Origin of the sequence: Pseudomonas sp. TH37, assembly GCF_016650735.1 — a bacterium.
GTDB classification, from domain to species: Bacteria; Pseudomonadota; Gammaproteobacteria; order Pseudomonadales; family Pseudomonadaceae; genus Aquipseudomonas; species Aquipseudomonas farris.
Map to the genome: position 1 here is coordinate 1 of NZ_JAEKFD010000015.1, position 115343 is coordinate 115343.

Below are 115343 nucleotides of genomic sequence, written 5' to 3' on the forward strand. Positions count from 1 at the left end.
TCTGCCTTACCAACTCCTTCTGGCTTCGATGAACTGAAGCGTAACCGCTGTCGAAAACTGCGTAACTCTTTGTTTACCAAGGAGTTTTCCGTTTCGACTGCGCCGGAAGTGGGGCGAATTATAGACTTCCAGAATCTGCCGTCAACCCCTGATTTGGTTTTTCTATCAGGATGTTCAAAATCCCTGCTTATATATAGACGCGCCCGCAACGAATGCGCAGTATATTGCCCAACACATAAAACAATACTCTCGCTTGCTACTTCGGACGATGCCACGCAATGAATGACCACCCCCGCAGCCTCGCCTCGACCCTGTTCTCGGTTGGCCTGCTCTTGATAGCCATGGCATCGATCCAGTCCGGAGCTTCCCTGGCCAAAAGCATGTTCCCGGTTGTTGGTGCTCAAGGAACGACCACCCTGCGACTGATCTTTGCCAGTGTGATCATGCTGCTGCTATTGCGCCCATGGCGAGCGAAGCTCACCGCGAAATCCCTGCGCACCGTTATCGTCTACGGGATGGCGTTGGGCGGCATGAACTTCCTCTTCTATATGTCCTTGCGCACTGTCCCTCTGGGTATCGCTGTAGCCCTGGAGTTCACTGGCCCATTGGCTGTCGCTATTTATGCCTCACGTCGAGCGATCGATTTTCTGTGGATCGCTCTGGCAGCCCTGGGTTTACTGCTATTGATTCCAATAGGCGCCACGAGCGCGGGCATCGATCTGGTCGGCGCAGGTTATGCCCTGGGTGCTGGTGTCTGCTGGGCGCTATACATTCTGTTCGGTCAGAAGGCCGGTGCTGATAATGGGGTGCAGACCGCAGCATTGGGCGTGATGATTGCCGCCCTGTTCGTAGCGCCCATCGGCATTGTCCACGCTGGCGCCGCGTTACTGACACCCTCGTTGATTCCCGTGGCCATCGGGGTCGCCATTTTGTCCACCGCCCTGCCTTACACCTTGGAGATGGTCGCCCTCACACGGATTCCAACCCGGACCTTCGGTACGTTGATGAGCATCGAACCTGCCATCGGCGCTCTGTCCGGCCTGTTGTTCCTCCAGGAATACCTTTCCCTGTCACAGTGGATGGCTATCCTGTGCATCATTCTGGCTTCCGTCGGCGCGACCATGACCATGGGGAGTACCGCCAAGCCTGTGATCGCAGCAGATTGAAACAAGATTGACGAAGGTATGGTATTTACCGCTCAATTAGGCCATGTTTAGGCTACGTAACTCAGTGTCAGACATGGATTTTTTCAGATAGGGATATCAGAACGCTTCAAGCAAAAGCGAATACAGGCAGACCCAGGCACAGATCCGGGGCCGCTATTAAGGACAGCAATGAAACGAATTTTGATACTGATCGCCGTACTTGCAATTGCGGGCTGCGCCGCGACCTCGAAACCCCAGATGAAACATGGCAAGAGAGGACTGCATATCAACTGTTCCGGGCTCTCGTCCTCGTGGGACAAGTGCTACACCAGCGCCGCCAATTCGTGCGCGCCCAAGGGTTACAAAGTCATCGCCAAGTCAGGGGATGCGGTGGAAGAGCCCGGTGACTATCCGTTCGGCCTCAACCCTGCCGGCTATACCAGCCGCAGCATGATCGTCATCTGCAAGTAACCCTCCCTTTCTATCGGGCTTGCGTAGCCCGATAGTCGCTTCGCCCCGATGCTGCTAACGTTCTTCAGTCAATGACCGTTCAGCAAAGGGCGATATCCATGACTAACAAGAAAATCGTATTGGTCGTCGGCGCAGGCGATGCCACCGGCGGCGCCATCGCCAAACGTTTTGCCCGTGAAGGCTATGTCGCCTGCGTCACACGTCGCAGCGCAGACAAACTCCAGCCACTGGTAGAGTCCATCACAGCCAGTGGCGGCGAGGCTCACGGTTTTGCCTGCGATGCGCGTAATGAAGAGGATGTGATAGCGCTCATCGAGCAGATCGAAACCGAGATCGGCCCCATCGAAGCGTTCGTCTTCAATATCGGCGCCAATGTGCCGTGCAGCATCCTCGATGAAACCGCCCGCAAGTATTTCAAGATCTGGGAAATGGCCTGCTTCTCAGGGTTTCTCAACGCCCGTGAAGTGGCCAAGCGTATGGTCACCCGCCAACGCGGTACGATCCTGTTCACTGGCGCCACTGCTGGCTTGCGCGGCGCCGCAGGTTTCGCCGCCTTCGCCGGGGCCAAGCACGGGATTCGCGCCTTGGCGCAAAGCATGGCCCGCGAACTGGGACCGATGAACATCCATGTCGCCCACGTCGTAGTGGATGGCGCCATCGACACCGACTTTATACGCGACAACTTTCCGGAAAAATACGCGACCAAGGATCAGGACGGCATCCTCAATCCCGAGCACATCGCCGACAACTATTGGTACCTGCACAGCCAGCCACGGGACGCCTGGACCTTCGAGCTGGATCTGCGCCCCTGGAACGAACGCTGGTAAGCCCTCCCTTACAACAATAAGAAGAGCACATCGACCATGAGCAAAACCGTGGAGTTCTTTTTCGACCTCGGCAGCCCTGCGACTTACCTGGCCTATACCCAACTGCCGAAGATCTGCAAACAGACCGATAGTCAGCTGATCTACAGACCGATGCTGCTGGGTGGCGTCTTCAAAGCTACCGGCAATGCTTCCCCCATCACCGTACCGGCCAAGGGTCGCTACATGTTTCAGGACCTGGACCGCTATGCCAAACGCTATGGCGTACCGCTGAAGTTCAACCCGAACTTCCCGATCAATACCCTGATGCTGATGCGCGCTGTCACAGGTATGCAACTGCGCCATCCCGAACGCTTTCAGGCGTTTATCGATTGCCTGTTTCATGCCCTTTGGGTTGAAGGATGCAGTCTCGATGATCCAGCGACTGTTGCCGCCGTGCTGACGCAAAACGGTTTTGATCCGAATGAAGTGCTGGCGCTGACCGCCGATGAGGACGTCAAAGCCGCCCTCAAGGAAAACACCGAAGAAGCGGTGCAACGTGGCGTATTCGGTGCACCGAGCATGTTTGTCGGTGATCAGCTGTTCTTCGGCCAGGATCGGCTGGACTTCGTCCTTGAAGCCCTGCGTGCGCAATAGCCAGCGCCTGCCTATGACCGGAGCCAGGCGCTGGAAACAGCGCCTGGACTCAAACCGCTCAAATAGCCGCGGTTCGGGTGTTCAACCATTCGAGGGCCGCACCGTCGAGCAACGGGCTCAAGCGTTCACGCACCTCGGCGTGATAACCGTTGAACCACTGCTTCTCATCTTCGGTCAGCAGCGATGGTTCAAGGCAACGGGTGTCGATCGGGCACAGGGTCAGGGTTTCGAATTTCAGGAACTCACCAAATTCGCTCTTGCCTGCTTCACGATTCAATACCAGGTTCTCGATCCGCACACCCCAGCGACCCGGACGGTAAGTGCCCGGTTCGATGGACGTGATCATGCCCGGCTGCATCGCGGTTTGCGGTGCCGCCGCGGCCTGATAGGCGATGACTTGCGGGCCTTCGTGAACATTGAGGAAATAGCCGACGCCGTGACCGGTGCCGTGGCCGTAGTCAACGCTTTCGGCCCAGATCGGTGCGCGGGCAATAGCATCCAGCAACGGCGACAGAATGCCTCGTGGGAACTGTGCACGGGAGAGTGCAATCACGCCTTTGAGCACTCGGGTGCAATCGCGCTTCTGCTCGTCGGTCGGCGTACCCACCGGCACCATTCGGGTGATGTCGGTGGTACCGCCCAGGTATTGACCGCCGGAGTCGATCAGCAACAGGCCGTCACCCTCGATCACCGCGTGTTCTTCTTCGGTGGCGTGGTAATGCGGCATCGCACCATTGGCGTTAAACGCGGCAATGGTGTTGAAGCTCAGCGACACATAATCCGGGCGGCGGGTACGCGCCGCGGTCAGGTGTTCGTCGATGGTCAGTTCGGTGATGCGCTCACGCCCCAAGGCCGCTTCCAGCCAGGCGAAAAATTCGCAGAGTGCCGCGCCGTCCTGCTCCATGGCCCGACGAATGTGCTCGGCATCGGCCAGGCTTTTCTGCGACTTGGCCAGGGTGGTCGGGTTCAGACCTTCGAGCAGTTTCACGCCGCTGTTCAGGTTATCCAGCAGACCGGCCGTGACCCGCGCCGGATCGACTTGCAGGCTCTCGCCGCTCGGCACAGCGCGCAAGGCGGAGGTTACTTCGCTGTAATCGCGCAGGGTCACGCCGTCCTGTTCGAGAATGGCCCGCAGCTCGGCGCTCACTTTGCTCAGGGCGACGAACAAGGTGGCCTGCTGCTGGCTGATCAGGGCGAAGGACACGAACACCGGGTTGAACGACACATCGCCGCCGCGCAGGTTGAACAGCCAGGCGATGTCATCGAGGGTGGCGATGAAGTGCCAGTCGGCACCGCGCTCTTTCAGCCCCTCACGCAGTTTGGCGAGTTTTTCGCCACGGCTGACCGTCGCCTGAGGCGGCAAGTGTTGGTAGATCGGCTCGTTCGGCAGACTCGGACGGTCACTCCAAACTTCGCTCAGCAGATCGATGTCGGTGCGCAGACGTGCGCCGCGTTCTTCGAGTTTGCTGCTCAAAGTACGCGCGGAGGCCACGGCCATCACCGCGCCATCGACTGCGACGACACCGCCTTCAGGGGTTTGCTCGGCCAGCCAATCGAGCGGGCCGGGTTGACCCGGTTGCAGCTTGACCAGTTCGATGCCGCTGCCCTTGAGCTCCTTGCTCGCTTGTTCCCAATAGCGGCTGTCGGCCCAGACACCGGCAAAATCCGGCGTGACGATCAGCGTGCCCACCGAGCCATGAAAACCTGACAGCCACTGCCGTCCCTGCCAATAGCCCGGCAGGTATTCCGACAGATGCGGGTCCGCTGACGGCACCAGCAGAGCATGAATGCCCTCCCGGCTCATCAGCTCGCGGGTTTGCGCCAGGCGCTGGGGTACCAATCCATTGGTCAAAGGCTGTGTACTCATCGTGTCTCCTGCTAACCACTCATCATTATTATTCGGTGCCGATCGGAGTCGGCGCTTAAGGACCTGTCGCCCAGAATGCCGGAGCACTGGCGCAAGTTGCTTTAATCAGGTGTACCGCTTGATCAATATCCTGTTCGGTGGTGAAACGCCCCAGGCTCAAGCGAATGGTGCGACTGGCCGAGCGTGCGTCATGCCCCAGGGCCAGCAGCACATGGGACGGCGCATTGCTGGCGGAATTACAGGCCGAGGTCGCGGAAAACGCGATCGAGGCGCTCAACGCCGCGGAACTGAACTCACCTTCGTTGAAAGTCAGGCTCAGGGTATGGGGAATGCGCTGGGTAGGGCTGCCATTGAGGCGCACGCCAGGAATGCTCAGCAGCGGCTCGAGCAAGCGCTCACGCAGACGCGCGATGGTGGCTTTTTCTTCATCAAACAATTGCGCCGCCAACGCGAAGGCCACTCCCATTGCGGCAATCTGGTGCGTCGCCAGCGTGCCGGAACGCAACCCGCCCTCGTGACCGCCGCCGTGGATCTGTGCCTGCAGACGCTGCTGCGCACGAGGACCGACATACAGCGCGCCGATGCCTTTGGGACCGTAGACCTTGTGCGCCGAGAACGACATCAAATCTACCGACCACCGGGCCAGATCGATCGCCACTTTGCCCGCGCCCTGGGCCGCATCGACATGGAACAACGCATCGCGATCACGCACCACCTGGCCGATGGCCGGGATGTCGTTGATGGTGCCCAGTTCGTTATTGACCAGCATCAATGACACCAGAAAGGTGTCCTCACGCATCGCTTCGCTGACCGCTTGTGGAGTAATCAGGCCTTCGGCATCGGGCACCAGATACGTCACCGCAACGCCTGCGTCCTGCAACTGTTTTGCAGTGTCGAGAATCGCTTTGTGTTCGATCTGGCTGGTGATGATGTGGCCACCGGATACACCGCGGGCCTGGGCCACTCCCTTGAGGGCAAGGTTGTTGGATTCGGTGGCGCCGGAGGTCCAGACGATCTGCTCCGCCTGGGCGCCCACCAATTCGGCGACCTGGCGCCGTGCTTGCTCAACCGATTGCCGGGCCTGTTGGCCGAAGGCGTGGGAACTGGACGCTGGATTGCCGAAGTTACCTGTGAAACCCAGACACTCGACCATGACCTTGATGACCCGCTCATCCACCGGCGTGGTGGCGGCGTAGTCGAAATACAACGGACGTTTATTCATAAAAGACTCGCAGAGCGTGTTCCGGGATCAGGAAGCTCGTCACTGGAAGTTTCAAAGCGCCGCCTCATGAGCGACGCCGAACTTTCAGAACGACAGCAATACCTGATCGGAGGCCATTAAAGAAGAACAACTTCATTTAAAAGTGCGTAGGAACGCTCCTGAAGTCGAGCTTAACAGGCATCTGGCCACCGGATGAAGCAATGCGTCAGCTAAAACTTTCGAGCAATAACGGATACATCGAAGCCACCAACAATAAGGCCATACCCCAGTTGAACAGCCGCAACCAGCGGCGATCGCGCAGCACATTGCGCAACAGCGTGCCGCAACCGGCCCACACCCCGACGCTTGGCAGGTTGATCAAGGCGAAGACCGCGGCAATCACAATCACATTGGTGAAATAGCCCTGCATCGGCGTGTAGGTGCTGATGGCACCGATGGCCATGATCCAGGCCTTGGGGTTGACCCATTGAAACGCTGCCGCCCCCAAATAACTGATCGGCCTGCCCTCGCCCTGTTCACCCTCGGCTACCGGCCCGGAATGAGCAATCTTCCACGCCAGGTACAGCAAATACGCCGCGCCGACATAGCGCAACACGGTGTAAAGCATTGGATAGGTTTGAAACACCGTGCCCAGGCCGAAACCGACAGCGACCACCAGGACGAAGAAGCCACAAGTGATGCCCAGCATGTGGGGAATGGTGCGCTAAAAGCCGAAATTCACGCCAGAGGCCAGCAACATGGTGTTGTTCGGGCCGGGGGTGATCGAAGTGACAAGGGCAAACAGGGCAAAGCCCAGCAGCAGGTCGAGCGAGAGTGTCATGGGTGGCAGTCCATCAGGGTCAGTCAGGTATTGACCCTATCGCACGCCTTGAGGGAAACCCATGGACAGTTGCGTGAAAGTTCGAGCAGTACAGTCGTCGCTCAGCTTGGGCGACCGTGCAGCTGTATTGCGCGTTCGGCGTTCATCTCGCCTTGTTTGTCGAAACTGAACGATTTTGCCGGCTGGCCGAGCAATTCGGCTTTCTTCGCATGGTACTCGTCAAAGGACAAGCCACGACGATTCAGGGCCTCCAGCGCCAGTTCCCGGGTTTCTTCAGCGGTGTAGGGCCGCAATTCCGGTGAAACATGGCTGGCACATCCGGCGAGAACGGAGATGGCGAACAACAAGAAAGTGGCGAATAGAGATTTCATTTCGGGCGTCCGGATATCTGTGTTTGGGGCAATGAACACAGGCTACCCGTGCCGCTCGAAGGGTAGAAATCAACGCTCTCGATAGTCGCTATCGACTTTGGTAAACGCGGCTCCGATTGTCGACCTCATATCTCCAAACGATCTATAAATATTAATTTAAGGTCTTTTACGGAATAACAGAGAGCCTTTATAAACAACTCCATCGCCTCACGCACTGTTGCCCACGCAACTGTTTGCCTGGCAACACTCAATCAACAAACACCCGGTCAAATCGAACAGCGCCTACCAACAACCGCGCTGAAAGCCACGGAAAACGGGGCTCCCAAGGATTGGTACAGCTCTTGCTCAACTCCGGTGACTTATCACTGCTCGCTGAGCAACTGTTTAAAAAAGGAACTGATCATGTCGCATCCATTGAAAGTCGTTGCCCTCTCCGGCGGTACCTGGCGTCCGTCTCGCACTTTGGTGTTGACCCAGGCGCTGTTGGCCGAACTGGCCGAGCAGTTGCCGATTGAAAGCAAGCTGATCGAACTGGGCGATATCGCCCGACCACTGGGCGCCGCGCTGTCGCGTCAGGAACTGAGCGCCGACATCGAAGCCGAGCTGCAAGTGATCGAAAGCGCCGACTTGCTGATCGTCGCCGCGCCGGTTTATCGCGGCTCCTACCCAGGCCTGCTCAAGCACCTGTTCGACCTGATCGACCTCAACGCGCTGATCGACACGCCGGTGCTGCTGGCGGCCACCGGTGGCAGCGAACGTCACGCGCTGGTGCTCGATCATCAGTTGCGACCTCTGTTCAGTTTCTTCCAGGCCTTGACCTTGCCGATTGGCGTGTACGCCACCGAAGCCGATTTCTCCAATTATCAAATAACCAGTGAGCCCTTGAAGGCCCGCATTCGTCTTGCTGCAGAACGCGCGGCGCCGTTGTTCGGCGTGCACCCCAAAAATCTGCTGAAAATCGCTTAAGGATCTCTTCATGGATGTTTTCTGGTTTCTGCCGACCCACGGCGACGGCCATTATCTGGGCACCACTCAGGGCGCGCGCCCGGTGACGCTCAACTATTTGAAACAAGTCGCCCAGGCTGCCGACAGTCTCGGTTACCACGGCGTGCTGATTCCCACTGGGCGTTCCTGCGAGGATTCGTGGGTGATTGCCTCGGCCCTGGTGCCACTGACCGAACACCTGCGGTATCTGGTGGCGATTCGTCCAGGGATTATTTCGCCGACGGTCTCGGCACGGATGGCCGCGACGTTGGATCGACTGTCTGGCGGCCGCTTGCTGATCAATGTGGTGACCGGCGGCGACCCGGATGAAAACCGTGGCGACGGCAGTTTTCTCGATCACAGCGAACGCTACGAAGTCACCGACGAATTCCTGAAGATCTGGCGGCGCGTGCTGCAAGGCGAATCGGTGGATTTCGAAGGCAAACACCTGCGAGTGCAGAACGCCAAAGCACTGTATCCACCGGTGCAGAAACCTTATCCGCCGCTGTATTTCGGTGGCTCGTCCGAGGCCGCTCATGACCTGGCTGCCGAGCAGGTCGACGTTTACCTGACGTGGGGCGAACCGCCTGCCGCCGTGGCTGAAAAACTCGCCGATGTTCGAGAGCGCGCGGCGCGAAACGGTCGTGCGGTGAAGTTTGGGATTCGCCTGCATGTGATCGTGCGCGAGACGGCCGAAGAAGCCTGGAAAGCGGCGGACAAACTCATCGAGCACATCAGCGACGAGACCATTGCTGCCGCGCAAAAGTCGTTCTCGCGATTTGACTCCGAAGGCCAACGACGCATGGCCGCGCTGCATGATGGACGCCGCGACAACCTGGAAATCTCCCCCAATCTCTGGGCCGGCGTCGGTCTGGTGCGCGGCGGAGCAGGGACTGCGCTGGTGGGTGATCCACAGCAAGTCGCCGCTCGGATCAAGGAGTACGCGGACTTGGGGATCGAGAGTTTCATCTTCTCCGGCTACCCGCATCTCGAAGAGGCTTATCGCTTTGCCGAATTGGTGTTCCCGCTGCTGCCCGAGCCGTATGCCAGCCTGGCCGGACGTGGCGTCACCAACCTCACCGGGCCGTTTGGCGAAATGATTGCCAATGATGTGCTGCCGGCTAAAGCCACGGCCTGAAAACCGCTCTCCTGTGGATCCGCGAATTTGTGGCGAAGGGGCTTGCCCCCGTTGGACTGCGTAGCGGCCCTGAAATCAGCGAAGGCGCATTTTCATACAGACCGCGCCGCCCGGTTTTACGACTGCTGCGCAGCCGAACGGGGGCAAGCCCCCTCGCCACAGGGTCAGTGTTATTCAGAAAGCCATGTGTTGTTTTCCAGGTTTTTCAATGAGGACCCCCGCGTGACTGCCAAGCCGCTAAGCGCCCTGTTGGCCCCCTTGCAGACCGCCCGCCAACTGGCCGCCGAGTTTGCCCTGACCGCTGTCGAGCGCGATGAACGCGGTGGTACGCCGAAAGCCGAACGTGATGCCTTGCGCCACAGCGGCCTGCTCGCTTTAAGCATTCCCGTACAGTACGGCGGCCTCGGCGCCAGCTGGAGCGAAACCCTGAACATCGTGCGCGAGTTCGCCAAGGTCGACAGTTCGATCGCTCACGTCTTCGGCTTTCATCACCTGATGCTCGCCACCGTGCGCCTGTTCGCCCGGCCCGAACAATGGCAACCGTGGTTTGAACAGACCGCGCGCAAGAACTGGTTCTGGGGCAACGCCCTCAACCCGCTGGACACCCGCACCGTGGTGAAAAACCTCGGAGGCTGGCGCGAGTTTTCCGGCAAGAAAAGCTTCTGCTCCGGCGCCAGCGACTCGGAAATGCTGATCGCCTCGGCCGTCGATGAAAGTGCCGGCGGCAAGCTGTTGATCGCCGCGATTCCCAGCGGGCGCAGCGGAATCACTTTGCACAACGACTGGAACAACATGGGTCAGCGCCAGACCGACAGCGGCAGCGCCACGTTTGAACGGGTGCGGGTTGAAGAGTCGGAGCTTCTACTCGACCCCGGTCCGTTGAGCACGCCGTTCGCCTGCCTGCGCCCCTTGATTGCTCAGCTCACATTCACCCATATGTTCCTCGGCATTGCCGAAGGCGCTTTCGAAGAGGCGCGGCAATACACCCTCACCGAAACCCGTCCATGGCATAAATCCAGTGCTCTGGATGTGCGGCAGGATCCTTACGTGCTCGGCCATTACGGCGAATTCTGGGTGGCACTGGAAGGTGTTCGATTGCTGGTGCAACGCGCCGCCGAGTTGCTCGACAAAGCCTGGGCCAAAGGGCCGACTCTGAGCGCCGAGGAACGCGGACATCTGGCCACCGCCATCGCCACCGCCAAGGTCGCAGCGACACGCAATGGCCTGGAGCTGTGTAGCCGTTTGTTCGAAGTGACCGGCGCCCGCTCGACTCACGCCTCACTGCGGCTGGACCGCCACTGGCGCAACTTGCGCACGCAAACCCTGCACGATCCGGTGGATTACAAACTCCATGAACTGGGTGACTGGGCGCTGAACCAGTCCCTGCCGATCCCGACCTTCTATTCATAGCCTTCCACTCATGGAGCCTGTCCCATGCAACTGCTGACCTTACCGCCCTCGCCCGCGTTAGCCACCTCGATTCGCGCCACGGCACAGGTGTTCGAAGACCCGAAATCCCAAGCCCTGCTGGCGCACCTGCAGCAGGTCGCGCCAAGTGAAGCCAGCGTGCTGATCATCGGCGAAACCGGCACCGGCAAGGAGCTGGTGGCGCGGCACATCCACAACCTCAGCGCCCGGCGCAACCGGCCGTTCGTGGCGGTGAACTGCGGCGCATTCTCCGAATCGCTAGTGGAGGCCGAGTTGTTCGGCCATGAAAAAGGTGCTTTCACCGGCGCGTTGAGTGCCAAGACCGGCTGGTTCGAAGAGGCCGATGGCGGCACCTTGTTCCTCGACGAAATCGGCGATTTGCCAATGGCGATTCAGGTGAAATTGCTGCGGGTGTTGCAGGAGCGCGAAGTGGTGCGCCTGGGTTCGCGCAAGAGCACTCCCATCGATGTGCGCGTGCTGGCAGCGACCAACGTGCAACTGGAAAAAGCCATCAACGCCGGGCACTTTCGCGAGGACCTGTATTACCGCCTCGACGTGGTCAGCCTGGAACTGAGCCCGTTGCGCGAGCGTCCCGGCGACATCCTGCCGCTGACCCGGCATTTCGTCGAAGCCTACAGCCAGCGTTTGGGTTACGGCAGCATCACCATCAGCAAGGAGGCCGAACACAAACTGCGCAGTTACAGTTGGCCGGGCAACATCCGTGAACTGGAAAACGTCATTCACCACACGCTGTTGATCTGCCGCAATGGTGTGATCGAGCGCGATGACTTGCGCCTGTCGAACATGCGCATCGAGCGTCAGGACGACCACCACGCCAACGTCGACGACTCACCGGAAGCCTTGCTCGATCGGGTCTTTCAAAAGCTCTTCGAGGAACAGGCCGGTGCGCTGCACGAGAAAGTCGAAGATGCGTTGTTGCGGGCAGCCTATCGCTTCAGCCACTACAACCAGGTGCACACCGCTGCCCTGCTGGGGTTGAGCCGCAACGTAACCCGAACCCGGCTGATCAAGATCGGCGAACTGGCGGTGAATAAACGCCGACCCACGCAGAACGTACAGGGTGAGCGTTTGATGCAGTTGTCGATCTAGCCGATCAGCGTGCAGTGCAACGCGTTGTCGTGACTAAGCGCCAGGCTATGCAGCACCTGAAATGAGCCGAAGGTCACGGTTTTCGCCCGATGGGCGAGAATCAGCTGCCAGAAATTCTGCTCACCGCTTTCAAAGCTCTGAAAGGCAGCTTCCCCGGCTTCGCGGGATTGCCATTGCAGGTAATTGAGCACTCGCCGGCCATCGTCGCTGGCCTGGATGTTGGCACTCAAAAAACCTGGGTAGCCTTCGGCCAGACGTTCAGTGTGCGCCGACAGTGCCGACACCAGCGCGGCTTGCTGACGGGGCTCGATCTCGAATTCGATCAGTTGGGTGAAGCTGCGATTCTTCTCTGGCGCGTGCATGAATAGTCCCCACTCACTGTAAGCCGGATCTTGCGATCCGAAGGCCTGCAGGGTAAAACCTCGAGTTAACTAGAGGTCAAGGGGCATTTTTTAAATGATCACCTCGCAAAACCTGCATAAAGAACTGACCGTCGGCCAAGTGGCCGCCCGCAGTGGTGTGGCGGTCACGGCGCTGCACTTCTATGAGTCCAAAGGCCTGATCAAAAGCAATCGAAATCAGGGCAACCAGCGGCGTTATCCGCGGGAAGTGTTGCGCCGGGTGGCGCTGATCAAAGTGGCTCAGCGTTTGGGGATTCCGTTGGCGGAGATTGGCGAGGCCCTGAAGTCCCTGCCGGATAACCGTGCACCGACGGCGGCGGACTGGAAAGTGTTGTCGGCGCAGTGGAGCCGGGATCTGGATGAGCGGATCAATCAGCTGACCCTGCTGCGGGACAAGCTCAATGGGTGCATCGGGTGTGGATGTTTGTCCATGGAGGCGTGTCCGCTGCGTAACTTTGGTGATGTGCTGGGTGAGCAAGGGCCGGGGGCGCAGCTGCTTGAATCGGGGGTTGATCGGAAATAGCGGTGCGGCCTTCGCGAGCAAGCCCGCTCCCACAGGAAATATCTATTGATTACAAAATTTGCATTCGACGCCGATCTAATGTGGGAGCGGGCTTGCTCGCGAAGGCGTCCTGTCAGTCGATGAGGATTTAGATGCACGATTGATAGCTGAACAGTGGCACTGCTGCTCGTCGGGCACTCGGTTGCGGGGAAGGGGCTGACCTATAGTTATTCGACCGGAAATTGGCGAAGGAACACCTTAACCCCACAACAAAAGGAGAACCGTCATGAGCGTAAAACCTATTCCAGAGGGTTATCACAGCATCACCCCTTATCTGGGCATTCAGAAAGCTGCCGAAGCCATCGAATTCTACAAGAAAGCCTTTGGCGCCACCGAAGTCATGCGTCTGGCCATGCCCGATGGCGGCATCGGTCACGCAGAACTGCGTATCGGCGACTGCCCGATCATGCTTGGCACGCCGTGTGACCAGGGACCATTGAGCAACCCGGACAAGTTGGCATCCGTGGGCCTGCATCTGTATGTGAACGATGTGGACAAGTCCTTTAAACAGGCAATCGATGCCGGTGCCACGCAGGTGTCCGAGGTCAAGGATCAGTTTTATGGCGACCGTTCGGGGACTTTGAAGGATCCCTACGGGCATTTGTGGTTTCTGGCCACGCGCAAGGAGGATTTGACTCAGGAACAGATCGAACAGCGGGCGAAGGAGATGTTTAAGCAGGGTTGAGGACTTCAGTGTCTGATCCTGCCTCATCGCGAGCAGGCTCGCTCCCACAGTGGATCGGTGTTGAACGCACATTATGTGTACGCCTCCGATCCCGTGTGGGAGCGAGCCTGCTCGCGATGGGGCCATTGCATTCAACTTCAATGTCGACTGTCAGGCCCCATTCACGATTAAACCTTCCCAAGACAGAAACACGAAACATTTACTTTCACATCCCCTTTCGGGATTTCCGATGCTCATACGTCTTATTTAGATGCAGTCGGCCGCGTAGGCAAAAGCCACGGCCGGACTTTTCATGGAGCGCAACGCTGGGAAGCCCACAGCAGCGCTCCTCTCATCGAAACAAGACCTTTAATCATGTCGAAGAAATCCCGCTCAAAACTCTGGTTTCTGGTCCATAGCTGGCTGGCGCTGCCCATCTGGTTCTTTGTATTGATCGTCTGTGTGACCGGCACGCTGGCGGTGGTCAGTCAGGAGATCGTCTGGCTCGCCAACCCGCAAATGCGTGCCAGCCCACCTTCGGACGATGCGCCGCGGCTCAATTATGACGAGATCATCGCCGCCATCAAAAAAGCCGAACCACAGACGCTGGTCGAGCGCATCAGCCGCCCTGACGAGTCGCACTTCGCCCTGGACGTGGAAGTCCGCTATCCGGACGGACGCTCGGTGACGGTCTACGTCAATCCTTACAGTGGCGTCATCCAGGGCACTGCCCCGCAGTTCAATTTCAAGGCCTTTACCCGTGCACTGCATGGCTGGTGGCTGGTCCCATTCACCAACGGCTACAGTTGGGGCTGGTATCTGGTGTCGTTCCTCGGACTGCCGATGCTGGCTTCGCTGGTGACCGGGCTGGTGGTCTACAAACGGTTCTGGAAAGGCTTCTTGCGACCGACCCTGCGCTTTCGTCATGGCGCGCGGATTTTCTGGGGCGACTTTCACCGGCTCAGCGGCATCTGGTCGATCTGGTTCATTGCGGTAATCTCGATCACTAGTGTCTGGTTCCTGATCAAAGCGGCTCTGTACGATAACCAGATTTCGATTTCCACTGCACCGGTCGCACCCGTCGTTGCGCGCGAGAGCGTACCGCTCACCATCGATGGCGCACCGGCACCGATGATTAGTCTGGAGCGTGCGATCCTCGAGGCCAAGGAACGCATTCCCGGTCTGGAAGACAGCTCTGTCAGCCTGCCCGCCAATGCCTATAGCCACCTTTCTGTGAGCGGACGCAGTTGGTACCCATTGATATTCCAGAGCGCCGAGGTCAACCCTTATACCGGTGACATCGCCGCCACGCGCCTGCTGTCAGACCGTTCGGGTCTGGAGCTGGTGACCGAATCCATGCGACCGCTGCACACCGGCGATTTCGGCGGTATCTGGATCAAACTGATCTGGTTCTTCTTCGGCCTGATCCTGAGCATGATGGTTCTCAGCGGCCTGTTGATCTGGACCAAACGCACCGCCCTGGCCACGGCCAATGCCCTCAAGCGCAGCAATAAGCGTCCACGGACGGCGGTGGTCAGTCCGCCCGCCCCGGCCATGAGCCGCGAAGTCACGGAGGTCAGCTGATGAACCCGGTCACAGCAGAAAAACCGCGCTCGCCGCTAAGCCGTTTCTGGCACACATGGCGCTTCCACATCAACGCGCTGCTGTTGCTGGTGCCACTGGGATTCATGCCCAAGTACTTCGCCGACGCGGCGCTGTTTCGCGGTGACACCGGTCTGGGTCAGCGGGAGATCGGTGAAGTTCAGGTCGGCCCCTGGAGCTTGCGCCTGGCCGAATTTCGCAACGAAGGCCCCATATCCGACGGCCCGGCCGGCCCCATCAAGTACTTCAACGCGGCGCTCTGCGACAGCTGTCGCGATCAGGTCAAGGCAACTTACCTGCGCATTGGCAAACCACGCAGCTTGCGCGCCGCCGGGGTGATTTTCTTCGGCACACCGTACCGCATGGGCGCCGGGGTGCCGGTGCCTGAAAAGACCAAAACCGACGCAGAGCTGTGGATCACCATGGAAGGCTGGGACGGTGCCATGCACCAAGCGTCCATCCCCTTGAGCCAGGCATCCCCGGCCACCCTCGCATGGCTGAACAAACAAGGAGGCAAACCATGATCAACGCTTTTCGCCCTCTGCACGCCGTTTTACTGGTGCTCTGCGCCGCCCTCAGCACCAGCGCCCTGGCCCATAACCCGATGTGCGAATGCAAAGCCATCGACGCCGAACAGATTCAATGCACCGGCGGTTTTTCCGACGGCAGCGGCGCACCGGGAGTGACCCTGGACGTGATCGGCTACGACGAAACCATTCTGGTGCCGGGCAAGCTCGGCAGCGATTCGACCCTGACATTCAAGAAGCCCGGCGCTGAGTTCTATGTGCTGTTCGACGCCGGTCCCGGCCATGTCGTCGAGATCGACCAAGCCGACATCGAGGCGCCCTGAACGTGAGCATGACGTCGCCCACCACCCAAGTTGTTCGCCCGGCCGGTGCCGGCCATGAAACCCTCTATGTGTTGCTGTTGTGCCTGATGATCCTCGCGGTTGCCGGCTCGGTGGTCGCCTGGCGTGGCGAGGCTCAGGAAGTGAGCAGCGTTGGCAGCCATCAACTGGATGCCCGCCGTGATCTGAGCGCATCCGAGCAAGGTATTTACGCCGACCTGCGGGTCACGCTGGATGAAATTCATCTGTTGCGTCAGGAACAGCAAGCACTGCCCACGCCCGCCACCCTCGCCGATGAAGGCTTTGCGCCGTTTGCCCAGGACGCCAGCTCTGTCAGCCGCGGCGGCCATGCCTGGCAGTTACTGGACGCCAAGGCGTACTTCGGCCAGAGCCAGACCCCAACCGTCGCCGGCTCGTTTTTGATGCGTTTGACCGCTGAAGACGACTCCGCACCAGACATCTGGCTCAACCGTGGCAGTGCCCTCCCCGTTCCGAACGATCTCACCGACGCTGCGCTCAACGGCGCCGGCTGGCAGCAGATCGTCGCGCAATTCGATGCCGGCGTCACCCGCCAGCATCGGCATTGAACCCTCGCCTTCACCCGAGAGAAGACCGCTTTCCCATGCCTAGTTCATCTCAATGTCATTCCTTTTTTCGCCTGTTGCTGGTCGGCCTGTTTGCCTGTTTGCTGACACCTTTGGCCAGTGCCGACGAAGCCAAGCGCCTGCGCATCGGCATCACCCTGCACCCTTATTACAGTTACGTGGCCAACATCGTCGGTGACAAAGCCGAAGTGGTGCCGCTGATCCCGGCCGGTTTCAATCCGCATGCCTACGAGCCGCGGGCCGAAGACATCAAACGCATCAGCGGGCTGGACGTGGTCGTGCTTAACGGCGTGGGCCATGACGACTTCGCCGACCGCATGATCGCCGCCAGCGAAACCCCGAACATCAAGGTGATCGAAGCCAACGAAAACGTGCCCCTGCTGGCCGCCACCGGCGTTGCTGCCCGCGGTGCCGGCAAGGTAGTCAATCCGCATACGTTCCTGTCGATCAGCGCTTCCATTGCCCAGGTCAACAACATCGCCCGGGAACTGGGCAAGCTTGACCCGAACAACGCCAAAACCTATACCCAGAACGCCCGCACCTACGGCAAACGCCTGCGACAGATGCGCGCCGATGCCCTGGCAAAACTGACCCAGGCGCCGAACGCCGAGTTGCGCGTGGCCACGGTGCATGCGGCCTACGACTATTTGCTGCGCGAGTTTGGCCTGGAAGTGACTGCCGTGGTCGAGCCGGCCCACGGTATCGAACCGAGCCCCAGCCAGCTGAAAAAGACCATCGATCAACTGCGGGAACTGGACGTGAAAGTGATCTTCTCGGAGATGGATTTCCCGTCCACTTACGTCGAGACCATCCAGCGTGAGTCCGGAGTGAAGCTGTACCCGCTGTCGCACATTTCCTATGGCGAATACACCGCCGACAAGTACGAAAAAGAAATGACCGGCAACCTCAACACCGTGGTCCGGGCAATTCAGGAGTCCGGCGCATGACGGCTAAAGAAACCATCACTGAATCCCCTGTGGGAGCGGCGGTGCGGCGATCCGACTTGCTCGCGAAGAGGGAATATCCGTCGACATCAATGTTGACTGACCCACCGCATTCGCGAGCAGGCTCGCTCCCACAGGTTTCGGGGCCGACGCTGGATTTCGCCGAGGTCAGCCTCACGCTGGGTCGCACGACGATCCTCGACAAGGTGACCTTTCAAGTCCGGCCCGGCAGCGTGCACGCACTGGTCGGCCCTAACGGTGGCGGCAAGAGTTCGCTGATCAAAACCCTGCTCGGGCAGATGCCGCATCAGGGTCGTTTGAGCCTGCAATGGCCTGGCGAACCGGGGACCATCGGCTACGTGCCCCAGGCGCTGGAATTCGATCGCGGTTTACCGATGACTGTCGATGACTTCATGGCCGCCATGTGCCAGCGGCGCCCGGCGTTCCTCGGGTTGAGCAAACACTACGCGGCGGCCATCGGCGAAGCACTGGAACGGGTCGGCATGCAGGACAAACGCAAGCGGCGCATGGGCGCCCTCTCCGGCGGTGAGCGCCAGCGCGTTTTGTTGGCCCAAGGATTGATTCCGGAGCCACAGTTGCTGGTGCTCGATGAGCCGATGTCGGCCCTCGATGAGGCCGGCATTCAGGTGTTCGAACGGTTGCTGGGCGACTGGCGCAAGAGCGGCATCACCGTGCTGTGGATCGAGCATGATCTGGAAGCGGTCGGGCGACTGGCGGACCGGGTCACCGGTCTCAATCGCCGGGTGCTGTTCGATGCCACACCGAAACAGGCGCTGACCCCGGAGCGACTGCTGACCTTGTTCTCGACCCATCCCCGGAGCGCTGCCTGATGAGTTACGAAGCCTTTCGTTTAATGGTCCAGGGTTGGGCCTCGTCGGGTTACCTGCCGGAAGCACTGGCCTATGGATTTGTGGTCAATGCCCTGCTCGCCGGGCTGCTGATCGGCCCGGTGTTGGGCGGTTTGGGTACGCTGGTGGTGGTCAAGCGCTTCGCGTTTTTCTCCGAAGCAGTGGGCCACGCGGCGCTGACCGGCGTGGCCATCGGAATTCTGCTCGGTGAACCCTACACCGGGCCTTATGGCAGCCTGTTCGGTTACTGCCTGTTGTTTGGCATTTTGCTCAACTACCTGCGCAATCGTACTGGTCTGGCACCGGACACGTTGATCGGTGTGTTTCTCTCCGTATCGTTGGCGCTGGGTGCGAGCCTGCTGCTGATCCTGGCCGGCAAAATCAACGTGCACATTCTGGAAAACGTGCTGTTCGGTTCAGTGCTGACGGTCAATGGCAATGACCTGCTGGTGCTGGCCATCGTTGGTTCGCTGGTGATGGCGCTGGCCCTGCCGCTGTACAACCGCATCATGCTCGCCAGTTTCAATCCGCAACTGGCGGCGGTGCGTGGTGTGGCGGTGAAGACTCTGGATTACCTGTTCGTGATTCTGGTGACCCTGATCACCGTGGCGGCGGTGAAAGTCATCGGGGCGATTCTGGTCGGCGCACTGTTGGTGATTCCAGCGGCGGCCGCACGTTTGCTCAGCCAGTCGCTGAAGGGGTTCTTCTGGTGTTCGGTGTTGATCGCCACGGTGAGCACGCTGTGCGGAATTCTCGCGCCGATTGTCTTTGACCTGCCTATCCCTTCCGGTGCCGCGATCATTCTGGTGGCCGGTATCGCCTTCGCCCTGGCCGCCATCGCTCGCGGCATCGTCCCAAGTCTGAAAGGGAATCTCGGATAAATGTCTTTTTCTCTGCGTCAATTGACCCTGGCATTGACCTTCACATTGCCCCTGTGTGGGCTGGTCACCACACCGCTGCTGGCGGCTGACAGCGCCAAACCGTTGCGCGTGCTCGCCTCCCTGCCCATCACCTACGGCCTGGGCGAAGTCCTGCTCCAAGGCACCGACGTCAACCTTGAACGTGCGGCGCCAGCGAACCTCCCCGGCAGCCGGCAAACAGCTTACTTCACAGGGCGTGGTGCCCCTGCGCTGGCCAAACTGTCGACCGACGCCGATGCGGTGATTGGTCTGCGGTCGCTGTGGGCGGATGACCCGCTGTACCCGATCTCACGGCGCAGCAATATCCGCATCATTGAAATCGACGCCGCCCGCCCGGTGGACGGCGCTCTGCCTGGCATCGCCGTGCAGCCTGGCAACAAGGTCGACGGTTTGAACAGTCAGCCTTGGCTGGCCAGCAACAACATGGGACGCATGGCGGATGTGATGGCGGCAGACCTGGTGCGCCTGGCGCCAGCGGCCAAACCGAAGATCGATGCCAACCTGGCAGCACTCAAACAGCGCCTGCTCAAGCTCAGCGCTGACAGTGAGTCACGCTTGGCCGATGCCGACAATCTGAGTGTGATGAGCCTGAGCGATCATTTCGGCTACCTGATCGGCGGCCTCAACCTGGAGCTGATTGGCCTTGATGCACGACCGGATGCCGAGTGGACACCGCAGGCGCTCAAACAACTGGGTGCGACGCTCAAGGACAATGATGTGGCGGTGGTGTTGCATCATCGCCAGCCGTCGGACCCGGTGAAAGCGGTGATTGCCGAGGCCGGCAGCCGGTTGGTGGTGTTGAGTATCGATGCGGCGGATCCGGTGGCCGAATTGGAAGGGAATGTGGACTTGGTGATCAGGGGGTTGAGCGGGGTGTAACATCAGTTGGACCGCGTTATCGTTCATCGCGGGCAAGCCCGCTCCCACAGGGATTTGTGGTGTTCACTCTATTTATGCAACAACACCAATCCACTGTGGGAGCGGGCTTGCCCGCGATGGCGGTCTGACAGGCAACACAAATTCCAGACCTGAAAAAGCCCGCTGACCTTACCGGTTCAGCGGGCTTTTCGTTCCCAGGCGCCGCAAAGGAATGCAGCCAGAGACGCTCCGCGTCTCACTTGACAGCTCAGTGAGCCACAGCCGCCTGTTCTTCCATTTTCTGGCGCAGGCTCAGTGGACGCATGTCGGTCCAGACCTCTTCGATGTAGGCCAGGCAATCCTTTTTCAGGCCACTCTTGCCCACGGTGCGCCAGCCTTGTGGCACGGCTTTGTAGTCGGGCCAGATCGAGTATTGCTCTTCGTGGTTGACCACGACCTGAAAGAGGATGTCCTCGCGGTCGAATACTGACGTCATGCTGTCTCTCCATCGCTGTAGGGTGGGCTGCGCGGCGTGCGCAGCCGTTATGTAGAAGGAACGTTCAAGGCACCAAAAAATTTAGAGACTGGCGATGGCTGCGGCCATGGCCCTGCCGAAAATGTCGGCAACCCGATCGATTTCTGTGGCAGTGATCACCAGCGGCGGCAGGAAACGCACGACACCGCCGTGACGCCCGCCCAGCTCAAGGATCAACCCACGCTTGAGGCATTCGCGCTGCACCAGCGGCGCCAGACGACCGAATATCGGCGGATGGCCTTGAGCGTCCGGCACGCCAGCCGGATCGACCAGCTCAACGCCCAGCATCAAGCCGCGTCCGCGAATATCGCCCAGTTGCGGGAAGTCCCGTTGCAGGATGTGCAGGTGTTCACTCAAGCGCTCGCCCATGGCGGCGGCGTGCTCGCAAACCTTGTGCTCTGTCAGGTAGCGCATTACCGCAGAGCCTGCGGCCATCGCCATCTGATTACCGCGGAAGGTCCCGGCATGGGCGCCCGGCAGCCAGGTGTCGAGCCAGTCGCGATAGACCACCACCGCCAGCGGCAAGCTGCCGCCAATGGCTTTGGACAGCACTACCACGTCCGGAATGATCCCGGCGTGCTCGAAGGCGAACATCTTGCCGGTGCGGGCAAAGCCGCTCTGGATTTCATCGACGATCAGCGCTACGCCGGCGTTCTCGGTGATGCGTCGCAAGCCGCGCAGCCAATCGAGATCGGCCGGAATGACCCCACCCTCGCCCTGCACCGCTTCGACGATCACGGCAGCAGGCAATTGCACTCCGGCCTCGGGATCATTCAGCAGGTTTTCCAGGTAACTCAGGTTGACCTGCACCCCCTGCGCGCCGCCGAGCCCGAACGGGCAACGGTAATCGTAGGGATACGGCATGAACTGCACGCCACTGCTGAGTAACGCACCCAACGGTTTTTTCGGCCCCAGACTGCCCATCAGGCTCAGCGCGCCCTGACTCATGCCGTGGTAACCGCCCTGGAACGACAAAACCGTGCTGCGCCCGGTGGCGGTGCGCACCAGTTTCAGCGCGGCTTCCACCGCATCGGTACCGGTGGGGCCACAGAACTGGATCTTCGCTTCAGCGGCCAATGCCGGCGGCAACAGACCGAACAGGTCCTGAACAAACTGATCCTTGACCGGCGTGGTCAGGTCGAGCGTGTGCAGCGGCAGTTCATCGGTCAGCACCTGCTGGATCGCTTCGATCACCACTGGATGGTTGTGCCCCAGGGCCAGAGTCCCTGCACCGGCCAGGCAATCGATGAAACTACGGCCTTCGACGTCTTCGACATAAATGCCCTTGGCACGCTTGAGTGCCAGGGGAATTCGCCTCGGGTAGCTGCGAGCATTCGATTCCTGCTGGCTCTGACGGGCCAGCAATGGCGATTCATTGAACTGATAAAGCGTCTCGGCAGGCGTCGAGACGCTCCGGGCCGGCTGATCTTCGATAAGGCTGGTAGCGACTGACATCTCTCGATCCCTCAATACGCTGTTGATAGTGACCAAAACTGCACACCGGGCAGGTGCGCGTTCCGGTCACGGGGCGCACTTGCAGGTTTTCCTGTTCTGGAAACGCATCAGGACCTCAAGGATTTAGACCCTCGATCAGCTTTCTATGAAGGTGGCGACAGCGCCTTGTGCATGGGAATGGCGTGGAGTCCCGCCACGGTGAAGGTTTCAGCGCAAGCCCGGTAACCCAGACGGTGGTAAAACGCCTCGCCGGTACGAGTGCTGTTGAGCCGCGCCTGAGGCAAACCCTGAGCGATCAACCAGGTTTCGAGATCGTGCACCAGCGCTTGTCCGGCGCCTCGCCGAAACCATTCCGGCTGCACGTAACAAAACGCGACCTTACCGCTGATTGCCGCCATGGCAACGCCGATCGGTTTGTCCTGCAACAGGGCGATGTTCAGGTACAACCGCGAGTCGGCCAGCCAGGGTTGCACGTGTTCGATGGTTTTGTTGTGAGTCCAGGTGGCGACGGTTCGCGGATCGTTGCGGTGGTCCAGCGCGCAGCCGACGCGAATGGAGCGCTCGACGATCCGGCTGATGATCCCGGCGTCGGCAGGCGTTGCCTTGCAGATGTGTATCGATGCATCCATGGCGCTGTTACCTCAATCCATTGAGTCAAAGCTGCCGGGGACGATAACGCTGTGGGGGGCCGGGTGGCTAATGGAGAGACGTTACATTTGGTGTGCAACACAGAAACAGTGTGGGAGCGGGCTTGCCCGCGATGAGGCCATAACATCCAACATCTATGTTGACTGTTACACTGCCATCGCGGGCAAGCCCGCTCTCACAGGGTTTTGTGTTGGTTAGACCGGTTGCAAAGGCATCGTCAATTCAACCCGCAAGCCATCCGGCCGGCTGTCGAAATGCAGGGTGCAGCCGCAGCGCTGGACGATGGCCTGGACAATCGCCAGACCGAGGCCGCAACCGGTGCTCTGGCCGTTGCGCCAGAAGCGTTGGGTCAGGTGTTGCAGGTCATCTTCGGCAATCCCCGGGCCGTGGTCGCGGACCAAAAAACGCACGCGATTGTCGGTGGTTTCCAGGCTCAGCTCCACTGCTCCATCGCCTGGGGTATGGCGCAGGGCGTTGTCGAGCAAGTTGCGCAACGCGGCAATCGACAGCACCGCGGGCATTTGCAGCGGCGCATCGGAGAATGTGGCCGGCAACTGAAACTTGATCCGCTGACGATCACCGCTGGCCGCATCCTGAATCGCCAGTTTCGCCACCTGCTCGGCGCTGCACTGCACGCCATCATCGAACGACAGACTGCCCTCGACGCGCGCCAGCAGCAGCAATTGTTCAAGCGTGCGGTGCAGCCGGTCGGCGCCCTCTTCAGCCCGCGCCAAGGACTGATCCCGGGCACTGCCTTCGGTCATGCGCGCCACTTGCAGATGGGTTTTGATGGCGGTCAGCGGGCTGCGCAACTCGTGCGCGGCGTCACCGGTCAGGCGCCGTTCACGCTCGATTGTCTTGCCGATACGCTGGAACAACTGATTCTGGGTTTCCAGCAGCGGCTGCAACTCGCTGGGCAGTGGCTGGATTTGCAACGGCTCCAGAGAATCGGCACTGCGCCGCATCAGCGCATCGCGCATACGATTGAGCGGTGCTAATCCCTGACCGATGCCGAGCCACAACAGGCACAGGCAACCAAGCAGCGCCACGCCGACCGGCACCGAGGCCGCCAGCAGAATGGACATGTTCAGCGCTTCGCGCTCGATCTGCCGGTCGGCGGTGGTAATGCGCACATCACCGCGCGCCAGGGTGAAGCTGCGCCAGGGTGCGCCGTCGATCATTTGATCGTGGAAGCCCATTTTTTCGGCTTCCAGGGTTTGTTCGGGGCTGCTGTGACTGCGGGCCAGGATTTCGCCGCGCAACGAACTGACCTGACAGGCCATGCCGCCAGGAATGCTCAGCTGTTCAGCGCTGAAATGGGTCCCCTCGCCCTTGCTCGGCAACGCCGGCAGTTGCTCCAGCAGCCCGGCCACCATCCGCGCCGACGCCACCAGCCGCTGGTCGAGGGAAAACATCATCTGATTGCGCAGATCACTGAGCATCCAGGCGGCGGCCAGGGCCCAGATCAGCGCAAACGCGGCGCCGAGGGTCAGGCTCAGCCGCAAACGCAGGCTCATCACTTCGATTGCTCTCCGCCATCGGCCGGCCCCAGGCGATAGCCCAAGCCACGCACCGTCTCGACAATGCCATTGCCGAGTTTGCGCCGCAGGTGATGGATATGGACGTTAAGGGCGTTACTTTCCAGTTCGTCGTTGAAACCGTAGACGCTGTCCTTCAGTTGCTCGGTGGACAATACCCGACCGCGATTGTGCAGCAAGGCTTGCAACAGCGATTGCTCACGGCGCGACAAATCCACCGATTGGCCGCCGAGCAGGGTTTCGCGGCTGCTCGGGTCGTAGGTCAAACGACCGTGTTCAATCAGATTGACGCTGCGCCCCGCCACTCGTCGTAACAAAGTGTGCAAGCGCGCGGCAAGTTCGCGCAGGTCGAACGGTTTTAGCAAGTAGTCGTCGGCACCGGCTTGCAGGCCGTCGACCCGGTCGGTGACCGAATCCCGCGCGGTGAGGATCAGCACCGGGATTTCCAGGCCATGGTGACGCAACTGCTGCAACAGCTTCAGGCCATCTTCATCGGGCAGGCCGAGATCGAGCACCATGACGTCGAATTCGGCGACCTTGAGCATCGCCCGGGCAGCCGAGGCGGTGGCCACGTGCTCGACCGTCAGGCCCTGAGCGGTGAGGCCGGCGACAATGCCGCTGGCGATCAGCTCGTCGTCTTCGCAAACCAATACGTGCATGGAGGCTCCCTGAGCAAAAATATGAGTCAAACAGGTGAGGATTAAGGCCAAATTATGACGAGTGATACGACAGACGAGAAGCGTATTCGTGATATTTAACCACAGACACAAAGTACCCAATCATTATAAACAACACCTAACAAATATATCCTCATTCAATCCGAAACACATATCTCGGTTTAAACTCGAAACAAACAACCCTGTTAAAACATATTTTAAACCTCAATTTTTTACATTAATCTGGCACCACAAAACGGCAGCACTGGCACACCCAAAACGTTTAAAACACGCTTCCATATGGAAGCACTCTTTAAATCCTTTGAAAGGAATCAAACAAATGACAACCATAAAAAACTTCGTCGCCGTCGACTGGCGCAGTGGGCCCGATCGCATTTATTTCTTCTTCAAGGACACTAACACCTACTCTCGCTTTAACCTTGGAGACAACAGGGTCGAGGAGAATCACCCTACCGCTGTTGACGATCACTGGGATGACTTCGACAAACACGTGAAAGACCTACGCTTTGGATTCAACACCTCGGGCCTTAATTGGAAGCAGGTTAACGAAGGCGATATAACCTGGTTTTTCTACTACGAAGGCAATACACCGATGGTATGCAAGTACCAACAATCGAGTGACAAGGTTGTTTTCAAAAAGCCCATTTCACAAACGGAGTGGGGAGTATTGCTACCTTATTTCGACCGAATCGTCGGTGTCATGTGGAATGAAAATGCGGACATCAAGCACACTTTCTGGATACTATTGAACGACGGAAACTATATCATCTATAGTCCATGGTCGGAAATACTTAGGGTCTATCCCCTCAAAAACTCTGCGTGGCAGGAACTGGAGCAATACAAAGATCGCATGATTACCGCAGTATTGAACGACCACCCCCTACTCAAAACTTATTTTTACATCTTCCTGACCGATAATGAATACCTGAGGTATGACGTTCAATCTGGAATACAAGGCCCAATCTCTGTCAATGAAGACTCGTGGCCGGGTTTGATTCAAGACTAACTAATCGCCCACAGATAAAACAGGCACGATCATTAATAAACGAATCGTGCCTTGTGCGTGATGAAACCACCGGCAAGACAGCCAACGGGCCATCACTATTTCGACGAAAACCAAACAACCCGACAATTGTAAAGAACCGCTTGGTAAAAGGTGCATTCAGGGTCAATGACGCCACCCGGCTCCTATTGATACGCGACCGAGGACTCATGTAACCGGTGGACTGAAATAGGATATCGCTTCCTCGATGTCCACGTAGGGCGCGGTTAATCATCGGTTAATCGCCGCCCGCCACTGTGCTCCTCACTTGCACAGGGATAAGGCTTACCCATGCGTCGACTGTTTTTATTATTTGTCCTCTTGATCTCGGGTGTGGCCCAGGCTGGAACGAATCCGTTCGAGACCAAACCCGAGTTTCTTCAGGTGGAAAAGGCGTTCATCTTCACCTCCGAACGCCTTGAAACCGGGGAAACCCAGCTCTATTGGCAAATTGCCGACAATTATTATCTGTATCAGAAACGCCTGAAATTCGACGGTCTGGCCCCGGAGCAAGTGCCGGTTCTGCCCGAGGGCGAGTCCCACAGCGACGAGTTCTTCGGCGAACAGCAGGTCTATCGCCAGGGCCTGGAACTGAAGATTCCGGCCGGAGCCACTGGTCAGATCAAAGTAGGCTTCCAGGGCTGCGCCGATGCCGGTTTGTGTTATCCGCCGCAGACTCAAGTGGTCGACCTTGGCGCAAGTAACGTCCTTACCGCGTTTAATGAAGAAGCGCCCGACCAGGCTCTGGCCAGCGGCCTTCAGCAACGGGCGTTGGGCTGGAGCCTGCTGGTGTTCTTCGGCTTGGGGCTGCTGTTGGCGTTCACGCCTTGTTCGTTGCCGATGCTGCCGATTCTGGCGGGTTTGATCGTTGGCAGCGGTGCCACGCCCAAACGCGGTTTTGCCCTGGCCGGCAGTTACGTGACCAGCATGGCGTTGGTGTATGCGGCGATGGGCGTTCTGGCTGCGCTGCTTGGCGCGAACCTTCAAGCCCTGCTGCAGAATCCATGGCTGTTGGGCAGCTTTGCGGCGGTGTTCGTATTGCTGGCCTTGCCGATGTTCGGTTTCTTTGAGCTGCAGTTGCCGGTAGCCGTGCGAGATCGGCTGGAGCATGTTTCGCGCAATCAGCGCGGTGGCAGCCTGATCGGTGCCGGTGTACTCGGGGCTTTGTCCGGCCTGCTGGTCGGTCCGTGCATGACCGCACCGCTGGCGGGGGCCTTGCTTTATATCGCGCAGAGCGGCAATGCGCTGCACGGCGGGCTGATTCTGTTCGCCATGGGTATCGGCATTGGCGTGCCGCTATTGCTGCTGGTGACTGTCGGCAATCGTTTCCTGCCCAAACCGGGTGCGTGGATGAACCTGCTCAAGGGTGTATTTGGCTTTCTATTCCTCGCCACGGCACTGCTGATGCTGCGGCCGGTGCTGGCTGAATCATTGTGGCTCGGTCTGTGTGGCGCCTTGTTGCTGATCGCCGCCTACAGCGCCTGGAAGCAGTCGCAAGGATTTGGCCGAGTTGCCCACCTGTTCGGCGCCAGTTCACTGCTGTTGGGACTTTGGGGCAGCCTGTTGGTGGTGGGTGCGGCGGGTGGCAGTGACGATCCGTATCAGCCGTTGCAGGTGTACAGCGCCGACCGTACTGGCGCTGCCGCGCCGAGCGCGCATGAGGCATTCACCACGGTCAGGGAGCCCGCTGTACTGCAACGCGAACTCGATGCGGCCAAAGCTCAGGGTCAATGGGTGCTGCTGGACTACTACGCCGACTGGTGTGTGTCGTGCAAAGTCATGGAAAAACAGGTCTTCGGCAAACCGCAGGTCCTGGAAGCGCTCAGCGATGTGCGCTTGCTACGGCTGGACGTCACCGCCGACAATGCCGCCAGCCGCGAACTGCTCGGCCGTTATAAAGTGCCGGGGCCGCCAAGCTTGTTGTGGATCGGCCCTAATGGTGAAGAGCGTCGCAGCCAGCGCATCACCGGTGAGGTCGATGCCGGCACCTTCCTGCAACGCTGGACCACCACCCGAGACGCTCGTTAATGCTGACTTTTACCCTCGGCACCTTTGCCATCGCGCTTAATCACCTGCTGCTGATCAGTGCCCTGGCGCTGGCGACCTTTGTCGGCTGGCGGGTGGCCAAGCGCGGTGGCGAGAACCCGGAGTCGGTGCTGTTCAGCCTGTTCCTGCTGGGCATGCTGGCGGCCCGGGTCGGTTTCGTGATCGCCTACTGGGCGCAGTATCGCAACGATCCGTGGCAGATCATCGACCTGCGCGACGGTGGTTTTCTCGCCTGGCCCGGGGTGGTCGTGCTGTTGCTTGCCGCCCTGTATCGAGGCTGGCGTCGCCCGGCCCTGCGTCGCCCGTTGGGCTTTGGCGTGGCCAGTGGTCTGGCGTTCTGGTTGCTGGCGACGTTCTCCCTGAGTATTTACGAACAAGGCACGCGCCTGCCGCAGATCACCCTGCGCAATGCCGCCGGCCAAACCATACAGCTCAGCGACTACCAGGGCGGGCCGCTGGTCATCAATCTTTGGGCCACCTGGTGCCCGCCGTGCCGCCGGGAAATGCCGGTGCTGGAAAACGCCCAGCAACAGCGTCCGGACCTGACCTTCCTGTTCGTCAATCAGACCGAAAGCATGCAGAGCGTCAGCACCTTCCTCGAAACCCAGGGCCTGAGCCTGACTAACGTGCTGTTCGATGGCAGCGGTCGATTGAGTCAGGCCGTGGGTTCCATGGCATTGCCGACTACGCTGTTCTATAGCCCCGACGGGCACCTGCTGGGCAGCCATCTGGGCGAACTCTCTGAAGCCAGCCTGGCCCGCGCCCTGGAAAACTTCGACACCCCGAACCCGGCCACCTCGGCCACGCCTTCAAGGAAATTGCCATGCTCCGCCTCCGCCACCTGCTGACGTTAACCCTGGGTGCCGCCTTGCTGCACCTGCCGTCGGTACAGGCCGAAGAATTGCCTGAAGCGATCAAGAAGATCGAAGCCAAGGGCGCCAAAATTGTCGGCACCTTCGACGCGCCCGACGGCCTGCGCGGTTACGCGGCGCAGTACCAGAACCGTGGCATGGCGCTGTACCTGACCCCGGACGGCAAACATGTATTGCTAGGCAATTTGTACGACGCCGAAGGCAATGACCTGAGCAGCGCGCCGTTGCAAAAACTGGTCTACGCGCCAATGGCCAAGGAAGTCTGGGGCAAGATGGAAGCGAGCAACTGGATCGGTGACGGCGACAAGGACGCACCGCGAATCGTCTATCTGTTCAGCGACCCGAATTGCCCGTACTGCAACATGTTCTGGGAACAGGCGCGGCCGTGGGTCAAGGCCGGCAAGGTGCAGTTGCGGCACATCATGGTCGGCATCATTCGCGAAGACAGCCCGGGCAAATCCGCCGCGCTGCTGGCCGCCAAGGACCCGCAAAAAGCGTTGGCAGACCACGAGAAATCCGGCAAGGACAGTTCGCTCAAGGCGTTGAAAGACGTGCCGCCGGCCATTCAGGCGAAATACGCGGCGAACATGAAGTTGATGGAAGACCTGGAGTTGGCCGCCACCCCGGCGATTTTCTACATGGACGACAAGGGTCAGCTGCAACAGCAGCAAGGCGCGCCGACGCCGGAGAAGTTGGTGAAGATTCTCGGGCCCAAATAGCAAGATCAAAAGATCGCAGCCTTCGGCAGCTCCTACACCGATCTCATGTAGGAGCTGCCGAAGGCTGCGATCTTTTTTATCACGCGCTACATGAATTTCTGTCGGCCAGAAACTTCAGCAGCACCTCGGTAACGAATGCCGGACTCTCCAGATTGGAGATATGCCCCGCCTCCGGCACCAGCACATACGGGCAACCGATCAACTCGGCCATTTCTTTGGTTTCCGACGGCGGCCGCGGTTTGTCCTGATCGCCGCACATCAACAGCGTGGTTTCAGGGTTCAGTTCACCCAGACGCGGCAGCAAATCATCACGACCAAAGGTAATCCGCCCCATCGGCACGATGCTTTGACGCAGGCGGTCAGCCGGCTGCGCAGCCAATTTGGCGCGAAAATCCTGATACAGCGCCGATTGCGGATCGATGCCCGGACGGAAGAAGATCGGCACAATAATGTCGAGCAGTTGCGACGAGATCACACCCGTGTCTTCGATCTGCTTGAACAGCGAGAAATAGTATTGGCGGGTCGGTTCCGGTTCGACGCCAACATAGGTGTCCATCAGCACCAGACCGTTGAGCCGCTGCGGTGCTGACAGAGCCAGTCGAACACCCCACATGCCACCCACCGAAAGACCGACCAGCGTGACGCAATCGATGTCCAGATGATCGAGCAATGCCAGTGCCTGGCGCGCCACGTCATCCAGCGACGTCATGCATTCGGGTATCCGCCCGGATTCGCCATGGCCCCACAGGTCCAGGGCGATGACCCGATAGTGCTGCGACAACGCCGCAATCTGTGGTGCCCACATGGCTTGGTCCCACAGGTAACTGCCGGCCAGCAGAACCGCAGGGCCTGTGCCTTTATCTATGTAGTGAAGCGCTTGTCCATCAACCGTTACGAAGGGCATTGACTGTCTCCCTGGTGAAATCGGATCCATAAAAAAAGCACAGGAAGACTGAGCCGGTGGGGGCCGGCAGTCAACCGGATTGAAGATCAAAAGATCGCAGGCTTCGCCAGCTCCTACATGGGCTCGGCGTACACCTGTAGGAGCTGCCGCAGGCTGCGATCTTTTGACTTTAAAGGCCCTCCAACTCCGCCATCAGGTCTTTCAACCGATCCACCTTCTCCTCGGTAATGTCGCTCGCCGCCAATCCGTCGATGTACTCGGCCAGCTCGGCCACCGTGCTGCACTCGAACATCGCCCGCAGCGGCACGTTGCGTTGCAGGGCTTTTTGCACCCGCGAGGCGATCTGTGTGGCCAGCAGCGAATGCCCGCCGAGTTCGAAGAAGTTGTCATGCACGCCGACCTTCTCGACCTTCAACACCTCGGCCCAAATATCCGCCAGGGTCTGTTCCTGCTCATTGCGCGGCGCCTGATAGTCCTGGCTCTGCAACTGGCCGATTTCCAGTACCGGCAAGGCCTTGCGATCGAGTTTGCCGTTGGCGTTGAGCGGCAGCTTGTCGAGCCACAACCAGTGCAGCGGCACCATGTATTCCGGCAATTCTGCGCGCAGACGTTGCTTGATACGCTCCAGTCGTTCGTTCGGATTCAGCGACGAATCCGCTGCAACCAGATAGCCGACCAAATGCTTGCCGTTGACGCCTTCCTGCACACCGACCGCTGCATCGCGAACTTCCGGTTGCTCGTGCAGACGGGCCTCGATTTCACCCAGTTCGATGCGGTAACCGCGGATCTTCACTTGATGGTCGATACGCCCGACGTATTCCAGCACGCCGTCACTGCGACGTCGGGCCAGGTCGCCGGTGCGATACAAGCGATCCCCCGGTGCGCCGAACGGGTTCGGCACAAACACCTGAGCGGTACGCAACGGATCGCTCACATAGCCGCGCCCCACACCGGTACCAGCCACACACAACTCCCCCACCGCCCCCAACGGCACCAGTTCCAGCGCGCCATCGAGCAAGTACAAACGGTTGTTGTCGGTCGGCGTGCCAATCGGCAGATAACTGCCGCGCGTCGAAGCCAGGTCGACGCGGAAGAACGCCACATCGTCCGAGCATTCCGCCGGGCCATAGGCGTTCACCAAGCCAATTTCCGGGTAACGCAGCAACCATTGATGCGCCAGTTCCGGCGGCATTGCTTCACCGGTCGGCAGCATCCAGCGCAGACCGTCGAGACTCATGCGGTCCTGGGCGAGCATGCCCTGAATCAACGATGGCACGCTTTCCAGCACGGTGATGCCGTGGCTCTGAACATGGGCCAGCAAGCCTTGTGGATCGTGGGCGATGCTGTTCGGCACAATGTCCACCCGAGCGCCGAACAGCGGTGCCGCGAGGAACTGCCAGACCGAAATATCGAAGCTTTGCGAAGCAGTCTGAGCGATCACATCGGCGGCGCTCAGTTTCAGGTACGGCACCTTGCTCAACTGGTTATTGAGCATGCCGCGCTGCTCCACCATCACGCCCTTCGGCAGACCGGTGGAACCCGAGGTGTAAATCACGTAGGCAAGATTATCAGGGCCGCTGTAAATACCCGGATTGGCCACCGAAACATCACTCGCCTGCACCTCTTCCCAGACCAGCAATCGAGGTCGGTTGGCACAACCAAACTCTTCCAGCAGCGCGACGGCTTGTTCATGACACGCCTGAGTACAAACCAGCAACGGCGTGCGGCTCAGGTCGATGATCCGGCTCAGACGCTGACTCGGCAGGCCCGGGTCCAGCGGCAAGTAACCGGCACCGGCCTTGAAGCTGCCGATGATCATGCCCAGCAGATCGAGGTTACGTTCGGCGAGCAGCGCCACCGGTTGATCCAGGCCGACGCCGGCCGCAATCAGCGCATGGCCGAGACGGTTGCCGCGCTGGTTCAGCTCAACGTAGCTGTGCTGCTGATCCAGGCAACTGGCGGCAACTCGCTGTGGATGCTCGGCAACCTGCGCTTCGAACAATGAGACATAGCTCTGTTCCAGCGGATACTCGTGTTGGCTCTGGTTGCAGCCATGAATCAGAAAGTCCTGCTCTTCGTTGCCCAGCAGCGGCAGATCGGCCATGTCGCCATGGAAGCCTTCGACCAGCGCCAGCAACAGGCGCTTGAATTCGCCGAGCATGCGCTCGACCGTGGATTCGTCGAAATATCGCTGGTCGTAGGACAGGTGCAAGCCCAGGTCATCGCCCGGATAACACACCGCCGTCAACGGGAAGTTGGTGTGGGTGCGGCCCGAATCCGAGGTGGCGTTAAGGCTTTGCGCACGGTCCAGCACCGAGACTTCCACCGGCGCGTTTTCGAACACGAACAGGCTGTCGAACAGCGGCTGGCCTTTGGGCAGTTCGCTGTTTTCCTGGATGCTCACCAGCGGCAAGTATTCGTACTCGCGCAGTTGCATGTTGCTGTCGAGCAAACCGCTGAGCCACTGACGAACGCTGCAACGCTGATCGTCTTCGGGCATTTTCACCCGCAGGGCGATGCTGTTGATGAACAGCCCGACCGTGCTTTGCATCTCCGGCATTTCCACCGGGCGCCCAGCGACCGTGACACCGAACAGCACGTCGCGATCACCGCTCAAGCGACGCAGCACCAGCGCCCACGCCGCCTGGGCGAAGGTGTTGATGGTCAGCTGATGGGCCTGAGCTAGTTCGCGCAATTGCGCACCCTCGCGGGCATCGAGTCGGGTATAGCGGTCACCGACGATCATGCCGCCGCTGTCGCCGGCATGTTCACGCAGGAACGGCCGGTCGCTCGGAATCGGCGTGGTGCGCTCGAAGCCTCGCAGGTTCTGCTGCCACCACTGTCGCGCTTCTGCCAGGCTCTGGCGTTGCAGCCAACCAATGTAATCGCGATAACGCGGCGGCACCGCCAGTTGCGCTTCGCGGCCTTCGCCGAGGGCGGTGTAGATCTCGAAGAAATCGTTCATCAGCAGCGAACGGCACCAGGCATCGATAAGGATGTGGTGGTTGCTCATCATGAACCAGTAACGCGCCGCGGCCACGCGGATCAAGCGCAGGTGGAACGGTGCCTGATTGAGCAGATCGAACCCGGCCTCACGCTCGCTTTTCAGCAACGCCTGCAACTTCGGCTCTTGCTCGGTTTCGGCAACCGCGCTCCAGTCCAGATATTCGATCGGCGTGCTACCCGGTTTGTGGATCACTTGCAGCATGTCTTCGCCGACATTCCAGCAGAACGAGGCGCGCAAGGCTTCATGTCGGGCGATCACCGCTTGCCAGGCCTGAGCGAAACGTTGCGGGTCGAGCTCGCTGTTGATGCGGTAACGGTCCTGCATGTAGTAGAGGCCGGTGCCCGGTTCGAGCAAGGTGTGCAGCAGCATGCCTTCCTGCATCGGGGTCAGCGGGTAAACGTCTTCGATCATCGCCGCTGGCACTGGCAATGCGTCGAGTTGCGGCTGAGTCAGTCGGGCCAACGGGAAGTCCGACGGCGTCAGCCCGCCCGCGTGGTCGCTCAGGCAGTGCTGGATCAGGCTTTGCAATTCGCCCAGATACGCCTCTGCCAGTTTGGTGATGGTTTGCAGATCGTGGCGTTCGGCGCTGAAGGTCCAGCGCAGCACCAACTCACCGCCATACACCTGACTGTCGACGCTCAGCTCATTGGGCAGCGGAGCGTGTGGATCATGGGCCGCGCCGACCGTTTCATCGAGCGGACGGAACAGCGCATCGCTGCCGAAACTCTGGTCGAACTGCCCCAGGTAGTTGAAGGTGATCGGCGCCACCGGCAACACAGCCATGGTCTGACGGCACACGCCATCGGCCAGGTAACGCAGCACGCCATAACCCAAACCTTTGTGCGGCACCGCGCGCAATTGCTCCTTGATCGCCTTGATCGAGGCACCCTGTTCACTCATGGGTGTGAGGCGCAGTGGATAGGCGCTGGTGAACCAGCCCACGGTTCGGGTCAGGTCGATCTCGTCGAACAGGGTTTCGCGACCGTGGCCTTCGAGTTGAATCAACGCCGATTCGTGACCGCTCCAGCGGCACACCACACGGGCCAATGCGGTCAGCAGCAGATCATTGACCTGAGTGCGATAGGCCGTCGGCGCCTGTTGCAGCAGTTGGCAGGTACGCTCGCTGTCGAGGCGCACGCTGACGGTTTGCGCGTGACGATTTTGCTGACCACCCTGCGGACGATCACAGGGCAATTCAGCGCTTGGGCCGGCCAGTTGCGTCTGCCACCAGCTCAATTCTTCACGCAGGGATTCGCTGCCGGCGTAAGCCTGCAACCGTGCGGCCCAGTCCTTGAAGCCGCTGGTTTTTGCCGGCAGTTTTGCCGACTGCCGGGACTCGAGTTGACGATAAACCGTTTGCAGATCGTCCAGCAGCACCCGCCACGACACCCCGTCCACCACTAGGTGGTGAATGGCGATGAACAGCCGTTGTTGCCCCTCGGAATCATCCACCAGCAGCGCCCGCATCAGCGGCCCTTGCTCAAGGTCGAGGCTGCGTTGGGCATCGGCGAACAGCGCCACGCATTTGTCCATGGCCGGCACGTGCACCTGCCACAGCACGGCGGCGTCGGAAACCGCCTGATGCTCGGCCTGCCAATGGCCGGCGACTTCGGTAAAGCGCAGGCGCAAGGCGTCGTGCTGTTCGATCACCGCCAGCAGCGCTTGCTCCAGACGATGTGGATCGAGCGCTACGGTCGGCTCCAGCAGCAGCGCCTGGTTCCAGTGTTGACGCTGCGGGATTTCAGTGTCGAAGAACCAGTGCTGAATCGGCGTCAAACGCGACTCACCGCTCAGCAAACCTTGCTCGGCCATGACCTGCTCGGTGCGGGTCGCGACGGCGGCCAGCGTCTGCACGGTCTGGTGCTGGAACAGATCACGCGGGCTGAAGTGGATGCCCTGCTGCCGCGCACGGCTGACCACCTGGATCGACAGAATCGAATCGCCGCCCAGTTCAAAGAAGTTGTCGTTGAGGCCGACCTGCTGGACGTTCAGCACTTCGCACCAGATCCCGGCTAGGGTCAGCTCAAATTCGTTGCTCGGCGCCACGTACTGCTGTCGATTCAACTCCGGGTCCGGTGCCGGCAGTGCGCGACGGTCGAGCTTGCCGTTGGCGGTCAGCGGCATGCTGGCCAGCAGGATCAAGTGCGTCGGCACCATGTAATCCGGCAACTGCGATTTGAGCTGCGCCTTCAACGCTTCGCGCAATGCAGTTTGTTGCGCTTCATCCTGTTCGGCCACGCTGGTGACCAGATAGCCGACCAATTGCTTGCCGCTCGGTGCGTCGAGGGCCAGTACCACCGCTTCACGCACGAATTCGTGTTCCAGCAAACGGGTTTCGATCTCGCCCAATTCGATGCGGAAACCACGAATCTTCACTTGATGGTCAATCCGGTCGAGGTACTCAACCAGACCATCGGCACGCTGGCGCACCAAGTCGCCGGTGCGGTACAAACGTCCGCCATTGGCGGCGAACGGATCAGCAACAAACCGTTCAGCGGTCATGCCCGGACGCTGGTGATACCCCTGCGCCAGACCTGCACCGCCGACATACAATTCGCCCGTCGCGCCTTGCGGCACCAATGCCAGATCGGCGTCGAGGATGTAAGCGACGCGAGCGCCGATCACGCTGCCAATCGGCACGCTGCCCAGCCCTTCCTCCAGTTGCTCGGGTGCCAGGCTGGCAAGCGGCATGACCACGGTTTCAGTCGGGCCGTAGGCGTTGAAAAACACGCTCGGTTTGAACGCCGCGCGAATCCGTTGCAAGTGTTCGCCGGTCAGGGCCTCGCCGCCAGTAATGCACATGCGCACCGGCAGGGTTTCGCCCTGGGTCGCCAGCCATTGCGCCAACTGGCTGCCGTAGCTTGGGGTGAAACCAAGAATGTTGATGCTGTGCCGACGAATCAGCCCGCAGATTTCTTGCGCATCCCACTGGCCTTGAGCACGCAGGACAACCTGCGCACCGCTCAACAGCGGCACCAGCAGACGTTCGGTCGCGGCATCGAAGTTAATCGAATAGAAGTGCAACTCGCAGTCGTCCGGGCGCATGCCGAAGCGCTCGATCACTGCACGGCAATGCATGGCGATTTCACCGTGGGACACCACCACGCCTTTCGGTTTACCGGTGGAGCCGGAGGTGTAAATCAGGTACGCCTGATGTTGCGGCAGACTGATAAACGGCAGTTCGCTGGCCGGATAGTTGGCCAGTGCAGCGGCGTCGTCTTCCAGGCACCAGCGGCCGACGTTGACCGGCAATTCACCGAGCGCCGCGAACATCGCCGCATCGCTGAGCAGCAAACCGATGCCGCTGTCTTCAATCATGTAGTGCAAGCGGTCCAGCGGGTATTCCGGGTCCAGCGGCACATAAGCGCCACCAGCCTTGAGGATCGCCAGCAGGCCGATGACCATCTCCAGAGAACGCTCCAGCGCTAGACCGACCCGAACCTGCGGCCCGACACCGCGCTCGCGCAGCATCCAGGCCAGACGATTGGCGCGACTGTCGAGCTCGGCGTAGCTCAGTGTTTGCCCGGCGAACGTCAGGGCCGGCGCGTCCTTGCGCACCAGCGCCTGTTCGCTGAACAGGTGATGGATGCATTGATCGAGGCGATGCTCGCCCGGCTCAATGCCGAGGCTGTCGAGCAGGTTTTGCTGTTCGCTGGCTTCCAGCAACGGCAGTTCGCTGAGGCGTTGTTGCGGATCAGCGAGCAACGCTTCCAGCAGGTTGCGCCAGTGCCCGGCCATACGCGCAATGCGCGGTTCATCGAACAAATCGGTGCTGTAAGTCAGGCAGCAACCGAGGCGATGGTCGAGGTCGGTGACTTCCAGGTTGAGGTCAAACTTGGTCGCTCGCGCATCGTTGGCCAGGTACTCGACAGTCATCCCGGCCAGGGTGCGGCTCTGCTGGAATTCCCAGCGCTGCACGTTGCACATCACCTGGAACAGCGGGTTGTAAGCCGCACTGCGCGGTGGCTGCAAGGCTTCCACCAGATGATCGAACGGCAGGTCCTGATGGGACTGGCCTTCGATCACCGTGTGGCGAACCTGCTCGAACAACTCGCCGACAGACATCTGCCCGTCGAGCTGGCAACGCAGCACTTGAGTGTTGAGGAACGCACCGATCAGCCCTTCGCTTTCAGGGCGAATGCGGTTGGCCACCGGCGCACCAATGCGCAGATCGGTCTGGCCGCTGTAGCGGTAAAGCAGCACCGCCAGCGCGGCCGTCATGGTCATGAACAGAGTCAGACCGTTGTAGGCATTGAAGGCACGAACCCGCGCCGCGAGGTCATCGCTGAGGTCGAAGCGGAACAGTTCGCCCTGATGGCTTTGCACCGGCGGACGCGGACGATCGGCGGGCAATTCCAGCAGCGGATGTTCGCGGCCCAGTTGCGCGGTCCAGTAATCGAGTTGGCGCTGACGTTCGCCGGACTCCAGCCACTGACGCTGCCACACGCTGTAATCCAGATACTGCACCGGCAGCGGCTGAAGCGGCGATTCGCGGTCATCGACGAACGCTTCGTAGAGCGCGCTGAGTTCCCGGGCGAAGATGTCCATCGCCCAACCTTCGGTGACGATGTGATGCAGGGTCAGGACGAAGTAATGCTCCTGCTCGGCGGTCTTGACCAGGCAAGCACGCAGTAGCGGCCCGGTTTCCAGATCGAATGGCTTATGGGCTTCGTCATCGGCCAGTTGTTGTACCCGTTGCTCACGGGTGTCGACCGCCAGCGCGGAAAAATCCTTCCAGTCCATGCGCAGGCGGGTGTCTGGATGAACCTGTTGGCGGGCCACGCCGTCGATGCTCGGGAAGGTCGTACGCAGGGTTTCGTGACGAATGATCAGCGCTTGCAATGCCGCTTCGAAACGCCCGACATCCAGCACGCCGCGCAACCGCGCCATGCCGCCGACGTTGTACGCGGGGCTGTCCGGTTCCATCTGCCAGAGGAACCACATGCGTTGCTGGGAATAGGAGAGTGGCACCGGCTGGTTGCGGTCGACCTTCTCGATCGGCGGTTGCTTGTTGGTTTTGCCGCTGGCCTGGATCAAGCGAACCTGCTCGGCAAAAGCGCCCAGCTCACTGGCCTCGAACAGCGCCCTTAGCGGCAACTCGACGTCGCAGGCCTGGCGGGTGCGGGAAATGATCTGCGTGGCCAGCAGCGAGTGGCCGCCGAGGGCGAAGAAGTCATCGCGCAGGCCGATCTGTGTTTGGCCCAGCACTTCACGCCAGATGCCGGCGATTTGTTGCTCAAGAGCAGTGACCGGTTCGACGTGTTCGCGAACTTGCCATTGAAGCTCCGGCAAGGCGCGGCGGTCGAGTTTGCCGCTCGGGCTCAGGGGCATTTCATCCAGACGCATGAGTTGCGCCGGGACCATGTATTCCGGCAGCTCAGCGGCCAGCGCGGTTTTCAGGCGCGTGGTTTGAGCCTCAATAGCTTCAGCGGAATCGGTAGAGGTGTAGTAACCGATCAACTGTCCGCCCACCGCCGTTTCGCGCACCAGCACCACCGCTTGGGTGACTCCGGTCTGCGCCAACAGACGCGCTTCGATTTCTTCCGGCTCGACACGAAAACCGCGCAGTTTGACTTGCTGATCGAGACGACCGAGGTATTCGATCACGCCGTCGGCGGTCCAGCGAGCACGGTCGCCGGTGCGGTACAGACGTGCGCCCTGCTCGCCCAGCGGATCGACCACAAAGCGTTCCGCGGTCAAGCCTGGACGACCAAGGTAACCTCGGGCCAATCCGATACCGCTGATACACAGTTCGCCCGGCACACCGGTCGGTACCGGATTGAGGTCGCTGTCGAGTACTCGGCAGAGGACGTTGCTCAATGGCCGGCCAATCGGTGAGCGCTCTCCATCAGCCATTGTGCAGTGCCAATGGGTGACGTTGATTGCCGTTTCGGTCGGGCCGTAGCGGTTGTGCAGTTGCACCGCCGGCAGGTGCGCCAGCACTCGGTTGCGCAGTTCGGCGGGCAAGGCTTCGCCGCCGGAGAACAGCCGGCGCAGGCTGGTGCATTCGGCGCTGAGCGGTTCGTCGATGAACAACGCTAGCAACGGCGGTACGAAGTGCAGTGTGGTCACGCCGAATTGCTCGACCAGTTGCGCGATGCGGTGCGAATCGCGGTGTTCGCCGGGGCCGGCGAGCAGCAGGCGGCACCCGGTGATCAGCGGCCAGAAGCATTCCCACACCGACACGTCGAAACTGATCGGCGCTTTTTGCATCAGCACATCGGTCTGGTCCAGGCGGTAAGTGGCTTGCATCCATTGCAGCCGTTCAGCGAGGGCCGCGTGAGTGTTGCCAACGCCCTTCGGCTGACCGGTGGAGCCGGAGGTATAAATCACGTAGGCCAGGTTGTCGCCGTGCAGATGCAGACCCGGCGCATGACTTGGCCAGTTCTCCAGATGCAGGGCGTCCATGGCGATCACGCTGACGCCATCGGTGGCCGGCAAGCGGTCGAGCAATTCGGTTTGGGTCAGCAACAGTTCGACGCCACTGTCGCTGAGCATGTAGGCCAGGCGTTCAGCCGGGTAGTCCGGGTCCAGCGGCACATAAGCGCCGCCAGCCTTGATGATCGCCAGCAAGCCGATCAGCAACTGCGGCGAGCGCTCGGCGGCGATGGCCACGCACACGTCCGGGCCGACGCCTTTGTCGCGCAGGTAATGTGCCAGGCGGTTGGCCTGGGTATGCAGTTCGGCAAAACCCAGGCTGCCGCCGTCCCACAGCAGCGCGGTGCGCTCCGGGGTCTGGCGCGCTTGTTCATTGAGCAACTCAGGCAGCCATTGGCTGGCCGGTGTGCAGGGTGCGGCGCTCCAGGCGGATTGCTGATCGTGCTCACTCGACGTCAGCAGTTGCAGGTCGCCGATAGCGGTTTTTGGCTGCTCGCAAATGGCTCGCAGCAGGTTGGCGAAATGCTCGGCCAGTCGCTCGATAGTCGCCACGTCAAACAACTCGCGGGCATAGTCGAACGACAGGCTCAGGCGACCATTGCGGTCTTCTTCGCTGTGCAGTTGCAGATCGAACTTCGCTTCGCGACTGTGCCACGGCAGCTCTTCGGCGAGCAGTCCCGGCAAGCGACGCAGCGCAGTGAGATCCCGTTGCTGGTGGTTGAACATCACCTGGAACAAGCCCTGCTCGCGGGCCTGCGGGAAAGCTTCGAGCAGTTGCTCGAACGGTAGATCCTGATGCGCTTGCGCACCCAATGCGGCTTGACGGGTTTGCGCCAGCAACTCAACGAATGGCAGTCGCAAATCCACCTCGGCGCGCAGCACCTGGGTGTTGATGAAGAAACCGATCAGCCCTTGGGTTTCCAGACGCGGACGGTTGGCATTTGGCACGCCGACGCGGATGTCGCGTTGACCGCTGTAGCGATGCAACAGACTCTGGAATGCCGCGAGCAACAGCATGAACGACGTCGATTCATGGGCCTGGGCAGTCTGGCGAATGGCATCGCTCAGGCTCGCGTCCAAACGCAGTGTGTGGCGGGCGGCGCTGTGAATGTGTTGCGCCGAGCGCGGATGATCGGTGGCCAGGCTCAGGGTCGGATGATCAACGCCCAACTGCGCTTTCCAGTAAGCGAGTTGACGCTCGCCCTCCCCTTGCGCCAACCACTGGCGCTGCCAACTGCCGTAGTCGGCGTATTGCGTCGGCAACGCTGGAAGGCTGGCGCTCTGGCCTTGAGAAGCGGCCGCGTACAGCCGCGAGAATTCGTCGATCAGCACGTTCATCGACCAACCGTCGGCGATGATGTGGTGCATCGTCACCAGCAATTGATGGTCCTCATCGCCGAGGCGCACCAGGGTCACCCACAGCAGCGGGCCTTTTTCCAGATCGAACCGGGTGCGGGCTTCGTCCTCGCGGATCTGCTGCGCGCGGGCTTCACGCTTGGCGGCTGGCAGGTCGCTGATGTCGATCACTTGCAGGTTGAATTCGCCGGCAGCAATGACCTGTTGCAGGGCTACGCCGTCACGCTCGAAAAACCGTGTGCGCAGGGATTCGTGACGCTCGATCAGTTGCTGGAAACTGGCGCGCAAGGCGTCTTCGTCCAGTTCGCCGCGCAGGCGCAAGGCACCGGGAATGTTATAGGCGCTGCTCTGCGGGTCGAGTTGCCAGGTGATCCACAAACGGTTTTGCGCCAGGGATTGCGGCATGGCTTCGCTGCGCGACAAGGGCATGATCGCGCCTTGGGCCACGCCGCCATCCTGTTGTTGCCGGGCGACCGCGGCAGCGAATGCGCCGAGGGTTGGCGCTTCGAACAACAGGCGCAGATTCAGCTCCAGCCCCAGCTTTTCACGCAGGCGTGCGACTACTTGAGTGGCGGCGATGGAGTTGCCGCCGAGCAGGAAGAAGTGATCGTCGGCGTTGACCTGCTTGACCTGCAATTGCTCACACCAGATCTGGCCAATCAGGGTTTGCAGCTCTGAGCCGGTGTTGGTTTCAAACGCGTTTGCGACGTCTGCCGACGGGAATAGCGCATAGCTGTCGAGGCTGCCATCGGCCAGGCGATTGCGGCACGCCGAGCGCTGCAACTTGCCACTGGACGTCTTCGGCAACGCCCCCGGATTGAGCAATACCACCACACTCGGTGCTTCCTGATACGCCTCGGCCACCGCTTGACGGATGGCTTTTATCAGCGCCTCGGGCGGCAGGATTTTCTGCACACTGCGGCTGATTTCCGCGGCGATACCGATGCCCTCCTGCCCCTCGATGTTGACCGCGAATGCGGCCACGCGACCTTTGCGCACCACCTCCACTTCACGCTCGATGGTCTGCTCGATGTCCTGCGGATAAAGGTTGTGACCGCGAACGATCAGCATGTCTTTCAGGCGCCCGGTGATGAACAATTCCCCGTCACGCAAAAAGCCCAGGTCGCCGGTGCGCAGCCAGGTGCGGCCGGCGTGCTGGACGAAAGTCTTGGCCGTGGCTTCGGGGTTGCGCCAGTAACCATGGGCGATGCTCGGCCCGGCAGCCCAGACCTCACCGACCGCGTTGTCGGCGAGTTCTTCGAGCGATACGGTATCGACAATCAGCACTGCGTGATCCGGCTGGCTGATGCCGCAACTCATGATCGGACTGCCATCGCCCGGCTCGGCTCGGTTCTGCGCCAGGGCCTGATCATCCACACGCAACGATGGAATGCCCTGACCGCGGGGGCTGCCGGCAACGAATAGCGTGGCTTCCGCCAGACCGTAAGAGGCCATGAAGCTGTCCGAGGTAAAGCCACACGCAGCGAACTTCTCGGCGAAGCGTTCCAGGGTGTCGAGGCGAATCGGTTCGGAACCGGAATACGCCACGCGCCAGCCACTCAGGTCGAGGCGTTCCAGCGCCGATTCGCTGACCCGTTCGCTGCACAGTCGATAGGCGAAGTCCGGCCCGCCGCTGATGGTGCCGCCGTATTCGCTGATCGCCTCCAACCAGCGCAATGGTCGGCCGAGGAAGTACGCCGGCGACATCAACACACAGGGCACGCCGCTGAAAATCGGCTGCAACAGGCCGCCGATCAGGCCCATGTCGTGGTACAGCGGCAGCCAGCTGACGATCACGTCGTCGGGGTTCAGATCGATGCCGAAGCCATGACGAATCAGCAGTTCGTTGGCCACCAGGTTGCCGTGACTGACTTGCACACCTTTAGGCAACGCCGTGGAGCCGGAGGTGTATTGCAGGAAGGCGATGTGGTCGCCGTGCAAGTCCGGCGCGACCCAGCGTTCGGCCAAGGCGCTGTCAAGGGTGTCGACACACAGCAGCGGCGGCGCCTCGTTAATTTGCAGCAACTCGTCGCGCAGGTCGGCGCTGGTCAACAGCAATCGCGGTTCGGCATCGCTAATGATCGACAGCAGACGTTCCTGGTGATGACGACGGGTCGATTCAGGCGGATAGGCCGGCACTGCAATTACACCTGCGTACATACAGCCAAAAAACGCCGCGACGTAATCCGGGCCGCTGGGAAACAGCAGCACTGCGCGATCACCGAACGAAGCCTCGGCTTGCAACGCGCCGGCAATGGTTCGCGCCCGTTGATCGAGCTCACGATAACTGAGCACCACAGCCTGATCCTGGGTTTCGGCGAGAAAACGCAAGGCCACCCGGTCCGGCGTCAGGGCCGCGCGGCGCTGAAGGGCTTGGACCAGTGTGCTAGGGAGTTCGAACGCGTCGGTCATGAGGTTTCCTGCCTGAATTCGGCTTGCAAGTGGAATCGGTTTTCGTACGTCACGCCCGTTCATGGACATGCAGGACGCGGTCTTCGCCGACCGCGCAAGGCTTGGGAATGCTGGTTTGGCCGAAGCTTGCGCCCGCAGCCATTCACCAATGAGAACGGATGAGGTCTTGAAATAATTAGTCTCAAGGCTAGGGCGCCAGCAGGCTTGAGGTCGGTAGGTGAGTCAGCGTGTCGCAGTTCTCACTCTGCTCTTATGCGGAGCATTAATTCTCTTTCTCAATTGACAATCATTATCATTCAACCTAATTTGTCGCTCGATGTGTAGGACGACGCCGATCCCCCTGTCGTCCCACGACCCTATTTGCAGCAAGGTGATTTCCAATGACGGAACAAGTATCCACAAGCAGGTGCGATTCACCTCTACTTCAGGCCTTCGTCGACAACCGACTGATTCTGGTCAAGATTGCCGCCCGCATCACCGGTTGCCGATCACGCGCTGAAGATGTGGTGCAGGATGCGTTCTTCCGGCTGCAATCGGCGCCGCAGATCACATCGTCAATCAAGGCTCAGCTCAGTTACCTGTTCCAGATCGTGCGCAACCTGGCGATCGATCATTACCGCAAGCAGGCGCTGGAGCAGAAGTATTCGGGCCCGGAAGAGGAAGGTCTGAACGTGGTGATTCAGGGCGCTTCGCCGGAAACCTCGCATATGAATTTTTCGACCCTGGAAAACATCGCCGATGCGCTGACGGAGCTGCCCAGCCGCACCCGTTACGCCTTCGAGATGTACCGCCTGCACGGCGTGCCGCAAAAAGACATCGCCAAGGAACTCGGCGTCTCGCCAACCCTGGTGAACTTCATGATTCGTGATGCGCTGGTGCATTGCCGCAAGGTGTCGGGCAATCGTGCGGATACCTTTGCTCGTCGCTGAGACCGTATCCAGTCGATAGAAAAGATCGCAGCCTTCGGCAGCTCCTACAGGGTTCACGCAATCCCATGTAGGAGCTGCCGAAGGCTGCGATCTTTTTTTCAGGCCAGATTGCACCGATCAAAAAACCGCTCACGCCCCAGCATCATCAACGCCGCGCGCTTGTGCGGGAAGTCGAACTCTTTTTCGCAGTGGAAACACTGATTATGCATATGCCCGATCATCTTCGCGTTGTCGGCGCGAGGCTCGGCGACCACCCGTTGAGTGCGTGGATCGTCGAGAAACAGGTAATGCACCAGCGCCGATAGCCAGCTCGCCACCTTGTGCGGGCCGCGGTGATGTTCTTCGCCCACCAGCATGTGAATGCCACGGTCGTAATCGCCGGAATCATAGAACGGCGCAATGCGATCTTCCTTGGCCCAATAGGCTTCGAAATACGCGAACGGCTGATCATCGAAACAACCGATCAGCGTCAAGGTGTGCGGGTCGGCTTCGAGTTTGCTCAGGTATTCGCGATGCTTCTCGAGACTGCCCTCCTCCTGCCAGAAACTCGCCACCCGCGGGCTGTTCTGCCAGCGGTTGAAACGCGCCAGGTCATGCTCGATTTCTACCGTGCGCAGGGAGACCCACGCACCGAGCCGCGCATCGAAGCGTCGATACACCTCACCACGGGGTTTCACTGCACGCAATGGATGGCGCTTGCCGCCGCTGATGACCATTTGCTGCGGATAGCTGCCGGTGCGCGACTCCCCCAGCCAAGGCTGGGGCAGCTGCCAGAACAGCGTGCGTTCGCAGCGATACTGGCCGGTGACGTCGGTCGCAATCAGCAACCCGCTGAGCAAGGCTTCGGTGGGCACGTCATCGAGGTGCCAGGTCAGACGCTGACAAGCCGCGTCACGGGCAAACAGCCAATAGCAGGCCGCCCAGAAAGCCTGACCGTCAGGGCGACCGAAGCGCTCCTCCAGCCGTAGATGCAACTCCGGCTCGCGGGTCAGCCGCAGTTCAATCAACGGCTGCCCTTGCAGGCTGAGGCTCAGGCGGCGGGCGGTTTCATCGGCTACAAGACAGTTGCCTGACGGCAAGGCCAGGGTGATCAGGTCATTCAGATTGGACATGGAGGGGGCTCACGGTAATCGTCGACAGTTCAACGATGTGACGTGAGCCGGAGCAGGAAATTTAAGCGCAGTCGCCAAATACGCGACCTGAGACGCGATTCAGGGTTTGCCCACCGGCACCAGGGCAATTTTGTAGGGATCGAAAATCTTCAGCATCTGGCCGTTGTTTCGCAGGCCTTGCAGCAACTTGCCAAATGCTTCGCCGGTAATCGGCGCCTGCGGGCGAATCAACGCGTAATGGTGATAGACCTGATCGACGCGTTGCGACACCAGCAATTGCTCGCCGACTTTCTCGTTACGCAGCAGGTAATCGCTCAGGTAGGAACGTGTCACCAAGGCAATGTCCGCTCGTGCGCGCAACACCATCAGCAAGTTGCTGTCATGGGAATAGGTCAGCGTGGCCTTGTAGGTGTCGGCCAGATACTTGGGATCGGCATTGAAATTGGCAAACTCGTAGTGATAGCCGCTGTACAGCGCCAGGCGCTTGCCCGTCAGGTCCTTGAAGTAATTCTCATCGCGATCGGGTTTCTTCTGCGCGACAAAGATTTCTGCATCTTCCAGGCCCATGTCGACGAGGGTGTGCGGGATGTCCTTCCACCCCCAGTCCGGGTTCTCGAAAATCGCCATGTCGACCCGGCCTTCCTTGAAATCGTTGAAACGTCGAGGAATCGAGGTGGGCACCAGCACAAACTGATAGTCGGTTTGCAACTGATTCAGCGCTTCCACCAATTGCGGCAACAGACCGGTGTCGGCGCCGGACTCCGGGCGCACGGTATAGGGTGGAAAATGCGCGGCACCGACCCGCACCAACTGTGCAGCCTGAGACGGCAACACGCAGCACACTGCAAGCGCCGCCAGCAAAAGCCGAGACACTGTTCGAATTGGTGAAGACATCAAAACAGCCTACTCCCCAAAAAAAATATCCATCAATGCATTCAAGCTAGGCGGTTTCGCCAACTTAGCCAGTTTCTTGCCGAGATAGACGGCTCACTGCCGTTCTTCAAGCACCAGAATCAACGCCTCATCGGCCAATTGATCGAGGCTCATGCTGCCATCGGCACGAAACCAGGTGGTGGTCCAGGACAACGCGCCCGTCAGGAAACGGCGGGTGATGAACACGTCGCCACGGATAAAACCGGCGTCCTTGGCTTCGCCCAGCACCTGCAGCCAGATGTCTTCATAAATATCACGCAGCGCCAGAACCTGCACCTGGCCTTCCGCTGACAGCGAACGCCACTCATACACCAGCACCGCCATGGCCTCACCGCTGCCGCCCATGATCGACTGCAATTCGCAGCGAATCAGCGCCAAAACCCGCTCGCGCACACTGCCGGCCTCGGCCAGGGCTGCGCGCATTAACGCGGTGTTGTAGCGAATGGTCTCTTCCATCACTGCCCGCAGGATCTCATCCTTGCTTTTGAAGTGATGAAAAATACTGCCTGATTGAATGCCGACGGCACCGGCCAGATCGCGCACGGTGGTACGTTCATAACCTTTATTACGAAACAGGTGAGCGGCCACTTGCAGCAGTTTGCCGCGGGCGCTGTCCGGGTCGGTCAATTGGCCGCTGTCGACCAATTCGCGCATCACCCTCAGGGCTTTTTGCTCGTCCACCCGTTCTCTCCTACAGTCGATCAATCAATTGCGCCGCTGGCCGCTAAAACAGCGGGGTTGCGCGGGCAATTTAAGCTGGCGGGGGCGACCAAGCAAGCGCTTGGGCAGAAGATATTTCAGTCGTTTACAAACCAAGCGCTTGCTTGGTAGTCTCGAAGCACTTCTGTCGGAGGTGGTTATGGAATTGGCTGCGCCCAAAACAATCCGCATCGGTTGCGCCAGCGCATTCTGGGGCGACACCTCGACCGCCGCCGAGCAACTGGTGGAAGGCGGGCGGCTGGACTATCTGGTATTCGATTATCTGGCCGAGATCACGATGTCGATCATGGCCGGGGCGCGGATGAAGGATCCAGGGGCCGGCTACGCCAGCGACTTCATCGAAGTCCTCAGTCCCCTCCTCAACCAACTCGCGGAACAGAAGATCCGCGTCATCAGCAATGCCGGCGGCGTCAATCCACAGGCTTGCGCCGCAGCCCTGCAAACGGCCTGCGACAAGGCTGGGGTAGCGCTGAAGATCGCCGTGTTGTCGGGTGACGATCTGCAACCTCAGTTCAAACGCCTGAGTAGCCTTGGCCTCCATGAAATGTTCAATGGCACGCCCCTGCCGCCGATGTGCGTGTCGACCAACGCCTACCTTGGCGCGCCGGGCATCGTCGAAGCCCTGCGCCTGGGCGCCGACATTGTGATTACCGGGCGCGTGGTCGACAGCGCCGTGGTCAGCGCCGCGCTGGTGCATGAGTTCGGCTGGTCGTGGCACGACTACGACAAACTCGCCCAGGCTGCATTGGCCGGGCACCTTATTGAATGTGGTGCCCAGTGCACCGGCGGCAATTTTACCGATTGGCACGACGTTTCCGACTACGAGCACATCGGCTTTCCGATCGTCGAAGTCGGCGCCGACGGCCAGTTTATCGTCAGCAAACCCGATGATTCCGGCGGCCTGGTCACGCCCCTGACCGTTGGCGAGCAGATGCTTTATGAAATCGGCGACCCGCGGGCCTATCTGCTGCCCGACGTGGTGTGCGATTTCAGTCAGGTCAAACTCGTGCAGCAAGGCAAAAACGCGGTGCAGGTGCATGGCGCAAAAGGCTTGCCGCCGACCGATCAGTACAAGGTCAGCGCCACGTATCCGGACGGTTTCCGCTGTACCGCCAGCTGCCTGATCGCCGGGATCGATGCCGTGGCCAAGGCCCGACGGGTCAGCCAGGCGATCATCAACAAGACCTCGGAAATCTTCAGCCAGCGCGGCTGGGCGCCCTACAGCGAAGTGAACATCGAACTGCTGGGCAGCGAAGCCACTTATGGCCCTCATGGTCAGCGCCAGGACAGCCGCGAAGTGGTGATCAAACTCGCCGTGCGCCACCCAAGCAAACAGGCCTTGATTCTGTTTTCCCGGGAAATCGCCCAGGCCGCCACCGGCATGGCACCGGGGTTGACCGGGATCGTCGGCGGGCGGCCGACGGTGTACCCGCTGATCCGGCTGTTTTCATTCCTGATCGACAAAACTGCCTGCACCCTGGAAATCCACCTCGCCGGTGAGCGCCACCCGTGCGCCCTGCCCGCCCTCGATGTACTCGACCCGGATGACTTGCCGCTACCGTTCGATCCGCCCCAACCAACAGAACGCGCCGACGCCAGCGTGGCCCTGATAAAACTCGCCGTGGCGCGCTCCGGCGACAAGGGCAATCACAGCAACATCGGCGTCATCGCCCGCCATCCCGACTACCTGCCGTGGATCGCCGAAGCGCTGACACCTGCGGTGGTGGTCGACTGGATGAGCCATGTCCTCGATCCGATCCACGGGCGTGTAGAACGCTGGTATTTACCCGGTACTGAGAGCTTTAATTTTCTTCTGGAGAACGCGCTCGGCGGTGGTGGTGTGGCCAGCCTGCGGATCGATCCGCAAGGCAAGGCGTTCGCTCAACAACTGCTGGAGATCCAGATTCCGGTGCCGCAGCGCATCGCCGATCAGGTCAACTAGAGGAAAACCGTCGCCATGGCTTATGACTCGATTTACAAACCCGACCTGTTCGCTGGCCAAAACATCATTGTCACCGGTGGCGGCAGCGGTATCGGCCGTTGCACCGCTCACGAGTTCGCAGCCCTCGGCGCGCAGGTGCTGCTGGTGGGGCGTAATGCCGAGAAACTGAAAAAGGTCGCCGCCGAAATCACCGAAGACGGCGGTAAAGCCAGTTGGCAGGTCTGCGATATCCGCGATGAAGACGCCGTCACGCAACTGGTCAGCGAACTGATCCGCAAACACGGGCCGATTCATGGGCTGGTCAACAATGCTGGCGGGCAGTACCCCTCGCCCCTGGCGTCGATCAACCAGAAAGGGTTCGAAACCATACTGCGCACCAACCTGGTGGGCGGTTTTCTGATGGCCCGAGAGGTGTTCAACCAGTCCATGAGCAAGCACGGCGGCGCCATCGTCAACATGCTCGCCGACATGTGGGGCGGCATGCCCGGCATGGGCCACTCGGGCGCGGCGCGCTCGGGCATGGACAACTTCACCAAGACCGCCGCGTTTGAATGGGGCTATGCCGGCGTGCGGGTCAACGCCGTCGCGCCGGGTTGGGTCGCCTCCAGCGGCATGGACACCTACGAAGGCGCGTTCCGGGCCGTGATCCCGACACTGTGCGAACACGTACCGCTCAAGCGCATCGGCACCGAATCGGAAATCAGCGCGGCGATTGTTTTCCTGCTCAGCCCGGCAGCCGCTTTTGTCAGCGGCAGCACGTTGCGCATCGACGGCGCCGCCAGCCTCGGCGGGAGGGCCTGGCCGATGCACAAGGCGCAGAACAGTCACTCGTACAACGGCTTTCATCGCGCTTATTTACCCGAAGTACTCAGACCCGACGCGTCCAAACCTGACGCCTCCAAGCCAGACGAGCTCAAGGACAAGGAGTAACCATGCCGGTCATCCAGTCCCAGGTAGATCCGTTCAGCGAAGCGTTCGCCCGCAACCGGGCGGCCATGCTGGCCGGCATCGAACAGGTCCGTCAGCTCGAGCAGAACTTGCTGAGCAAAGCCGCCGAAGCCAAGCCCAGGTTCGACAAGCGCGGGCAACTGCTGCCCCGGGAGCGGCTTAATCTGCTGCTCGACCCCGGTGCGCCGTTCCTCGAACTGGCGAGCCTGGCCGGCTATAAATTGCACGACGACAAGGACGGCAGCTCGGCCGGCGGCGGTTTGATCGCCGGGATCGGTTACGTGTCCGGCGTGCGGGTATTGGTGGTGGCGAACAACAGCGCGATCAAGGGCGGAACCATTTCCCCCAGCGGTTTAAAAAAGTCTCTGCGCCTGCAACAGATCGCCATGGAAAACAAACTGCCGGTAATCACCCTCGCGGAAAGCGGAGGCGCCAACCTCAATTACGCGGCGGAGATTTTCGTCGAAGGCGCGCGCAGCTTTGCCAATCAGGCGCGGATGTCGGCCATGGGCTTGCCGCAAATCACCGTGGTCCATGGCTCGGCCACGGCGGGCGGCGCTTATCAGCCGGGGTTGTCGGATTACGTGGTGGTGGTGCGCGGCAAGGCCAAGCTGTTTCTTGCCGGGCCGCCGCTGCTCAAGGCTGCCACCGGTGAAGTCGCTACCGATGAAGAGCTGGGCGGCGCCGAGATGCACGCGCAAACCGCCGGCACCGCCGAATACCTGGCCGAGAACGATGCCGATAGCGTGCGCCAGGTGCGCGAGATCATGAGCCTGTTGCCGTGGAACGATCAGCTGCAATGGTTACCCGAACGTCGGTGGGAAGAACCGCTCTACCCCATCGACGAACTGCTGGGTCTGATCCCGGATGACCCGAAAAAACCCTACGACGTGCGCGAAATCATCGCCCGGATTGCCGACGCTTCGAACTTCCTCGAGTTCAAGGGCGAATTCGACCAGCAAACAATCTGCGGGCATTTGCAGATTCAGGGTCGAGCCTGCGGTTTCATTGGCAACAACGGCCCGATTACGCCCAAAGGTGCGAGCAAGGCTGCACAATTCATTCAGCTCTGCGACCAGAGCCAGACGCCCCTGCTGTTTTTCCACAACACCACCGGTTTCATGGTCGGCACCGAGTCGGAACAACAAGGGGTGATCAAGCACGGCGCCAAAATGATTCAAGCGGTGGCCAATGCCCGAGTGCCCAAACTGACGATTGTCGTCGGCGGTTCCTACGGCGCCGGCAACTACGCGATGTGCGGCCGTGGCCTCGACCCGCGTTTCATCTTCGCTTGGCCCAACAGCCGCACCGCGGTGATGGGCGGTGCTCAGGCCGGCAAAGTGTTGCGGATCGTCACCGAAGCCAAACAGCTCAAGGACGGGTTGGTGCCCGACCCGAAAATGCTCGACATGCTGGAACAGGTCACCGCACAGAAACTCGACAGCCAGTCCACCGCGCTGTATGGCAGCGCCAATCTGTGGGACGACGGGCTGATCGATCCGCGAGACACCCGCACGTTGCTCGGGTATTTGCTGGATATCTGCCATGAGGCCGAAGTTCGTTCGCTGCAATCCAACAGTTTCGGCGTAGCCCGTTTTTGATGACGTGGAGCGTCTAAGGCTGCATTCCCACGCAGAGCGTGGGAACGATCACAGGAGAACAATAAAAAATGATCTTCACCCAGGAACACGAAGCACTTCGCCGCACCGTCCGCCAATTCGTCGATCACGAGATCAATCCTCATGTCGAGGAATGGGAAAAGGCCGGGCGTTTTCCGATCCATGAGATCTTTCGCAAGGCCGGCGACCTCGGTCTGCTGGGGATTTCCAAACCGGAAAAATTCGGCGGCATGGGGCTCGATTACAGCTATTCGATTGTGGCCGCCGAAGAGTTCGGCACCATTCATTGCGGCGGTATTCCGATGTCCATCGGCGTGCAGACCGACATGTGCACCCCGGCCCTGGCCCGTTTCGGCTCTGATGAACTGCGTGAAGAGTTCCTGCGGCCGGCGATCACCGGCGAGCAGGTTGGCTGCATTGGCGTCTCCGAAGTCGGCGCCGGCTCCGATGTAGCAGGTTTAAAAACTACCGCCCGCAAGGACGGCGACGACTATGTAATCAACGGCAGCAAGATGTGGATCACCAACTCGCCGAGCGCCGATTTCATCTGCCTGCTGGCCAACACCTCGGACGACAAACCGCACATCAACAAGTCGCTGATCATGGTGCCGATGAACAGCCCCGGGATCAGCCTCAGCTCGCACCTGGACAAGCTCGGCATGCGCAGCTCGGAAACCGCCCAGGTATTCTTCGACAACGTGCGCGTGCCGCAACGCAACCGCATCGGCCACGAAGGCGCGGGGTTCATGATGCAGATGCTGCAGTTCCAGGAAGAACGGCTGTTCGGCGCGGCGAACATGATCAAAGGCCTGGAGTACTGCGTCGACAGCACCATCGAGTACTGCAAGGAGCGCAAAACTTTCGGCAATGCGCTGATCGACAATCAGGTCATTCATTTCCGTCTGGCCGAACTGCAAACCGAAATCGAATGCCTGCGGGCGCTGGTCTATCAGGCCACTGAGCAATACATCAAAGGCCAGGACGTCACCCGCCTGGCGTCCATGGCCAAACTCAAGGCCGGGCGACTCGGTCGGGAAGTCAGCGACAGTTGCCTGCAATATTGGGGCGGCATGGGCTTCATGTGGGACAACCCGGTGGCGCGGGCTTACCGCGACGTGCGGCTGGTGTCGATCGGCGGCGGTGCCGACGAAATCATGCTGGGGATCATCTGCAAACTCATGGGCATCCTGCCGGGGAAAAAGAAATGAACACCCTTCCCGTTTGCCAGACCTTGTTGCTCGAACGACATAACGGCGTCCTGCACATCACCCTCAATCGCCCCGACAGTCGCAACGCCATGAGCCTGCAAATGGTCGCCGAGCTGCGCGCGGTGCTGGCGGCGGTGCGGGATGACCGGCAGGTTCGCGCGTTGGTGATCGGCGGTGCCGGTGGGCATTTTTGTGCCGGCGCCGACATCAAGGACATGGCCAATGCCCGTGCTCAAGGCGCGACCGCCTACCGCGAATTGAACCGTGCGTTCGGCGCCTTGCTGGAAGAAACCCAACACGCGCCGCAAGTGGTCATCACGGTGCTGCAAGGCGCGGTGCTTGGCGGTGGTTTCGGTCTGGCCTGCGTCAGTGATATCGCCATGGCCGATCATCAGGCGCAATTTGGCCTGCCGGAAACCAGCCTCGGCCTGTTGCCGGCGCAGATCGCGCCGTTTGTGGTGCAGCGCATCGGCCTGACCCAGGCCCGCCGACTGGCCCTGACCGCCGCACGGTTCGATGGCACCCAGGCGCGGCGGATGGGACTGGTGCATTTTGTCGAGCATGACTCGCAAGCCTTGGCCGAGCGCCTCGATGAAGTGCTGGCCCATGTGTTGTGTTGCGCGCCGGGGGCGAATGCGGCGACCAAAAAGCTCTTGCTGGCAAGTGCGGTGCAACTCTCGGATGGCCTGCTGGATCAGGCGGCGGAGTGGTTCAGTGAAGCGGTGACCGGGGATGAAGGTATTGAGGGGACCATGGCCTTCGTGCAGAAACGAAAACCGGGTTGGGCTATTTAAAAGCATCGCGAGCAGGCTCGCTCCCACAGGGGAATGCATTTCAAATGTGGGAGCGAGCCTGCTCGCGATGGGGCCATCACATTCACCGCAATACAAAGGGAACAACCCATGCCCGCCTTCAGCAAAATCCTGATCGCCAACCGCGGTGAAATCGCCTGCCGCATCCAGCACACCGCGCAAGAACTGGGCTACCGCACCGTCGCAGTGTTCAGCGATGCCGACGCCGATGCATTGCATGTGCAGATCGCCGACGAAGCCGTGAACATCGGCCCGGCCCCGGTGCAGCAGTCTTACCTGAACATCCCGGCAATCATCGACGCCGCCCGGCGCACCGGTGCCGATGCGATCCACCCCGGTTACGGCTTCCTCTCGGAAAACGCAGAATTCGCCCGCGCCTGCCAACAGGCCGGCATCATCTTCATCGGCCCGAGCCCCGAGGCCATCGAACTGATGGGCAGCAAACGTCTGTCGAAACTCGCCATGATCAAAGCGGGCGTGCCGTGCATCAAAGGCTATCAGGGCAGCGAACAAGACGACGCGACCCTGAGCCGCGAAGCCGAACGTATCGGCTACCCGGTGATGATCAAGGCCAGTGCTGGCGGTGGCGGTCGAGGCATGCGTCTGGTGCATAGCGCCGCCGAGTTGCTGGAGCAACTCCGTACCGCACGCTCCGAGGCGCTGCATGGGTTTGGCAGCGACGAACTGATCCTCGAACAAGCCTTGATCGACCCGCGTCACGTCGAGGTTCAGGTGTTCGGCGATCAGCACGGCAACCTGATCTACCTTGGCGAGCGCGACTGTTCGATCCAGCGCCGTCACCAGAAAATCATCGAAGAAGCGCCCTGCCCGGTAATGACCGCCGAGTTGCGCCAGGCCATGGGCGATGCGGCGCTCAAGGCGGGGCGCGCGGTGAATTATGTCGGCGCTGGCACCGTGGAATTCCTGCTGGATGCTCGCGGGCAGTTTTACTTCCTGGAGATGAACACCCGGTTGCAAGTGGAACACCCGGTGACCGAGCTGATCACCGGCCTCGATCTGGTGGCCTGGCAGTTACATGTTGCCGAAGGACTGCCACTGCCGTTGCGACAGGAGCAGGTGCAGCTCAATGGCCATGCCATGGAGGTGCGCCTGTACGCCGAAGATCCAGCCCAGGGATTTCTGCCGCAAACCGGGCGAATCGCAGCCTGGGAGCCTGCGTTGCAAGGCAGTGTGCGGATCGATCATGGCCTGATCGAAGGCCAGTCTGTCAGCCCGTTCTATGACCCGATGCTGGGCAAGCTCATCGCCCACGGCGCCACCCGCGAAGAAGCCCGGCGCAAGTTGCTACGGGCGGTACAGGACAGCGTATTGCTGGGCGTGCAGAGCAATCAGCGCTTGCTCGCCAGCCTGCTGGAACATCCGCAGTTCATCAGCGGCGAGTTCAGCACCGGGTTCATCCCCACGTACTTCGCCGATCATCTGTGCCTGCATCAACATGTGCCGAGCGCCGAAGAACTGGCCATCGCTGCGGCGCTGCTTTATCAAGCGTCGGCGCAGGCTCACCGCGCCCCGCTGGCCGGTTGGCGCAACAACGCCAGCGTGCCTTTGCACTACCGAATCGGCCTGGAGGATCAGGATTGGCCGGTGGAATTGAACGCTGAACCTGGCAAGCCCTACCGTGCTCAGGTCGGCGCTCGCACCCTCGAACTCAAGGTCATCGGATGCGACGGACGCCGGGCTACCCTGGAAATCGACGGCATCCGCCAACGCCACGCCTATAGCCTCGAAGCCGGGCAACTGTGGTTGTTCACGCGCCCCGGCAGCCTGCGGCTGGTCGATCTGACTCAGGCGCTGGTCAGCGGCCAGGCCAGTGTCAGTTCCGGCACGCTCAAGGCGCCGATGGACGGGGCAATCGTCGATGTATTGGTCAGTGAGGGCAGCCCGGTCAGCAAAGGTCAGCTACTGGTGGTGCTTGAAGCAATGAAAATGGAGCATCCGCTCAAATCGGGTATCGACGGCGTGCTCAAACGTTTGCAGGTCAGGGTCGGCGATCAGGTCAAAAATCGTCAGATTTTGTTAGAGGTCGAATAAGCCGCTAGGCGGATCCGCCGGGTTTGGCTACGCTCAAGCCCTATCAGGACGCGGATACCAGGAACCCTGCGATGCCTCACTGGTTGGTCATTGATCTGGAAGCCACCACCGATGAGGGTGGCTGGCCAGTAACAGAAATGGAAATCATCGAAATCGGTGCCACCCTCGTGGACCGCAAAGGCCAGGAACTGGACCACTTCCAGTGCTTCGTGCGCCCGTTGCGCCGGCCCTTGCTGACGCCATTTTGCCGGGAACTGACCCACATCACCCAGGCCAATATCGATGCCGCACAGCCGCTCACCGATATCTGGCCGTTGTTCGAACGCTGGCTCGGCCAACATCACGCGCGCCTGGACGGCTGGGCCAGTTGGGGCGATTACGACCGCAAACAACTGCTTCAAGAATGGCAGCGTCTGCAACTCGACAGCATCCTGAGCCGGGTGCCACACATGAACCTCAAGCAACGCTTCGCCAAGGTTTGTCGGCTGGAGCGCCCGCTGAGCCTCAATGGAGCCTTGCAACTGGCGGGCCTGCAGTTCAACGGTCAGCAGCATCGAGCGCTGGAAGACGCGCGCAATACTGCGCGTTTGTTACCGCTGGTTTTCCCCGCTAATCCTTGAGTGCAGGAGGTGACGCCTATCGACACCTTGTGCATACTGGCCGGCCCTTTTTAGCCCTTTTCGAGGAACCGCCCATGTTTAAAGTCAACGAGTACTTCGACGGCACCGTCAAGTCGATCGCCTTTGGCACCGCTGAAGGTCCAGCGACCATCGGCGTCATGGCACCGGGCGAATACGAATTCGGCACCAGCCAGCGTGAAATCATGCACGTGGTGTCCGGCGCCCTGACCGTCAAACTGCCTGACAGCGACACTTGGGAAACCTTCGCCGCCGGCAGCCAGTTCAACGTACCCGCCAACAGCAAGTTCCAGCTGAAAGTGGCCGTCGACACCGCTTACCTGTGCGAATACCGCGGCTAAAACCGTGGGTTTTCACAGCGACAAAAAAATGCCCGTGTCCTTGGACACGGGCATTTTTTCATTTTGAAGGGCTTTTATTCGAGGATCGTCACCGGCATGCCGACTTCCAGGCGGCCGTTACCGTCGTTGACCAGGTTCTGACCGAACATCGCGCCGTCGGCCTCGGCGCGGTATTTCTGCAACGTCGCCAGCGGTTCACGATCTTCGCTGCGTTCGCCGGTCTGCGGGTCGATAGTGGTCAGAATGCAGCGTGAGCAGGACTTGACCACGCGGAACTCGACATCGCCAATGCGGATACGCTTCCAGGTATCTTCGGCATACGCTTCACTACCCTCGATCACCAGATTGGGCCGGAAACGCAACATCTCCAGCGGCCGCCCGACCTTGCTCGACAAATCTTCCAGCGACGCCTGACCAATCAGCAACAACGGAAAGCCATCGGCAAAAGCCACCTGATCATCGTCCTTGCCATAGCCGGCCTGGGTGCTCCGCGCGCGATCAAGCGGCACTTGCACCAGGCGCGTCGGTTTGCCGATGAACTCACTGACCCAGGCACCCGCCGCATCGCCGGCATCGGGGACGCGCAAGGTATCTCGCCAGATGGTCACCCCACGCAGATTGGCATCGCCGTCAGGCAACGCAATATCGATCGGTGAATGGTCCGGGGCACTGAGGGTCAAGCCGCCATCGGCATTCCACAACGCCGACAGCTGACTCATTTTCGCGACCGCGCGCTGGGTCAGAAAACGCCCGCTGGCCTCGTCCACCAGCATCCAGCGTCGATCGCCGTCCAGCCCCAGCTTATCCAGACTGACCTGATTGAGGGTCTCGCCCTTGCCGGATTTCAACGGAAAACGATAAAGCGCGCTCAGACGCATGGCCAACTCCCTGGTAGGTGAAAACGCCACCCTATACGAGCTTGATTGCCGAATCAAAGGTCTGTGGAGAGGGCTTGCCCGCTTTTCGTAGGAGCCAGCGGTGCGGCGATCCGACTTGCCGGCGAAAGCACTCTTGAGGACACCTTTGCCGGCAAGCCAGGCTCCTACGTTCCGTTTCAGGCAGGTACTGCGTCGAGCATCAGGCGCTGGCGCACCACGTCGACGAGTTTGTCGGGCTGAAACTTGGAGAGGAAGTTGTCGCAGCCGACCTTCTTCACCATCGAGTCGTTGAAGCTGCCCGACAGCGACGTGTGCAAGACCACATAAAGGCCACGCAAGCGGGGGTCGTTACGGATTTCGGTGGTAAGGCGATAGCCGTCCATTTCCGGCATTTCCGCATCGGTGAAGATCATCAGCAGCTTGTCAGTCATGACTTCGCCCGTATCGGCCCAGGCCTTGAGCATGTTCAGCGCCTTCAAGCCATCACTGGCGATGTGCATCTTCACGCCCAACTGACCCAAGGTGTCGCGCAATTGCGACAGGGCCACGTTCGAATCATCCACCAGCAGCACTTCACGACCACGGGCGAGTTCCAGAACCGGATCGTCTAGCTTTTCGCGCGATACCTTGGCGTTGTACGGAACGATTTCAGCCAGGACTTTTTCGACGTCGATGATTTCCACCAACTGATCATCAACCTTGCTGATGGCGGTCAGGTAATGCTGGCGACCAGCACTGGCCGGCGGCGGCAAAATGGCTTCCCAGTTCATGTTGACGATGCGGTCCACACCACCGACCAGGAACGCCTGCACCGAGCGGTTGTACTCGGTGACGATGATGGTACTGGTGGGGCTTGGCACCAGCGGGCGCATGCCGATGGCCTGGGACAGGTCGATCACCGGCAGCGTCTGGCCACGCAGGTTAACCACGCCGCACACAAAAGGATGGCGTTGCGGCATCAGCGTCAGCTTCGGCAGCTGCAGCACTTCCTGGACCTTGAAGACGTTGATTGCAAACAATTGCCGTCCGGCCAGCCGAAACATGAGAATTTCCAGGCGATTCTCACCCACCAGTTGCGTGCGTTGGTCTACCGTGTCGAGAATGCCGGCCATTAATGACTCCTGGGCTTGTTCTGATGAATTCATTAAAGGGAGTTATCGGCTGTTTTTGCCGGACCTTGACCCCGAGACAAAATGCCACGACCAGGCATTGATGTCACATTAACATCATGCTTTACTGGCTCCGTGATTTTCATCTGCTTCATTTCCTGCGGCGCGACCACGGTTTGCACGTTAGGTTCCCCTGCGTAAGGGATTCCCCTAGTAACAATCAGGCCCAACCTGATATTCGCAATATCCAATAGCCATTAATGTGACGCCATTCTCATTGCATGAACGGAGTCAGGCTTTTGTGTGCGATCGCAGGTCAGTGGCCACCCATCCTCTCGAGTTCCCCAGCCGGCGCTCAAACCTGCCGGAGCGCGATCTCACGAATGCTTGGCAGCACCGGGACGCGTATGGTTCCCGTCGGCACACACGACATTCCCTCATCTGATATGACGTTGTGGAGATAAGCATGCCGAACGACACCAAAGAGTGGGCTCAACGATTTCCAGAGTTTCTCGTCGAGGCCGAAACACTCTTGGCCAAATCCGAGGAATGCCTGAGTCATTTGCAACTGATCAGCAATGACAAGGACGCCATCGATTGCATGCTCAGCACTCTTCTCAAGCTGTCCAGCAAGGCCGATGCCTTGGCACTGGCGGCGGTCTCGGAGTTCTCGCTGCATATTCATGGATTGCTGAGCCACGCGCAGAACCACATGGACCTGCACGATCAAGCCCTGGACGCGCTCAAGGACTGCTTCACATTAATGGCCTGGCAACTCGAACTCATCGATCAGACTACCGGCCAGCTCGGTCTTGATGACAGTGAACAGACCTCACTGATTGAAGCGTTTGCGTTTCAAGTGGGACATAGTCAGTTTCAACCGCCCAGCCACTCCAGACCGTTCAGGCTCGTTTCGTTCGCGGAACGGCAAGCCTGAAATTACCGGCCTCTGGCCGTGCTGCGCTTTTTATTGTCATGACACTGCCCTATAACTTGGTCGCAATTGAATATTCTGACCATTCGACGACAGCTCGAAACTTATCCCTGTCTCGACGTTAGATAGTGCCTGTCCAATTAAAACAAAATGCCTGCAATTGATATCTTTCCAGGATAAAACTCGAAAGTTTTTCCATTATGGAACCAGCGTCCAAAAAACATATTTCCTGACTGTATTAGAGCTATATACCGAACGCGACCAACGGTATCTTAAGTGGTATTATGCCGATCATTAGTTGACCTCAATTAATGACAGAGTGACGCTAGACGAGCACATTGAAGGCTGTATTTCAAACATTGCACTGCAGCCATTGAAGCCGACTTCACACAACGATTTCCACACAGAGACCCGTCAGCCCTTACGGCCGGTCTGCCCGCAGCGAACACCCATTGGCTCCATCCGCTATGTACGCCAGCCTCAAGTCAATTACCCTGTGGCCACCCTCCCGAAAAAACGCGCGCCGGTTTACGCTATTACTGTGCATCTGCTCGGCGCTTGGCAGCCTGCTGGTCTATAGCTTGTCCATACCGCTGCCGGTGAGTCTGCTGGTGCTCAATAGTGCGGCGCTGACCTGTGTCTGGGTGAGACATTGTCTCTCGCGCAAATCGATAAAGTTTCAACCCCAAGAACTGGCTGACCGTCTGCTGGAAGTGCAGGAAAACGAACGCCACCGGCTCAGTCGGGAGCTGCATGATGACATCGGCCAATTGCTGACCGCCGCAAAACTGCAAAGTGAATGGCTCAAACGCCGATTGCCCGAAGAACTGCAGGGGCAGTGCTCGGTGCTCAGCGAAACGCTGGACGAAACCCTGACCAAGGTTCGTGACGTCTCGGCCATCCTCAATCCGCGGCAACTGGCCAGTCTCGGGCTGGAAGCCAGTCTGCGTGCGCATTTACTCAGGACCCTGGCCAATACCTCCATGCACTGGAGCCTGGAATGCCATCAACGCTTGACGGGCATACCGGAGGAAATAGCGGTGGCAGCTTTTCGAATCACTCAAGAAGCAATTACCAATATACTGCGTCACGCCGAGGCCAGTAATCTGTTGGTCCGCCTGCAGCGCCTGCCCCAGGGCCTGACGCTGTTGATCAGCGACGACGGCCTGGGTTTCGCGCCTGCGGCAGATCCCGCTCGCGAGGGGCAACGCGGTATGGCCGGGATGTCGGAGCGGATCGATCAGTTAGGCGGCACACTGACTGTGACCAGCGAACCGGGCAAAGGCACTCAAATAGAAGCACTCTTCCCCTGGGCGCCCCGTGCGCTAGAACGGGCCAGTACGAATAAGGTTATGCATTGACTTGTAACTTACTTCTGGTGGACGACCACTCGCTGATCAGGGCTGGCGTGCGCGCCCTGGTGCTGGATATTCCCGGCTATGCGGTAATCGGGGAGGCCAATGACGGCTCGCAGTTGGTCGAGATGGTCGAGCAGCTATCCCCGGACATCATTCTGCTGGATATTTCCATGAAGGAAACCAGTGGCCTTGAAGCCTTGCAGCGACTCAAGCGAGTACGCCCGCAATGTAAAGTGCTCATCCTGTCGATGCACACCGACCCGGCGCTCATCATGCAGGCACTGGAATCAGGGGCTCATGGTTACCTGCTCAAGGACACCACGCCCACCGAACTCGAACATGCCCTGGATGCCTTGCGCAATAACGAACGCTACCTGAGCCCGGCCATTGCCCATACGGTCATCAACCAGGCGCTGACCCGAACCCAGAAAAATCAGACGCAACCCCAGGACTCGCACAACCTGACGGCACGTCAGCTGGAAATCCTGCGACTGATTGTTCGCGGCAAATCCACCCGGGAAATTGCCAATGGCCTGGGTTTGAGCATCAAGACTGTCGAAACCCACCGCTCGCAGATCATGAAACGCTTGCAGATCTACGATGTGGCCGGCCTGGTGCTGTTCGCCGTGCGCGAGCAAATTATCAGTCTGGACGATTAGCTGGATTCGAGACGCTCAGCAGCGGCGAGCCCTCGGGCAAATGCACCCGCAATGCCGCCGGGCGCGCCGAGAAACGCAGACTCTCGCCCTCCAGAGGTTCACCATCAAGGTTGATATAAAGGCCCTCCGAGACTTTGATCTCGACCCATGGCAAGCGAGCTCGCACAAACATGTTGTCGATGCCGAAGCCATCGGTCAGCAAATTTTTCAAGGTACCGACCACTTCCTGTGGCGCGGGCAAAATGCTGATATCCAGCAGACCATCGTCAGCCAGCGCTTGCGGGCACAACACATGACCGCCGCCAGCCTGTCGACCATTGCCAATGCCCAATGCCAACAATTCGCCGCTCCAGTGAAAATCCGGCCCCTGCAACTCGCCATAGGCTGCATGCAACTCACTGAAGCGCGATAAACCCGTGAAGAGATAAGCAGCGCCCCCAAGGATTTTTTTCAGATCTTCGGAGGTATTGGCCGTAACCTGACTGCCAAAGCCGCCTGTGGCCATGTTCAGGAAAACCTGACCGCCGACTTCTCCCAGATCAATGGCTCGCGGAGTAGCCTCCAGAAGGTCCAACGCCTGAGCGGGCTCCAGAGGCACACCGGCAGCGCGAGCAAAATCGTTGGCGGTGCCCAAGGGCAAAAGTACCAGACTGGCCTGCGTCGAATGCGCCGCCATGGCTTCGGCGATATCACGCAAGGTCCCATCGCCGCCGCCGGCAATCAACTGCGTATAGCCTGCCGTCAGCGCTTCCTCCACCAACCGCTGCGCATCACCGGCCTCCCAGGTCAGTCGAACAGCCAGTTCCCAGCCCTGCTGGCGCTTGCCTTCGACGGCTGCACGGACCTCCTCATTGAGTGCCTGCTTGCCATGCAGAATCAACAGCGCCTTGCGCTCGCTCATTTTTGCCACTCCCATATCCGCAATTCCATGGGATATGTTGACCTCGCAGCGCCTCATAAAAGTCGCAGGAATTTGAATTATTTCCAGGGAAAGGAAACGTGAGTCCTACAGAGCGGTATTTTTTCTTACAAAACGTGAGGAATCGGCTCAATTGACCCAACAGGGCAATTGGTACACCGTTGTGTCTCGGTTATCAGTCATCACCCGTTAATTTACACAGGGACGTGAAAAACAATGAATGGAACCCCCTTAAGGGCCTCAAAAAGCGCAGGCAATAACGGCATCGGCCACTTGAATGGCTTTAACGCAAGGAGCCAGTTACTCCATGCAAAGCCATGACCTCAGACTACCGGTAACTCCGGTCGCGCCGTTCGCAGAAAATCGCGCCAATCATCAGGCTGAACTCAAAAACAGCGCAAAGCCCGCCGGAGAAGTTGATATGGAACCTCGCGTCATTGAACTGGAGACACACCTCAAATACATCCGAAGAGACATGGATGAAGTCCGGGGTGATGTCAAATCCATCAAACACAGACTTGCCTATTCAGCTGGCGGAACAGCCGTGATCCTGGGACTTCTGACCTGGATCGCCAACAGCCGCTTCGACCAGGTCGTGACACTTCTGGCACATTAAGGAATGGTCATCCACGCAAGCCCAATGCGATCAATTGGGCTTGCGTGACAAAACCAGTGCCGGTATCAGCTCAAGACTTCACTCAGCGGGATGAAGCTCACACAATCACCCTCGATCAGCGTACGGTCCTCCAGCACTTCAACCAGACCGTCAGCCCAGGCAGCACTGCGCAGTACGCCAGAGCTCTGATTTCTGTAGATGATTGCCCGGCCATTCTCCAGACGTCCGCGCAAGTACTCACGTCGGTTACCAGCCTTTGGCCAGACAAACCCTGCCGGCACCTGAAACTTCAGGGGCTCAACCTCTTTTACGCCTTGTCGGCGCAAGAGGTAGGGCCTTGCCAACAGAGCAAAAGTCACCAGGGTCGATGCCGGATTGCCGGGTAAACCAATCACAGGCACGCCGCAAAAATGCCCGAACGTCAGTGGTTTTCCTGGTTTGATGGCAAGCTTCCACAGAGTCAATTCGCCCTCTTCCCGCAAGGCAACGCCCAGAAAGTCGGCCTCTCCCACCGATACGCCACCGGTCGAGAGAATCAGGTCGACATCCTTTAGCTCACCAAGGCGGGCACGAGTGGTCGCTAAATCATCGGGAAGAATGCCGGCATCGATCACCTCACAACCCAAGCGCTGCAACCAGCTGCAGAGCAATACTCGATTGCTGTTGTAGATCTGTCCCGGCCCAAGGGCCTGACCAGGCTCAGTCAACTCATCACCGGTAGACAAGACCGCAACACGAATTTTGCGAACCACGTCCAGCTCAGCGCATCCCAACGATGCCGCCAGCCCCTGCTCAATAGGCCCCAGACGCGTTCCAACGGGCAAGATCAGCTCACCAACGGTGGCTTCCTGACCTTGTGGACGGATGTTCTTTCCTGGGGTCATGATCTCGGTGAAACGTACCCGCTCATCCGCCTGAACCTCGGCGTTCTCCTGCATCTCGACACAGTCGGCACCTGCAGGCACAGGCGCGCCGGTGAAGATTCGCGCACAGGTACGCGGCTTCAAGGGCTCCGGGGGCTGGCCTGCAAAAATCTTCTGGCTGACCACCAACGGCTCTCCCGCCCAGTCGGCCAGGTGCAAGGCATAACCGTCCATGGCACTGTTGGGCCAAGGCGGCAAATCAAGTGTCGAGACCAGGTCAGTGGCCAGTACTCGCCCCTGAACCTGCGACAACGGCAAACGTTCGTGCTCATGAATCTTCGAGGCGTCGGCCATTTCCAGTAAACGCGCCAGTGCCACCTCGACAGCCATCAGACTGCCAGTTTTGCCTGGCTTACCCGCGCGATTCACAGGGTGCCGCCTGTTTCAGGTGGGCCACGAAATTGCACGGACGGTGACGCGAATCCAGTTGCTCGGCAAGAATGCCGTCCCAACCGGTGCGCACCGCATTGGTCGAGCCCGGCAAGCAGCATACCAGCGTGCCATTGGCCAGACCGGCCAAGGCCCGGGACTGAACCGTCGAGGTGCCGATATCCGCTACCGATATCTGCCGGAATAACTCACCAAAACCATCAACCTGTTTATCCAGCAGGCAACTCACGGCTTCGGGCGTGCTGTCGCGACCGGTGAACCCGGTACCGCCGGTGATCAGCACCACTTGCACAACCTCATCGGCAATCCAGTTGGCGACTTGCGCGCGAATTTTGTAGAGGTCATCTTTAAGCAGTACACGGGCCGCCAGGTTATGACCGGCAGCGCTCAAACGGTCGACGAAGACCTGGCCTGAGGTATCGGTTTCCAGGGTACGGGTATCGCTGACAGTCAGCACCGCGATGTTGAGCGGTGCGAAAGGTACATCAGCCTTGGCTTTCATAGGCTCGTCCAGTTGTAGGAGAAACAGCCCGGTGTTATATCACAGCGCCTCATTTTTTCGCCGCCCCCATGGAGAAGAGCGATGACCTCGAATACACCTCTGGCGCCTTGCTCCATTCTGCTCCTGGCTGGCGGTCGCGGCCAACGCATGGGCGGTCAGGACAAGGGATTGCTGGATTGGCACGGCGAGCCACTGATCGCGCATCTGCACCGTAAGACGCGCCCGCTGAGTGATGACCTGATCATCTCCTGCAACAGAAACCTGGAAAAATATGCGCCTTATGCGGATCAGTTGGTCCATGACGACGAAGGCGACTTTCCGGGGCCGTTGGCGGGTATTCGCGCAGGCCTGAAGGCCGCCCGTCACACTTGCTTACTCGTGCTGCCTTGCGATGTGCCACGCATCGATGCCGCGCTGCTCCAGAGCATGCGTGAAACCGCCGGGCAGCATCCGGACAAACCGCTGATGCTGCGCCATGGCGAACACTGGGAACCCTTGCTGTGCATGATTCCCGTCGCCCTTTCAGCGGCGTTCGAGACTGCCTGGAACGAAGGCGAGCGCAGCCCGGGTCGCCTTATGCGCAAGCTGGGCGCCACAGCCCTGCAATGCCCGGATAACGACCCCCGCCTAGCCAATCTCAATACGCCGGAACTGTTAAGCACACACCACACTGTGTCAGACTGACACGCGAAGGAACTTGCGCGCGTTGTATACGTCTCAAGCTCAGCAACCAAAAGAATTCCCATTCGGAGACACACTCATGACTCAACGGACCCTCGCCACTTTCATGCTCGCACTGGGCCTTGCGACCCTCGCCGGTTGCGCATCGCCTACAGTGATCACCTTGAATGACGGTCGAGAAATCCAGGCCGTCGACGCGCCTAAGTACGATGAAGAATCGGGCTTTTACGAATTCGAACAACTGGATGGCAAGCAAACCCGCGTCAACAAAGATCAGGTCCGTACCGTTAAAGATCTGTAATCTTTACGGCGACAACCAGATACAGAAAAGCCCGCTTTAAAAGCGGGCTTTTTCGTGGGTGAAGAAAAGCAGAGTCGTTAGCCCTGTGATCACCACTGCAAGGTGATCGTGCTTTCGAATTCTCTTTCCTGTCCCGTGACCGGATCGACAAATCGCAGCCCCTGGGCCAACAGCTTCAAGGGATTGGCATAGTCATCTTCTACGTCCTTGAGGACCTGCGGATAGAACGGATCATTGCAGATGCTGGCCCCCAGGGCTGTCATGTGAACTCGCAACTGATGTTTCTTGCCCGTCACCGGGTACAGCGCATAACGCCAGAGTTCACCGTTTTTTTCCCTGACCTCGACAGCCGTCTCGGTATTGCTGACGCCCGGACCTTCCTGCATGCGAAAAAACGGCTCGCCATCGATAAGTCGACTTTTATGGACCAGCGGGAAGGAATGCTCCGGCAATGCCCGGGCGATTGCTTCATAGCGCTTTTCGATCTGGCGTGTAGGAAACAATGACTGATACGCCGACCGACTCTGAGAGTTGGCTGAAAACAGCACCAGCCCCGCCGTATGCCGGTCAATGCGATGCAACGGCACCAGATGCGGGTTATCCAGGCGACGGATCAGCCGCCGCAGCAATGTCTGCTCCACGTATTCGCCCGCCGGAGTCACGGGCAAAAAGTGTGGTTTGTCTGCTACCACCAGATGCTCGTCGGCATAGAGGATCGACTCCACCACCGGGATCGGCTTTTCGTCCGGCACCTCACGGAAATAATGAATCCGCAGACCTTCTTTGTAAGGCAGGTCCAGGGCGATCGGCAGACCTTGCCCATCGAGGACACGACCGCGAGCAATTCTGTCCAGCCATTGTTCACGACCGATGGCGCTGAAGTGTTCGCACAGGCAATCGAGGACGGTCTGCCACGGCCCCGGCGGCAGGTAGAGCGTGCTGGCCTGGTTATGTGCAGCAGAAAAAGATGAAATGGACATACGAAAAGCTCTAACCCTCAATGCAGGGCGGCATTATCCAACAGTGGCCGGAACGAACCTAGAAGAGAATCCTCAGGCCGGTATCGAATGTGCGCGAGCAGCCGCTTCGGTGAATTCCTTGAGCCAGCGCAGCACATCGACCGCTTCCCAGCGACCGGGATCATAAAGCGCATACAACAAACCCTGATAGCCCACGACATCCAGCTGTCGGTGATAGCCCGCACGCTGGAACAAGGCTTCGATTTCGGCGAAACAGGTATTGAAATGCAATTTGTTGAAGGGCGTTTTCCCCTCCGTGACCAAGCCATCCAAACGCAATTCGAGGACGGCCTCGCGCACCACGTCCGCCGACATCCGGTTCACGCTGTTCTTCAATTGCTCGACATTGACCAAGGTTCATCCCTCTGACGTCCGGGATCGACTGCCAAACCCGAAACAGGGAAAAGCATGGCAGGCAATCGGAATAACTGTATGCGCATACAGTATCCGAATAACATCGGTTAAGCCAAGGTATCAATCATAAAGTTCGACACACGGGAACACCGTCGCCGCCCCTCTACCGCAGGAACGCCACCACTTCATCGGCACTGAACGGCCAACCCAGCTCAGCGCCGGTATCGACCCGTCGCAACACTGGAATACGCAGACTGTAAGCTTCGAACCACGTTTCGTCCTCAGCGATATCCACCAGTTCCACCAATAAACCACGCTCGACAAATTCCATTAGCATGGCTTCGGCGACTTCACAGAGATGGCAACCAAGGGTGCCGAACAGCTGACATTCAGGAAGCATGACGACAAGATCCATCGAAGTAAGCGCTCATTCTAGGCCCGCTATCAAAAGCAGTCGAGCCGATGCCCCACATGTCTGAGCAATGGCTGATTTCAAGAGATTTCGGCAAACTCCTGACGCACATCATTCGCCTCAACTGCCACTTGCGCGATGCTCGCGTCTTTTTTGCCTCTACGCTTGAGTAGTCAGAACCCTCACCGGAGTTTTTTGTGTTCGCCAATCTGTTGATCATCTTCACCTCCTCTCTGGTGGTGATTGCACTGTTCCAGCGCCTGCGCTTGCCACCGGTGCTGGGCTATCTGTGCGTAGGGCTGATGATCGGGCCGACCGCGTTCAACTGGGTGAATGAAAGCGAGGAATTGCCCGACCTTGCCGAGTTGGGCGTGGTGTTCTTGCTGTTTTCTCTCGGGCTTGAATTTTCCCTGTCGAAAATGCTCGCACTGCGCCAGGTGGTATTTGGCCTGGGCAGCCTGCAAGTGCTGGGTTCCGGGATTGTGCTGGGGGGGGTGCTGATGCTGTTCGGCATGCCGACCATACCTGCACTGTTACTCGGTACCGGTTTGGCGCTGTCGTCCACCGCCATTGTCAGCAAAGAGTTGAGCAGTCTCGGTGAGCTCTTCAGCCGTCACGGCCAGAATGCCATCGCCGTGCTGTTGTTCCAGGACGTGGTCGCGGTGTTGCTACTGACTCTGGTGCCGGTGTTCGCCGGCAGCAGCGACCAGGCCTGGTATTGGGCGCTGCCATTGACGCTGGGCAAGACCATAGTGCTGTTCGTCGGTCTGCTGCTGGTCAGTCGCTGGTTTCTGCCAAGGCTGTTCCATGAAGTCGCCGCGTCCCGGTCCGCGGAGCTGTTCGTGCTGTTGGCGCTGGTAATCGTTTTGCTGACGGCCTGGCTGACTCACCTGCTCGGCCTCTCCCCTGCCCTGGGTGCCTTTCTCGCCGGCATGCTGCTGGGCGAAAGCCACTACCGACATCAGATCGAGGCGGACATCCGTCCGTTCCGCGACATTCTGCTCGGGGTGTTCTTCGTCAGTATCGGTATGCTGATCGACTTGCGGTTGTTTGCCAGCCACGGCCTGCTGATTCTTGGCCTGACGCTGGGATTGCTGTTAATCAAAGGCACCGTGGTCGCGCTGCTGGTCAAATGGCGCGGCAGCGATGTCGAAACCGCCTGGCGCAGCGGCCTGGCATTGGCTCAAGGGGGCGAATTCTGCTTTGCCCTGATGACGCAGATGCAGCAGAACAAACTGATGCCCGCCGACTTCGGTGGCCTGCTGCTGGCCGCCACGTTCTGCTCGATGCTGGTGACGCCTTTACTGCTGCGCGCCGCTCCCCACATCGCCACACGCCTGCACCACAAGCCCAACGAAGAAGCCGAACTCGAAGAAATCAGCGCGCTCAACGCAGGCTTGCACAATCACGTAGTGATCTGTGGCTACGGTCGCGTAGGTCAGTCCATCGGGCGCGTCCTGCGTAATATAGATCAACCTTACATTGCGCTGGATACCGACCCGGTGCGGGTTCAGGAAGCAGCCGTCAATGAAAGCTGTGTTCATTACGGCGACTCACGTCGCGGCGAGCTGTTGGTCGCGATAGGGCTGGAACGCGCCAGACTGCTGGTGGTCGCCGTGGACAAGACGGACATCGCACTGTTGATACTCAAGGAGGCACGCCGGTTCAACCCGAGTGTGTCGATCCTGGTGCGCACACGGGACGACAGTCAGTTGGCCGAGTTGAAGGCGGCCGGCGCCAGCGAAGTCGTACCCGAGTTGCTGGAGTCGAGCCTGATGCTCGCCTCCCACGCGCTGATCATGCTGGGCATACCCGGCAAGCAGGTGCGAGACCGGGTCGACCAGGTACGGCGTGACCGCTATCGCCTGCTGCACGGTTTTTACCCTGGCGCTGACGATGAGGAACGGTGATTCAATCCTGACTCACGGCACCGATCTTGTGCACCGACAAGTCCGCGCCGTAATACTCCTCTTCCTGGCTCAGGCGCAGACCAAACAACGCATTGATCGCGCCATACACCGCAAAACCGCCGACCAGCGCAACAATCACCCCCAGAGAAGTGCCGATCAACTGGCTGACCAGGCTCACGCCCCCCAAACCACCCAAGGCGGTTTGACCAAAGATGCCGCAAGCGATCCCGCCCCAGACACCACACAGCCCATGCAAAGGCCAGACGCCCAGCACATCATCGATATGCCATTTGCCTTGAGCTGCGGTAAAGCACCAGACAAACAGTGCCCCGGCGATGGCACCGGTCACCAACGCGCCCACCGGGTGCATCAGATCCGAGCCTGCGCAGATCGCCACCAACCCGGCCAATGGGCCGTTATGCAGGAAGCCCGGGTCATTGCGCCCGACGATCAACGCCGCCACGGTGCCGCCGACCATGGCCATCAGCGAGTTCACCGCCACCAGCCCGCTGACCCCTTGCAGAGTCTGGGCGCTCATCACGTTGAAGCCGAACCAGCCGACGATCAAAATCCACGAACCCAACGCCAGAAAGGGAATGCTCGACGGTGCGAATGCCACGAGTCGCCCATCGCGATAACGACCTTGCCTTGGGCCGAGCAACAACACCGCCGCGAGTGCCAGCCAGCCGCCCATGGCGTGAACCACCACGGAGCCTGCGAAGTCATGGAAGCTGGCGCCAAAACGCTCCAGCAACCACGCTTGCAGGCCAAAGTTGCCGTTCCAGATCATGCCTTCGAAAAAGGGATAGATGAACGCCACGATCAGCGCCGTCGCACACAACTGCGGGACGAACCGGGCGCGCTCGGCGATGCCTCCGGAAATGATTGCCGGTATTGCTGCAGCAAAGGTCAGCAGAAAGAAAAATTTCACCAGCCCATAGCCATGATCGGCAGTAATCACCGCCGCCGGTTGCATGAAAGTGACCCCGTAAGAAATCCAATAGCCTATAAAGAAGTAGGCCAGGGTCGAAATGGCGAAGTCGCTGAGGATCTTCGACAAGGCGTTGACCTGGTTCTTTTGTCGAACCGTACCCACCTCGAGAAAGGCAAAACCGGCGTGCATGGCCAAGACCATGACCGCACCGATAAGGATGAACAACGTGTTGGAGCTATGGACCAGACTGTCCACAGCACTTTGCAGATTTTCCATGGATTGGCAGACCTGAAGGCTGAAAAAAGCACCAAAGCAGTTCGCGCAGATGGCTCGCGCACCAAGTTGCAGCTTGTCCAGACTGAAGCGTTGATCCGGATGAACCGCTTTGGCGCACAAGAACGGAGCCTTTACGCGAGTTTTGATTATTTGAGTTAAGGTTTTCCTGAAATCATGCCCAGCAACAGCGCAATGGCGCAGGCTGACGCACCACGACACAGCAAAAGTTGTACCAGTCATTTGTACTGAACCTTCACGCAAGGCTCATACTCGAACGCTTCAGAAGCCACTTACGGAGATCACCAATGGCACGCACCACAGCAAAGACTGCTCAAGAAGTTCTGATGGAAGATTTTCAGACGCTGGTTACCGACACTGAAAGGTTGCTGGAACACACCAAATCCCTGGCTGGCGATCAAGCCGATGAGTTGCGCCAGCAGATCCATGACAGTCTGCTGCGCGCGCGCGAAACCCTGAGATTGACCGAAGACTCTGTGCGCGAGCGCGGCAAAGCTGCTGTCACCGCCACGGAAGATTACGTCCAGGCCAACCCATGGCAATCGGTCGGAATCGCGGCTGGCGTGGGTTTCCTGATTGGCCTGCTAGCCACTCGGCGCTGATATGGCGATCGGCGAATCCGGCCCGTCCGCGACGGGCACCGGCTCATCACCGCGGCGCCTCGGTGCCGCGTTTCTTGGACTGCTGCACAGTCATGTCGAACTGTTCGGCATTGAATTGCAGGAACAAAAAGCACGCACCGTAAGCCTGTTGCTGTTTGCAGGCCTGACGCTGGTCTTTGCCTTGTTGCTGCTGGTGGGGTTGTCGACGCTGGTGTTGATCCTGTTTTGGGACACTTATCGCCTGGCAGCAATCATCGGGCTCTGTGTGTTCTATACCCTCGCCGCGTTGTTCTGTGCGATGCGCTTGAGAGCAGCGATTTTCGATGAATCCTCGCCCTTCCATGGCACCCTGGAAGAGTTGGCCAATGATCGGGAGCGTCTGTTGCCATGAGCATGTCTGAACTTCCCCGCAACAGCTCACGCACGGAAATGCGCAAGGCGCTGATCCGCCTGCGCATGGAAATGCATCGCCAGGAAATTCGCCACGAATCCCAACACCTGTTGCACCCCCTGCAACGGATGCGTGGTATGACGCAAAACCTGCAAGACGGTCTCGGCATCAAACACGCCCCGCTCTGGGGCATCGCGGCCGTGATCGGGTTGGGCTTTCTGACCGGCAAAGGTGCCAAGGGTGGCGGTATCGGCAGCCTGACTCGGCTGGCTCGCCTGGGCGTCACGCTGGGGCCACTGATCAAGCTGATCATGCAGAACTCGCGCAAACACTAATCAGTCTTGTTTGGCTGCATTCTTGCAACACCACCAGGATTAACCTCTTTATCGAGAGGTTAATCCTGCGTGCCTGTCTGGCGTCCAGGTTTACCCAGAACAAAACCTCACTAAGGAGGCCTCGTGATCGACGGGCAACCGCTCGCCTGCTTTCAGCCGTTTATCGATACCGCCACGGGCCGCATCGCTGGCGTCGAAGCGCTGGGTCGACTGCGTCAGGCCGACGGTCAACTGACCTCGGTAGGACCGCTGTTCGCCGATCCGCGAACACCCGCCATCGCCCTGCGTCGTCTCGATCGCCAGATTCGCGATGATGCCCTGAGCCGTCTGCATGAAGCGCCTCCGGACTGGTTTCTCAGCCTGAACATATCGCCGCTCTGGATCAGTCGCTTGCGCCGGGACCAGGCATTGCCAAGCCTCAAGCAGCTGAGCAGGCATGGCGTCGACGCGCAACGAATCGTCTTCGAAATCACCGAACTGGGTGGCGACAGCCAGCGTCTGGCCGAAGTCGTGGCCCGCTACCGACAAGCCGGGGCGCGGATCGCCATCGATGATTTCGGTGCCGGTTACTCTCAGCTCGATCGCGTGCTGGCCCTGCAACCGGACATTCTCAAGCTCGACATGCGATTGTTCCAGGCCGCCGCGTTGGGTGGCCCCAGCAGCGACGTGGTGAAGGCACTGGCGCAAATGGCAGAGAAAACCGGGTGCTGGATTATCGCCGAGGGCGTGGAAACCGAAGCTCAACTGAATTTTGCCCTGGAGTGTGGTTCACGCTACGTACAGGGCTTTCTGTTCGCCCGTGCGCAAGCTGATTTCTTCGCCACAGATGCCTTTGTCGAGCGCTTCGCGCAACTGCGTCAGCGCTATGTTCAGCAAAAACTGGCTGAGCGCGCTCGCCTGATGATCATGCGCCAGCAACTCAGCGAACTGATGACCATCCTGCAAGCCTGGGCTCAAGCCAGCGCGCCCCTCAGCACCTTGCCGCAACTGGAAGCGTTTCCCTGGTTGTTGCGCTTTTATCAATGCGACCGCCACGGCACGCAGCTGACCCCCAACCTGGAATGGCGCAACAACGGCTGGGAAGCCGATAACCGCTACCTGGGCCATAACTGGTCATGGCGCCCCTACTTTTATCACTTGCTGGCCGAGGGTTGGGATGAGCGCCGGCTGACGCTTTCCAACACCTACCGCGATGCCACCAGCAACCAGTACTGCCTCACCGCCGGGCAATTCTTCGATAACGGCGAACGGTTGCTGCTCATCGATATCGATGCCGCAGGGCTGTAGTTCTCCTTGCAGGGACCGGCGCGAACCGGGAAGCTAGGGGATCAGTCACCTGACGGAGAAACCAGCCTTGGATTGGCAAACCCTGCTTACCCGCGAACGCCTCGGAAAGCCTGTGCACAGCCCGGAAGAACTCGGCCGCAGCCCTTTCCATAAAGACCACGACCGCATCATTTTTTCGGGCGCGTTTCGCCGTCTCGGGCGCAAGACCCAGGTCCATCCGGTCTCCAGCAACGATCACATCCACACGCGCCTGACCCACTCGCTGGAAGTCAGCTGCGTCGGCCGTTCGCTGGGCATGCGCGTTGGTGAAACCATCCGCAGCGCCCTGCCCGACTGGTGCGAACCGAGCGACCTGGGGATGGTGGTGCAATCGGCTTGCCTGGCCCATGACATCGGTAATCCGCCCTTCGGTCATTCCGGTGAAGACGCGATCCGCCACTGGTTCCAGCAGGCCGCAGGCCGTGGCTGGCTGGATGCGATGAGCGAAGCCGAACGCAATGACTTCCTCAATTTCGAAGGCAATGCCCAAGGTTTCCGGGTGCTTACCCAGCTTGAATACCACCAGTTCGAAGGGGGAACACGGCTGACCTACGCCACGCTGGGCACCTACCTGAAATACCCGTGGACTGCTCGACACGCCGACTCTCTGGGCTACAAGAAGCACAAGTTCGGTTGCTATCAGAGCGAACTGCCGCTGCTGGAACAGATCGCCCATAAACTCGGCCTGCCCCAGCTGGACGAACAGCGCTGGGCGCGCCATCCACTGGTGTACCTGATGGAGGCCGCCGACGACATTTGCTACGCGCTGATCGATCTGGAAGATGGCCTGGAGATGGAGTTGTTGGAGTACGCCGAAGTCGAGTCCCTGCTGCTGGACCTGGTGGGCGACGACCTCCCGGAAACCTATCGCCAGCTCGGTCCGCAGGATTCGCGTCGGCGCAAACTGGCGATCCTGCGGGGCAAAGCCATCGAACACCTGACCAACGCAGCAGCCCGAGCGTTCGTCGAGCAACAAGACGCGCTGCTGGCCGGCACGCTGTCTGGCGACCTGGTGGAACACATGCACGGCCCCGCCAAACGCTGCGTCTTGAATGCCAAAGACATGGCGCGCAAAAAAATCTTCCAGGACAAGCGTAAGACACTCCACGAAATCGGCGCCTACACCACCCTGGAAATACTGCTCAACGCCTTTTGCGGAGCAGCACTGGAGCAACACAACGGTCGCACGCCATCCTTCAAGCACCGCCGCATACTCGACCTGTTAGGCAACAATGCACCCGATCCTAATGGCCCTTTACACACCTCCTTCTTACGCATGATTGATTTCATCGCAGGCATGACCGACAGCTATGCCGGTGAAATGGCGCTGGAAATGACCGGTCGTTCAAGCCACCGATAAAAAATGTATCGATCAGCCGTATCAGAGAACTCTGAACGGCTGATCGAATTCCTCGACATTCATCTGTATTTCAACGTCGACAGAATCGCCCTACACCTTGTGCAGAGCGGACTGATCGATTGTTCGGCCGTCTCGCGAAATAATCACACTCCCCCTGCTCGACAGATGACGCATGAAAACTCCTACGTTCGAACATGACTGGCGCATCTTGCTGGTGGAAGATCATCCCTTTCAGCTACGGGCGACTCAATACTTGCTCGAGAGTTATGGCTTCACCCAACTGACCGCCACTGACAGTGCCGAAGGCGCCTTGCAACACATGCTCAAGGCTGAGCAACCATTCGATATTCTTCTGTGCGACCAATGCCTGCCCGACCTTCCAGGCCTTGATTTGATCGAATACGCCAGTCACCGGGGAATGATCAGACAGGCGATACTTTTGAGTAGCCTGACATCCGTCGAACTGGAAAAACTTAAAGTAATGGCTTACGAACATGGACTGCCCTTGCTCGGTTACTTGATCAAGCCATTGAAACAATCAGACTTTAGAAACTTATTGACCTTGGCCTCAGTATAAAAACACGAAAACCCAAACACACTAAAACAATGACCAACATATAGATTCAAACCTCTAACTCAATGCTTTCAACCGCTTGACCAACCCTACCAAACCTTTGCCTTTCCTCATGCAAAACCTAGTTGATACGTAGTCCCATTCTTCTTCAGCTGTAGGACTTTTCCTATATTGCCGCTACAGCCCCCTCAGTTCATGCGGCCCCTCAACTATCTGAGCTAAGGTGCGCGCTTTATTTGTGCACGTATGGGATTTGATTATGAACTCCGTTTTTATTGTCGACGATCACCCTGTCATCCGCCTCGCCGTTCGAATGCTGCTGGAACATGAAGGTTACAAAGTCGTCGGCGAAACTGACAATGGGGTCGATGCAATGCAGATGGTTCGCGAATGCATGCCTGACCTGATCATCCTCGACATCAGCATTCCCAAACTGGATGGGCTGGAAGTTCTTTCCCGTTTCAACGCCATGAGCACACCCCTCAAAACACTGGTATTAACTGCACAGTGTCCGACACTTTTCGGTATTCGCTGCATGCAGTCCGGCGCATCGGGCTATGTATGCAAACAGGAAGACCTCAGTGAACTGATGAGTGCGATCAAAGCGGTCTTATCAGGTTACAACTACTTCCCCAGTCAAGCCTTGAACCCTGTTCGTCGTGACGACGAGCGCTGGGCCGACCTGGAGTTATTTAAATCCGTTAACGATCGAGAGCTGATGGTATTACAACTTTTCGCCCAAGGTCGTACCAACAAAGAAATTGCCAAGGGCATGTTTCTCAGCAACAAGACGGTAAGTACTTATAAAAAACGACTCATGCAAAAACTCAAGGCCAAATCCCTGGTTGAACTCATCGATATGGCAAAACGTAACGCGTTAGTGTGAGAGACGGGATGCCCAGTCGTTTCAAGGATTGTCTAATACTCATGGCTGCGGGTTTATGCCTGAGCACCTCAGTACTCGCGGCTCAGACAGCCAGCGAGCACTACACCCTGCTCAGTCGCTCGACGGCCGGGCACATGGAAGTCCAACTGGATACCTCACAACGACAATGGGTCAAAGACAAACGTGAATTGGTCCTGGGGACATCGGCCCCGGATTATCCGCCTTTCGACCTGACCCTCAGCGGCCATGACTATGAAGGTTTCACCGCCGATTACGCAGGCATCCTCGGCAAAGCGATAGGATTACCGGTCAAGGTTCAGCGCTTCGCCTCCCGGGGGGCCGCGATCGAAGCGCTGGAAAAAGGCCAGGTCGACATGCTCGGCACCGCCAATGGGTTCGAGGCCAACAATGCCGACATTGCCCTGTCCACGCCTTATGCGGTGGATCAACCCGTACTGGTGACACGAGAAGGAGAAACCAGATCGCTGACCGATGGACTTGCCGGCATGCGGCTCAGCATGGTGTATCACTATCTGCCCCTGGACGAGGTCAGGGCGCTGTATCCGAAGGCAATCATCACCTCCTATCCGTCCTATCAGAATGCAATCAATGCGGTTGCCTTCGACCAGGCCGACGTTTTTCTCGGCGATACCATTTCAACCCACTACATGATCAACAAGGGGTATCTGAACAACATCCGCATGGCCAACTTCGGTAAACACGAAGCCCATGGCTTCAGCTTTGCCGTGCAGAAGGACAACCCGAATCTGCTCGCGATCATCAACGCGGTACTCAAGACCATCCCCACCAGCGAACGGGAAAACATCGCCAAACGCTGGAGTGCCGGCAGCGACATTCTTCTCACCGATCACAAACTGCAACTCAGCCACCGCGAAGAGCGCTGGCTGGCACAACATCCGGTCGTGCGCGTCGTGGTCAATGAAGCGTTTGCGCCGCTGACGTTTTTCGACAGCGACGGCAACTTTCGAGGTGTCACGGCTGATCTGCTCGAGCTGATCAGATTGCGCACCGGTTTGCGTTTCGAAATCCGGCGCAGCCGAAGCGATGACGAGATGATCGAGCAGATCGCTAACCATCAGGCCGACCTGATCGCTGCCCTGCTCCCCAGCGTCCAACGTGAAACGACGTTGAACTTCAGCCGCCCCTATCTGGAAAACTCCTTTGTGCTGCTGACGCGCAAAGCAGCCGACAGCCCGACAAACCTCACGCAATTGCAGGGCAAACGCCTGGCCATCGCCCAAGGCCATCCACTGGTGGATTACCTGCGCAGCGAGTTTCCGCGGATCAATCTGGTTGAAACCCCGGACACGTTCAGTGCCGTGGAGTTACTTGCCGAGGGCCAGGCAGAAGGTGCGGTTAACTCACTGGTGATCGCCAACTACTTCATCTCATCGCGGATCTTCGAACAGACACTTCAGATCAGCACCACCATTGGCACCCGACAGGCAGCGTTTTCCCTGGCAACCGGGCGCGACGCCAAAGAACTGAACGCCATCCTCGACAAGGCACTGCTGAGCATCGCACCGGAAGAGCTGGGCATCATCAACAACCGCTGGCGTGGCTATTCTGCGGCTTCGCAAAGTACCTGGCGCAACTATCACCGCGTGTTCTATCAGATCGTTATAGGCGCTGGCGTGTTGCTGCTGATATCCATTGCCTGGAACGCCTATATGAGGCGCCAGATAAAACAGCGGCAAGCGGCCGAGCGCGCCTTGAACGATCAACTGGAATTCATGCGATCGCTGGTCAATGGCACGCCTCATCCCATCTATGTGCGTGATCGCCAGGGATTGCTGCAAAGCTGCAACGACAGTTACCTGGAAACCTTCTGCGCGAAACGCGAAGACATCATCGGTAAAGGCGTCATACAGGGCAGCCTCGGCAACGCCTTCGAAGCACGGGAATATCAGGCGGACTACCAACGCGTCATGGCCGAAGGGACGCCGCTGATTCTCGACCGTCCGTTGCACATCGATGGCCGCACGCTGACGATCTATCACTGGATTCTTCCCTATCGCGACTCAAGCGGTGACGTGCAAGGCATCATTGGCGGCTGGATCGACATCAGCGAACGGCGGCAACTGTTCGATGACCTGCGGGCCGCGAAAGAGCAAGCCGATGCTGCCAACCGAGCTAAAAGCACCTTTCTGGCGACCATGAGCCATGAAATCCGCACGCCCATGAATGCAATCATCGGCATGCTCGAACTGACGCTCAAACGTATCGATCACAGTCATCCGGACCGACCCGCCATCGACGTCGCATACCACTCGGCGAAAGACCTGCTGGAACTGATCGGGGACATTCTTGACATTGCGCGCATCGAATCCGGGCGTCTGAGCCTGAGCCCGGAGCGCGTCAATCTGGCTGAAACCGTAGCCTCGGTGGTGCGGATCTTCGACGGGTTGGCCCGGCAGAAAAATCTCGGACTGCAACTGGAATTCAGCCCTGCCAAATCGGCGACCGATGTCCTGCTGGACCCGATGCGTTTCAAGCAGGTGCTGTCCAATCTGATCAGCAATGCCATCAAGTTTACGCAACAGGGGCAAGTCCGGATCAACGTCGAGTTGCAGCCGACCGACGAGCCCGACCGGGTCCAGTTGCAGTTACTGGTTGAAGACAGTGGCGCAGGGATCCGCGAGGAGGATCAACAGCGGTTGTTCGAACCTTTCGTCCAGGCCGATAACTCCGGCCAGTCAGCCAGAGGCGGTGCGGGCCTGGGCCTGGTGATCAGCCGCAATCTGTGCGAAATGATGAGCGGCAGCCTGCAATTGAACAGTCAGCCGGGAGTCGGTACGCAGGTCCGGGTTTCGCTGAACCTGGCCACCCTGCCGACGGAACGGATGCCGGAACCTGCCGAGCCGCCAATCCACCCGAGCACTGCGCCCTTGAACGTGCTGGTGGTCGATGATCATCCGGCCAATCGCTTGCTGATGTGCCAGCAACTGGAGTTTCTCGGGCATCGGTTCAACGTCGCGGCGGATGGCGAGGCGGGGTTCGAGGCATGGAAGAATCAGCCTTTCGATCTGGTGATTGCCGATTGCAACATGCCGATCATGAATGGATATGAACTAGTCCGTGCCATTCGCCAACATGAACAGCACCTGCAACGCCTTCCCTGTACCGTTTTGGGTTTCACCGCCAACGCGCAGCCGGAGGAAAGACAACGTTGCAAACTGGCCGGGATGGACGATTGCCTGTTCAAACCCCTCAGCCTGACGGCCTTGAGCCAATGGGTCGAAGGCATCACGCCGATGGTCCGCGAGCCGGCCTTCAGTCTGGAGGGGCTGCACCTGTTGACCGGTGGCAACCCGACACTCAACCAGCGATTGTTGACCGAACTGCTGAACAGCAACCGCCTGGACCGCAAAGCGTTGCTGGCGTTAGCCGAGTCAAAGGACCGGCAGTCACTCCTCGACATTGCCCACAAAATCAAGGGCGCGGCCCGAATCGTCCAGGCCTCCCGACTGATCGACAGCTGCGAGGCGCTCGAACAGGCCTGCACAAACAGATTCCACCCCGATGAAGTGGCCGATTGCAGCAAGTCCATGGAGCGCGCCATGCTCGAACTGGAGCAATCATTGCAACAACAGATGGCACGCCATGACAAAAGCACAATGAAGGAGCATTAACTATGCTTGGGGGCTGAGCAGTGTGTTAATCATCATGGAGAAAGCTGCAATGCCCAGCCCACTGCGCCCGGATCAACGCCGGTTTCCTCTGCATATCCATATCAGCGTGATGTTCACCTTCCTGTTGTTACTGACCGGCGTGGTACTGGGCATTTTCAACTATCGGCAAACCACCCAGATCATTCTTTCCAGCAGCGAAAAACTCTTCAACCGTATCGAGCAGGATGTCCGCCTGGACCTGCATCGCACCTATCAGCCGATTCGTCATCTGCTGAGCCTGCTGGCGGACAATCCGGCGAACCAGGCGCCCGACCTTGAACAGCGCCTGGCGTTGCTCAAGCCCTTCAGCCAATCACTCAAGGACAACCCCGATCTGGCCTCGCTGTACCTGGGTTATGGCAATGGCGACTTCTTCATGGTTCGTCCTTTGCGCACCGGCGCCCTGAAAATACAGGTCAAGGCACCAGGCAATGCGGCGTATCAGGTATGGAGCATCGAGCACCCAGGCAGCGGTCAGATCCGCTCCCAATCATTGTTCTTCGATCAGAACCTGGCCCTCATCAGCCGTCAGGACAACCCCGACGAAACCTACGATCCCCGTGCCCGCGCCTGGTTCTCCAGCGCCCGCGGCAACCGCGATCAAATCACCACCGAGCCCTACCTTTTTTTCTCCACCCACAACGTCGGTACCACACTGGCCCGGAGCAGTGGCGAGCATGCAGTGATGGGGGCCGACCTCACGCTGGCCGAACTGTCGGCAACCCTGGCCGAACATTTGGTGACCCCCAGTACCGAAATTGTGCTGTTCGATGCCGAGGGGAATGCCATCGCCTACCCCGACAGCAGCAAACTGATCGTCGACGACCAGACGGCCCGGCTGATCAAAGCCGCTGACCTGAGCCCCACACTCGCGGCGCTGCTCACCAGCCCCCACAAGGTCAAACGCCTGAACGCCGCAGGCCGCCAATGGATCGTGGCGCGCAGCAGTATCCAGGAGGGTGGCCCGCAGGGACTGCAATTGGCGCTACTGGTGCCGGAGGACGAATTGCTCGTCGATGCCTACCGCATGCGCTGGCAAGGCGCGTTGATTACCCTGGCGACGCTGCTGTTGTGCCTGCCGATGGGTTGGCTGACCTCGAGAATCCTGGTCAAACCCTTGCACGCCCTGGTGCAGGAAGCCGATGCGATTCGTAGTTTCGATTTCAATTTTCCCGCCTCCCGTCGCTCGCCGGTGCTTGAAGTCGATCAACTGAGCGTGTCGATGGCGCGCATGAAAGATACCCTGGCGAGTTTTTTCCAGATCACCGACAGCCTGAGCGCCGAGACCCGTTTCGCCCCGCTGCTGCAACGGGTGTTGTTTGAAACCGTGAAAATCGGCCAGGCCCAGGCCGGTCTGCTTTACCTGCGGGAAAGTGATGACGATCGCGTGGAGCCTCATGCGCTGGTCATCAATGGCAGCTCACAGGCATTGCCGTCATTCGCCATTCAAGGACACACGCCTCAGGACCCGCAGAGCCCTCAATGGATGCAGAAATTGTCGAGCGCCAACAATGTCGTCACCAGCCTGGGTTTCGAAGAGGCGGGGGATTTGCAGAAGGTTTTGCTCGCACTGGAGTGCCCACGGGTTCATCTGATCGGTATCCGGCTGCACAATCGTCATAACGAAACCGTCGGGCTGCTGGTCCTGCTGCTGGCCGACAGCGGCACGCAAGACGACCTGGAAAAACTTCGTCCGGATCGCATCGCGTTTCTCCAGGCGGTTTCCGGCGCAGCCGCCGTGAGTATCGAAAGTCAGCGCCTGCAAGCCAAACAGAAACAGCTGCTGGACTCTTTTATTCAACTGCTGGCTGGCGCGATCGATGCCAAGAGTCCCTATACCGGCGGGCACTGCCAGCGGGTGCCGGCATTGACGCTGATGCTGGCGCAGGCTGCCGCGGCCAGCCAGGACCCGGCCTTCAGCAGCTATCAGCCCACCGAAGATGAGTGGGAAACCCTGCATATCGCTGCCTGGCTGCATGATTGCGGCAAGGTCACCACGCCTGAATACGTGGTCGACAAAGCCACCAAGCTTGAGACCCTGTACGACCGCATCCACGAAATCCGCACCCGTTTCGAAGTGCTCAAGCGTGATGCCTGGATCAACTATTGGCAGGCCATCGCCCTGGGGGGTGACGAGCAGCATCTGGCGCAATTGCGCAATGCGAACCTGGCGGCACTGGATGATGATTTCGCGTTCATCGCCCGCTGCAACCTCGGCAGCGAAGCCATGGCCGAGGCCGATCTGCAACGCCTGAACACCATCGCCCAACGCACCTGGACCCGAACCCTGGATGATCGATTGGGCGTTTCATGGGAAGAAAACCGTCGCCAGGCCCGGACCCCGACGCCGACCCTGCCGGTCAGCGAGCCGCTGCTGGCGGATAAACCCGAACACTTGCTCGAACGTGCCGACAGCGAACTGATCCCGGACGACAATCCCTGGGGGTTCAAGCTCGACGTGCCGCGCTATAAGTACAACCGGGGCGAGCTCTACAACCTGAGCATCACCCGAGGCACCCTGACCCGCGAGGAGCGTTACATCATCAATCATCACATGGTGCAGACGATTCTGATGCTCAATCACCTGCCCTTCCCCGGCCACCTCAATAACATCGCGGAGATTGCCGGCGGCCACCACGAAAAAATGGACGGCACCGGTTATCCCAAACGGTTGAAGCGCGAAGACATGAGCTTGCCGGCGCGGATGATGGCGATTGCCGATATTTTCGAAGCGCTGACCGCCGCCGATCGCCCCTACAAGAAAGCCAAGCCCTTGAGTGAAGCGCTGGGCATCATGGCCACCATGTGCCGTGACGCCCACATTGACGCTGAGTTGTTCGCGCTGTTCATCAACGACGAAGTCTACTTGCAGTACGCCAACCGTTTTCTCGACCCACGACAGATTGATGCGGTCGACCCGTCAAGCCTGCTGATCAAGGCCGGCTTGATGGCCTGATCAGCAATCGGTCAGACGCAGGAAAATCGCCGCCAGTTGTTCGATACCGGCCTGATCGTCAGCGGTAAAACGTGCGAGTTTCGGGCTGTCGAGATCCAGCACACCGATCAGTCGACCGTCCTTGACCAGCGGCACTACCAACTCGCTGTTCGAGGCACTGTCGCACGCGATGTGCCCGGGGAACGCATGTACATCTTCGACCCGCTGGGTCTGCAAGGTGGCGGCCACCGCCCCGCACACGCCGCGACCGAATGGAATCCGTACACAGGCGATCTGCCCCTGAAACGGGCCAAGCACCAGTTCCTCGTTGCGATTAAGGTAGAAACCGGCCCAGTTCAGGTCATCGAGCTGGTTGAACAGAAACGCCGAAAATTGTGCGGCGTTGGCGATAAAATCACGCTCGTCTGCCAGCAATGATTCCAGCTGCGCCCATAGCATGCCGTAGCCCTCCAGGCCCTGGCCGCTCTTTTGTAAATCGATCATGCCTTGTGCTCCAACAGCTTCAGCCCGACCCAATAGCGGGCAAATTGATACGCGCAACGTCCGTTGCGATTGCCCCGGCCCGTGGCCCAGCGCACTGCGAGGATGTCCAGCTCTTCGTCACGCTGCCACTCAAGGCCGGCCTTGTCGGCCAATTGGCCGATCCAGTGTTCGACGACGTTGAGGAAATGCTCCTGAGTAAACGGATAGAACGACAGCCACAGGCCAAAACGGTCCGACAGCGCGATCTTGTCCTCCACCGCCTCACTGGGATGGAGTTCGCCATCGACCCTTTTCCAGTTCTCGTTATCGCTTTCCTTTTCCGGCACCAGATGGCGACGGTTGGAGGTGGCGTACAGCAGAACGTTGTCTGGCGCCTGCTCGAGCGAACCATCGAGCACGCTCTTGAGCACGCGGTAATCGCCCTCGCCCGACTCGAACGACAGGTCATCGCAGAACAGCACAAAGCGCTGAGGCAACTTTGCGATCTGCTCGACCACGCGCGGCAAGTCCGCCAGGTGATCTCGCTCGATCTCGATCAGCCGCAGGCCGCTCTTGGCGTGTTCCGACAGCAAGGCGCGCACCAGCGACGATTTACCGGTGCCACGCGAGCCCCAGAGCAAAGCGTGGTTGGCCGGCATGCCGTCGAGGAACTGTTGGGTGTTGCGGCCCAGTTGCTCCAGTTGCCGGTCAACGCCGATCAAGTCGGACAAACGCGTGTCCAGACTGACTTGCAGCGGCAACAGAAAACCGCTGCGCCCCTCGCGCTGCCAGCGTGCGGCCAGGCAGTGCGTCCAGTCGATGGCTTGCCGAGGCGCGGGAAGCAGCGGCTCGATACGGGCCAGAACGGCATCGGCGCGTTCAAGAAAAGCATTCAATCGGGAATCCACGTCTTCTCCTCGGGCACGTTCACGGTAATGATGGCGGTACAACGACGAAACACAGCATCTACACCCCCTACAGGTGTTTTGCGAGAACATCGGTATCCATTGATGATCGACTATGCTTGAGCAGCGAAGGGAAACGGAAGTGGTTCAACATCCCATGGATATCAAGTTCAGCCAGCGGCTGTCGTACAAACAAGCCAGGGTTACGGTACTGGCCGGTTTCATTCTGGGCACGCTGCTCAGCCTGCTGCAAATAGGCATCGATTATGCCAGCGAAGACGCCTCCATCAACCGCGAAATACTGTCCTTGCTGGAAATCAGCCATAATCCGGCATCCCGCATCGCCTACAACATCGACGCCGAACTCGCTCAGGAACTGGCCCTGGGTCTGTTGCGCTCCCCGGCAATCATCGGCGCGCAATTGACCGACAACAACAGTACCGTGCTGGCCAGCGTCAAACGTCCGGGTCTGGAAAACAATGACCGGATGATCAGCGACTTCCTGTTCGGCGCCAACCGGCAGTTCGAAGACCGCCTTTATCTCGACCACTTGCCGGACGAATCCCTCGGGACCTTGCGCCTGGAAGTCGATACCTACACCTTCGGCAGTCGTTTCCTGCGCCGGGCCGAAGTGACCCTGCTCAACGGCTTCGCGCGCAGCCTGATTCTCACGGGCATTCTGCTGGCGCTGTTTTACGTGATGCTGACCAAACCGCTGGTGCGGGTTATCCGCGAACTCAGTGGCCGTGATCCGCGCAGCGCGGAACCGACGTTGCTGGAGTGTCCGACGGGGCATGAAAACGATGAAATCGGGGTCTTGGTCAAGGTCGCCAATCAGCAGTTCGAAAATATCGCTACCGAAATCCAGCAACGGCGCAACGCCGAAAACCGTCTGACCGACTACCTCTCGCAACTGGAAAACATCGTCTCGGCCCGCACCGCGGAACTGAAGGCGATCAATACCCGCCTCAGCCAATCCAACGAGGAACTGGAAGTCGCCCGCAGCACTGCCCTGGACATGGCCGAAGCGCGCTCGGTGTTCCTGGCCAACATGAGCCATGAAATCCGCACGCCCCTCAACGGTCTGCTGGGGATGATAGCGCTCTCGCTGGACGGTCCGCTCAATGCCGAGCAGCAGCAACAGCTGTCCATCGCCCATGACTCGGGCAAAGTACTGGTGGAGCTGCTCAACGATATTCTCGACCTGTCGAAGTTCGATGCCGGCCAGCTCGAACTCGAACACATTCCATTCGACCTTGGCTCGCTGATCGAAGACACCGCCAACCTGCTGTCCCAGAACGCGGCGCCGAGTGTGGAGCTGGCATGCCTGATCGACCCGCAATTCCCCGCACTGGTGCTCGGTGATCCGACCCGGGTCCGGCAGATCGTCAGCAACTTGTTGTCCAACGCCCTCAAATTCACCCGTTTCGGGCGGGTCGATGTGCGTCTTTCTATGTTCGAAGACGGCGTACGGATCGAAGTCTGCGACACTGGCATCGGCATCGCCCAGGATGCGCAGGTCAAAATCTTCCAGCCGTTCACCCAGGCCGGTGCCGGCATTACCCGGCAATTCGGCGGGACCGGGTTGGGCCTGGCGCTGACTTATAGCCTCTGCGAAGCCATGCAAGGGCGTCTTACGATCAGTTCGGAAGCGGGCTTCGGCAGCCAGTTCTGCGCCGATCTGCCCCTGCCCTGCCATACCCGGGCCATTTCTCCGGCAGCCCTGCGGGGCAACATCGTCGCGATCACCGCCGCCAGCAGCGGTCTGGCGGAACTGTTGAGCAGTCTGCTGCCCGGCTGGGGGCTCGACTATCAGCAGCGCTCCATCGATGACCGGTTAATCGGCCTGGAGCCGGATGTACTGATCACCGACTGCCCCGAATGCCTGTTTGGCCTGCGCCCAACCTTCACCGCGCCGATCCTGCTGGTGACCGCTTACGGCAGTTTTCTGCCCGGCGAGCAAGCCAGCGCCTTGGCGCCTTTGCAGCAGCAGGCGCGGCCTTTGGCGCGCAACGCGCTTTATCAGGCATTGCGGCGGATCTTGCAGCCGGAACTCACCACAATCAACGGTGCCCGGATCGAAGCCATCTCACCCCAGCGACGCGGACGCATCCTGTTGGTGGAAGACAACCCGGTCAATCAGTTGGTGGCCAAGGGAATGCTCGGAAAACTCGGTTGCGAGGTGAGCATCGCGGCCCACGGCGGCGAAGCGCTGGATCAGCTTGAGCAGAGCGAATTCGATCTGGTGCTGATGGACTGCAACATGCCGGTGATGGACGGCTATGAAGCCAGCCGGCAGATCCGTCGCAGCGGGCGTTGGCCACAGCTGCCCATCGTCGCCCTGACCGCCAACGCCATGTCCGAAGAACGCGAACGCTGCCGTGCGGCGGGCATGAGTGACTATCTGGCCAAACCCTTCCGCCGGGAAGAACTGGCCGCCCTGCTCGACTTATGGATACCCACTACGACAGTGCTTTGATTTGCCCCAGCAGGTGATCGAGGCCATCGCGCAGATCATTCAGGCGATCAAGATCGACGCCACTATCGCACAACAGCCGGGCCTTGAGCGGCCCGACCTGATCGCGCAAGGCCTTGCCGGCGGGCGACAGGCTCAAGTGCACCTCACGCTCATCGCGCGCCGAACGCTGACGCTGCACCAGCTGCAGTTGCTCAAGCCGCTTGAGCAGCGGCGTCAGGGTCCCGGAATCCAGCGCCAGGCGCTCACCCAAGGCCTTGACCGTCGGCTGCTCCGGCGCCGCCTCCTGCCATTCCCACAGCACCAGCATCGCCAGGTATTGCGGGTAGGTCAGGCCCAACTGATCGAGCATCGGCTTGTAGGCACGGATCACCGCCCGAGAAGCGGCGTACAGCTTGAAACAAAGCTGACTGTCGAGCTTTAGCGAATCAACTGACAACGTGTTCATTTGAGCAGGGCTTCGATCTCGCGGCTCAGGTCCTGCGGTTTGGTCGCCGGAGCAAAGCGCTTGACCAACTGGCCGTCCTTGCCTATCAGGAACTTGGTGAAGTTCCACTTGATGCCTTGGGAACCCAGCACGCCCGGTGCGCGCTTTTTCAGCTGAACGAACAGTGGATGGGCGTCGGAACCATTCACTTCGATCTTCTTGAATAGCGGGAAACTCACTCCGTAATTCAACTCGCAGAACTCGGAAATCGCCCCCTCGTTGCCCGGCTCTTGCTTGCCGAACTGATTGCAGGGAAAGCCGAGCACCACCAGGCCTTGATCCTTGTAGGTCTGCCACAACTCTTCGAGGCCTTTGTACTGCGGGGTGAACCCGCATTTGCTGGCGGTGTTGACCACCAGCACCGCTTTGCCGGCGAAATCGGCCAGGGTCTTTTGCTCGCCCTTGATGGTGGTGCACGGGATGCTCAGCAGGTTGTCGCTCATGGCACGAACTCCGAATGGAAGAACAAAGACCAAACATAGCGAGCAATTGAATTGTGTGCAATTTAATAAATCAATAGATGCCCGCACGCATTCCTCATCGTAGGAGGTGCCGAAGGCTGCGATCTTTTGATCTTCAGCGGTCTAAAAGATCAAAAGATCGCAGCCTTCGGCAGCTCCTACATTAAGCAAGGTACATCCGCGACACTGCGCAACGATGCATATTATTCGCGGGGAACGAGGTCCAGGCACACCGAGTTGATGCAATAACGCAGGCCGGTTGGCGGCGGACCGTCCGGGAACACATGCCCCAAGTGAGCATCGCATTTGGCGCAGACCACTTCGGTGCGGATCATGCCGTGGCTGACATCACGGATCTCGACCATCGCGCTGTCGCCGATCGGCGCGTAGAAGCTCGGCCAGCCGCAGCCGGAATCAAATTTGGTCTTTGAGTCGAACAGCGGCGCGTTGCAACAAATGCAGTGGTAAACACCGTCGACCTTGCTGTCGTTGTACTTACCGGAGAATGGCCGCTCGGTGCCCTTGAGGCGGCAAACGTTATACTGCTCCGGATCGAGCATGGCCCGCCATTCTTCCAGGGTTTTTTCCAACTTTTCCATGATCACACCTCAGCAGCTGAAAAAGCCCGATCTGTACCTTTTCCACGGATCGAGCGGCACGTATGATTGCGCCTCGTCAAACGCCAGTCTGGCAGCCAGACCACGCGCATTCAAACGGATTATGAGTGCCGCCACTCAAGGCGTCAGGCCTGTGTGAATACGCAGGATTACCAGTACGGTCGTTCATACGCCGCCTGGATCGTTCATTTTCGGGAACACATCGCCATGCAGGTCAGCAAATCGAACAAGCTCGCCAACGTCTGCTACGACATTCGCGGCCCAGTGCTCAAGCACGCCAAACGCCTGGAAGAGGAAGGCCATCGCATCCTCAAGCTGAACATCGGCAACCCGGCGCCCTTTGGTTTCGAAGCACCGGATGAAATCCTTCAGGACGTGATCCGCAACCTGCCGACCGCCCAAGGCTACAGCGACTCCAAGGGTCTGTTCAGCGCCCGCAAGGCCGTGATGCAGTACTACCAGCAAAAGCAGGTGGAAGGCGTCGGCATCGAAGACATCTATCTGGGCAACGGCGTTTCCGAGCTGATCGTGATGTCGATGCAGGCCCTGCTCAACAACGGCGACGAAGTGCTGGTGCCAGCTCCCGACTACCCGCTGTGGACGGCTGCAGTAAGCCTGGCGGGCGGCAACCCGGTGCATTACCTGTGCGACGAGCAGGCCAACTGGTGGCCGGACCTGGCCGACATCAAGGCCAAGATCACCCCGAACACCAAGGCGCTGGTGATCATCAACCCGAATAACCCGACCGGCTCGGTGTATTCGAAGGAAGTGCTGCTGGGCATGCTGGAACTGGCCCGTCAGCACAATCTGGTGGTGTTCTCCGACGAGATCTACGACAAGATCCTGTACGACGACGCCGTGCACATCTGCACCGCCTCACTGGCGCCAGACTTGCTGTGCCTGACCTTCAACGGCCTGTCCAAATCCTATCGCGTGGCTGGCTTCCGTTCCGGCTGGATCGCCATTTCCGGTCCGAAACACCACGCACAGAGCTACATCGAAGGCATCGACATACTGGCCAACATGCGCCTGTGTGCCAACGTGCCGAGCCAGCACGCTATCCAGACCGCGCTGGGCGGCTATCAGAGCATCAACGATCTGGTGCTGCCGCAAGGGCGTCTGCTGGAACAGCGCAATCGTACCTGGGAACTGCTGAACGACATTCCGGGCGTGAGCTGCGTCAAGCCGATGGGCGCGCTGTATGCGTTCCCGCGGATCGATCCGAAAGTCTGCCCGATCCACAATGACGAGAAATTCGTGCTCGACCTGCTGCTCTCGGAGAAGCTGCTGGTGGTACAGGGCACGGCCTTCAACTGGCCATGGCCGGACCACTTCCGTGTGGTCACCCTGCCACGGCTCGACGACCTGGATCAGGCGATTGGCCGGATCGGTAACTTCCTCAAATCCTACCGCCAGTAAGTGGCCTGTCACCGTGCGACGCTGGTTAAAGTCGCACGGTGATTAATTCAGCAACATATCTTTGCACCCTACCCTGCATCGTTGCTTCAAGCGCTGACTGATGACACGTTTCATGCCCGCGCCTAACAACGGCGGGGGCCTGCGAGGCTAATTGGCTGACAACCGTTTCCCATGCCGACGTCGGAAATGCCCTTCAAGCCGCTAGACTGTTGCTGTAGGACACAGTTTGAAATAGTCACTCGGTTGAATAGCCCGGTGCAGCACCTTATATACCCCGCAGTACGCTACATCTTTAGCACGAGGAGATTTCTACAACCATGATGCGCATTTTGCTGTTTTTGGCCACTAACCTGGCGGTCGTGCTGATTGCCAGCATCACCCTGAGCCTTTTCGGCTTCAACGGGTTCATGGCGGCCAACGGGGTTGATCTCAACCTCAATCAGCTGCTGATTTTCTGTGCGGTCTTTGGTTTCGCCGGTTCCCTGTTCTCGCTGTTCATCTCCAAGTGGATGGCGAAAATGAGCACCAGCACCCAGATCATCAGCCAGCCGCGCACCCGGCACGAGCAATGGCTGCTGCAAACTGTCGAGCAATTGTCCCGCGAAGCCGGGATCAAGATGCCCGAAGTCGGGATTTTCCCGGCCTATGAAGCTAACGCCTTCGCCACCGGCTGGAACAAGAACGACGCACTGGTCGCGGTCAGCCAGGGCTTGCTCGAGCGTTTCTCGCCGGATGAAGTGAAAGCCGTTCTGGCCCACGAAATCGGCCACGTGGCCAATGGAGACATGGTCACCCTGGCGTTGATCCAGGGCGTGGTGAACACCTTCGTGATGTTCTTCGCCCGGCTCATCGGTAACTTTGTCGACAAGGTGATCTTCAAGAACGAAGAAGGCCAAGGCATCGCCTACTACGTGGCGACCATCTTCGCCGAACTGGTTCTGGGCATTCTGGCCAGCGCCATCGTCATGTGGTTCTCGCGCAAGCGCGAATTCCGCGCCGATGATGCCGGTGCACGCCTGGCCGGTACCAGCGCAATGATCGGTGCCCTGCAGCGTCTTCGTGCAGAACAAGGGCTGCCGGTGCACATGCCGGACACCCTGAATGCCTTCGGCATCAACGGTGGCCTCAAACAAGGGTTCGCCCGCATGTTCATGAGCCACCCGCCGCTGGAAGAGCGCATCGACGCATTGCGTCGTCGGGGCTGACAGGCTCTGCACTAAAAGAAAAGGCCCGCAGTGATGCGGGCCTTTTTTTGTCTGTTTGATTAGTGCGGTGCTCTTCGGAGCCTCTTCGCGGGCAAGCCTCGCTCACAGGTCTTGTGTCGTTCACATAATCGGCGAATTACACAAAACCTGTGGGAGCGGGCTTGCCCGCGAAGAGGCCAGCAAACTCAACACATATTAATGGCTGGAAACCCGATAAACCCGCTCTTCAAGCCGCGTCACACCGGCCTCAAGAAACTTCCAGCTCTCACCCAGGACGTCCTGGTCTTCCAGAATCTTCAGCGCCCACACATCGCCGAACAACCGTTGCACTTCATCATCAAGCACAGCAAACGGCGGCCCGGCCATTTGCGCCTGGTCGTAATCCAGCGTAATCAAAAGCCCTAAAGAATCCTTCGGCAGAATCCGAATCAGATGAGCCGCGTATTGCTCACGCATCGCCGGCGGCAGGGCAATCAACGCCGCGCGGTCGTACAGCCCGCTGCAGTCGGCGACATCGCCTGCCGTCAACTCGAAGAAATCACCGCACCACAACTCGATCGACCCCGCCCGATAGACCTTGAACGGCCCCTGCTCACTGACGTCCGGGTCAAATTGATGCTCACTGAAGAAATCCTCCACGGCCTTTTCCGACAGCTCAATCCCCAAGACCTCATGTCCTTGATGCGCCAGCCACAACAGATCCAGACTTTTCCCACACAGAGGCACCAGCACGCGAGCGCCCTCTTCCAGGCTCAGCGCTGGCCAGAACCGTTGCAGATAAGGATTCACTTCCGGCAGATGAAAGCCGATCTGATTCGACGCCCATCGCTTGTGCCAAAACTCCGGCTGCATAATTAACCCCGAAAATTCGATCAAAAGACCCTAAAACTTATATTAGATTTAGATCAATGATCTGACTGAAGATGGTGCCATCTTACTCTCAGGAGCTCATTCATGTTCCCCAGCCTGTATATCTCTCATGGCTCCCCGATGCTAGCCCTGGAACCCGGCGCCAGCGGGCCGGCTCTCACGCGCCTGGCCGCGGCATTGCCGAAACCCAAGGCCATCGTGATGGTTTCCGCGCACTGGGAAAGCAGCGAACTGCTGGTCAGCGGCAACCCTCAGCCTGAAACCTGGCACGACTTCGGCGGCTTTCCCCAGGCCTTGTTCGAGGTGCAATACCCGGCTCCCGGCAATCCGCAACTGGCGGCGGAGGTGGTCGAGCTGCTGAAGGCCGATGGTCTACCGGCGCGCGTCGACAGCCAGCGACCGTTCGACCACGGTGTTTGGGTGCCCTTGTCGTTGATGTATCCGCAAGCTGATATCCCGGTGGTGCAGGTCTCGCTGCCCACCCGTGGCGGCCCTGCTCTGCAAACCCGCGTCGGCCATGCCTTGGCCAGTCTGCGCGAGCACGGCGTGCTGTTGATCGGCTCCGGCAGCATCACCCACAACCTGCGCGAACTGGACTGGCACGCCGGCCCGGAAAGCGTCGAACCCTGGGCCAAGGCGTTCCGCGACTGGATGATCGAGAAACTCGAAGCGAACGACGAAGCCGCGTTGCACGACTATCGTCAGCAAGCTCCGAATGCTGTGCGGAACCATCCGAGTGACGAGCATCTGCTGCCGCTGTACTTTGCCCGCGCGGCCGGGGGTGAGTTCAGCATTGCGCATCAGGGTTTCACCATGGGTGCGCTGGGCATGGATATTTACCGCTTTGGCTGACAGGTAGACCGAGTCGTCCTCATCGCGAGCAGGCTCGCTCCCACAGGGAAACGCATTCCAATGTGGGAGCGAGCCTGCTCGCGATGGGGGCGACTCCGCTCAAAAGCCGGGCAGAAACAGCAGGCAAAAAAAATCCCCGAACCAGTCGGGGATTTTTTATGTGCGATCAATCAGCTCGAGAGCGGATTAATCTTCGCGGTAGCGACGCAGCTTCAACTGCTTACCGGCAACGCGAGTGTCCTTCAGCTTGGTCAGGAGTTTCTCCAGACCATCTTCCGGCAGCTCGACGAGGCTGAAGCTGTCACGTACCTGGATGCGGCCGATGGCTTCACGCGCCAAACCGCCTTCATTCAGGATGGCGCCCAGCAGGTTCTTGGCAGCGATACCATCACGCGCACCCAGCGCGGTACGGCAACGAGCACGACCTTCAGCCAATGGAACCGGAGCACGACGCTCACGATCACCACGGTCCGGACGATCACCGGAACGCTCTGGACGATCGCCACGCGGTGCGTTGTTCGGCACCAGTGGACGTTCTTTCTCGATTGCGGCCAGGGTCAGCGCCTGAGCGTTGGTTGCCTTGCGCAGCAGAGCAGCGGCCAGTGCACGCGGGGTGCAACCGATGTCGGCGGTCAGGCGATCCAGCAGATCACCGTGAGTCGATTCGGCATCAGCGACCAGCGGCGACAGGCTGTTGGTCAATTTCTTGATGCGGGCATCAAGAACGGCCTGGGCGTCCGGCAGACGAACTTCGGCAACCTTCTGACCGGTTACACGCTCGATCACTTGCAACATGCGGCGCTCACGCGGAGTCACCAGCAGCAGTGCACGACCTTCGCGACCGGCACGGCCGGTACGGCCGATACGGTGAACGTAGGACTCAGGATCGTACGGCATGTCAACGTTGAACACGTGAGTGATGCGCGGAACGTCCAGACCACGAGCGGCAACGTCGGTCGCCACAACGATGTCCAGACGGCCATCCTTGAGGGATTCGATCACGCGCTCACGCTGGTTCTGAGCAATGTCACCGTTCAGCGCAGCGGCTTTGTAGCCTTTGGCTTCCAGGGCACTGGCCAGGTCCAGGGTCGCTTGCTTGGTGCGCACGAACATGATCAGGGCGTCGAAATCTTCCACTTCCAGCAGGCTCAATACAGCCGAGGTCTTCTGGTCAGCGTGAACCAACAGGTGAGCCTGTTCGATCGCGGTAACGGTCTGAGTCTTGGTCTGGATCTTCACGTGTTGCGGATCGCGCAGATGGCGTTCGGCAATGGCACGGATCGACTGCGGCAGGGTGGCCGAGAACAATACGGTCTGACGGGTAGCAGGCAGGGCCTTGAAGATAACTTCGAGGTCGTCCATGAAACCCAGTTTGAGCATTTCATCAGCTTCGTCGAGAACCAGGTGGTTCACGGTAGCCAGAACTTTTTCGTCACGACGCAGATGGTCGCACAGACGGCCCGGCGTGGCGACAACGATCTGTGCGCCATTACGGATTGCTTTCAGTTGTGGACCCATAGGGGCGCCGCCGTAAACGGCCACAACGGTAACGCCCGGCATTTGCTTGGCGTAGGTTTCGAAAGCGGTTGCTACTTGCAGCGCCAACTCACGGGTTGGCGCCAGGATCAGGGCTTGCGGCTCGCGCTTTGCAGGATCGATGCGGTGCAGGATCGGCAGGGCGAACGCGGCGGTTTTACCCGTACCGGTTTGCGCCTGACCAATCATGTCGTGACCGGCCATGATGATCGGGATCGATTGCTGCTGAATAGCCGAAGGTTCTTCGTAGCCGGTCGCAATGACAGCTGCAAGAATATTCGGATTAAGATTAAAAGCGGCGAAGCCGCCGGTTTCCTGGGTCATGGGTCTGCCTCTAAGTGCATCCGCAAAGACCCATGCTCCAAAGCTGCGCATGCCGTGTAAGACTCAAGAGTCGCCCTGGCTGCTTTGTCGGCGGGGATTTGCGAAAACGAATGAATGAAAAAGATTCGTCAAGGAAGAGTCCGCTGTGCGGACGTGCAGCCGAAGCTGGCTTCGGGGAATTGCGCTACCTAAACGCGGCCCGGTTAAAGGCCGGCGCGCACTATACCGGAATTCGCCCGAAAAGGGAGCTTTTTTTATCGGAAAAAACCGGCGCATACCGTTGTGTCACGGGCTTTGCGGATAATTGTGCGACGGTCTATTTTGCAAAGGCCCGGCCCTGCTGACGATGGCGCTAAAACGGTTCACTCTTGTGACGCAGACCTTCAGTCTGACACCCCCTTCCCCACCCGAGGAAATGTCCCATGAATCAGCCCAGCCCCAGTCGTGTAACCCGTGAACGACACGGTCACGTCCTGATGATCGGCCTGGATCGGGTGGCCAAACGCAATGCCTTCGACCTCGACCTGATCAACGAACTCAGTCTGGCCTATGGCGAGTTCGAGGCCGACAGCGAGGCGCGGGTCGCGGTGGTGTTCGGTCATGGTGAGCATTTCACTGCCGGGCTCGATCTGGTCAGCGCCGGCGCGGCCCTGGCCGAAGGCTGGCAGGCACCGCCCGGTGGCTGCGACCCGTGGGGCGTGCTCGCAGGCCCTCGGGTCAACAAACCGGTGATTGTCGCGGCTCAAGGCTACTGCCTGACCGTTGGCATCGAGTTGATGCTGGCTGCCGACATCAACCTGTGCGCCAGCAATACCCGTTTTGCCCAGAAGGAGGTGCAACGCGGGATCTTCCCGTTCGGCGGCGCCACCTTGCGCCTGCATCAGGTCGCTGGCTGGGGCAATGCCATGCGCTGGCTACTCACCGGCGATGAATTCGACGCCCATGACGCCTTGCATCTGGGGTTGGTGCAGGAAGTCATGGCCAGCGAGGACTTGTTGCCACGGGCAATTGAACTGGCTGAGCGGATTGCCCGGCAGGCACCGTTGGGGGTTCAGGCAACGTTGATGTCTGCCCGGCAGGCGCGTTATGAGGGTGAAATGGCGGCAGCTCAGGCCTTGCCGGCGCTGGTGAAGACATTGCTGAATAGCGAGGACGCCAAGGAGGGTGTGCAGTCGATGATCGAGAAGCGGCCGGGCATCTTCAAAGGGCTTTGAGGGATGTATTGACTATGAGGGCCTCATCGCGGGCAAGCCCGCTCCCACAAGTCCGTGAACGACGCAAATCACTGTGGGAGCGGGCTTGCCCGCGATGAGGCCCTCACAGACGCCGACTTATGTCGCCGGCCGAATCGCCTTGATCAACGACTGCAACGAATACCCCAATCGCGGCGCCAGGCCTTCAGCCCGCGCGATCAGCCCATCCAAATCCAGTTCCTGATCCAGCTCGGACGGCACGATCAGAATCACGTTGCCCTCCTTCACTGGCAGTTCCCAGTAATGCCGGTGATAGAGACCGCGCAACAACGCCGCCCCCAACGGCCGACCATCGTCGGTGGCCCACTGGTTGATCACCAGCCAGCCACCCGGATTCAACCGTTTTTGACAGTTTTCCAGAAAACCCCAGGCCAGATGCCCGACACCCGGCCCGACATCGGTATAGAGGTCGACGAAAATCAGATCGGCCGGTTCAGCCGTTTCGAGTAGCTCCAAGGCATCGCCGACGCGGATGTACAGCCGCGGATCGTCATCCAGCCCGAGGTATTCGATGGCCAGGCGCGGTACATCCGGGCGAAGCTCGATGGCTTCGACATCTTCCAGCGGCAGGAACTTGAGGCAAGCCTGGGTCAGAGTGCCGGCGCCGAGCCCGAGGAACAGCGCGCTTTCCGGCTGTTCGTGGCACAGCGCGCCAATCAGCATGGCGCGGGTGTAATCGTACTCGAGCCAGCTCGGGTCAGCGGTGAACACGCAGCTTTGTTCGATGGCATCACCGAACTCCAGAAAACGGTAATCGGCCACTTCCAGCACGCGAATCACGCCGAACTCGTCCTGTACCTCGGCGAGCAGATGCTCGACGCGCTCCTCAGTCATTTCGTCTCCTGATCGTTACCGGGCCTGCAATGCAGTAAATAGCAGCGCAATAAGACCGCGCGGGTGGCGGCAAAGGCGCGATTGTCCGCGAAGCGACGGGAACAGGTCACGCACTAATTGCTGATAACATAACCGTCCGAGCGTAAAACACTAGAGACTGCAATGAGCCAACCCTGGAGCCCTGACAGCTGGCGCGCCCTGCCGATCCAGCAACAACCTCAATACCCCGACGCGGCGCATTTGCTGCACGTTGAGCAAACCCTGGCGAGCTATCCGCCGCTGGTGTTTGCCGGTGAAGCCCGGGAGTTGCGTCGTCAGTTTGCCGAAGTGACCCAGGGCCGGGCGTTTCTGTTGCAGGGCGGCGACTGCGCCGAAAGCTTCGCCGAATTCTCCGCCGCGAAAATTCGTGACACGTTTAAAGTGTTGCTGCAGATGGCGATCGTTATGACCTTCGCCGCCGGTTGCCCGGTGGTCAAAGTCGGACGCATGGCCGGCCAGTTTGCCAAACCCCGTTCGGCCAACGATGAAACCATCAACGGCGTGACGCTGCCGGCCTACCGTGGCGACATCGTCAACGGCATCGGTTTCGACGAAAAAAGCCGTGTGCCGGACCCGGAACGTCTGCTGCAGTCTTATCACCAGTCCACCGCGACCCTGAACCTGCTGCGCGCCTTTGCCCAGGGTGGCTTTGCCGACCTGCATCAGGTGCACAAGTGGAACCTGGACTTCATCGCCAACTCGGCGCTGGCCGAGAAGTACAGCCACTTGGCCGATCGTATCGATGAAACCCTGGCCTTCATGCGCGCTTGCGGCATGGACAGCTCGCCGCAACTGCGCGAAACCAGTTTCTTCACCGCCCATGAAGCGTTGCTGCTGAACTACGAAGAAGCCTTCGTGCGTCGCGACAGCCTGACCAACGACTACTACGACTGCTCGGCCCACATGCTGTGGATCGGCGACCGTACCCGTCAGCTCGACGGCGCGCATGTCGAATTCCTGCGTGGGGTGCACAACCCGATCGGCGTGAAGGTCGGCCCGAGCATGAACCCTGAAGACCTGATTCGCCTGATCGATGTGCTCAACCCGGACAACGACCCGGGTCGCCTGAACCTGATTGCGCGGATGGGCGCGAACAAGGTCGGCGATCACCTGCCACAGCTGATCCGCGCGGTGCAGCGTGAAGGCAAGCAGGTGCTTTGGAGTTCCGACCCGATGCACGGCAACACCATCAAGGCCAGCAGCGGCTACAAGACCCGCGACTTCGCACAGATTCTTGGCGAGGTGAAGCAGTTCTTCCAGGTTCACGAGGCAGAAGGCAGTTATGCCGGCGGCATCCACATCGAAATGACCGGGCAAAATGTCACCGAATGCATCGGCGGTGCGCGGCCGATTACCGAGGATGGCTTGTCGGACCGTTACCACACCCACTGCGACCCACGGATGAATGCCGATCAGTCGCTGGAATTGGCATTTTTGATTGCTGAAACCCTGAAGCAGGTTCGGCGGTGAGTCAGTAGGTTTTTTATTACCTGACAGGCCGCCATCGCGGGCAAGCCCGCTCCCACAATGACCGCGCCGTTCACAAATTATGTGTCTGGCACAAACCCTGTGGGAGCGGGCTTGCCCGCGATGGCGTCAGCTCAATCACCACCAATCTGTGCCAATGCCACCCGCAATCTTGCCGCACTCGCCCGCGGGCAATTCAACTGAATCTGCCCCAGCCCCAACCAATCCGCCATCTGCCGCAGATTGACCGCCAACGCCAACATCCCCGCCTCATCCAGCCCCGGCTCTTCCTCATGCACGGCATGCACCGCCAACCGCCCCAACGCTCGCTCGGCACGCAAGTCGACCCGCGCGGCAATCCGCTCATGGTGCAAAAACGGCAATACGTAATACCCATAGACGCGCTTGTGCTGCGGCGTATAAATCTCCAGCCGATAACGGAAATCGAACAATCGCTCGGTACGGCTGCGCTCCCAGATCAGCGAATCGAATGGTGAAAGCAGTGCACTGGCCTCGACCTTGCGCGGTACTTTCGGCTCTGCCAGGCAATAGGCCGGTTGCCGCCAGCCTTCAACCTCACACACCAGCAGATCACCCGCCTCGACCAGCTCCGCCAGACGCGGCCGGCTATCGGCAGGGCTCAAGCGAAAATAATCCCGCAGGTCCTTTTCCGTACCGACAGCCAAAGCCGTGGCGGCGTGCAGTAATAGGCCGCGCTGAGCCTCGGCCTCGCTAAGCAAAGGCTGTTGAAGTATCACCGAAGGAATTACCCGCTCCGGCAAATCATAAAGCCGTTCGAACCCGCGCCGACCGGCCACGGTCACTTCACCGGCAGCGAACAACCATTCCAGCGCATGCTTTTCCGCGCTCCAGTCCCACCACGGCCCTGCCCGCTCCTGCCGGGTCGACAAGCTGCCCGCCCCCAGCGCACCGAGTTCCTGAACCGACGCCAAAACGCGGCGAATCGTGTCTTGCTGCTCACGACCGAAACGCGCCAGTTGTTGATAGATGTCTTCGCCGCGGGTCGCACGCTGCATGCGCCAGCGCATCAAGGGGTACATCGACAAGGGCAACAACGACGCTTCATGGCCCCAGTACTCGAACAACGTGCGTCGACGGCCCTGACTCCAGGCAGCCTGATCGAGCAAGTCGGATGAATAATTGCCAAGACGGGAAAACAAGGGAAGGTAGTGCGAACGCACCAACGCATTGACCGAATCGATCTGCAGAATGCCCAGACGTTCGATCAGCCGATTGAGCTGAATCGGTTTGATCGCCGCTGGCGGCTGGCGCCCGTTGAACCCTTGGGCAGCCAGCGCCAGACGCCGAGCCTGTTTGAGGGAAAAAGGCAGTGTGGCGGGCATGAGCATCTCCTTGTCTGCTCGCAACCTACCTCACCCGCAAGTGGTTTGTGTAGCGATGGCATCATCATTTATGCATCGGATCATCCCAGAACGGTCTTACCGTCTCATGCTCCACATCCGCACGGCTCACGCCGATATCCTTCAATGCTTCATCGCTCAAGCTCGCCAACATTTCACGTTCACGGTGAAGTTCGTACCAGCGACTAAACTTGTGCAGCAGATCGGATACCGCGTGGATTGAGAATTTTTGTTCCGTTACATGCTCGTTATGACCTTTCATCGTATTACCCTCCTTTTGGGATGGCTCAAGTCTCGCGCCAGCGATAAGATCAATCCAACGAATGTTTCTGATGGCATACATCTCGGAGATTGATGAATGTCCGCTTACCCCAGTATCGACACCGATGTACTGCGCACCTTCGTCGCGATCGCCGATCAGGGCGGTTTTACCCGCGCCGGTGAAATGGTCAACCGCACTCAGTCGGCGGTGAGCATGCAGATGAAACGCCTGGAAGAAGACGTGTTGCAGCGCCAGCTGTTCGAACGCGACGGGCGCCAGGTCAAGCTGACCGCCGAAGGCCAGGTATTGCTGGGCTATGCGCGGCGCATCCTCAAACTCCACAGCGAAGTGTTCAATACCCTGCGTGAGCCGCATATGGTCGGCACCGTGCGCATCGGCACGCCCGATGATTACGTCATGCGCTTTCTGCCAGGCATCCTGTCGCGCTTTGCACAGTTCTACCCGCTGATCCAGATCGAGGTTCATTGCGAATCGACCCGGCAACTGTTGCAGCGCCAGGACCTGGACCTGTCCATCGTTACCCGCGAGCCAGGTAACGAGATTGGCCAACTGCTGCGCAAGGAGCGTTTTGTCTGGGCCGAAGCTCAATGCTTCAGCGCCCATGAACAAACGCCGCTGCCGTTGGCGATGTTCAACAGTGATTGCTTCTGTCGCCTCTGGGCGTGCAATGCCCTGGATGCCATGGGCCGCGACTACCGGATTGCCTACAACAGCTCCAGCCTGTCGGCGTTGATGGCCGTGGTCAGCGCGGGCCTGGCGATCACCGCGCAGCTGGAAAGCCTGATCACACCGGACATGCGCATCCTTGGCGCCAACGAAGACCTGCCACTGTTGCCGGAAGCCAGCATCATGCTGATCCGCAACCTGAACAACCCTTCGCCGATCACCGAATGCCTGGCCGAGCACATCGTCGAAGGCTTCAAACTTTAAACGCGAGCATCACCGCACAGACCACCAGAAAACCACAGAACAGCCCGCGCAGGAGCCGCTCCGGCAATGCGTGGGCAATTCTCACGCCCCAACTGATGCTCATTAGTCCACCGACCGCCAACGGCACACCGATCGCCCAATGCACCTGATCGTGTAACGCATAAGTCGCCAGGGTAACGCCCGTACTCGGCAACGCCAGCGCCAGCGCCAACCCTTGAGCAACCACTTGAGTGGTACCAAACAGGCTGGTCAACACCGGCGTTGCCACCACTGCTCCGCCCACTCCAAACAGTCCGCCCATGGTCCCGGAAGCCGCGCCGAGCACCCCCAGCCACGGCCAGGAATAGCGCATCTGCGAAGAGGCCGGTACGTTGGTGGTGAACATTCGCATCAGGTTGTAGGCCGACAGCGCGATCAGAAAAGCGACGAAGCCCAAGCGCATGGTTTGCGCATCGATACCCACCGCCCAGATCGAACCGATCCAGGCAAAACAGAACCCCATCGAGGCCAGTGGCAGCGCATGCCGTAATTCGATGCGATTGCGCTGGTGATAGCGCCACAGCGCCAGCATCACGTTCGGCACCACCATCACCAGCGCGGTGCCTTGGGCGATCTGCTGATCAAGACCGAACCACACGCCCAGCAGCGGGATCGCGACCAACCCGCCCCCAATGCCGAACAGGCCGCCGAGGGTTCCCAAGGCCGCACCAAAAACCAGATACAACATGAACTCAATCACAGGCGATTTCCTTTTGTGAGGTTGTTCATCCTACGCAGTCGGCTCTGGCGGGGAAACGCACAGCAACGCACAATGGCTATGCCAATTTCGCACAAGCGCCGAGGAACCATGAACCCCAATCAATTGACCGAACAACTTGGCCTGTTTCTCGATGTGCTGGAAAGCGGCAGTTTTTCCGCCGCGTCACGACGCCATCCATTGACGCCTTCGGCCGTGGCACGACGCATCGACAGCCTGGAAAGCGCCGTTGGCAGCCAGTTGTTCATTCGCAGCACCCATGCCGTGCGCGCCACCCCGGCCGGGCTGGCTTTTGCTGAGCGTGCGCGTCGGATCGTCGCTGAACTGCGCCTGGCCCGGGCGGAAGCGGTGTCTCTTAGCAGTGCGCCGGAAGGCTTGATTCGGGTGGATGCGCCGGCAGCCTTCGGACGCCGACACTTGGCGCCGGTGATTGCCGATTTCCTGACGCTTTACCCTGGCCTGGACGTGCAATTGCACCTGATCGACAGCTTTGTCGACATGCAGGGCTCGAACCTGGGCAAAGTCGATCTGGTGTTGCGTGCCGGGCAGATGGCCGACACCCGGCTGGTGGCGACGCCGCTGGCGAGCATGGTGCGCATCGCCTGCGCCAGCCCCGATTACCTGCAACGCCGTGGCGTGCCGACCGCCCCTGCGCAGCTGGTTGACCATGATGGCCTCGACTGGGAGGGCCTGGCTCCGCCGTTCGCCTGGCGCTTCGAGCGTGATGGGCAGATGCACTTGCACCGGCCAGCGCGAATCCGCATGAGCGCCAACAATGCCGAGGCGCTGGTCTGCGGCGCACTGGCCGGGTTGGGCATCGCCCACTTGCCGACCTGGCTGGCCAGCGAATATTTACTACGTGGCGAACTGCTGCCGCTGTTCTGCGAAAACGGTCTGCCAAAACCGGAAAGCACCGGCATTTATGCGTTGCGCCTGGAGCAGCAACCCAGTTCGCGCAGCCGCTTGTTGCTGGAATACCTGAAGACCCGTTTCAGCCCCATCCCGCCGTGGGATCTGGCGCTGCAAACCAACCTGGACCGCCACTAGTCCAGAATTATCTGGCGCATTAAAGATTCGCCCGCTAGATTCATGACGATCACTGATCAAGGCTTTGAAATGAACACCGAGCGCAACACTCCGGATAACTGCGACGACCTGCTGCTGGACAATCAGGTCTGCTTCGCCCTGCATTCCACCTCGCTGCTGATGACCAAGGTCTACAAGCCGCTGCTGCTAGCGCTGGGCCTGACCTATCCGCAGTACCTGGCGATGATGGTGTTGTGGGAAAAGGATGGGCTGACGGTCGGCGAAATCAGCACCCGACTGCTGACCGATCCCGGTTCCCTCACCCCGCTGCTCAAACGCCTGGAAGCCGAAGGCCTGCTGAGCCGCACCCGCAGCCGTGAAGACGAACGGGTGGTGATTGTCGAACTCACCGAGCAAGGCCGTGCACTGCGAGACAAGGCACGGGGCATTCCCCAGTGCGTCCTCGGCGCCAGCGGACAAACGCTGGAACAGCTGAAGAAGCTGCAAGCGGATCTTCAAGCACTGCGTAGTCATCTGCAAGACAGCCTCTGACCTCAAAACACCCCAGATCCCCTGTGGGAGCGGGCTTGCTCGCGAAAGCGGTTTATCATTCAGTATTAGTGCTGGCTGACAGTCCGCTTTCGCGAGCAAGCCCGCTCCCACATTTATTTTGTGGTGTCCTTTCCCTCTCGTTCGCCTCCCTTCCTCGAAAAAAATTCCCCGCAAAAATCCCGCCTCGACAGCTCTAACTCAATACTTTTAGTCGAGCACGTTCACTTCGGGTCAAATTTTCTTCAAAATTTATCTTGCGCACTAAATACTTGCGAGCTACATTAACCTCACACTTACTTAGCGCGCAAACATTTAGCGCAAAAACATCAAAATCCGAATGAGGCTCACACCATGCAAACTCTCTACACCGCAATCGCAACCTCCACCGGTGGCCGTGATGGTCGTGCGATTTCCAGCGACAACATCCTCGACGTCAAACTCGCCACCCCGAAAGAACTCGGTGGTGCTGGCGGCGCAGCAACCAACCCTGAACAACTGTTCGCAGCCGGCTACTCCGCCTGCTTCATCGGCGCGCTGAAATTCGTCGCCAGCCAGACCAAACGCAAAATCCCGGACGACGCGTCGATCACCGCCCATGTCGGCATCGGCCAGATCCCTGGCGGTTTCGGTCTGGACATCGACCTGCACATCAGCCTGCCGGGTCTTGAGCAAGCCGATGCACAAAGCCTGGTCGAAGCTGCCCACCAGGTTTGCCCGTACTCCAACGCCACCCGTGGCAACGTCGATGTGCGCCTGCACGTTACCGTCTAACTGCTGACTCCAAGGTCGAACAGAAAATGAATATGAACACTTTCAGCAAAGTCTTGACCGGTACTCTTCTCGCCCTGTCCATCAACAGTGCATTCGCAGGCAATGGGGTTGAACACACCACCCAGGCGTTCCTCGATGTACTGAATGCCGGAACCGGCAAACCGATGGAACAGCTCACGCCAGCCGAAGCCCGTGCGGTGTTGGTGGGTGCGCAGGCCGGGGTGAAACTGACGCTGCCCAAAGCCGATGTCAGCGAGAAGACCATCCAGGTCGACGGCCAACCGATCAGCCTGACCATCGTTCGGCCGGCCGGAGTCAAAGGCGAGCTGCCGGTGTTCATGTTCTTTCACGGCGGTGGTTGGGTGCTGGGGGACTTCCCGACCCACGAACGACTGGTTCGCGACTTGGTAACGGGTTCGGGCGCGGCGGCGGTATTCGTGAATTACACCCCGTCGCCAGAAGCGCATTACCCGGTGGCGATCAACCAGGCCTACGCCGCGACGAAGTGGGTGGCCGAGCACGGTAAAGAGATCAACGTCGACGGCAAACGTCTGGCCGTGGCGGGTAACAGCGTCGGTGGCAACATGGCGGCTGTGGTTGCGCTGATGGCCAAAGACAAAGGCACGCCGGCGATCAAATTCCAGGTGTTGTTGTGGCCGGTGACTGACGCCAGCTTCGAGACGGCGTCTTACAACCAGTTCGCCGAGGGGCACTTCCTCACCAAAAACATGATGAAGTGGTTCTGGGACAACTACACCACCGACGCCAAACAACGGAACGAGATCTACGCCTCACCGCTGCGAGCGACCACCGCGCAACTCAAAGGCTTGCCACCCGCGCTGGTGCAGACGGCCAGCGCCGATGTCCTGCGCGATGAAGGTGAAGCCTACGCCCGCAAACTCGACGAGGCGGGTGTACCGGTCACGGCGGTGCGCTACAACGGCATGATCCACGACTACGGTTTGCTCAACGTAGTGAGCCAGGTGCCCGCGGTGCGCTCGGCCATGCTGCAAGCGTCCGAAGAACTCAAGCAACACCTGAAATAACGCTCCTACAGGATTGGGGGTAACGCAGCAAAAGATCGCAGCCTCGTTTCACTCGACAGCTCCTACATGGTTTCGTATTCCCCTGTAGGAACTGTCGAGTGAAACGAGGCTGCGATTCTTTGATCTTGATCTTCGGCCACAAAAAAGCCCGACTCAATGGTCGGGCTTTTTCATTCCTGAAGCTGTGCTTATTTAGCACGGCCTTTGTAGGAACCGCCTTCGCGGGTATCGATCTCGATCATGTCGCCGATTTCGATGAAGTCAGCAACCGACAGTTCGGTACCGTTCTTCAGTTTGGCAGGCTTCATCACCTTGCCGGAAGTGTCACCGCGAGCGGAACCTTCGGTGTAGTCAACCTGACGCACGATGGTGGTCGGCAGTTCTACGGAAACCAGACGCTCTTCGAAGAAGATCGCTTCGCAAACATCGGTCATGCCTTCTTCAACGAAAGGCAGAACGGCTTCGATGTCTTCAGCGTTCAGCTCGTACATGGTGTAGTCGGTGGTGTCCATGAACGTGTAGGTGTCGCCGCTGATGAAGGACAGGGTCGCTTCTTTGCGGTCGAGGATTACGTCGTCCAGCTTGTCGTCGGCGCTGTAAACGATCTCGGTCTTGTAACCGGTCAGCAGGTTTTTCAGCTTGGTCTTCATGATCGCGCTGTTACGACCCGACTTGGTGAATTCAGCTTTCTGAACCAGCCAAGGATCGTTTTCGAGACGGATCACGGTACCGGGTTTCAGTTCTTTACCAGTTTTCATTGCGAATATCCGAATTTGGATGGGATTTACAAAAATCTAGGCCGCGTATCATATCCAATTTAGGTAAAACTGTACCAGCGCTGCGGCAAGATCTGCCTGCAAGGCTTGTTCCAGACACCATGTCTCGGCATGTTTTTCCAGTTCAGGCCAATGTTTGCGGGTTGATTTCCAGTGATCAGTCATTGTCTCACCTGCATTCCATGCCCGCCATAGACCGCTGATCGCCTCGCGGGCAGGCTCGGACAGGCCTTGGGTGTACAGAGCCAGGAAAGCATCGAGCTTGTCCAGATGGATATCTTCGTCCTGCCGATAGATGTGCCAGAGCAGCGGACGACCTGCCCATTGAGCGCGGACAAAGGAGTCTTCACCACGCACGGCGTTGAAATCGCAGCTCCACAGCAGCAGGTCATATTGATCCTGTCGGACGAATGGCAGCACTTGCACGGTCAAGGCGTCGCGCACATGCACCGCCCCGGCCTTCAGCCCATCCACCCCGAGCCAGCGTTCGACGTCGCCAAGAATCCGGCCTTCGGGTACCAGCAGATGAGTCGGCGTCGAGTCGGCCGTCATCGTGTCCAGCCAACTGGCCAGCCCGGTATTTTCGTAGGCAAACAGCGAGATCAGTTGTGCATTCGGCGCGCGATCAATTCCCAGGCCTTGCAGGAATTCTCGCTGAGCTTGCGGGCTTTGCTGAAACTGCCGACGCTGCTCCAGCAATCCGCTTTCACGTAGCAAGCCACCGGTGCCCTTGCGAAAGCCCGGGAAGAAAAAGAACTTCTGCACGTTCTTGTACTTCACCGACGGCAAGCCGTGGCAGCCGACGACCCAGTCTTCAGCACTCAGATAATCGAGGTTCATCCACAGCGGCGGCTTTTCCCGTTCGGCCATGGCCTCCATGTAGGCACTCGGCAACTGGCAGGCGAATGCGGCGATGACGACATCAGCGGCTTCAGTGGGTTGCCAGTCGGCCGACCACTGTCGCACCTCGACGCCCTGCTGCCATTGCTGCGCAGCGTTGATATCGATTTGCGGACACAAACGCTCAAAGGCCCGCAGGTCATCGACCCACAAGCGCACCGTCGCGCCATGTTCGGCCACCAGCTGTCGGGCCAGACGCCAGGTCACACCGATGTCGCCGAAGTTGTCGACCACGGTGCAAAAAATATCCCAGCGGGTTTTCATTTCAGGCATTCCAGGCTCCCGTTGGCAAAGGCGCCGATTGTCCGCATAAATTACCCCGCGCAGAAGAGCCGACGGCGATTAATCTTCATGCGACAATCGCCACTTGCCCGCGACTACCCGCCAGGAGGCAGTAATGCCCTACCGTCCCAACCCGCGCCGTCCCTTGCCGATCCAGTTTAATGCGCTGCAACTGACCGGCAGCATTGCCCTCGGTTTGTGGCTGGGATTCATCGCGATCGCACTGACCTGCTGGCTCGCCTGGCGCCTGTTGTTCAACGAACAATTAGCGCCCTTGGCCCAGGCGGTGGAACAACTGGCCAAGCCACCGGTGATTGAGCAACCTGCCCAACCTGCCCCGCAGAGCCCGATGTTCGAGCAGTACGAGGACCATCTGCGCAGGAATGAACAGCAGCAAATGGTGGAACAGGCCAGAAGCAGCAAACACAATCTGTCCAATCCAAAATGCCAGTTCTGGCTGCAGCAGAATCAAACTGCGCCGAGCGAAAAAAGCCGCGCCAACGTCCTGCAATTCTGCGATTGATCATGAAGCTCTCTATGCACAAGCCGACCGTCCACCAACTGATTATCGACAAGCTGCGGATCGATCTCGACATCGCCGAGCGGGCCGCGCAAACCGCTTACGAAACCGCGACCCACGAAGAAAACATAGCCGAAAACAAGTACGACACGTTGGGGCTGGAGGCGTCTTACCTGGCGGCCGGACAGGCCAAACGAGTGGAAGAAATCAGGCAGTCATTGACCCTTTGCCAGAACCTGACATTACGGCCTTATGACGATCAGCGCGGTATCGAGGTCGGCGCCCTGCTCGGTCTGGAAGACGAAAAGGGACGCGAGCAATGGCTGTTCCTGGCCCCTGACGCGGCCGGGCTGAAGATTGATCTGGTGGGGCAACTGATTACCGTCATCACCCCTCGCTCACCGCTGGGCAAAAGCCTGCTGGGCAAGTTCGAAGGGGATGAAGTGGAGATTCTGGTGGCGGGCGCTCGGCAACAGTTTTCTGTCACCGAGGTGATCTAGAAAAAACGATTAATGCACCGGCAGTTCGACGCCGTCGAACAGCTCTTCCAGTTCCTGTTTGTTGTGGCACTGAATGGCCTTGGCCATCACTTCGCGGGTCAGGTGCGGAGCGAATTTCTCGATGAAGTCGCACATGAAACCACGCAGGAACGTGCCGCGACGGAAACCGATTTTGGTAATACTGGATTCGAACAACTCGCTGGCATCGAGCACCACCAGGTCGCTGTCGAGCTTGGTGTCGACCGCCATTTTCGCCACGATGCCCACGCCCAGGCCCAGACGAACGTAAGTCTTGATCACGTCGGCGTCGGCCGCGGTGAACACCACTTTCGGTGTCAGGCCGCGATGGCTGAAGGCTTCGTCGAGTTTCGAACGGCCGGTGAAACCGAACACGTAGGTCACGATCGGGTATTCGGCCAAGGCTTCGAGAGTCAGCTTCGACAGCTTGGTCAGCGGGTGGCCCTGAGGCACGACCACGCAGCGGTTCCAGCGGTAGCACGGCATCATCACCAGGTCGCCGAACAACTCCAGCGCTTCGGTGGCGATGGCGAAATCGACGGTGCCGTCAGCGGCCATCTCGGCGATCTGCATCGGCGAACCCTGATGCATGTGCAGGGCAACGTCCGGGTATTGCTTGATGAAATTGCTGATCACCGGTGGCAACGCATAACGCGCCTGGGTGTGCGTGGTGGCGATCGACAGGGTGCCTTTTTTCTCGTTGGAGAATTCCTGGGCGATCTGCTTGATGCTTTCAACTTTTCGCAGGATCTCACCAGCGGTGGTGATGATGCGCTCGCCGGCCGGGGTAACCCGGGTCAAGTGCTTGCCGCTGCGGGCGAAAACCTCGACCCCCAATTCGTCTTCCAACAGACGGATCTGTTTGCTGATGCCCGGTTGCGAGGTGTAGAGGCTTTGGGCTGTAGCTGAAACGTTGAGGTCGTGGTGCGCCACTTCCCAGATGTAGCGCAATTGTTGAAGCTTCATATGAATCCCTCAAAGCAGGTAGACGCCACGGGCATCAGCGACGGTATATAACTATATTAATGGTTTGATTAATAAATCTAGAACTTTTTTATCAAAACGCCATTATTCGTGTCCTAGCGATCCCCTTTGCGGCGACGTTCCATCAGCGGCACCAGATACACCGGCACCCTGGACAGTTGCAACACGCGCGCAGCGGTTCGGCCCAATGGCGTTTCCGCGCCAGCGCCATGACTGTGACTCCCTACGATCAGCAAATCGACGGAGAGTTTCTGCGCCTGGTCGAGAATCACCTGCGACGGATCGCCCTGCAGCACCCGCACCGCCCGAATCCGTTCCAGGTCCTGCTCCCCCTCATCCCCCAGTTCTTCGCGAAAGCTGTCGAGCACCCGTTGCTCGATATTGGCAATTACCGTACTCAGACCCTGACTGTGAAACTCGTTCAAGGCCTGCTCATCGAGGTAACTCTGAAGCACCGACTCGGCGAACAATCCCATCGGCTCAACCGCGTGCACCACATACAAGTCGGCATTGAATGTTCGAGCCAGTGCCAACGCATGCTGCATCACAAAAGGTGCATACAGACCGAGGTCGGTGGCATACAGCATCGAATGAATCATAGTGACCTCCTTTAATGCCAACATAGCGGAGATTGATTCAGCTTAGCAGTGCCGTGGCGAGAGCGGCGTTCGGCGCAACGCATTGAACCGCAGCGCTTTAAATCGACGGCTCGTTACTGATGCCATGCGGCACGTGACCGGTGGCGACCACTTCGCGGGCCAGCTCGCAATGGCCAGCCTGATCGTCGAAAAATACGTCGGCGGCAAAGGCTTCGAGAAACGCCGATTTGGTCAGCCCCCCAAGGAACAGCGATTCGTCCAGACGGATATCCCATTCGCGCAAGGTGCGGATCACCCGTTCATGGGCCGGCGCCGAGCGCGCGGTCACCAGCGCGGTGCGAATCGGACAGGCATCATCGGGGAACTCGCGCTGCAAAAGATTGAGCGCTGCGAGGAAGCCTTTGAACGGTCCGCCACGCAGAGGTTCGCGGGCTGACTCGCGTTCGCTGGCCTGAAACGCCGCCAGGCCTCCCGACTGATAGACCCGCTCCGACTCATCGGAAAACAGCACCGCGTCACCGTCAAAAGCAATGCGCAATTCATCACTGGCGGCGCGACTGGCACCGCCCGACAGAATAGTCGCTGCGGCGAAACCCGCATCCAGCGCACTGCGCACATCGTCGGAATGGGTCGAAAGAAACAGGTCGCAGCCAAAGGCCTTGAGGTACGGATAAGGACTGCGTCCGCCGACAAATGCCGCACGCGAGATCGCCAGGCCATAGTGATGAATAGAGTTGAAAACCCGCAGGCCGGTGTCGGCGCTGTTGCGCGACACCAGGATTACCTCGACCCGGGCACGGCCGAGACTGGCATTCAGGCTCAGCAGTTTTTCGACCAACGGGAACGCATCGCCGGGCTCAAGAATTTCGTCTTCGTGTTCGATCTGGTATTGCCGATAGGCCTCGACGCCGCTCGACAGATAAACCTTGTGGCTCTCGCTCAAGTCGAACAGTGCTCGCGAAGAAATCGCCAGCACCAGTTTGTCGTCTATACCATTTGCCATGCCCTTCCCTCTCCTTTTGACCGACTCAGTGATTACGTCGATCGATAAAACTCAAGCTGCGATACAAGGCTTCGATGCGCGGTAATTCACATCCCGCCGCCTTCGCCGCTGCCAGTGGCCGAGTGTAGATCGCGTCCAGTTCCAGCGGTCGCTTGTGCAGGAAGTCGTGGTACATGCTCGGCCAATAGTCGGGCATTTTCTCGGTCATCATGAACAGATAATCGGCGTAACCCGGCGGCATGTCGTGGCCACAGGCCTTGGCCCCCTGAACCACTTCGGCCATCAAGGCCTGAATCAGCGCGCGGCTGTCGGCATCCGTCATTAAGGGTGTGGTGCTGGCCCCAAGCAGAACCGACAGGCCGTTGTAGGGAATATTCCAGACCAGTTTCTGCCAGCGCGCCTGATGCAGGTTCGGCATGGCCTGGGCGTCGATATCGGCGGCGCGCAACAGCCCGGCGCCCTCCTCGACGATGTTCATGCGCGCCTGTTCATCGGCGGCGGGGCCGCTGTGGTAACCGACATTCACGGCACCGAGCGCCTGATGGGTAATGACCCCTGGGCCGGCGCGATGGACGCAGATCAGACAGAGCCCGCCGAGCAGGTGCAGCGAATCGGGGAGCAACTCGCGCAGACTGTCTTCGACGTCCAGGCCATTTTGCAGCAGCAGCACTTTGGCATCAGGCGCCGCGGCTTGAATAATGGCCGGTGCCAAATCCGCGTTACTGGTGGTCTTGGCGCCCACCAGTAGCCAGTCACATGGCGGCATGTCGGCAGCCGACGAATACGCCTGGACCGGGTTCAGGACCAGCGGGCCCAACGACGCATGGTCGAGATGCAAGCCATGTTCGGCGACCGCTGAAAACTCACTGCGCAACAAAAAGTGCACATCGAAGCCGGCACGCGCCAGCATCACTCCGTAGAAACCACCGATCGCGCCGGTCCCGATAATGCCGATTGTCGGTTTGGCCCTTGTATCTGTCATGGCAACTCCTCTGCTTGTCGACTCAACGCCTGATCCAAGGCCTCATTGAGTGCCGTGCGGGTCAGGCGTGACTGTAGTGCCCCGAAGAACCCGCCGTCGCGCACCACAAACAGCGCCGGTAAATGAAAGACCCGATAACGCTCGACCACTCCGCCATTGTTTCCGGCATCGATCCAGCACAGTCGATCGACCGCCAGATCGAACGTGGGCAATTGCTCACGGGCAAAACGGCAACTGGCGCAGCCGACGCTGGTAAAGATCACCAGGGAAATACCGTTCATCGCCAACAGCCGCTGGTCGGCGTCGAAATCAGTCAGTTCCGATTCGACCACTATACTGGGAGAAACGATGTCAGATGGCCGACACAGGGAGTCCGTGTTCATGGGACGTTATCTTCCTCATCCTGACGATGTACCCGTCGAATTGACGTTGCTCAAACATGAGTGCATTTCGCGGCAAGAGCTGCACACTATCAGCCTCGGCGGCATGGCTTGCAATTACCACCGCGGATGGCGAAGGGGCACCGCACTTCAAGTGCGCATGCCCACCCTGAGCACCACGATCTGTTACCTGGGCTATGTTGCCTGGTGTCTGCGGCGAAAACGCAGCTATCTGGTGGGCATCGCCTTCGTCGACGAACAGACCCTGTTCAGCGCGCGAATGGGCGAGCAGGTTTGCCAGATCGAACGTTACTGCCGTCAGCACGAACCCCAAAGCGAACAGCTGAGCAACCAGACCCTGGCCCTCGAATGGGTCCAGCTGCACGCCAACGAGTTCTCCCACGACACGGTTCGCAAGGCATTTGCGTAGCAAAACCAGTGTCTGCCCATTGTCGAGCCACGGTGTAACGCGCTAAGGTTCAGCTCCCCGACGCGCTTAATTTGCTGTGCTCCGCCGCGCGGGTTCGCTGGCGGCCGGCACCCGTGACCTGACGAGTAAACGATGGCTGATTTACCGATCAACGACCTTAACGTCGCCTCCAACGAGACCCTGATCACTCCCGATCAGCTCAAGCGTGACATCCCTCTGAGCGACGCTGCCCTGCGCACCGTCACCAAGGGCCGCGAAGTCATTCGCAACATTCTTGATGGCACCGACCACCGCCTGTTCGTCGTGATCGGGCCGTGCTCGATCCATGACATCAAGGCTGCCCACGAATACGCCGAGCGCCTGAAAGTGCTCGCGGCCGAAGTGTCCGATACCTTGTATCTGGTCATGCGCGTGTATTTCGAGAAGCCACGCACCACCGTCGGCTGGAAAGGCTTGATCAACGATCCGTACCTGGACGACTCGTTCAAGATTCAGGATGGTTTGCACATCGGTCGTCAGTTGCTGCTGGACCTGGCCGAGATGGGCCTGCCGACTGCGACCGAAGCCCTCGACCCGATCTCCCCGCAATACTTGCAGGACCTGATCAGCTGGTCGGCGATCGGCGCACGCACCACCGAATCCCAGACTCACCGTGAAATGGCTTCCGGCCTGTCCTCGGCTGTCGGCTTCAAGAATGGCACCGATGGCGGCCTGACGGTGGCCATCAACGCCTTGCAATCGGTTTCCAGCCCGCACCGTTTCCTGGGTATCAACCAGGAAGGTGGCGTGTCGATCGTCACCACCAAGGGCAACGCCTACGGTCACGTGGTGTTGCGCGGCGGTAACGGCAAACCGAACTACGATTCGGTCAGCGTCGCGCTCTGTGAGCAAGCGCTGAACAAAGCGAAGATCAAGCCGAACATCATGGTCGATTGCAGCCACGCCAACTCCAACAAGGACCCGGCCCTGCAACCGCTGGTGATGGAGAACGTCGCCAACCAGATCCTCGAAGGCAACCAGTCGATCATCGGCCTGATGGTCGAAAGTCATCTGAACTGGGGCTGCCAGGCGATCCCGAAAGACCTCGCCGACCTGCAATACGGCGTGTCGATCACCGATGCCTGCATCGATTGGACCGCCACCGAAAACACCTTGCGCAGCATGCACACCAAGCTCAAGGATGTGTTGCCGAAACGCGATCGCAGCTAATCGCCGTTTCACGCAAAAAAAACGCCAGGCTTAAACCTGGCGTTTTTTTATGCGTTCGCTTTATTCACAGCTTGGCGGCATGCCGTGCGTGACGCTCCATGTAGCGCTCCACATAGGAACACGATGGAATGACTGTGTAGCCCATTTCCTCGGCGTATTGCAGTGCCTGCTCGGTCAACGCCGCCGCGATGCCGCGACCACGCAGCGCGTTGGGCACGAAGGTACGATAAATATCCAGGGTCTGTTTTCCCAGATCCATATAGGTCAGGTAGGCACGATAACCGTCCACAGTGGTCTCGAACTGATGACCAGCCTGGTCATGGTGGATGGACAACGCCTCGCTCATCACTACTCCTCGCGGGTCTTTAATTCTGACCCCTACCTTACCGATGTTTTTCCGGCGAAGGAACATCTACGCCACCCCGTGCCTGAATGGACACCGAGAGAGCAACACCAATCTCGCGAAACCGAGCACGTATCAAATAGTAGGCACCATTGGCAGAAATGCTCAAGGGACGCTCGTCATGCTGGCAGGCGGGTGTTGCCTGGGGTAATGCAGGGGTGGCTCGAACGGGATATTCCCGAGTTCAGGCCTGAACATTGCCGGATATTGAGACATAAGACGAGCGCCCTTTGTTTAAGTCACCTCAACATGGATAAAGATATGAGGGCGGCTGCGCAAAATCCGAACAAAAGTGTGGACGATTCCATCTAGATAGACTTTAGTCGAGACTGAAAAACAGCTGCCGACACCGGGAACTTTTCCTCGGCGGCTCGCTCAGCTCGGGCCTCGCAGCTGGATATTTTTTATACAATGCAGTTAAAAGTTGCTCGAAAAAGAATCAACGCCTACAATTTTTTTTGCTTCTTGCTCTACGTCAGTTTACTTACTACAAGTAATGGGTAGTATGTACGCCGGCTATTTCCTCACTCTGAGGAGACAGCTACTTAATAGAAAGTCCTTGAAGGGGAACACGATGAACAACGTTCTGAAATTCTCTGCTCTGGCTCTGGCCGCAGTTCTGGCTACCGGTTGCAGCAGCGTATCGAAAGAAACCGAAGCACGTCTGACTGCTACTGAAGACGCAGCAGCTCGCTCCCAGGCTCGTGCAGACGAAGCTTACCGTAAAGCTGATGAAGCTCTGGCTGCTGCTCAAAAAGCACAACAGACTGCTGACGAAGCTAACGAGCGTGCTCTGCGCATGCTGGAAAAAGCTAGCCGCAAGTAATAGTCCTTCGGGATTGTTATCAAGCCGACCCATTTTTTGGGTCGGCTTTTTTATTGCCCGCTGTTTCTGCAGGCCATAAAAAACCCGCCGACGCGGCCTGCGTCGGCGGGTTGCTTTAACGCGTTACTGCT

At 59.3% G+C, this 115343-nt stretch carries 107 protein-coding genes and 1 pseudogene (1 of these 108 running past the window's edge); 64 read left to right on the forward strand and 44 right to left on the reverse strand.

Annotated features, from left to right (window positions below):
- The 5 genes from JFU11_RS27980 to JFU11_RS26610 form a co-directional block, all read left to right on the forward strand.
- On the forward strand, positions 1–282 hold a 282-nt coding region (locus JFU11_RS27980; RefSeq protein WP_207189101.1), incomplete at its 5' end, for a hypothetical protein.
- A complete protein-coding gene (gene rhtA / locus JFU11_RS26595) occupies positions 279–1166 on the forward strand; it encodes a threonine/homoserine exporter RhtA (protein ID WP_052967896.1) in 888 nt (295 codons plus the stop codon). The genes JFU11_RS27980 and rhtA, both read left to right, overlap by 4 nt.
- A gap of 168 nt (positions 1167–1334) precedes the next feature.
- Positions 1335–1616: a hypothetical protein gene (locus JFU11_RS26600; RefSeq protein WP_123719017.1), complete on the forward strand. Its 282-nt coding sequence runs from the start codon at positions 1335–1337 to the stop codon at positions 1614–1616.
- Between the two features lie 98 nt (positions 1617–1714).
- A complete protein-coding gene (locus tag JFU11_RS26605) occupies positions 1715–2443 on the forward strand; it encodes an SDR family oxidoreductase (protein ID WP_123719018.1) in 729 nt (242 codons plus the stop codon).
- A 36-nt stretch (positions 2444–2479) separates the two neighbouring features.
- Positions 2480–3076, forward strand: a complete 597-nt coding sequence (locus tag JFU11_RS26610; protein WP_123719019.1) for a 2-hydroxychromene-2-carboxylate isomerase — start codon at positions 2480–2482, stop codon at positions 3074–3076.
- A gap of 58 nt (positions 3077–3134) precedes the next feature.
- Here JFU11_RS26610 and JFU11_RS26615 read toward each other — a convergent pair whose 3' ends face one another.
- The 4 genes and pseudogenes from JFU11_RS26615 to JFU11_RS26630 form a co-directional block, all read right to left on the reverse strand.
- Positions 3135–4943 (reverse strand): aminopeptidase P family protein, encoded by a 1809-nt coding sequence (locus JFU11_RS26615; protein WP_201062592.1) that lies wholly within the window; start codon positions 4941–4943, stop codon positions 3135–3137.
- Between the two features lie 55 nt (positions 4944–4998).
- Positions 4999–6165, reverse strand: coding sequence for an aminotransferase class V-fold PLP-dependent enzyme (locus JFU11_RS26620; protein ID WP_201062593.1), 1167 nt, complete (start codon positions 6163–6165; stop codon positions 4999–5001).
- A gap of 205 nt (positions 6166–6370) precedes the next feature.
- Positions 6371–6985: pseudogene (locus JFU11_RS26625) on the reverse strand (LysE family translocator).
- Positions 6986–7086: 101 nt separating this feature from the next.
- Positions 7087–7356: a hypothetical protein gene (locus JFU11_RS26630; protein WP_052967889.1), complete on the reverse strand. Its 270-nt coding sequence runs from the start codon at positions 7354–7356 to the stop codon at positions 7087–7089.
- Between the two features lie 402 nt (positions 7357–7758).
- Between JFU11_RS26630 and msuE the strand changes: the two genes are divergently transcribed.
- From msuE to JFU11_RS26650, 4 genes are all read left to right on the forward strand, one after another.
- Positions 7759–8322 carry an FMN reductase gene (msuE, locus tag JFU11_RS26635; RefSeq protein ID WP_123719022.1) on the forward strand — a complete coding sequence of 188 codons (564 nt, stop codon included), beginning with the start codon at positions 7759–7761 and terminating at the stop codon, positions 8320–8322.
- Positions 8323–8332: 10 nt separating this feature from the next.
- Positions 8333–9478 (forward strand): FMNH2-dependent alkanesulfonate monooxygenase, encoded by a 1146-nt coding sequence (ssuD, locus tag JFU11_RS26640; protein ID WP_201062595.1) that lies wholly within the window; start codon positions 8333–8335, stop codon positions 9476–9478.
- A 222-nt stretch (positions 9479–9700) separates the two neighbouring features.
- On the forward strand, positions 9701–10888 hold the full coding sequence (locus JFU11_RS26645; RefSeq protein ID WP_123719024.1) for an acyl-CoA dehydrogenase family protein: 1188 nt from the start codon (positions 9701–9703) through the stop codon (positions 10886–10888).
- A 24-nt stretch (positions 10889–10912) separates the two neighbouring features.
- Positions 10913–12016 (forward strand): sigma-54 dependent transcriptional regulator, encoded by a 1104-nt coding sequence (locus tag JFU11_RS26650; protein ID WP_201062596.1) that lies wholly within the window; start codon positions 10913–10915, stop codon positions 12014–12016.
- Here the strand turns inward: JFU11_RS26650 and JFU11_RS26655 are convergent.
- A complete protein-coding gene (locus tag JFU11_RS26655; RefSeq protein WP_201062597.1) occupies positions 12013–12378 on the reverse strand; it encodes an antibiotic biosynthesis monooxygenase in 366 nt (121 codons plus the stop codon). The two genes, JFU11_RS26650 and JFU11_RS26655, sit on opposite strands and share 4 nt — an antisense overlap.
- 94 nt (positions 12379–12472) lie before the next feature.
- On the opposite strand from JFU11_RS26655, the gene soxR reads away from it, so the two are divergent.
- The 10 genes from soxR (at position 12473) to JFU11_RS26705 (ending at position 20309) form a co-directional block, all read left to right on the forward strand.
- Positions 12473–12940: a redox-sensitive transcriptional activator SoxR gene (gene soxR / locus JFU11_RS26660; RefSeq protein WP_201062598.1), complete on the forward strand. Its 468-nt coding sequence runs from the start codon at positions 12473–12475 to the stop codon at positions 12938–12940.
- Positions 12941–13205: 265 nt separating this feature from the next.
- Positions 13206–13664, forward strand: coding sequence for a VOC family protein (locus JFU11_RS26665; protein ID WP_123723243.1), 459 nt, complete (start codon positions 13206–13208; stop codon positions 13662–13664).
- Between the two features lie 354 nt (positions 13665–14018).
- The gene (locus tag JFU11_RS26670; RefSeq protein WP_201062599.1) at positions 14019–15227 is read left to right on the forward strand and encodes a PepSY domain-containing protein; all 1209 of its coding nucleotides are present in this window, start codon (positions 14019–14021) and stop codon (positions 15225–15227) included.
- Complete coding sequence (locus tag JFU11_RS26675) at positions 15227–15769, forward strand: hypothetical protein (protein ID WP_201062600.1); 543 nt, start codon at positions 15227–15229, stop codon at positions 15767–15769. The genes JFU11_RS26670 and JFU11_RS26675 overlap by 1 nt, the downstream gene beginning before the upstream one ends.
- Positions 15766–16095: a hypothetical protein gene (locus JFU11_RS26680; RefSeq protein ID WP_123723240.1), complete on the forward strand. Its 330-nt coding sequence runs from the start codon at positions 15766–15768 to the stop codon at positions 16093–16095. Before JFU11_RS26675 ends, JFU11_RS26680 begins: the two co-directional genes overlap by 4 nt.
- An 8-nt stretch (positions 16096–16103) precedes the next feature.
- Positions 16104–16679: a DUF6162 family protein gene (locus JFU11_RS26685; protein ID WP_123723239.1), complete on the forward strand. Its 576-nt coding sequence runs from the start codon at positions 16104–16106 to the stop codon at positions 16677–16679.
- A 35-nt stretch (positions 16680–16714) separates the two neighbouring features.
- On the forward strand, positions 16715–17644 hold the full coding sequence (locus JFU11_RS26690; protein ID WP_201062601.1) for a metal ABC transporter substrate-binding protein: 930 nt from the start codon (positions 16715–16717) through the stop codon (positions 17642–17644).
- Positions 17645–17733: 89 nt separating this feature from the next.
- A complete protein-coding gene (locus tag JFU11_RS26695; protein WP_187326511.1) occupies positions 17734–18492 on the forward strand; it encodes a metal ABC transporter ATP-binding protein in 759 nt (252 codons plus the stop codon).
- Positions 18492–19391: a metal ABC transporter permease gene (locus JFU11_RS26700; protein ID WP_007906536.1), complete on the forward strand. Its 900-nt coding sequence runs from the start codon at positions 18492–18494 to the stop codon at positions 19389–19391. Before JFU11_RS26695 ends, JFU11_RS26700 begins: the two co-directional genes overlap by 1 nt.
- Positions 19392–20309, forward strand: a complete 918-nt coding sequence (locus JFU11_RS26705) for a zinc ABC transporter substrate-binding protein (protein ID WP_201062602.1) — start codon at positions 19392–19394, stop codon at positions 20307–20309.
- 247 nt (positions 20310–20556) lie between these two features.
- Here the strand turns inward: JFU11_RS26705 and JFU11_RS26710 are convergent, their stop codons facing one another.
- From JFU11_RS26710 to JFU11_RS26730, 5 genes are all read right to left on the reverse strand, one after another.
- On the reverse strand, positions 20557–20784 hold the full coding sequence (locus tag JFU11_RS26710; RefSeq protein WP_123723235.1) for an MbtH family protein: 228 nt from the start codon (positions 20782–20784) through the stop codon (positions 20557–20559).
- 81 nt (positions 20785–20865) lie between these two features.
- Entirely contained in the window at positions 20866–22278 is a 1413-nt protein-coding gene (locus tag JFU11_RS26715) for an aspartate aminotransferase family protein (protein ID WP_123723234.1), read from the reverse strand.
- A 143-nt stretch (positions 22279–22421) separates the two neighbouring features.
- Positions 22422–22907, reverse strand: a complete 486-nt coding sequence (locus JFU11_RS26720; protein ID WP_123723233.1) for a GNAT family N-acetyltransferase — start codon at positions 22905–22907, stop codon at positions 22422–22424.
- A 213-nt stretch (positions 22908–23120) separates the two neighbouring features.
- Positions 23121–24446: an ATP-binding protein gene (locus tag JFU11_RS26725; RefSeq protein ID WP_123723231.1), complete on the reverse strand. Its 1326-nt coding sequence runs from the start codon at positions 24444–24446 to the stop codon at positions 23121–23123.
- Complete coding sequence (locus JFU11_RS26730; protein WP_038982275.1) at positions 24443–25123, reverse strand: response regulator; 681 nt, start codon at positions 25121–25123, stop codon at positions 24443–24445. Before JFU11_RS26730 ends, JFU11_RS26725 begins: the two co-directional genes overlap by 4 nt.
- A 337-nt stretch (positions 25124–25460) precedes the next feature.
- Between JFU11_RS26730 and JFU11_RS26735 the strand changes: the two genes are divergently transcribed.
- The 4 genes from JFU11_RS26735 (at position 25461) to dsbG (ending at position 29820) form a co-directional block, all read left to right on the forward strand.
- Positions 25461–26147 carry a hypothetical protein gene (locus JFU11_RS26735; protein ID WP_201062604.1) on the forward strand — a complete coding sequence of 229 codons (687 nt, stop codon included), beginning with the start codon at positions 25461–25463 and terminating at the stop codon, positions 26145–26147.
- 327 nt (positions 26148–26474) lie between these two features.
- Positions 26475–28211: a protein-disulfide reductase DsbD gene (dsbD, locus tag JFU11_RS26740; RefSeq protein WP_201062605.1), complete on the forward strand. Its 1737-nt coding sequence runs from the start codon at positions 26475–26477 to the stop codon at positions 28209–28211.
- Positions 28211–29077 (forward strand): TlpA disulfide reductase family protein, encoded by an 867-nt coding sequence (locus JFU11_RS26745; RefSeq protein WP_201062606.1) that lies wholly within the window; start codon positions 28211–28213, stop codon positions 29075–29077. Before dsbD ends, JFU11_RS26745 begins: the two co-directional genes overlap by 1 nt.
- Positions 29053–29820 carry a thiol:disulfide interchange protein DsbG gene (gene dsbG / locus JFU11_RS26750; protein WP_201062607.1) on the forward strand — a complete coding sequence of 256 codons (768 nt, stop codon included), beginning with the start codon at positions 29053–29055 and terminating at the stop codon, positions 29818–29820. Before JFU11_RS26745 ends, dsbG begins: the two co-directional genes overlap by 25 nt.
- A gap of 79 nt (positions 29821–29899) precedes the next feature.
- Here dsbG and JFU11_RS26755 read toward each other — a convergent pair whose 3' ends face one another.
- Both JFU11_RS26755 and JFU11_RS26760 read right to left on the reverse strand, forming a co-directional pair.
- Positions 29900–30724 (reverse strand): alpha/beta fold hydrolase, encoded by an 825-nt coding sequence (locus JFU11_RS26755; protein ID WP_201062608.1) that lies wholly within the window; start codon positions 30722–30724, stop codon positions 29900–29902.
- A gap of 169 nt (positions 30725–30893) precedes the next feature.
- Entirely contained in the window at positions 30894–43877 is a 12984-nt protein-coding gene (locus tag JFU11_RS26760) for a non-ribosomal peptide synthetase (protein WP_201062609.1), read from the reverse strand.
- A gap of 380 nt (positions 43878–44257) precedes the next feature.
- On the opposite strand from JFU11_RS26760, the gene JFU11_RS26765 reads away from it, so the two are divergent.
- On the forward strand, positions 44258–44806 hold the full coding sequence (locus tag JFU11_RS26765; protein WP_007894994.1) for an RNA polymerase factor sigma-70: 549 nt from the start codon (positions 44258–44260) through the stop codon (positions 44804–44806).
- A gap of 98 nt (positions 44807–44904) precedes the next feature.
- On the opposite strand, the gene JFU11_RS26770 is transcribed toward JFU11_RS26765, so the two are convergent.
- The 3 genes from JFU11_RS26770 to JFU11_RS26780 all read right to left on the reverse strand — a co-directional run bounded on the left by JFU11_RS26770 (position 44905) and on the right by JFU11_RS26780 (position 47532).
- On the reverse strand, positions 44905–45918 hold the full coding sequence (locus JFU11_RS26770; RefSeq protein WP_201062610.1) for a GNAT family N-acetyltransferase: 1014 nt from the start codon (positions 45916–45918) through the stop codon (positions 44905–44907).
- Between the two features lie 99 nt (positions 45919–46017).
- A complete protein-coding gene (locus JFU11_RS26775; protein WP_201062611.1) occupies positions 46018–46812 on the reverse strand; it encodes a transporter substrate-binding domain-containing protein in 795 nt (264 codons plus the stop codon).
- Positions 46813–46905: 93 nt separating this feature from the next.
- Positions 46906–47532, reverse strand: coding sequence for a TetR family transcriptional regulator (locus tag JFU11_RS26780; RefSeq protein ID WP_201062613.1), 627 nt, complete (start codon positions 47530–47532; stop codon positions 46906–46908).
- Positions 47533–47710: 178 nt separating this feature from the next.
- Here JFU11_RS26780 and JFU11_RS26785 point away from each other — a divergent pair, with 178 nt between their 5' ends.
- The 8 genes from JFU11_RS26785 (at position 47711) to JFU11_RS26820 (ending at position 57131) form a co-directional block, all read left to right on the forward strand.
- Positions 47711–49513 carry an acyclic terpene utilization AtuA family protein gene (locus JFU11_RS26785; RefSeq protein ID WP_201062615.1) on the forward strand — a complete coding sequence of 601 codons (1803 nt, stop codon included), beginning with the start codon at positions 47711–47713 and terminating at the stop codon, positions 49511–49513.
- A 15-nt stretch (positions 49514–49528) separates the two neighbouring features.
- Entirely contained in the window at positions 49529–50443 is a 915-nt protein-coding gene (locus JFU11_RS26790) for an SDR family oxidoreductase (protein ID WP_201062617.1), read from the forward strand.
- 2 nt (positions 50444–50445) lie between these two features.
- Positions 50446–52062: a geranyl-CoA carboxylase subunit beta gene (gene atuC, locus JFU11_RS26795; protein WP_201062619.1), complete on the forward strand. Its 1617-nt coding sequence runs from the start codon at positions 50446–50448 to the stop codon at positions 52060–52062.
- Between the two features lie 68 nt (positions 52063–52130).
- Positions 52131–53288, forward strand: a complete 1158-nt coding sequence (gene atuD, locus JFU11_RS26800; protein WP_008075606.1) for a citronellyl-CoA dehydrogenase — start codon at positions 52131–52133, stop codon at positions 53286–53288.
- Positions 53285–54082 (forward strand): enoyl-CoA hydratase-related protein, encoded by a 798-nt coding sequence (locus JFU11_RS26805; protein WP_201062621.1) that lies wholly within the window; start codon positions 53285–53287, stop codon positions 54080–54082. The genes atuD and JFU11_RS26805 overlap by 4 nt, the downstream gene beginning before the upstream one ends.
- 108 nt (positions 54083–54190) lie before the next feature.
- Complete coding sequence (locus tag JFU11_RS26810; RefSeq protein ID WP_201062623.1) at positions 54191–56152, forward strand: acetyl/propionyl/methylcrotonyl-CoA carboxylase subunit alpha; 1962 nt, start codon at positions 54191–54193, stop codon at positions 56150–56152.
- 71 nt (positions 56153–56223) lie between these two features.
- Entirely contained in the window at positions 56224–56772 is a 549-nt protein-coding gene (locus JFU11_RS26815; protein ID WP_201062625.1) for an exonuclease domain-containing protein, read from the forward strand.
- Positions 56773–56846: 74 nt separating this feature from the next.
- The gene (locus JFU11_RS26820; protein ID WP_007895072.1) at positions 56847–57131 is read left to right on the forward strand and encodes a pyrimidine/purine nucleoside phosphorylase; all 285 of its coding nucleotides are present in this window, start codon (positions 56847–56849) and stop codon (positions 57129–57131) included.
- A 74-nt stretch (positions 57132–57205) separates the two neighbouring features.
- Here the strand turns inward: JFU11_RS26820 and JFU11_RS26825 are convergent, their stop codons facing one another.
- Positions 57206–58009 (reverse strand): MOSC domain-containing protein, encoded by an 804-nt coding sequence (locus tag JFU11_RS26825; RefSeq protein WP_201062627.1) that lies wholly within the window; start codon positions 58007–58009, stop codon positions 57206–57208.
- A gap of 176 nt (positions 58010–58185) precedes the next feature.
- The gene (locus tag JFU11_RS26830; protein WP_123723212.1) at positions 58186–59121 is read right to left on the reverse strand and encodes a chemotaxis protein CheV; all 936 of its coding nucleotides are present in this window, start codon (positions 59119–59121) and stop codon (positions 58186–58188) included.
- Positions 59122–59584: 463 nt separating this feature from the next.
- Here JFU11_RS26830 and JFU11_RS26835 point away from each other — a divergent pair, with 463 nt between their 5' ends.
- The 3 genes from JFU11_RS26835 (at position 59585) to JFU11_RS26845 (ending at position 62069) form a co-directional block, all read left to right on the forward strand.
- Positions 59585–60055: a hypothetical protein gene (locus tag JFU11_RS26835; protein ID WP_007895067.1), complete on the forward strand. Its 471-nt coding sequence runs from the start codon at positions 59585–59587 to the stop codon at positions 60053–60055.
- A gap of 464 nt (positions 60056–60519) precedes the next feature.
- On the forward strand, positions 60520–61413 hold the full coding sequence (locus JFU11_RS26840; RefSeq protein ID WP_201121417.1) for a sensor histidine kinase: 894 nt from the start codon (positions 60520–60522) through the stop codon (positions 61411–61413).
- Positions 61410–62069: a response regulator transcription factor gene (locus tag JFU11_RS26845; RefSeq protein WP_123723210.1), complete on the forward strand. Its 660-nt coding sequence runs from the start codon at positions 61410–61412 to the stop codon at positions 62067–62069. Before JFU11_RS26840 ends, JFU11_RS26845 begins: the two co-directional genes overlap by 4 nt.
- Here JFU11_RS26845 and yegS read toward each other — a convergent pair.
- Positions 62053–62970 (reverse strand): lipid kinase YegS, encoded by a 918-nt coding sequence (gene yegS / locus JFU11_RS26850; protein WP_123723252.1) that lies wholly within the window; start codon positions 62968–62970, stop codon positions 62053–62055. The two genes, JFU11_RS26845 and yegS, sit on opposite strands and share 17 nt — an antisense overlap.
- 325 nt (positions 62971–63295) lie before the next feature.
- Here yegS and JFU11_RS26855 point away from each other — a divergent pair, with 325 nt between their 5' ends.
- Positions 63296–63604 (forward strand): hypothetical protein, encoded by a 309-nt coding sequence (locus JFU11_RS26855; protein ID WP_007895062.1) that lies wholly within the window; start codon positions 63296–63298, stop codon positions 63602–63604.
- Positions 63605–63669: 65 nt separating this feature from the next.
- Here JFU11_RS26855 and glp read toward each other — a convergent pair whose 3' ends face one another.
- The gene (gene glp / locus JFU11_RS26860; protein ID WP_201121414.1) at positions 63670–64896 is read right to left on the reverse strand and encodes a gephyrin-like molybdotransferase Glp; all 1227 of its coding nucleotides are present in this window, start codon (positions 64894–64896) and stop codon (positions 63670–63672) included.
- Positions 64880–65419: a molybdenum cofactor biosynthesis protein B gene (moaB, locus tag JFU11_RS26865; RefSeq protein WP_007895059.1), complete on the reverse strand. Its 540-nt coding sequence runs from the start codon at positions 65417–65419 to the stop codon at positions 64880–64882. The genes glp and moaB overlap by 17 nt, the downstream gene beginning before the upstream one ends.
- Before the next feature lie 81 nt (positions 65420–65500).
- Between moaB and mobA the strand changes: the two genes are divergently transcribed.
- A complete protein-coding gene (gene mobA, locus JFU11_RS26870) occupies positions 65501–66103 on the forward strand; it encodes a molybdenum cofactor guanylyltransferase MobA (RefSeq protein WP_123723208.1) in 603 nt (200 codons plus the stop codon).
- 76 nt (positions 66104–66179) lie between these two features.
- A complete protein-coding gene (locus JFU11_RS26875) occupies positions 66180–66401 on the forward strand; it encodes a YgdI/YgdR family lipoprotein (RefSeq protein ID WP_038982251.1) in 222 nt (73 codons plus the stop codon).
- An 89-nt stretch (positions 66402–66490) separates the two neighbouring features.
- Here JFU11_RS26875 and JFU11_RS26880 read toward each other — a convergent pair whose 3' ends face one another.
- From JFU11_RS26880 to JFU11_RS26890, 3 genes are all read right to left on the reverse strand, one after another.
- Complete coding sequence (locus JFU11_RS26880; protein ID WP_201062633.1) at positions 66491–67381, reverse strand: pseudouridine synthase; 891 nt, start codon at positions 67379–67381, stop codon at positions 66491–66493.
- Between the two features lie 72 nt (positions 67382–67453).
- The gene (locus tag JFU11_RS26885; protein ID WP_123723207.1) at positions 67454–67774 is read right to left on the reverse strand and encodes a transcriptional regulator; all 321 of its coding nucleotides are present in this window, start codon (positions 67772–67774) and stop codon (positions 67454–67456) included.
- A gap of 163 nt (positions 67775–67937) precedes the next feature.
- Entirely contained in the window at positions 67938–68174 is a 237-nt protein-coding gene (locus tag JFU11_RS26890) for a glutaredoxin family protein (protein WP_034151325.1), read from the reverse strand.
- Positions 68175–68383: 209 nt separating this feature from the next.
- Between JFU11_RS26890 and JFU11_RS26895 the strand changes: the two genes are divergently transcribed.
- A complete protein-coding gene (locus JFU11_RS26895) occupies positions 68384–70096 on the forward strand; it encodes a monovalent cation:proton antiporter-2 (CPA2) family protein (RefSeq protein WP_201062635.1) in 1713 nt (570 codons plus the stop codon).
- Position 70097: 1 nt separating this feature from the next.
- On the opposite strand, the gene JFU11_RS26900 is transcribed toward JFU11_RS26895, so the two are convergent.
- Complete coding sequence (locus tag JFU11_RS26900) at positions 70098–71306, reverse strand: ammonium transporter (RefSeq protein WP_201062637.1); 1209 nt, start codon at positions 71304–71306, stop codon at positions 70098–70100.
- A gap of 305 nt (positions 71307–71611) precedes the next feature.
- Here JFU11_RS26900 and JFU11_RS26905 point away from each other — a divergent pair, with 305 nt between their 5' ends.
- From JFU11_RS26905 to JFU11_RS26945, 9 genes are all read left to right on the forward strand, one after another.
- The gene (locus JFU11_RS26905) at positions 71612–71926 is read left to right on the forward strand and encodes a YqjD family protein (protein WP_008009371.1); all 315 of its coding nucleotides are present in this window, start codon (positions 71612–71614) and stop codon (positions 71924–71926) included.
- A 1-nt stretch (position 71927) separates the two neighbouring features.
- A complete protein-coding gene (locus tag JFU11_RS26910; protein ID WP_007895049.1) occupies positions 71928–72317 on the forward strand; it encodes a phage holin family protein in 390 nt (129 codons plus the stop codon).
- A complete protein-coding gene (locus JFU11_RS26915) occupies positions 72314–72652 on the forward strand; it encodes a hypothetical protein (protein ID WP_201062639.1) in 339 nt (112 codons plus the stop codon). Before JFU11_RS26910 ends, JFU11_RS26915 begins: the two co-directional genes overlap by 4 nt.
- A gap of 123 nt (positions 72653–72775) precedes the next feature.
- On the forward strand, positions 72776–73939 hold the full coding sequence (locus JFU11_RS26920) for an EAL domain-containing protein (protein WP_123723204.1): 1164 nt from the start codon (positions 72776–72778) through the stop codon (positions 73937–73939).
- Between the two features lie 67 nt (positions 73940–74006).
- Positions 74007–75338: a deoxyguanosinetriphosphate triphosphohydrolase gene (locus JFU11_RS26925; RefSeq protein WP_201062641.1), complete on the forward strand. Its 1332-nt coding sequence runs from the start codon at positions 74007–74009 to the stop codon at positions 75336–75338.
- A 172-nt stretch (positions 75339–75510) separates the two neighbouring features.
- The gene (locus JFU11_RS26930; RefSeq protein ID WP_123723203.1) at positions 75511–75915 is read left to right on the forward strand and encodes a response regulator; all 405 of its coding nucleotides are present in this window, start codon (positions 75511–75513) and stop codon (positions 75913–75915) included.
- 256 nt (positions 75916–76171) lie between these two features.
- Entirely contained in the window at positions 76172–76798 is a 627-nt protein-coding gene (locus JFU11_RS26935) for a response regulator transcription factor (RefSeq protein ID WP_052963981.1), read from the forward strand.
- A gap of 8 nt (positions 76799–76806) precedes the next feature.
- Positions 76807–80451 carry a transporter substrate-binding domain-containing protein gene (locus JFU11_RS26940; RefSeq protein ID WP_201121415.1) on the forward strand — a complete coding sequence of 1215 codons (3645 nt, stop codon included), beginning with the start codon at positions 76807–76809 and terminating at the stop codon, positions 80449–80451.
- Positions 80452–80500: 49 nt separating this feature from the next.
- Positions 80501–83446 (forward strand): HD domain-containing phosphohydrolase, encoded by a 2946-nt coding sequence (locus tag JFU11_RS26945; protein ID WP_201062645.1) that lies wholly within the window; start codon positions 80501–80503, stop codon positions 83444–83446.
- Here JFU11_RS26945 and JFU11_RS26950 read toward each other — a convergent pair whose 3' ends face one another.
- Both JFU11_RS26950 and JFU11_RS26955 read right to left on the reverse strand, forming a co-directional pair.
- Positions 83447–83929 carry a GAF domain-containing protein gene (locus JFU11_RS26950; RefSeq protein ID WP_201062647.1) on the reverse strand — a complete coding sequence of 161 codons (483 nt, stop codon included), beginning with the start codon at positions 83927–83929 and terminating at the stop codon, positions 83447–83449.
- On the reverse strand, positions 83926–84816 hold the full coding sequence (locus JFU11_RS26955) for an ATP-binding protein (RefSeq protein ID WP_052963990.1): 891 nt from the start codon (positions 84814–84816) through the stop codon (positions 83926–83928). The genes JFU11_RS26950 and JFU11_RS26955 overlap by 4 nt, the downstream gene beginning before the upstream one ends.
- Positions 84817–84970: 154 nt before the next feature.
- Between JFU11_RS26955 and JFU11_RS26960 the strand changes: the two genes are divergently transcribed.
- Positions 84971–87292 (forward strand): response regulator, encoded by a 2322-nt coding sequence (locus tag JFU11_RS26960; RefSeq protein ID WP_201121416.1) that lies wholly within the window; start codon positions 84971–84973, stop codon positions 87290–87292.
- Here JFU11_RS26960 and JFU11_RS26965 read toward each other — a convergent pair.
- The 3 genes from JFU11_RS26965 to msrB form a co-directional block, all read right to left on the reverse strand.
- Positions 87276–87737 carry a MarR family transcriptional regulator gene (locus JFU11_RS26965; protein WP_038982224.1) on the reverse strand — a complete coding sequence of 154 codons (462 nt, stop codon included), beginning with the start codon at positions 87735–87737 and terminating at the stop codon, positions 87276–87278. The genes JFU11_RS26960 and JFU11_RS26965 overlap by 17 nt on opposite strands.
- Positions 87734–88219 carry a glutathione peroxidase gene (locus JFU11_RS26970; RefSeq protein WP_123723199.1) on the reverse strand — a complete coding sequence of 162 codons (486 nt, stop codon included), beginning with the start codon at positions 88217–88219 and terminating at the stop codon, positions 87734–87736. Before JFU11_RS26970 ends, JFU11_RS26965 begins: the two co-directional genes overlap by 4 nt.
- 221 nt (positions 88220–88440) lie before the next feature.
- Complete coding sequence (msrB, locus tag JFU11_RS26975) at positions 88441–88836, reverse strand: peptide-methionine (R)-S-oxide reductase MsrB (RefSeq protein ID WP_123723198.1); 396 nt, start codon at positions 88834–88836, stop codon at positions 88441–88443.
- Positions 88837–89061: 225 nt separating this feature from the next.
- On the opposite strand from msrB, the gene JFU11_RS26980 reads away from it, so the two are divergent.
- Positions 89062–90273 carry a pyridoxal phosphate-dependent aminotransferase gene (locus JFU11_RS26980; protein ID WP_123723251.1) on the forward strand — a complete coding sequence of 404 codons (1212 nt, stop codon included), beginning with the start codon at positions 89062–89064 and terminating at the stop codon, positions 90271–90273.
- Between the two features lie 317 nt (positions 90274–90590).
- Complete coding sequence (htpX, locus tag JFU11_RS26985) at positions 90591–91478, forward strand: protease HtpX (protein ID WP_201062651.1); 888 nt, start codon at positions 90591–90593, stop codon at positions 91476–91478.
- A gap of 195 nt (positions 91479–91673) precedes the next feature.
- Here the strand turns inward: htpX and JFU11_RS26990 are convergent, their stop codons facing one another.
- Complete coding sequence (locus JFU11_RS26990) at positions 91674–92330, reverse strand: thiopurine S-methyltransferase (protein ID WP_123723197.1); 657 nt, start codon at positions 92328–92330, stop codon at positions 91674–91676.
- A gap of 102 nt (positions 92331–92432) precedes the next feature.
- Between JFU11_RS26990 and JFU11_RS26995 the strand changes: the two genes are divergently transcribed.
- Positions 92433–93200, forward strand: a complete 768-nt coding sequence (locus tag JFU11_RS26995; protein WP_123723196.1) for a class III extradiol ring-cleavage dioxygenase — start codon at positions 92433–92435, stop codon at positions 93198–93200.
- Between the two features lie 186 nt (positions 93201–93386).
- Here JFU11_RS26995 and JFU11_RS27000 read toward each other — a convergent pair whose 3' ends face one another.
- Positions 93387–95060, reverse strand: coding sequence for a DEAD/DEAH box helicase (locus tag JFU11_RS27000; protein WP_007899905.1), 1674 nt, complete (start codon positions 95058–95060; stop codon positions 93387–93389).
- Between the two features lie 422 nt (positions 95061–95482).
- On the opposite strand from JFU11_RS27000, the gene JFU11_RS27005 reads away from it, so the two are divergent.
- Positions 95483–96274, forward strand: coding sequence for a crotonase/enoyl-CoA hydratase family protein (locus tag JFU11_RS27005; protein ID WP_123723195.1), 792 nt, complete (start codon positions 95483–95485; stop codon positions 96272–96274).
- A gap of 117 nt (positions 96275–96391) precedes the next feature.
- Here the strand turns inward: JFU11_RS27005 and JFU11_RS27010 are convergent, their stop codons facing one another.
- Positions 96392–97147, reverse strand: coding sequence for a spermidine synthase (locus tag JFU11_RS27010; protein WP_038982217.1), 756 nt, complete (start codon positions 97145–97147; stop codon positions 96392–96394).
- A 162-nt stretch (positions 97148–97309) separates the two neighbouring features.
- Here JFU11_RS27010 and JFU11_RS27015 point away from each other — a divergent pair, with 162 nt between their 5' ends.
- Positions 97310–98656, forward strand: a complete 1347-nt coding sequence (locus JFU11_RS27015) for a 3-deoxy-7-phosphoheptulonate synthase class II (RefSeq protein WP_008009408.1) — start codon at positions 97310–97312, stop codon at positions 98654–98656.
- 131 nt (positions 98657–98787) lie between these two features.
- On the opposite strand, the gene JFU11_RS27020 is transcribed toward JFU11_RS27015, so the two are convergent.
- Together JFU11_RS27020 and JFU11_RS27025 are read right to left on the reverse strand one after the other, a co-directional pair.
- A complete protein-coding gene (locus tag JFU11_RS27020) occupies positions 98788–100017 on the reverse strand; it encodes a winged helix-turn-helix domain-containing protein (protein ID WP_201062653.1) in 1230 nt (409 codons plus the stop codon).
- A gap of 64 nt (positions 100018–100081) precedes the next feature.
- Positions 100082–100297, reverse strand: a complete 216-nt coding sequence (locus tag JFU11_RS27025; protein ID WP_032835366.1) for a DUF1127 domain-containing protein — start codon at positions 100295–100297, stop codon at positions 100082–100084.
- A 96-nt stretch (positions 100298–100393) separates the two neighbouring features.
- Between JFU11_RS27025 and JFU11_RS27030 the strand changes: the two genes are divergently transcribed.
- Positions 100394–101248, forward strand: coding sequence for a LysR substrate-binding domain-containing protein (locus tag JFU11_RS27030; protein ID WP_007899911.1), 855 nt, complete (start codon positions 100394–100396; stop codon positions 101246–101248).
- Here JFU11_RS27030 and JFU11_RS27035 read toward each other — a convergent pair.
- Entirely contained in the window at positions 101238–101987 is a 750-nt protein-coding gene (locus JFU11_RS27035; RefSeq protein ID WP_201062655.1) for a sulfite exporter TauE/SafE family protein, read from the reverse strand. The genes JFU11_RS27030 and JFU11_RS27035 overlap by 11 nt on opposite strands.
- 108 nt (positions 101988–102095) lie before the next feature.
- On the opposite strand from JFU11_RS27035, the gene JFU11_RS27040 reads away from it, so the two are divergent.
- From JFU11_RS27040 to JFU11_RS27055, 4 genes are all read left to right on the forward strand, one after another.
- On the forward strand, positions 102096–103052 hold the full coding sequence (locus tag JFU11_RS27040; RefSeq protein ID WP_201062657.1) for a LysR family transcriptional regulator: 957 nt from the start codon (positions 102096–102098) through the stop codon (positions 103050–103052).
- Between the two features lie 69 nt (positions 103053–103121).
- Complete coding sequence (locus tag JFU11_RS27045; RefSeq protein ID WP_201062684.1) at positions 103122–103583, forward strand: MarR family transcriptional regulator; 462 nt, start codon at positions 103122–103124, stop codon at positions 103581–103583.
- 351 nt (positions 103584–103934) lie between these two features.
- Entirely contained in the window at positions 103935–104354 is a 420-nt protein-coding gene (locus JFU11_RS27050) for an organic hydroperoxide resistance protein (RefSeq protein WP_052964019.1), read from the forward strand.
- A 32-nt stretch (positions 104355–104386) separates the two neighbouring features.
- The gene (locus JFU11_RS27055; RefSeq protein WP_201062659.1) at positions 104387–105400 is read left to right on the forward strand and encodes an alpha/beta hydrolase; all 1014 of its coding nucleotides are present in this window, start codon (positions 104387–104389) and stop codon (positions 105398–105400) included.
- A gap of 188 nt (positions 105401–105588) precedes the next feature.
- Here JFU11_RS27055 and JFU11_RS27060 read toward each other — a convergent pair whose 3' ends face one another.
- Together JFU11_RS27060 and earP are read right to left on the reverse strand one after the other, a co-directional pair.
- Positions 105589–106158: an elongation factor P gene (locus JFU11_RS27060; RefSeq protein WP_007943632.1), complete on the reverse strand. Its 570-nt coding sequence runs from the start codon at positions 106156–106158 to the stop codon at positions 105589–105591.
- Between the two features lie 48 nt (positions 106159–106206).
- On the reverse strand, positions 106207–107349 hold the full coding sequence (gene earP / locus JFU11_RS27065) for an elongation factor P maturation arginine rhamnosyltransferase EarP (RefSeq protein WP_201062661.1): 1143 nt from the start codon (positions 107347–107349) through the stop codon (positions 106207–106209).
- A gap of 124 nt (positions 107350–107473) precedes the next feature.
- On the opposite strand from earP, the gene JFU11_RS27070 reads away from it, so the two are divergent.
- Complete coding sequence (locus JFU11_RS27070) at positions 107474–107881, forward strand: hypothetical protein (protein WP_123723191.1); 408 nt, start codon at positions 107474–107476, stop codon at positions 107879–107881.
- Positions 107882–107895: 14 nt separating this feature from the next.
- On the forward strand, positions 107896–108378 hold the full coding sequence (locus tag JFU11_RS27075; RefSeq protein ID WP_052964027.1) for a GreA/GreB family elongation factor: 483 nt from the start codon (positions 107896–107898) through the stop codon (positions 108376–108378).
- Between the two features lie 9 nt (positions 108379–108387).
- On the opposite strand, the gene cysB is transcribed toward JFU11_RS27075, so the two are convergent.
- From cysB to JFU11_RS27100, 5 genes are all read right to left on the reverse strand, one after another.
- Complete coding sequence (cysB, locus tag JFU11_RS27080; RefSeq protein WP_007899921.1) at positions 108388–109362, reverse strand: HTH-type transcriptional regulator CysB; 975 nt, start codon at positions 109360–109362, stop codon at positions 108388–108390.
- 113 nt (positions 109363–109475) lie between these two features.
- Entirely contained in the window at positions 109476–109979 is a 504-nt protein-coding gene (locus JFU11_RS27085; RefSeq protein ID WP_123723190.1) for a universal stress protein, read from the reverse strand.
- 97 nt (positions 109980–110076) lie between these two features.
- On the reverse strand, positions 110077–110982 hold the full coding sequence (locus tag JFU11_RS27090; protein ID WP_123723189.1) for a 5'-nucleotidase: 906 nt from the start codon (positions 110980–110982) through the stop codon (positions 110077–110079).
- Between the two features lie 25 nt (positions 110983–111007).
- The gene (locus JFU11_RS27095; protein WP_201062663.1) at positions 111008–111964 is read right to left on the reverse strand and encodes a putative 2-dehydropantoate 2-reductase; all 957 of its coding nucleotides are present in this window, start codon (positions 111962–111964) and stop codon (positions 111008–111010) included.
- Positions 111961–112347, reverse strand: a complete 387-nt coding sequence (locus JFU11_RS27100; protein ID WP_201062665.1) for a thioredoxin family protein — start codon at positions 112345–112347, stop codon at positions 111961–111963. The genes JFU11_RS27095 and JFU11_RS27100 overlap by 4 nt, the downstream gene beginning before the upstream one ends.
- Here JFU11_RS27100 and JFU11_RS27105 point away from each other — a divergent pair.
- Positions 112346–112774 carry a PilZ domain-containing protein gene (locus JFU11_RS27105; protein ID WP_123723186.1) on the forward strand — a complete coding sequence of 143 codons (429 nt, stop codon included), beginning with the start codon at positions 112346–112348 and terminating at the stop codon, positions 112772–112774. The genes JFU11_RS27100 and JFU11_RS27105 overlap by 2 nt on opposite strands.
- Positions 112775–112906: 132 nt before the next feature.
- Positions 112907–113983 carry a 3-deoxy-7-phosphoheptulonate synthase gene (locus JFU11_RS27110; protein WP_201062667.1) on the forward strand — a complete coding sequence of 359 codons (1077 nt, stop codon included), beginning with the start codon at positions 112907–112909 and terminating at the stop codon, positions 113981–113983.
- Between the two features lie 64 nt (positions 113984–114047).
- On the opposite strand, the gene JFU11_RS27115 is transcribed toward JFU11_RS27110, so the two are convergent.
- Positions 114048–114329 (reverse strand): GNAT family N-acetyltransferase, encoded by a 282-nt coding sequence (locus JFU11_RS27115; RefSeq protein ID WP_007899932.1) that lies wholly within the window; start codon positions 114327–114329, stop codon positions 114048–114050.
- A gap of 631 nt (positions 114330–114960) precedes the next feature.
- Here JFU11_RS27115 and oprI point away from each other — a divergent pair.
- Positions 114961–115212, forward strand: a complete 252-nt coding sequence (gene oprI / locus JFU11_RS27120; protein ID WP_003172710.1) for an outer membrane lipoprotei OprI — start codon at positions 114961–114963, stop codon at positions 115210–115212.
- A 123-nt stretch (positions 115213–115335) separates the two neighbouring features.
- Here the strand turns inward: oprI and JFU11_RS27125 are convergent, their stop codons facing one another.
- Positions 115336–115343: the 3' end of a L,D-transpeptidase family protein gene (locus JFU11_RS27125; protein WP_123723185.1), read on the reverse strand. Its footprint extends 964 nt past the window's final position; 8 of the gene's 972 nt are visible here — the last part of the coding sequence; the start codon falls outside the window, past its right edge — the gene reads right to left on this strand; it ends in the stop codon at positions 115336–115338.

Bases quoted from the DNA above. Each gene is read 5' to 3' on its own strand.
- JFU11_RS26650 (WP_201062596.1), top strand. From the start codon at position 10,913: ATGCAACTGCTGACCTTACCGCCCTCGCCCGCGTTAGCCACCTCGATT.
- JFU11_RS26720 (WP_123723233.1), bottom strand. From the start codon at position 22,907: ATGGATGCATCGATACACATCTGCAAGGCAACGCCTGCCGACGCCGGG.
- oprI (WP_003172710.1), top strand. From the start codon at position 114,961: ATGAACAACGTTCTGAAATTCTCTGCTCTGGCTCTGGCCGCAGTTCTG.
- JFU11_RS26735 (WP_201062604.1), top strand. From the start codon at position 25,461: ATGACAACCATAAAAAACTTCGTCGCCGTCGACTGGCGCAGTGGGCCC.
- cysB (WP_007899921.1), bottom strand. From the start codon at position 109,362: ATGAAGCTTCAACAATTGCGCTACATCTGGGAAGTGGCGCACCACGAC.
- JFU11_RS26670 (WP_201062599.1), top strand. From the start codon at position 14,019: ATGTCGAAGAAATCCCGCTCAAAACTCTGGTTTCTGGTCCATAGCTGG.
- JFU11_RS26930 (WP_123723203.1), top strand. From the start codon at position 75,511: ATGAAAACTCCTACGTTCGAACATGACTGGCGCATCTTGCTGGTGGAA.
- JFU11_RS26945 (WP_201062645.1), top strand. From the start codon at position 80,501: ATGCCCAGCCCACTGCGCCCGGATCAACGCCGGTTTCCTCTGCATATC.
- JFU11_RS26820 (WP_007895072.1), top strand. From the start codon at position 56,847: ATGTTTAAAGTCAACGAGTACTTCGACGGCACCGTCAAGTCGATCGCC.
- JFU11_RS26830 (WP_123723212.1), bottom strand. From the start codon at position 59,121: ATGGCCGGCATTCTCGACACGGTAGACCAACGCACGCAACTGGTGGGT.
- soxR (WP_201062598.1), top strand. From the start codon at position 12,473: ATGATCACCTCGCAAAACCTGCATAAAGAACTGACCGTCGGCCAAGTG.
- yegS (WP_123723252.1), bottom strand. From the start codon at position 62,970: ATGAGCGAGCGCAAGGCGCTGTTGATTCTGCATGGCAAGCAGGCACTC.
- JFU11_RS26615 (WP_201062592.1), bottom strand. From the start codon at position 4,943: ATGAGTACACAGCCTTTGACCAATGGATTGGTACCCCAGCGCCTGGCG.
- JFU11_RS27115 (WP_007899932.1), bottom strand. From the start codon at position 114,329: ATGAGCGAGGCGTTGTCCATCCACCATGACCAGGCTGGTCATCAGTTC.
- JFU11_RS26695 (WP_187326511.1), top strand. From the start codon at position 17,734: ATGTTGACTGACCCACCGCATTCGCGAGCAGGCTCGCTCCCACAGGTT.
- JFU11_RS27110 (WP_201062667.1), top strand. From the start codon at position 112,907: ATGGCTGATTTACCGATCAACGACCTTAACGTCGCCTCCAACGAGACC.
- JFU11_RS26675 (WP_201062600.1), top strand. From the start codon at position 15,227: ATGAACCCGGTCACAGCAGAAAAACCGCGCTCGCCGCTAAGCCGTTTC.
- JFU11_RS26875 (WP_038982251.1), top strand. From the start codon at position 66,180: ATGACTCAACGGACCCTCGCCACTTTCATGCTCGCACTGGGCCTTGCG.
- JFU11_RS27030 (WP_007899911.1), top strand. From the start codon at position 100,394: ATGTCCGCTTACCCCAGTATCGACACCGATGTACTGCGCACCTTCGTC.
- JFU11_RS27020 (WP_201062653.1), bottom strand. From the start codon at position 100,017: ATGCCCGCCACACTGCCTTTTTCCCTCAAACAGGCTCGGCGTCTGGCG.
- JFU11_RS26810 (WP_201062623.1), top strand. From the start codon at position 54,191: ATGCCCGCCTTCAGCAAAATCCTGATCGCCAACCGCGGTGAAATCGCC.
- JFU11_RS27055 (WP_201062659.1), top strand. From the start codon at position 104,387: ATGAACACTTTCAGCAAAGTCTTGACCGGTACTCTTCTCGCCCTGTCC.
- moaB (WP_007895059.1), bottom strand. From the start codon at position 65,419: ATGAAAGCCAAGGCTGATGTACCTTTCGCACCGCTCAACATCGCGGTG.
- JFU11_RS26760 (WP_201062609.1), bottom strand. From the start codon at position 43,877: ATGACCGACGCGTTCGAACTCCCTAGCACACTGGTCCAAGCCCTTCAG.
- JFU11_RS26970 (WP_123723199.1), bottom strand. From the start codon at position 88,219: ATGAGCGACAACCTGCTGAGCATCCCGTGCACCACCATCAAGGGCGAG.
- atuC (WP_201062619.1), top strand. From the start codon at position 50,446: ATGCCGGTCATCCAGTCCCAGGTAGATCCGTTCAGCGAAGCGTTCGCC.
- JFU11_RS26995 (WP_123723196.1), top strand. From the start codon at position 92,433: ATGTTCCCCAGCCTGTATATCTCTCATGGCTCCCCGATGCTAGCCCTG.
- JFU11_RS27075 (WP_052964027.1), top strand. From the start codon at position 107,896: ATGCACAAGCCGACCGTCCACCAACTGATTATCGACAAGCTGCGGATC.
- JFU11_RS27085 (WP_123723190.1), bottom strand. From the start codon at position 109,979: ATGATTCATTCGATGCTGTATGCCACCGACCTCGGTCTGTATGCACCT.
- JFU11_RS26715 (WP_123723234.1), bottom strand. From the start codon at position 22,278: ATGTCAGTCGCTACCAGCCTTATCGAAGATCAGCCGGCCCGGAGCGTC.
- JFU11_RS27105 (WP_123723186.1), top strand. From the start codon at position 112,346: ATGGGACGTTATCTTCCTCATCCTGACGATGTACCCGTCGAATTGACG.
- JFU11_RS26915 (WP_201062639.1), top strand. From the start codon at position 72,314: ATGAGCATGTCTGAACTTCCCCGCAACAGCTCACGCACGGAAATGCGC.
- JFU11_RS26730 (WP_038982275.1), bottom strand. From the start codon at position 25,123: ATGCACGTATTGGTTTGCGAAGACGACGAGCTGATCGCCAGCGGCATT.
- JFU11_RS26880 (WP_201062633.1), bottom strand. From the start codon at position 67,381: ATGTCCATTTCATCTTTTTCTGCTGCACATAACCAGGCCAGCACGCTC.
- msuE (WP_123719022.1), top strand. From the start codon at position 7,759: ATGTCGCATCCATTGAAAGTCGTTGCCCTCTCCGGCGGTACCTGGCGT.
- JFU11_RS27005 (WP_123723195.1), top strand. From the start codon at position 95,483: ATGAATCAGCCCAGCCCCAGTCGTGTAACCCGTGAACGACACGGTCAC.
- rhtA (WP_052967896.1), top strand. From the start codon at position 279: ATGAATGACCACCCCCGCAGCCTCGCCTCGACCCTGTTCTCGGTTGGC.
- JFU11_RS26765 (WP_007894994.1), top strand. From the start codon at position 44,258: ATGACGGAACAAGTATCCACAAGCAGGTGCGATTCACCTCTACTTCAG.
- JFU11_RS26600 (WP_123719017.1), top strand. From the start codon at position 1,335: ATGAAACGAATTTTGATACTGATCGCCGTACTTGCAATTGCGGGCTGC.
- JFU11_RS26965 (WP_038982224.1), bottom strand. From the start codon at position 87,737: ATGAACACGTTGTCAGTTGATTCGCTAAAGCTCGACAGTCAGCTTTGT.
- JFU11_RS26815 (WP_201062625.1), top strand. From the start codon at position 56,224: ATGCCTCACTGGTTGGTCATTGATCTGGAAGCCACCACCGATGAGGGT.
- JFU11_RS26775 (WP_201062611.1), bottom strand. From the start codon at position 46,812: ATGTCTTCACCAATTCGAACAGTGTCTCGGCTTTTGCTGGCGGCGCTT.
- mobA (WP_123723208.1), top strand. From the start codon at position 65,501: ATGACCTCGAATACACCTCTGGCGCCTTGCTCCATTCTGCTCCTGGCT.
- JFU11_RS27090 (WP_123723189.1), bottom strand. From the start codon at position 110,982: ATGGCAAATGGTATAGACGACAAACTGGTGCTGGCGATTTCTTCGCGA.
- JFU11_RS27050 (WP_052964019.1), top strand. From the start codon at position 103,935: ATGCAAACTCTCTACACCGCAATCGCAACCTCCACCGGTGGCCGTGAT.
- JFU11_RS26610 (WP_123719019.1), top strand. From the start codon at position 2,480: ATGAGCAAAACCGTGGAGTTCTTTTTCGACCTCGGCAGCCCTGCGACT.
- JFU11_RS26950 (WP_201062647.1), bottom strand. From the start codon at position 83,929: ATGATCGATTTACAAAAGAGCGGCCAGGGCCTGGAGGGCTACGGCATG.
- JFU11_RS26770 (WP_201062610.1), bottom strand. From the start codon at position 45,918: ATGTCCAATCTGAATGACCTGATCACCCTGGCCTTGCCGTCAGGCAAC.
- ssuD (WP_201062595.1), top strand. From the start codon at position 8,333: ATGGATGTTTTCTGGTTTCTGCCGACCCACGGCGACGGCCATTATCTG.
- JFU11_RS26680 (WP_123723240.1), top strand. From the start codon at position 15,766: ATGATCAACGCTTTTCGCCCTCTGCACGCCGTTTTACTGGTGCTCTGC.
- JFU11_RS26790 (WP_201062617.1), top strand. From the start codon at position 49,529: ATGGCTTATGACTCGATTTACAAACCCGACCTGTTCGCTGGCCAAAAC.
- msrB (WP_123723198.1), bottom strand. From the start codon at position 88,836: ATGGAAAAGTTGGAAAAAACCCTGGAAGAATGGCGGGCCATGCTCGAT.
- JFU11_RS26890 (WP_034151325.1), bottom strand. From the start codon at position 68,174: ATGCTTCCTGAATGTCAGCTGTTCGGCACCCTTGGTTGCCATCTCTGT.
- JFU11_RS26905 (WP_008009371.1), top strand. From the start codon at position 71,612: ATGGCACGCACCACAGCAAAGACTGCTCAAGAAGTTCTGATGGAAGAT.
- JFU11_RS26980 (WP_123723251.1), top strand. From the start codon at position 89,062: ATGCAGGTCAGCAAATCGAACAAGCTCGCCAACGTCTGCTACGACATT.
- JFU11_RS26605 (WP_123719018.1), top strand. From the start codon at position 1,715: ATGACTAACAAGAAAATCGTATTGGTCGTCGGCGCAGGCGATGCCACC.
- earP (WP_201062661.1), bottom strand. From the start codon at position 107,349: ATGCCTGAAATGAAAACCCGCTGGGATATTTTTTGCACCGTGGTCGAC.
- JFU11_RS27045 (WP_201062684.1), top strand. From the start codon at position 103,122: ATGAACACCGAGCGCAACACTCCGGATAACTGCGACGACCTGCTGCTG.
- JFU11_RS26755 (WP_201062608.1), bottom strand. From the start codon at position 30,724: ATGCCCTTCGTAACGGTTGATGGACAAGCGCTTCACTACATAGATAAA.
- JFU11_RS26940 (WP_201121415.1), top strand. From the start codon at position 76,807: ATGCCCAGTCGTTTCAAGGATTGTCTAATACTCATGGCTGCGGGTTTA.
- JFU11_RS27040 (WP_201062657.1), top strand. From the start codon at position 102,096: ATGAACCCCAATCAATTGACCGAACAACTTGGCCTGTTTCTCGATGTG.
- dsbD (WP_201062605.1), top strand. From the start codon at position 26,475: ATGCGTCGACTGTTTTTATTATTTGTCCTCTTGATCTCGGGTGTGGCC.
- JFU11_RS26700 (WP_007906536.1), top strand. From the start codon at position 18,492: ATGAGTTACGAAGCCTTTCGTTTAATGGTCCAGGGTTGGGCCTCGTCG.
- JFU11_RS26960 (WP_201121416.1), top strand. From the start codon at position 84,971: ATGGATATCAAGTTCAGCCAGCGGCTGTCGTACAAACAAGCCAGGGTT.
- JFU11_RS26835 (WP_007895067.1), top strand. From the start codon at position 59,585: ATGCCGAACGACACCAAAGAGTGGGCTCAACGATTTCCAGAGTTTCTC.
- JFU11_RS26910 (WP_007895049.1), top strand. From the start codon at position 71,928: ATGGCGATCGGCGAATCCGGCCCGTCCGCGACGGGCACCGGCTCATCA.
- JFU11_RS26825 (WP_201062627.1), bottom strand. From the start codon at position 58,009: ATGCGTCTGAGCGCGCTTTATCGTTTTCCGTTGAAATCCGGCAAGGGC.
- JFU11_RS26620 (WP_201062593.1), bottom strand. From the start codon at position 6,165: ATGAATAAACGTCCGTTGTATTTCGACTACGCCGCCACCACGCCGGTG.
- JFU11_RS26710 (WP_123723235.1), bottom strand. From the start codon at position 20,784: ATGACGTCAGTATTCGACCGCGAGGACATCCTCTTTCAGGTCGTGGTC.
- JFU11_RS26690 (WP_201062601.1), top strand. From the start codon at position 16,715: ATGCCTAGTTCATCTCAATGTCATTCCTTTTTTCGCCTGTTGCTGGTC.
- JFU11_RS26705 (WP_201062602.1), top strand. From the start codon at position 19,392: ATGTCTTTTTCTCTGCGTCAATTGACCCTGGCATTGACCTTCACATTG.
- JFU11_RS26855 (WP_007895062.1), top strand. From the start codon at position 63,296: ATGCAAAGCCATGACCTCAGACTACCGGTAACTCCGGTCGCGCCGTTC.
- JFU11_RS27025 (WP_032835366.1), bottom strand. From the start codon at position 100,297: ATGAAAGGTCATAACGAGCATGTAACGGAACAAAAATTCTCAATCCAC.
- JFU11_RS27095 (WP_201062663.1), bottom strand. From the start codon at position 111,964: ATGACAGATACAAGGGCCAAACCGACAATCGGCATTATCGGGACCGGC.
- JFU11_RS26655 (WP_201062597.1), bottom strand. From the start codon at position 12,378: ATGCACGCGCCAGAGAAGAATCGCAGCTTCACCCAACTGATCGAATTC.
- JFU11_RS26990 (WP_123723197.1), bottom strand. From the start codon at position 92,330: ATGCAGCCGGAGTTTTGGCACAAGCGATGGGCGTCGAATCAGATCGGC.
- JFU11_RS27070 (WP_123723191.1), top strand. From the start codon at position 107,474: ATGCCCTACCGTCCCAACCCGCGCCGTCCCTTGCCGATCCAGTTTAAT.
- atuD (WP_008075606.1), top strand. From the start codon at position 52,131: ATGATCTTCACCCAGGAACACGAAGCACTTCGCCGCACCGTCCGCCAA.
- JFU11_RS26785 (WP_201062615.1), top strand. From the start codon at position 47,711: ATGGAATTGGCTGCGCCCAAAACAATCCGCATCGGTTGCGCCAGCGCA.
- JFU11_RS27000 (WP_007899905.1), bottom strand. From the start codon at position 95,060: ATGACCCAGGAAACCGGCGGCTTCGCCGCTTTTAATCTTAATCCGAAT.
- JFU11_RS26805 (WP_201062621.1), top strand. From the start codon at position 53,285: ATGAACACCCTTCCCGTTTGCCAGACCTTGTTGCTCGAACGACATAAC.
- JFU11_RS26935 (WP_052963981.1), top strand. From the start codon at position 76,172: ATGAACTCCGTTTTTATTGTCGACGATCACCCTGTCATCCGCCTCGCC.
- dsbG (WP_201062607.1), top strand. From the start codon at position 29,053: ATGCTCCGCCTCCGCCACCTGCTGACGTTAACCCTGGGTGCCGCCTTG.
- JFU11_RS26900 (WP_201062637.1), bottom strand. From the start codon at position 71,306: ATGGAAAATCTGCAAAGTGCTGTGGACAGTCTGGTCCATAGCTCCAAC.
- JFU11_RS27100 (WP_201062665.1), bottom strand. From the start codon at position 112,347: ATGAACACGGACTCCCTGTGTCGGCCATCTGACATCGTTTCTCCCAGT.
- JFU11_RS26630 (WP_052967889.1), bottom strand. From the start codon at position 7,356: ATGAAATCTCTATTCGCCACTTTCTTGTTGTTCGCCATCTCCGTTCTC.
- JFU11_RS27010 (WP_038982217.1), bottom strand. From the start codon at position 97,147: ATGACTGAGGAGCGCGTCGAGCATCTGCTCGCCGAGGTACAGGACGAG.
- JFU11_RS27060 (WP_007943632.1), bottom strand. From the start codon at position 106,158: ATGAAAACTGGTAAAGAACTGAAACCCGGTACCGTGATCCGTCTCGAA.
- JFU11_RS27015 (WP_008009408.1), top strand. From the start codon at position 97,310: ATGAGCCAACCCTGGAGCCCTGACAGCTGGCGCGCCCTGCCGATCCAG.
- JFU11_RS26745 (WP_201062606.1), top strand. From the start codon at position 28,211: ATGCTGACTTTTACCCTCGGCACCTTTGCCATCGCGCTTAATCACCTG.
- JFU11_RS26685 (WP_123723239.1), top strand. From the start codon at position 16,104: ATGACGTCGCCCACCACCCAAGTTGTTCGCCCGGCCGGTGCCGGCCAT.
- htpX (WP_201062651.1), top strand. From the start codon at position 90,591: ATGATGCGCATTTTGCTGTTTTTGGCCACTAACCTGGCGGTCGTGCTG.
- JFU11_RS26840 (WP_201121417.1), top strand. From the start codon at position 60,520: ATGTACGCCAGCCTCAAGTCAATTACCCTGTGGCCACCCTCCCGAAAA.
- JFU11_RS26665 (WP_123723243.1), top strand. From the start codon at position 13,206: ATGAGCGTAAAACCTATTCCAGAGGGTTATCACAGCATCACCCCTTAT.